Source organism: Paenibacillus sp. FSL P4-0127 (genome assembly GCF_038007325.1).
GTDB lineage: Bacteria > Bacillota > Bacilli > Paenibacillales > Paenibacillaceae > Fontibacillus > Fontibacillus macerans.
On the sequence record NZ_JBBOWY010000001.1, the window covers coordinates 2,485,287 to 2,600,629 of the forward strand.

At 55.5% G+C, this 115,343-nt stretch carries 98 protein-coding genes, 3 tRNA genes, 3 pseudogenes and 1 other annotated feature (2 of these 105 cut by a window edge); of the genes and pseudogenes, 80 read left to right on the forward strand and 24 right to left on the reverse strand.

From position 1 onward, the window contains the following. The 8 genes from NYE74_RS11160 to NYE74_RS11195 all read left to right on the forward strand — a co-directional run. Positions 1-595 carry the 3' portion of a glycosyltransferase family 2 protein gene (locus tag NYE74_RS11160; protein WP_240752033.1) on the forward strand. Its footprint begins 152 nt before the window's first position, so only the last 595 of its 747 coding nucleotides appear in the window; its start codon lies beyond the left edge, outside the window; it ends in the stop codon at positions 593-595. Between the two features lie 31 nt (positions 596-626). Further along, complete coding sequence (locus NYE74_RS11165) at positions 627-1,358, forward strand: sugar phosphate nucleotidyltransferase (RefSeq protein ID WP_036620328.1); 732 nt, start codon at positions 627-629, stop codon at positions 1,356-1,358. A gap of 32 nt (positions 1,359-1,390) precedes the next feature. Beyond that, positions 1,391-2,572, forward strand: coding sequence for a GT-D fold domain-containing protein (locus NYE74_RS11170; RefSeq protein WP_240534103.1), 1,182 nt, complete (start codon positions 1,391-1,393; stop codon positions 2,570-2,572). A 4-nt stretch (positions 2,573-2,576) separates the two neighbouring features. Next, entirely contained in the window at positions 2,577-3,929 is a 1,353-nt protein-coding gene (locus NYE74_RS11175; RefSeq protein ID WP_082207695.1) for a glycosyltransferase family 2 protein, read from the forward strand. Between the two features lie 131 nt (positions 3,930-4,060). Next, positions 4,061-4,348, forward strand: a complete 288-nt coding sequence (locus NYE74_RS11180) for a nucleoside-diphosphate sugar epimerase (RefSeq protein ID WP_082207696.1) — start codon at positions 4,061-4,063, stop codon at positions 4,346-4,348. 27 nt (positions 4,349-4,375) lie between these two features. Continuing rightward, positions 4,376-4,729 (forward strand): hypothetical protein, encoded by a 354-nt coding sequence (locus NYE74_RS11185; protein ID WP_036620330.1) that lies wholly within the window; start codon positions 4,376-4,378, stop codon positions 4,727-4,729. After that, positions 4,726-5,028, forward strand: coding sequence for a hypothetical protein (locus NYE74_RS11190; RefSeq protein WP_036620340.1), 303 nt, complete (start codon positions 4,726-4,728; stop codon positions 5,026-5,028). The genes NYE74_RS11185 and NYE74_RS11190 overlap by 4 nt, the downstream gene beginning before the upstream one ends. A gap of 4 nt (positions 5,029-5,032) precedes the next feature. Next, positions 5,033-5,422, forward strand: a complete 390-nt coding sequence (locus NYE74_RS11195) for a hypothetical protein (RefSeq protein ID WP_227872930.1) — start codon at positions 5,033-5,035, stop codon at positions 5,420-5,422. 127 nt (positions 5,423-5,549) lie between these two features. Here the strand turns inward: NYE74_RS11195 and NYE74_RS33325 are convergent. Then, positions 5,550-5,813: pseudogene (locus NYE74_RS33325) on the reverse strand (IS4 family transposase); the annotation flags it as partial. 336 nt (positions 5,814-6,149) lie between these two features. Between NYE74_RS33325 and NYE74_RS11200 the strand changes: the two are divergent. From NYE74_RS11200 to NYE74_RS11265, 14 genes are all read left to right on the forward strand, one after another. Beyond that, complete coding sequence (locus NYE74_RS11200; RefSeq protein ID WP_341004795.1) at positions 6,150-6,986, forward strand: IS1595 family transposase; 837 nt, start codon at positions 6,150-6,152, stop codon at positions 6,984-6,986. A gap of 721 nt (positions 6,987-7,707) precedes the next feature. Then, complete coding sequence (locus NYE74_RS11205; protein ID WP_036620347.1) at positions 7,708-8,811, forward strand: CgeB family protein; 1,104 nt, start codon at positions 7,708-7,710, stop codon at positions 8,809-8,811. 27 nt (positions 8,812-8,838) lie between these two features. Continuing rightward, complete coding sequence (locus tag NYE74_RS11210; protein ID WP_036620349.1) at positions 8,839-9,975, forward strand: CgeB family protein; 1,137 nt, start codon at positions 8,839-8,841, stop codon at positions 9,973-9,975. 39 nt (positions 9,976-10,014) lie between these two features. After that, a complete protein-coding gene (locus NYE74_RS11215; protein WP_155619640.1) occupies positions 10,015-11,592 on the forward strand; it encodes a glycosyltransferase family 4 protein in 1,578 nt (525 codons plus the stop codon). 25 nt (positions 11,593-11,617) lie between these two features. Continuing rightward, a complete protein-coding gene (gene wecB, locus NYE74_RS11220; RefSeq protein ID WP_036620350.1) occupies positions 11,618-12,709 on the forward strand; it encodes a non-hydrolyzing UDP-N-acetylglucosamine 2-epimerase in 1,092 nt (363 codons plus the stop codon). Continuing rightward, on the forward strand, positions 12,702-13,688 hold the full coding sequence (locus NYE74_RS11225) for a polysaccharide biosynthesis protein (RefSeq protein ID WP_036620353.1): 987 nt from the start codon (positions 12,702-12,704) through the stop codon (positions 13,686-13,688). The genes wecB and NYE74_RS11225 overlap by 8 nt, the downstream gene beginning before the upstream one ends. Then, the gene (locus NYE74_RS11230) at positions 13,685-14,518 is read left to right on the forward strand and encodes an SDR family oxidoreductase (RefSeq protein ID WP_036620355.1); all 834 of its coding nucleotides are present in this window, start codon (positions 13,685-13,687) and stop codon (positions 14,516-14,518) included. The genes NYE74_RS11225 and NYE74_RS11230 overlap by 4 nt, the downstream gene beginning before the upstream one ends. Continuing rightward, complete coding sequence (locus NYE74_RS11235) at positions 14,494-15,438, forward strand: NAD-dependent epimerase/dehydratase family protein (RefSeq protein ID WP_316561123.1); 945 nt, start codon at positions 14,494-14,496, stop codon at positions 15,436-15,438. Before NYE74_RS11230 ends, NYE74_RS11235 begins: the two co-directional genes overlap by 25 nt. After that, complete coding sequence (locus tag NYE74_RS11240) at positions 15,435-16,157, forward strand: glycosyltransferase (protein ID WP_036620360.1); 723 nt, start codon at positions 15,435-15,437, stop codon at positions 16,155-16,157. Before NYE74_RS11235 ends, NYE74_RS11240 begins: the two co-directional genes overlap by 4 nt. A gap of 282 nt (positions 16,158-16,439) precedes the next feature. Next, positions 16,440-17,495, forward strand: coding sequence for a glycosyltransferase family 4 protein (locus NYE74_RS11245; protein ID WP_213510051.1), 1,056 nt, complete (start codon positions 16,440-16,442; stop codon positions 17,493-17,495). A 14-nt stretch (positions 17,496-17,509) separates the two neighbouring features. Further along, positions 17,510-18,544: a glycosyltransferase family 2 protein gene (locus tag NYE74_RS11250; RefSeq protein WP_213510052.1), complete on the forward strand. Its 1,035-nt coding sequence runs from the start codon at positions 17,510-17,512 to the stop codon at positions 18,542-18,544. Between the two features lie 41 nt (positions 18,545-18,585). Next, positions 18,586-19,848 carry a glycosyltransferase family 2 protein gene (locus NYE74_RS11255; protein ID WP_213510053.1) on the forward strand — a complete coding sequence of 421 codons (1,263 nt, stop codon included), beginning with the start codon at positions 18,586-18,588 and terminating at the stop codon, positions 19,846-19,848. Positions 19,849-19,860: 12 nt separating this feature from the next. Beyond that, complete coding sequence (locus NYE74_RS11260; RefSeq protein WP_213510054.1) at positions 19,861-20,658, forward strand: glycosyltransferase family 2 protein; 798 nt, start codon at positions 19,861-19,863, stop codon at positions 20,656-20,658. Positions 20,659-20,664: 6 nt separating this feature from the next. After that, entirely contained in the window at positions 20,665-21,450 is a 786-nt protein-coding gene (locus NYE74_RS11265) for a glycosyltransferase family 2 protein (RefSeq protein ID WP_316561122.1), read from the forward strand. A 64-nt stretch (positions 21,451-21,514) separates the two neighbouring features. Here NYE74_RS11265 and NYE74_RS11270 read toward each other — a convergent pair whose 3' ends face one another. From NYE74_RS11270 to NYE74_RS11280, 3 genes are read right to left on the reverse strand one after another with little or no spacing between them, the layout of a single operon-like run. Further along, positions 21,515-22,432 (reverse strand): NAD-dependent epimerase/dehydratase family protein, encoded by a 918-nt coding sequence (locus NYE74_RS11270; protein ID WP_341004796.1) that lies wholly within the window; start codon positions 22,430-22,432, stop codon positions 21,515-21,517. After that, complete coding sequence (locus tag NYE74_RS11275; protein WP_316561120.1) at positions 22,429-23,409, reverse strand: NAD-dependent epimerase/dehydratase family protein; 981 nt, start codon at positions 23,407-23,409, stop codon at positions 22,429-22,431. Before NYE74_RS11275 ends, NYE74_RS11270 begins: the two co-directional genes overlap by 4 nt. Positions 23,410-23,438: 29 nt before the next feature. Then, positions 23,439-24,716, reverse strand: coding sequence for a nucleotide sugar dehydrogenase (locus tag NYE74_RS11280; RefSeq protein ID WP_316561119.1), 1,278 nt, complete (start codon positions 24,714-24,716; stop codon positions 23,439-23,441). A 231-nt stretch (positions 24,717-24,947) separates the two neighbouring features. Between NYE74_RS11280 and NYE74_RS11285 the strand changes: the two genes are divergently transcribed. The 8 genes from NYE74_RS11285 (at position 24,948) to NYE74_RS11320 (ending at position 35,267) form a co-directional block, all read left to right on the forward strand. Continuing rightward, on the forward strand, positions 24,948-26,174 hold the full coding sequence (locus NYE74_RS11285; protein WP_270620058.1) for a glycosyltransferase family 4 protein: 1,227 nt from the start codon (positions 24,948-24,950) through the stop codon (positions 26,172-26,174). Positions 26,175-26,177: 3 nt separating this feature from the next. Next, positions 26,178-27,344, forward strand: coding sequence for a hypothetical protein (locus NYE74_RS11290; protein ID WP_316561118.1), 1,167 nt, complete (start codon positions 26,178-26,180; stop codon positions 27,342-27,344). Between the two features lie 293 nt (positions 27,345-27,637). Further along, entirely contained in the window at positions 27,638-28,138 is a 501-nt protein-coding gene (locus NYE74_RS11295) for a hypothetical protein (protein WP_036620380.1), read from the forward strand. A gap of 316 nt (positions 28,139-28,454) precedes the next feature. After that, positions 28,455-30,011 (forward strand): glycosyltransferase, encoded by a 1,557-nt coding sequence (locus NYE74_RS11300; protein ID WP_316561117.1) that lies wholly within the window; start codon positions 28,455-28,457, stop codon positions 30,009-30,011. 13 nt (positions 30,012-30,024) lie between these two features. Next, positions 30,025-32,577 (forward strand): glycosyltransferase, encoded by a 2,553-nt coding sequence (locus NYE74_RS11305; protein ID WP_316561116.1) that lies wholly within the window; start codon positions 30,025-30,027, stop codon positions 32,575-32,577. After that, positions 32,574-32,852: a hypothetical protein gene (locus NYE74_RS11310; protein WP_316561115.1), complete on the forward strand. Its 279-nt coding sequence runs from the start codon at positions 32,574-32,576 to the stop codon at positions 32,850-32,852. The genes NYE74_RS11305 and NYE74_RS11310 overlap by 4 nt, the downstream gene beginning before the upstream one ends. Before the next feature lie 37 nt (positions 32,853-32,889). Then, positions 32,890-33,957: a glycosyltransferase family 4 protein gene (locus NYE74_RS11315; RefSeq protein ID WP_316561114.1), complete on the forward strand. Its 1,068-nt coding sequence runs from the start codon at positions 32,890-32,892 to the stop codon at positions 33,955-33,957. Positions 33,958-34,124: 167 nt separating this feature from the next. Further along, on the forward strand, positions 34,125-35,267 hold the full coding sequence (locus NYE74_RS11320) for a YhcN/YlaJ family sporulation lipoprotein (protein ID WP_051985311.1): 1,143 nt from the start codon (positions 34,125-34,127) through the stop codon (positions 35,265-35,267). A gap of 626 nt (positions 35,268-35,893) precedes the next feature. On the opposite strand, the gene nagA is transcribed toward NYE74_RS11320, so the two are convergent. From nagA to NYE74_RS11335, 3 genes are read right to left on the reverse strand one after another with little or no spacing between them, the layout of a single operon-like run. Next, positions 35,894-37,090: an N-acetylglucosamine-6-phosphate deacetylase gene (gene nagA, locus NYE74_RS11325; RefSeq protein WP_036620384.1), complete on the reverse strand. Its 1,197-nt coding sequence runs from the start codon at positions 37,088-37,090 to the stop codon at positions 35,894-35,896. Further along, the gene (gene nagB / locus NYE74_RS11330; protein WP_036620386.1) at positions 37,090-37,818 is read right to left on the reverse strand and encodes a glucosamine-6-phosphate deaminase; all 729 of its coding nucleotides are present in this window, start codon (positions 37,816-37,818) and stop codon (positions 37,090-37,092) included. Before nagB ends, nagA begins: the two co-directional genes overlap by 1 nt. Beyond that, positions 37,812-38,681 (reverse strand): MurR/RpiR family transcriptional regulator, encoded by an 870-nt coding sequence (locus tag NYE74_RS11335; RefSeq protein ID WP_316561629.1) that lies wholly within the window; start codon positions 38,679-38,681, stop codon positions 37,812-37,814. The genes nagB and NYE74_RS11335 overlap by 7 nt, the downstream gene beginning before the upstream one ends. Before the next feature lie 205 nt (positions 38,682-38,886). Between NYE74_RS11335 and NYE74_RS11340 the strand changes: the two genes are divergently transcribed. Continuing rightward, entirely contained in the window at positions 38,887-39,333 is a 447-nt protein-coding gene (locus tag NYE74_RS11340) for a MarR family winged helix-turn-helix transcriptional regulator (protein WP_036620390.1), read from the forward strand. A 147-nt stretch (positions 39,334-39,480) separates the two neighbouring features. Here the strand turns inward: NYE74_RS11340 and NYE74_RS11345 are convergent, their stop codons facing one another. From NYE74_RS11345 to efeO, 3 genes are read right to left on the reverse strand one after another with little or no spacing between them, the layout of a single operon-like run. Then, the gene (locus NYE74_RS11345; RefSeq protein WP_227872932.1) at positions 39,481-41,355 is read right to left on the reverse strand and encodes an FTR1 family protein; all 1,875 of its coding nucleotides are present in this window, start codon (positions 41,353-41,355) and stop codon (positions 39,481-39,483) included. A 19-nt stretch (positions 41,356-41,374) separates the two neighbouring features. After that, positions 41,375-42,718 (reverse strand): iron uptake transporter deferrochelatase/peroxidase subunit, encoded by a 1,344-nt coding sequence (gene efeB, locus NYE74_RS11350; RefSeq protein ID WP_124333107.1) that lies wholly within the window; start codon positions 42,716-42,718, stop codon positions 41,375-41,377. Between the two features lie 4 nt (positions 42,719-42,722). Next, entirely contained in the window at positions 42,723-43,649 is a 927-nt protein-coding gene (gene efeO, locus NYE74_RS11355; RefSeq protein ID WP_036620393.1) for an iron uptake system protein EfeO, read from the reverse strand. A 350-nt stretch (positions 43,650-43,999) separates the two neighbouring features. Here efeO and NYE74_RS11360 point away from each other — a divergent pair, with 350 nt between their 5' ends. Then, entirely contained in the window at positions 44,000-44,224 is a 225-nt protein-coding gene (locus NYE74_RS11360) for a helix-turn-helix domain-containing protein (RefSeq protein WP_009225122.1), read from the forward strand. A gap of 182 nt (positions 44,225-44,406) precedes the next feature. Here NYE74_RS11360 and NYE74_RS11365 read toward each other — a convergent pair whose 3' ends face one another. Next, positions 44,407-45,762, reverse strand: a complete 1,356-nt coding sequence (locus tag NYE74_RS11365; protein ID WP_036620395.1) for a dipeptidase — start codon at positions 45,760-45,762, stop codon at positions 44,407-44,409. Between the two features lie 230 nt (positions 45,763-45,992). On the opposite strand from NYE74_RS11365, the gene NYE74_RS11370 reads away from it, so the two are divergent. The 3 genes from NYE74_RS11370 (at position 45,993) to NYE74_RS11380 (ending at position 49,115) form a co-directional block, all read left to right on the forward strand. Next, positions 45,993-47,237 carry a peptidyl-prolyl cis-trans isomerase gene (locus NYE74_RS11370; RefSeq protein ID WP_036620397.1) on the forward strand — a complete coding sequence of 415 codons (1,245 nt, stop codon included), beginning with the start codon at positions 45,993-45,995 and terminating at the stop codon, positions 47,235-47,237. Positions 47,238-47,361: 124 nt separating this feature from the next. Next, entirely contained in the window at positions 47,362-48,117 is a 756-nt protein-coding gene (locus NYE74_RS11375; RefSeq protein WP_036620398.1) for a class I SAM-dependent methyltransferase, read from the forward strand. After that, positions 48,114-49,115 (forward strand): MBL fold metallo-hydrolase, encoded by a 1,002-nt coding sequence (locus tag NYE74_RS11380; protein WP_270620054.1) that lies wholly within the window; start codon positions 48,114-48,116, stop codon positions 49,113-49,115. Before NYE74_RS11375 ends, NYE74_RS11380 begins: the two co-directional genes overlap by 4 nt. Before the next feature lie 308 nt (positions 49,116-49,423). On the opposite strand, the gene NYE74_RS11385 is transcribed toward NYE74_RS11380, so the two are convergent. Further along, positions 49,424-50,338, reverse strand: coding sequence for a transposase (locus NYE74_RS11385; RefSeq protein ID WP_213510060.1), 915 nt, complete (start codon positions 50,336-50,338; stop codon positions 49,424-49,426). 281 nt (positions 50,339-50,619) lie between these two features. On the opposite strand from NYE74_RS11385, the pseudogene NYE74_RS33330 reads away from it, so the two are divergent. Then, positions 50,620-50,799, forward strand: a pseudogene (locus tag NYE74_RS33330) (IS4 family transposase); the annotation flags it as partial. 17 nt (positions 50,800-50,816) lie between these two features. Here NYE74_RS33330 and NYE74_RS11390 read toward each other — a convergent pair. Then, positions 50,817-51,377, reverse strand: coding sequence for a phosphatidylglycerophosphatase A family protein (locus NYE74_RS11390; RefSeq protein ID WP_172531736.1), 561 nt, complete (start codon positions 51,375-51,377; stop codon positions 50,817-50,819). A gap of 148 nt (positions 51,378-51,525) precedes the next feature. Here NYE74_RS11390 and NYE74_RS11395 point away from each other — a divergent pair, with 148 nt between their 5' ends. The 4 genes from NYE74_RS11395 to NYE74_RS11410 all read left to right on the forward strand — a co-directional run bounded on the left by NYE74_RS11395 (position 51,526) and on the right by NYE74_RS11410 (position 55,526). Then, positions 51,526-52,599: a GerMN domain-containing protein gene (locus NYE74_RS11395; RefSeq protein WP_036620403.1), complete on the forward strand. Its 1,074-nt coding sequence runs from the start codon at positions 51,526-51,528 to the stop codon at positions 52,597-52,599. A 179-nt stretch (positions 52,600-52,778) separates the two neighbouring features. Next, positions 52,779-53,537 (forward strand): ribonuclease PH, encoded by a 759-nt coding sequence (rph, locus tag NYE74_RS11400; protein ID WP_036620405.1) that lies wholly within the window; start codon positions 52,779-52,781, stop codon positions 53,535-53,537. Between the two features lie 3 nt (positions 53,538-53,540). After that, complete coding sequence (locus tag NYE74_RS11405) at positions 53,541-54,161, forward strand: XTP/dITP diphosphatase (protein WP_036620407.1); 621 nt, start codon at positions 53,541-53,543, stop codon at positions 54,159-54,161. A gap of 399 nt (positions 54,162-54,560) precedes the next feature. Then, positions 54,561-55,526, forward strand: a complete 966-nt coding sequence (locus tag NYE74_RS11410; RefSeq protein ID WP_036620413.1) for a LacI family DNA-binding transcriptional regulator — start codon at positions 54,561-54,563, stop codon at positions 55,524-55,526. A gap of 166 nt (positions 55,527-55,692) precedes the next feature. On the opposite strand, the gene asnB is transcribed toward NYE74_RS11410, so the two are convergent. Continuing rightward, positions 55,693-57,537: an asparagine synthase (glutamine-hydrolyzing) gene (gene asnB, locus NYE74_RS11415; protein WP_036620416.1), complete on the reverse strand. Its 1,845-nt coding sequence runs from the start codon at positions 57,535-57,537 to the stop codon at positions 55,693-55,695. A gap of 142 nt (positions 57,538-57,679) precedes the next feature. Between asnB and NYE74_RS11420 the strand changes: the two genes are divergently transcribed. The 3 genes from NYE74_RS11420 (at position 57,680) to NYE74_RS11430 (ending at position 58,544) form a co-directional block, all read left to right on the forward strand. After that, positions 57,680-58,009, forward strand: coding sequence for a hypothetical protein (locus NYE74_RS11420; protein WP_306308158.1), 330 nt, complete (start codon positions 57,680-57,682; stop codon positions 58,007-58,009). 27 nt (positions 58,010-58,036) lie between these two features. Beyond that, the gene (locus NYE74_RS11425; RefSeq protein WP_036620419.1) at positions 58,037-58,387 is read left to right on the forward strand and encodes a hypothetical protein; all 351 of its coding nucleotides are present in this window, start codon (positions 58,037-58,039) and stop codon (positions 58,385-58,387) included. 83 nt (positions 58,388-58,470) lie between these two features. Beyond that, positions 58,471-58,544, forward strand: a tRNA-Arg gene (locus NYE74_RS11430). Between the two features lie 58 nt (positions 58,545-58,602). Here NYE74_RS11430 and NYE74_RS11435 read toward each other — a convergent pair. The 8 genes from NYE74_RS11435 to NYE74_RS11470 form a co-directional block, all read right to left on the reverse strand. Then, positions 58,603-59,337 (reverse strand): ABC transporter permease, encoded by a 735-nt coding sequence (locus NYE74_RS11435; RefSeq protein ID WP_036620423.1) that lies wholly within the window; start codon positions 59,335-59,337, stop codon positions 58,603-58,605. A 13-nt stretch (positions 59,338-59,350) separates the two neighbouring features. Continuing rightward, positions 59,351-60,058, reverse strand: a complete 708-nt coding sequence (locus NYE74_RS11440; protein WP_036620424.1) for an ABC transporter permease — start codon at positions 60,056-60,058, stop codon at positions 59,351-59,353. Further along, a complete protein-coding gene (locus NYE74_RS11445) occupies positions 60,055-60,963 on the reverse strand; it encodes an ABC transporter ATP-binding protein (RefSeq protein ID WP_036620428.1) in 909 nt (302 codons plus the stop codon). The genes NYE74_RS11440 and NYE74_RS11445 overlap by 4 nt, the downstream gene beginning before the upstream one ends. 93 nt (positions 60,964-61,056) lie before the next feature. Beyond that, positions 61,057-62,154 carry a sensor histidine kinase gene (locus NYE74_RS11450; RefSeq protein WP_278740258.1) on the reverse strand — a complete coding sequence of 366 codons (1,098 nt, stop codon included), beginning with the start codon at positions 62,152-62,154 and terminating at the stop codon, positions 61,057-61,059. Then, entirely contained in the window at positions 62,151-62,864 is a 714-nt protein-coding gene (locus NYE74_RS11455) for a response regulator transcription factor (RefSeq protein ID WP_036620430.1), read from the reverse strand. Before NYE74_RS11455 ends, NYE74_RS11450 begins: the two co-directional genes overlap by 4 nt. Positions 62,865-63,295: 431 nt before the next feature. Continuing rightward, positions 63,296-63,369 (reverse strand) — tRNA-Gly (locus NYE74_RS11460). 80 nt (positions 63,370-63,449) lie between these two features. Then, positions 63,450-63,827, reverse strand: a complete 378-nt coding sequence (locus NYE74_RS11465; protein ID WP_036620434.1) for a hypothetical protein — start codon at positions 63,825-63,827, stop codon at positions 63,450-63,452. A 143-nt stretch (positions 63,828-63,970) separates the two neighbouring features. Next, positions 63,971-64,465 carry a glutathione peroxidase gene (locus tag NYE74_RS11470; protein WP_341004800.1) on the reverse strand — a complete coding sequence of 165 codons (495 nt, stop codon included), beginning with the start codon at positions 64,463-64,465 and terminating at the stop codon, positions 63,971-63,973. Between the two features lie 522 nt (positions 64,466-64,987). Between NYE74_RS11470 and NYE74_RS11475 the strand changes: the two genes are divergently transcribed. From NYE74_RS11475 to nikC, 5 genes are all read left to right on the forward strand, one after another. Next, positions 64,988-65,977 carry an ABC transporter ATP-binding protein gene (locus tag NYE74_RS11475; protein ID WP_036620440.1) on the forward strand — a complete coding sequence of 330 codons (990 nt, stop codon included), beginning with the start codon at positions 64,988-64,990 and terminating at the stop codon, positions 65,975-65,977. Further along, on the forward strand, positions 65,974-66,954 hold the full coding sequence (locus NYE74_RS11480) for an ABC transporter ATP-binding protein (RefSeq protein ID WP_036620442.1): 981 nt from the start codon (positions 65,974-65,976) through the stop codon (positions 66,952-66,954). The genes NYE74_RS11475 and NYE74_RS11480 overlap by 4 nt, the downstream gene beginning before the upstream one ends. A gap of 80 nt (positions 66,955-67,034) precedes the next feature. Next, a complete protein-coding gene (locus NYE74_RS11485; protein WP_036620444.1) occupies positions 67,035-68,696 on the forward strand; it encodes an ABC transporter substrate-binding protein in 1,662 nt (553 codons plus the stop codon). Positions 68,697-68,736: 40 nt separating this feature from the next. Next, on the forward strand, positions 68,737-69,741 hold the full coding sequence (locus NYE74_RS11490) for an ABC transporter permease (RefSeq protein ID WP_036620446.1): 1,005 nt from the start codon (positions 68,737-68,739) through the stop codon (positions 69,739-69,741). A gap of 12 nt (positions 69,742-69,753) precedes the next feature. Beyond that, positions 69,754-70,650 carry a nickel transporter permease gene (nikC, locus tag NYE74_RS11495; protein WP_036620448.1) on the forward strand — a complete coding sequence of 299 codons (897 nt, stop codon included), beginning with the start codon at positions 69,754-69,756 and terminating at the stop codon, positions 70,648-70,650. A 183-nt stretch (positions 70,651-70,833) separates the two neighbouring features. Here the strand turns inward: nikC and NYE74_RS11500 are convergent, their stop codons facing one another. After that, entirely contained in the window at positions 70,834-72,051 is a 1,218-nt protein-coding gene (locus tag NYE74_RS11500) for an IS1595 family transposase (RefSeq protein WP_341004801.1), read from the reverse strand. Positions 72,052-72,713: 662 nt separating this feature from the next. On the opposite strand from NYE74_RS11500, the gene NYE74_RS11505 reads away from it, so the two are divergent. After that, positions 72,714-73,667: an L-lactate dehydrogenase gene (locus tag NYE74_RS11505; protein WP_036620450.1), complete on the forward strand. Its 954-nt coding sequence runs from the start codon at positions 72,714-72,716 to the stop codon at positions 73,665-73,667. Between the two features lie 192 nt (positions 73,668-73,859). Further along, a complete protein-coding gene (locus tag NYE74_RS11510) occupies positions 73,860-74,477 on the forward strand; it encodes a GNAT family N-acetyltransferase (RefSeq protein ID WP_036620452.1) in 618 nt (205 codons plus the stop codon). 170 nt (positions 74,478-74,647) lie between these two features. Here NYE74_RS11510 and NYE74_RS11515 read toward each other — a convergent pair. Continuing rightward, positions 74,648-74,721 (reverse strand) — tRNA-Arg (locus NYE74_RS11515). Positions 74,722-75,195: 474 nt separating this feature from the next. On the opposite strand from NYE74_RS11515, the gene NYE74_RS11520 reads away from it, so the two are divergent. From NYE74_RS11520 to NYE74_RS11665, 30 genes and pseudogenes are all read left to right on the forward strand, one after another. Further along, positions 75,196-76,077, forward strand: coding sequence for a hypothetical protein (locus tag NYE74_RS11520; protein WP_082208023.1), 882 nt, complete (start codon positions 75,196-75,198; stop codon positions 76,075-76,077). A gap of 194 nt (positions 76,078-76,271) precedes the next feature. Then, entirely contained in the window at positions 76,272-77,702 is a 1,431-nt protein-coding gene (tig, locus tag NYE74_RS11525) for a trigger factor (RefSeq protein WP_340929081.1), read from the forward strand. A 271-nt stretch (positions 77,703-77,973) separates the two neighbouring features. After that, on the forward strand, positions 77,974-78,558 hold the full coding sequence (gene clpP, locus NYE74_RS11530) for an ATP-dependent Clp endopeptidase proteolytic subunit ClpP (protein WP_036620457.1): 585 nt from the start codon (positions 77,974-77,976) through the stop codon (positions 78,556-78,558). Between the two features lie 19 nt (positions 78,559-78,577). Then, entirely contained in the window at positions 78,578-79,834 is a 1,257-nt protein-coding gene (gene clpX / locus NYE74_RS11535) for an ATP-dependent protease ATP-binding subunit ClpX (protein ID WP_328272063.1), read from the forward strand. 123 nt (positions 79,835-79,957) lie between these two features. Next, positions 79,958-81,079 carry a flavodoxin-dependent (E)-4-hydroxy-3-methylbut-2-enyl-diphosphate synthase gene (gene ispG, locus NYE74_RS11540; RefSeq protein ID WP_326045534.1) on the forward strand — a complete coding sequence of 374 codons (1,122 nt, stop codon included), beginning with the start codon at positions 79,958-79,960 and terminating at the stop codon, positions 81,077-81,079. A 406-nt stretch (positions 81,080-81,485) separates the two neighbouring features. Beyond that, on the forward strand, positions 81,486-83,204 hold the full coding sequence (gene lonB, locus NYE74_RS11545) for an ATP-dependent protease LonB (protein WP_036620463.1): 1,719 nt from the start codon (positions 81,486-81,488) through the stop codon (positions 83,202-83,204). A gap of 139 nt (positions 83,205-83,343) precedes the next feature. Beyond that, positions 83,344-85,680 (forward strand): endopeptidase La, encoded by a 2,337-nt coding sequence (gene lon, locus NYE74_RS11550; RefSeq protein ID WP_340929077.1) that lies wholly within the window; start codon positions 83,344-83,346, stop codon positions 85,678-85,680. A 92-nt stretch (positions 85,681-85,772) separates the two neighbouring features. Beyond that, positions 85,773-86,369, forward strand: a complete 597-nt coding sequence (yihA, locus tag NYE74_RS11555; protein WP_340929075.1) for a ribosome biogenesis GTP-binding protein YihA/YsxC — start codon at positions 85,773-85,775, stop codon at positions 86,367-86,369. A gap of 172 nt (positions 86,370-86,541) precedes the next feature. Further along, entirely contained in the window at positions 86,542-87,129 is a 588-nt protein-coding gene (locus tag NYE74_RS11560) for a non-ribosomal peptide synthetase module (protein ID WP_328272059.1), read from the forward strand. 323 nt (positions 87,130-87,452) lie between these two features. Further along, a complete protein-coding gene (speD, locus tag NYE74_RS11565) occupies positions 87,453-87,851 on the forward strand; it encodes an adenosylmethionine decarboxylase (RefSeq protein ID WP_036620469.1) in 399 nt (132 codons plus the stop codon). Positions 87,852-88,056: 205 nt separating this feature from the next. Then, positions 88,057-89,337 (forward strand): annotated as a pseudogene (hemA, locus tag NYE74_RS11570) (glutamyl-tRNA reductase); the annotation flags it as partial. A gap of 331 nt (positions 89,338-89,668) precedes the next feature. Further along, on the forward strand, positions 89,669-90,325 hold the full coding sequence (locus tag NYE74_RS11575; protein WP_340929069.1) for a precorrin-2 dehydrogenase/sirohydrochlorin ferrochelatase family protein: 657 nt from the start codon (positions 89,669-89,671) through the stop codon (positions 90,323-90,325). Next, positions 90,322-91,317 carry a hydroxymethylbilane synthase gene (gene hemC / locus NYE74_RS11580; RefSeq protein WP_340929066.1) on the forward strand — a complete coding sequence of 332 codons (996 nt, stop codon included), beginning with the start codon at positions 90,322-90,324 and terminating at the stop codon, positions 91,315-91,317. The genes NYE74_RS11575 and hemC overlap by 4 nt, the downstream gene beginning before the upstream one ends. Positions 91,318-91,323: 6 nt before the next feature. Beyond that, the gene (gene cobA / locus NYE74_RS11585) at positions 91,324-92,868 is read left to right on the forward strand and encodes a uroporphyrinogen-III C-methyltransferase (RefSeq protein WP_341004802.1); all 1,545 of its coding nucleotides are present in this window, start codon (positions 91,324-91,326) and stop codon (positions 92,866-92,868) included. Positions 92,869-93,832: 964 nt separating this feature from the next. Beyond that, complete coding sequence (gene hemB / locus NYE74_RS11590) at positions 93,833-94,837, forward strand: porphobilinogen synthase (protein WP_341004803.1); 1,005 nt, start codon at positions 93,833-93,835, stop codon at positions 94,835-94,837. A gap of 61 nt (positions 94,838-94,898) precedes the next feature. Further along, positions 94,899-96,200, forward strand: a complete 1,302-nt coding sequence (gene hemL / locus NYE74_RS11595; protein WP_036620477.1) for a glutamate-1-semialdehyde 2,1-aminomutase — start codon at positions 94,899-94,901, stop codon at positions 96,198-96,200. Positions 96,201-96,244: 44 nt separating this feature from the next. Next, positions 96,245-97,138: an RluA family pseudouridine synthase gene (locus NYE74_RS11600; RefSeq protein ID WP_155621245.1), complete on the forward strand. Its 894-nt coding sequence runs from the start codon at positions 96,245-96,247 to the stop codon at positions 97,136-97,138. 433 nt (positions 97,139-97,571) lie between these two features. Next, on the forward strand, positions 97,572-98,963 hold the full coding sequence (gene ltrA, locus NYE74_RS11605) for a group II intron reverse transcriptase/maturase (protein WP_036621729.1): 1,392 nt from the start codon (positions 97,572-97,574) through the stop codon (positions 98,961-98,963). A gap of 146 nt (positions 98,964-99,109) precedes the next feature. After that, positions 99,110-99,700, forward strand: a complete 591-nt coding sequence (locus NYE74_RS11610) for a TetR/AcrR family transcriptional regulator (RefSeq protein ID WP_155621236.1) — start codon at positions 99,110-99,112, stop codon at positions 99,698-99,700. Positions 99,701-99,761: 61 nt separating this feature from the next. Next, entirely contained in the window at positions 99,762-100,703 is a 942-nt protein-coding gene (locus NYE74_RS11615; protein WP_115311360.1) for an ABC transporter ATP-binding protein, read from the forward strand. A 15-nt stretch (positions 100,704-100,718) separates the two neighbouring features. Further along, positions 100,719-101,852: an ABC transporter permease gene (locus tag NYE74_RS11620; protein WP_124333121.1), complete on the forward strand. Its 1,134-nt coding sequence runs from the start codon at positions 100,719-100,721 to the stop codon at positions 101,850-101,852. Positions 101,853-101,870: 18 nt separating this feature from the next. After that, positions 101,871-102,983 (forward strand): ABC transporter permease, encoded by a 1,113-nt coding sequence (locus NYE74_RS11625; protein ID WP_124333122.1) that lies wholly within the window; start codon positions 101,871-101,873, stop codon positions 102,981-102,983. 162 nt (positions 102,984-103,145) lie between these two features. Next, positions 103,146-104,624, forward strand: coding sequence for a LysM peptidoglycan-binding domain-containing protein (locus tag NYE74_RS11630; protein WP_340929052.1), 1,479 nt, complete (start codon positions 103,146-103,148; stop codon positions 104,622-104,624). 85 nt (positions 104,625-104,709) lie between these two features. Further along, positions 104,710-104,980 (forward strand) — a binding site (T-box leader). Between the two features lie 165 nt (positions 104,981-105,145). Further along, on the forward strand, positions 105,146-107,818 hold the full coding sequence (locus tag NYE74_RS11635) for a valine--tRNA ligase (protein ID WP_340929050.1): 2,673 nt from the start codon (positions 105,146-105,148) through the stop codon (positions 107,816-107,818). A gap of 235 nt (positions 107,819-108,053) precedes the next feature. Beyond that, positions 108,054-109,433 (forward strand): bifunctional folylpolyglutamate synthase/dihydrofolate synthase, encoded by a 1,380-nt coding sequence (locus NYE74_RS11640; RefSeq protein WP_341004804.1) that lies wholly within the window; start codon positions 108,054-108,056, stop codon positions 109,431-109,433. Positions 109,434-109,492: 59 nt separating this feature from the next. Beyond that, on the forward strand, positions 109,493-110,815 hold the full coding sequence (gene murC / locus NYE74_RS11645) for a UDP-N-acetylmuramate--L-alanine ligase (RefSeq protein ID WP_340930559.1): 1,323 nt from the start codon (positions 109,493-109,495) through the stop codon (positions 110,813-110,815). Between the two features lie 686 nt (positions 110,816-111,501). Then, on the forward strand, positions 111,502-112,839 hold the full coding sequence (locus tag NYE74_RS11650) for an SPOR domain-containing protein (RefSeq protein WP_340929045.1): 1,338 nt from the start codon (positions 111,502-111,504) through the stop codon (positions 112,837-112,839). Between the two features lie 164 nt (positions 112,840-113,003). Next, positions 113,004-113,618, forward strand: coding sequence for a Maf family protein (locus tag NYE74_RS11655; RefSeq protein WP_340929044.1), 615 nt, complete (start codon positions 113,004-113,006; stop codon positions 113,616-113,618). Positions 113,619-114,042: 424 nt separating this feature from the next. Further along, positions 114,043-114,732 carry a RadC family protein gene (radC, locus tag NYE74_RS11660; protein WP_340929043.1) on the forward strand — a complete coding sequence of 230 codons (690 nt, stop codon included), beginning with the start codon at positions 114,043-114,045 and terminating at the stop codon, positions 114,730-114,732. Positions 114,733-114,771: 39 nt separating this feature from the next. Beyond that, positions 114,772-115,343, forward strand: the 5' portion of a protein-coding gene (locus tag NYE74_RS11665; RefSeq protein ID WP_036620496.1) for a rod shape-determining protein. The gene runs 463 nt beyond the window's last position; only the first 572 of its 1,035 coding nucleotides appear in the window; it begins with the start codon at positions 114,772-114,774; its stop codon lies beyond the right edge, outside the window.

Genomic DNA, 115,343 nt, shown 5'->3' on the forward strand with positions numbered 1-115,343 from the left:
CTGCCTACGGGAAAAGCTTATTTTGGCGGCATTGCCGCGAAACGAAGGTTTTCCGGCTGCCGTGAATCGGGGACTATTGATCGCATCCGGCGAGCAGCTTCTCGTAATGAACAACGACGTCATTGTGGCCCCGGGATGGCTGTCCAATATGCTGGCCGCCCTCGGCAGCGCGGACGATGTCGGCCTGGTCGGCCCGGTGACGAATTACGCCAGCGGCCGGCAGCAGGTCGCCGTCCCTTGGAAGGATCGGGACGATTTCCTCCGGGCCGCCGAGCGGTTCAACCGGTCCGATCCCGGCAAATGGCAGGACGTCCGGCGCCTGGTGGGCATGTGCCTGCTGTTCAAGCGGGAAGTGCTGGACCGGGTAGGGCTGTTGGATGAGCGGTTTTCGCCGGGCCATTATGAAGACGACGACTACTGTTACCGGGCGCGGCGGCAGGGTTACCGGCTGCTGATCTGCGGGGATACGCTGGTCTACCATGCCGGCAGCGCAAGCTTCAGAGCCTGTCATCCGGGAGGATGGAACGGGATCATCGAGCAAAACCGCAAAAAGTTCATCGATAAATGGGGAGTGGATCCCTGGCAGTTTATCTAGCTTATATCACTTTTTTTGGGGAGGAGAGTTCATGAAAGGTGTGATTTTGGCGGGAGGCACAGGAACGCGTCTATACCCGCTGACCCGGTTAATCAACAAGCATCTGCTTCCTGTCGGGAATCATCCGATGGTCTGTTACGGCATAGAACGGCTGCGTCAAGCCGGAATCACCGACATTCTCATAGTCATCGGCAAGCAGTCCGCCGGATTGTACGCGGATTATCTCGGCAGCGGCGAAAATTTTGGCGTAAACCTGACGTATCGCGTACAGGAGTCGGCGGGAGGCATCGCCGAAGCGCTGGAACTCGCCGAAGGATTTATTCCGCCCGGAGACAAATTCGTCGTACTGCTGGGCGATAACTTGTTTTTGGACGATTTGACCCCGTACGTGGAAAAGTTTAAGCAACAACCGCCGGGAAGCGCCCGGGTGATGCTGAAGCCGGTGGACGATCCCCGCAGATACGGCGTTCCGGTGTTCGACGTGGCCGATCCGAGCTTGATCGCCTACATCGAGGAAAAACCGAAAAAGCCGAAATCGAACTTTTCGGTCACCGGCATTTATATGTATGATGATGCCGTTTTCGGGATTATCCGCGGCATCGGCCGGTCGGCCCGCGGCGAGCTTGAGATTACGGACGTCAATAACCGCTATGCCAAGGCGGGCAAGCTGGAATACGACGTCCTTCAGCTGTGGTGGGGGGACGCCGGAACGCCGGAATCGCTGCAGGAGGCAAGCATCCGGATGCGTGGCGTCCTTCCCTGACCGTTATTGGACGCGAAAGGGGCGTTATGAGGATGGCACATCGCGCTCAAAAAGCCGGCCTGTCCCGCAAAACGCGGACAGCGGCGAGAAGAGCGGCGGGGGCGAAGCGCCCCCGCCCTGCCGGAAGGCGCGGCGGCTACGGCCGGTACGCCAGCGGAAAGCGCCGCCGTACCGCCGGACGGGGCAACGCGGCGGCGCGGCGGACGGCGGCGGGCCAGGGTGCTTACGCGCCGCAGCCAGCCAAGGCAACGGCTCCCCCGCCGCCCTCGCCTTCGCCGAAAGCGGCGGCGTCTTTCCCGGCCGTGCCTTTCCCGGCCGCCGAATCGGCGGCCGAGCTTTCCCCCGCTCCCGGATCGGCGGAGTTCGCAACCCGCGAGGAGGCCTATGCCGCCGGGTACCGCGAGGGGCTGTTCGCGGGCGGGGAGGCGAAGCTGGAGCGGCTTATTCCCCGCCATATGATGCTGCCCGAACTGACGGTGGACGATGTCATCGCCGCCGGATTCCATGCCGTCGCCGGGGCGTTGTCCCCTTTGCTGCGGGCTGCCGACGTGTTTGCGGCCGCCGAGCGGGCCCTTAGCGAAGGTCGGCCGCTGTCCATCGTGCGCCTTGGCGACGGCGAAATGCTGACGCTCGCCCATGACACCGTCCTCCCGGTGGAGGAGGCGATGCGCTGGGGCGCTTTTTTGCCCTATGCGGGCGTACAGCTGCCGGATCCGGCCGCGCGCGAGGCGCTTGTCGCCGCCGTCCGCGCCGCCGGCATCATCGGTATCCCCCAATCTCGCCATCCCTCCTATCAGGGCTTGCTGTTTCCGGTGTTTCGCCATTACGGCATCGATTACCGCACGCTGCAGCTCACCACCTCTACGATCAATTACGAGTTGAACGAGGAGGGGTATTTCGCCAGGCTGCTTAAAGGCCGCCGCGTGCTTTTGATCGGCGATAAGGCTTTCGCCCTTGCGAGAGTCTTGAGGCTTTGGGGAGCCGATATTGCCGGCAGCATCGCCCCGGTCAACGGGGTGGGCGACGTGCCGCGGGTAATGGAGCTTGCGCGCGGCATCCCGTTTGACCTTGCCCTCGCCGCCGCAGGAATCGCCGCCGTCATTCTCTGTGAACGCCTCGCTAGAGAGCACGGCAAGGTGACGCTTGACCTTGGGCATCTGGCCAACAAATTGATCAGTGGAGAGGCGGTTATGCCGCCGATTCAGGAGGTGTAGACGCTTGGCGCTCGGAAGAAACCGCAAACCGGGTAAATGCCAGGGGCTAAGCGGCCCCGATGTTAACCGCAAGGAAGACTCCCGGCGCGCTTATGAACACGGGTATGCCGCCGGTTACGCGCACGGGATTGTGGAAGGAAAACGTTCGTTCGGCGCGGGCTTTGAAGGAACGAGCATCATCATACCGACTTACAACCGCAAAGACTTGCTGGCCGAATGCCTGGACCGGATCGAGGCCCATACCGCTCCGCCCTATGAAGTGATCGTCGTGGACAACGGATCGGACGACGGCACGGTAGATGAAGTGCGCCGGCGCCGAAACCGGGTCCGTTTGGCCGTTCATCCGCAAAACCTCGGTTTTGCGCGAGCGGTGAATACGGGGCTGATGATGGCCAAAGGACAAACGATCGTGCTGCTCAACAACGATGTGCTCGTAACTGAGCGCTGGCTGGATCAGCTGCTGGGCTGTCTGAAGCTGACCGGGGCGGCGGCCGTCGGGCCGGTTACGAATTACATCGGCGGTGACCAGCAGATCGACGTGCCCTATGAGGACGTCGCCGAAGTGCCGGCTTTCGCCGCTGCCTATAACGCCCCCGATCCCCGGAAATGGCGGGAGGTAAACCGCCTGGTCGGCTTTTGCCTGCTGTTTCCGCGCAGTACGCTGGAGCAAGCCGGTTATTTTGATGAGGGATATGTTATCGGCAATTATGAGGATGACGATTGGGGGGCCAGACTGCTTTTGCAGGGCAAAAGGATGGTGATGGCCGGCGATACGTTTGTTCACCATTACGGAAGTTCCACGATGAAAGCGCTTGGAGCGCAAGGCTTTGAGCAAGTGAATGCCCGTAATCACGACTATTTTGCCGAAAAGTGGGGGGATCTGCACGGACTTCTCCTTCGCAAACCCGAGTCCCGGACGGGGCACGGGCAGAGGGCGGTTGATTTTTATCCTACGCATACGTACGTAAAAGGGTGGTCCGATACGGTGTATTGGCTGGAGCACGGGGTAAGGCATCCGGTTTCCGCAGCCCTGCCGGGAGTGACGGGGGGCGGCCCGCCCCCGGTCCGTCTGTCGGTTGTCGATCTGCTGCAAATTCCGGTTGGCGCGCCGCAAACCCCGGCGGAACCGCGGGCTGAAGAAACCGCCGGCCTGCCTGAAGGGGCGGTGGCCCGCAGCACCGATGGACGCTTATATCAGATCGACCGCGGCCAGCGGCGGGAAATCATGTCGGAATACGCCTGCCGTGTATGGAATCTGCGCTTTTTTCCGGAAATGGTTCCGTCCCATATTCTGCAGCAATATCCGGCCGGCCTCCCCATTACGCCCCCGCCCCGCATCATCAGCGAAGATTTGTAATGAAGATTTGCAAACTCATCCTGCTTGGAACGTGCAAATCCGTACCGGCATATGCTAATGCAGGGCACAGGCGGGCAGATCCTCGGCTATGTTGAGGATGCGGGTAGCCCATTGATGAGGGAGGAATGAGGGTGGAGCAGAAAATTACGGAGATCATCGCCCATATGTCCCACTCCCACCAGCAAATGGCGCGGGTGATTGACGCTGAACGGCAGGTTGCCGTGCGGATGGCTCAGATCGTGCACGCCATTCCAGATGCCGAACCCGCGTTTGAGGGAACGTCCGGGATTCTTGAAAATGCGGGACGGATCAACAAAAGCGTGATCTCTTATTTAAATGCCATCGCCGATTTGGAAGAGGCTATGGCTGAGAATTTGGGTGTTGTGATTAAGGAAATGAAAAGCCAAGATGAAGAGTGAAGAAGCGCGGGAGCGGGGAATGATGGCATGAGCAGGGAGCAGGCATATCTGAATATGTTGGATGCGGCCGCCAAAATTCAGTGGAATGTCGCGATGATTTTGGAGGCCAAGGCGGTTGAAGCGGAGAAGGTCCGGAATTGGGTACTCAACCACGTGCTGGAAAGCAGCTTTGAGGATCATGAGAAGCAGTTGTCCGACCCGCTTGATGTCCATGATCAGCTCGTGGAAGTGATCGAAGGTTTAACCAAGCTGCAAAACGGGCTGTGCAGCAATTTAAAGAGCTTATTGCCCGAAGAAGAGGAGGATTCCTTGTCCGGGAGCGGCGGCGGGTTCAGCGGCCTGTTTGGCGGCGGTTTTGATATGGAGGATTCCGACAAATGAGATCCGCGCTAAAGGCCGGAGAGGAAGCCAAGCTTCGGCTTATCGATTCCATCAGCCAAAGCCAGCAGGCCATGGCCCGGATCCTTGGCAGCCTGGCCGATGTGACGGAATTGTCCGGCGATACCGCCAGGCATTTGGCTCAAAACGTCGAGAAGCTGACGAAATATCAGGAAGCGATGGCCCGGACCGTCTGCGGGCTGTCCTTCCATTGCGTTTATTATGGAACTCCTTCGTTGCCCTGGATATCGGATTCATGTTTTGCCGCAAAAGATGCCGCCCGAGGAGAACAGGAGGATTGAAGTGATGGCAAAAACGAAAGTCCGGCGCAGCCGCCGGGTCAAATCCGCAGCGCTCAGAAAAGCCCGGTTAAGAAAAAAGCGTAAATTGACGTTAAAGCGGGGGCGGGGAGCCGTCCGCAAACGGGCCCGCAAAAAAACGATCAGGAGAGTGAGCCCTCGGCGTAAAAGGCTGAGACGCCGGCGGCGCGTGGCCGCGCTGCCGCTTCCTCCCGCGCCGGAGCCGGCCCCCGAACCGGCGTCCGAACCAGCGCCGGCGCCGCCTCCAATAACGACTCCGGAAGGAGCAGCCGCTTATGAACAGGCATATAACGGGGCTTATCAGGAAGGGTTTAATGCCGGTTTTGCGCAAGGGTATGAGGATGGACATAAGCTGACTTACAAAAACCAAATTTAAAACGGTGAAGGCTGAGTCTGAACCCCCGCTGCCTGTCTAAGGTAGCGGGGTTTTTTACATTATAGAATTTACAACTCAACTTTCGCAGCAAAAAATCGGCAGACAAGCCTTGAGGCAGCTGGGGCTAAAGTAGCGTGAAGTGGAGGGGCAAAAAGGTGTAGCCGCTCAACCCGCCCATCGTGAGCATAGGAGATCCTTTGTAAAACGTGCCGGTGGCATGATCTCTAAATCGGACAAGCAACTCGACCGCCTTGCTGCGATTTCGCTCAAACATGGAAGCAAGGAGTCATAGAAGAAGCGCCAACGATGTAGAGGCGTCACGATCCGACGGGGTCAGCGGATCTACTTTCTGCACCGTAGCCGTTTCGAGCCGTGTCCCAAATCGACGCCAGGTGAGGGGCTGTCTAAAGGGTCCGTGTCTTGGTGGTGTCCCTGCCTGCTGCCTGCCTTTGCACGATTATCCCCTTCGTTAAGGAGCAGGGAGCAGGGGGTGGGGGCTAGAGCAAGGGTTCCAAAAAAAGAGAGATGAAAAACCAAAAAAGATGAGGAAAAAATAAGGCGGCTTGGGTGAGATTTTTAGCTTGATTAGAGAACGTGTGTTTGCTATAATGAAATAAACGGAACTTATGTTCGTGTATTCTTGATTCGGGGGTGAGCGGGCGTGGAAGTCAATACGGGAACGGAACTTCAGCTATTCAGCAGCCGTTTTAACAGCGAGCAGGACTGAATGGAAGCGCTAATCGCGATGAAGTGGCCAAACGGCTTCGTCTGCCCGCGCTGCGCTCACACCCGGTGCAGCCGTCTGACTTCCCGGCATATCCCCTTGTTCGAGTGCGGAAAGTGCAAGCATCAAACATCGCCTTTGGTCGGTACGATTTTTGAAGGAACGCATCTCCCCCTGGTGAAGTGGTTTCAGGCCCTGGAGTTGTTCCTGCTTGAGGGCGGCATCTCGGCGCTGCGGCTGAGCAAGGTGATCCGGGTCGCCTACAAAACAGCCTGGTCGATGCTGCACAAAATACGCCATGCCGTGGGGGAGTTCGATGCCCGGGAACTGCTCTCCGGAGACGTGAAGGTGAACAGCGATCAGTATGGGCGTAATCCGTCCCGGTGTCAGCTTTCGCATCCGTACGCCTCGGCGGTCGTAGCCGGCTGCACGGTCACGGAGTCGGGCGAGCCGGAGCAGGTCAAAATCCGCCTGGTGCCGCATAAGCGGGGAGGCGAAAAGAGGGCAAACCGTCACGAACTCGATGCGTTCATCAATGGGCATGTGGATGTCCATACATCGGCGGTACAGTTGTTTCCTCAGGCCTTTCGGCTGTATGCGCCCTTGCGGAAAGTGGTGAGAGAGGCGTGGGAATCGCTGAAGAGTACGTATGGAGCCTTGGGACTGAAGCATCTGCAGGCGTACCTGAACGAATACACCGGACGCCGCCGGCTGCGCCTGTCCGGAGCGGAAGAAACGATGCGGCAGAAGTTACTGCGCATGTGTGTGGCGATTCCGGCGATCCCTTACCGCCGGCTGATCGCGCGCCAACCGAACCAGCCCCTTGCAGCCGCAGCCTGATTGTGGCGCTTGAACGGGTAGGGTTACTTGATGCAAAACAACTTAATTGGGTGTGGATTAGCATGAACAGTACAGGCATTGCTGCAGATGGAAGGGCTCAGGTTACAGCAAAATCACGGTCTTTTCGTTTCCTTCGCGTCTTGTCCTTGATCCCCTGTCTTGATTCCCTTTCGGTATGTTTTACTTCCTTTAAACCTGATTTCTTCTCCTAAGCCCGTTTAAATTATCTCGAACCTATCTGCTTCTCCACAAATATTTTTATCTCCCGAGCTTGTCTTTCTCTCTGCTACCTGATTAAACGGAATAATCGTGCAAAGACTCCGGAAACAAGTGTTGATCTGCCGCCCTTCCCCCCACTTCCTTATCCTCAAGCTTTCAACTCCCTTCCGCGTTTCTTGCCATGATCGGTTTTCGAATTAACCGTTATTTGCGGAAAAACGGAGGTTTGCAAAATGTAACGGCACAGATGACCCTACTTACCTCAAATCTGCCTGGACAAGCCGCCCTCGGGGACATCTGCGCAAAAGTGCAAACGCCAAAATAAGCGAACGCCCGTCGTCCGTATCCGGGAAAAGGCGGATTTTCCCGGGAAAAACGGAATGAGGCTAGGTTATTTCACGGGCGGCATTCGCCAATTTCTAAGGCTTCCGGGTAGTCGTCCATGATGCACGTGTCCCCTCGGCATATATTTATTAAGACCCAGGAATCCCACAAAGATAGGATGAAGAGTTTGATGAACGAGATGGCAAATGCTCCCGGCGAAGCTTATCAGGCCGGATATAATGAGGGATACCGTTTTGGAGGATGCCGGGCCGTTCTGGACCGCATTCCGGCGGTTTCCCGGGAAAAACGCGGCTGGCGCGTACTTTATGTGCCTCAAGGATTTGAGGCGATCGACGGCGGAGTGGCGGCTGCCCTGCAGGAAGCGGTGCACGAGAGCAGGGTCGCATCTCCGGAAACGATGCTGCAGGAGGCGGAGCAGTTCCGACCCGATCTGGTGCTGGTGATGAACGCGCTGCATGTGTTCCCCGCCGATCATGCCGAGCAGATTTCCCGGATCCGCGAGATGGGTATGCGCACGGCCGTCTGGTTCGTCGATGATCCTTATTTTACGGATGATACCCGCAATTTGTCGCTATTTTACGACGTTGTATTCACTCATGAGATGGAATGCGTGTCCCTTTATCGGGACGCCGGCTGCCGGGAGGTTCATTATTTGCCCCTGGCGGCGAATCCGCAGGTGTTCAGACCGGTGCGGACGGGTCCGGAGCATCGGTTTGACGTTTGTTTTATCGGCAACGCCTTTTGGAACCGCGTGGAGCTGTTTGATCATTTAACGGAGTTTTTGCAGGACAAAAAAGTGCTGATCGCCGGAGGGTATTGGGAGCGGCTGACGAATTACGACCGGCTGGCCCGGTTCATTCGTCCCGGCTGGATCCCCCCCGAGGAGACGGTCCCTTACTACAACGGCTCCAAAATCGTCATAAATATTCACCGCCCCACCTTGACGGGGCAGGACAATCGGAACGGCCTGAATATCACGGGAGGGTCCATCAATCCGAGGACGTATGAGATCGCCGCCTGCGGTGCGTTCCAAATCACGGATGTCCGATCCGACTTGACCTCCTATTATCATCCCGGTGACGACATCGAGACGTTTCGCGATGCCGCCGAGCTTAGGGATAAAATCGCGTATTATCTTGAGCGTGAACAGGAGCGTCAGCAGATCGCCTGGCGTGCTCTCTGGACGACGCGGCGCGACCATACATTCGGCGACCGGATCGGACGTCTTCTCGAAGCCGTCTTCGCCGACGGCAGCCGTTAACGATCAAATTTTTGAAGGAGTGACATTATGTTGACAGTACAATCGCCAGAGTCCGTGATCTTTGCCCCTGTAAGCAACCCTGCCGATCCGGCGCAGCTCGGGAGAAGCTCCGGGCTGCAGGACGGATACCACGAAGGATATTTGCGCGGCCGGGCCAGCGTTATCATGCAGCGGGAACGGCCTCCTTTTGCGGTGCGCAACGCCAAGGTGGTATATGTCGCTTCCGGGAAAGGGTTCCCCTATGCTCCGATCGACGAAGCGATTACGGCGACGCTTCGGACATTGGTTACCGAGGTGATCGTTTTCGAGCCGGGGCAGCTTCTCCCGGATCTCGCAAACGCATTGCGACCGGATCTCGTACTCGTGCTCGACGGCATGGAAATGCCGACCGAACAAATCGACGCGGTGCGGGCCATGGGCATTGCCACGGCCGTCTGGTTCACGGACGATCCTTATTATACGGATATGACCGTCGAACTTTCCTCTCATTATGATTTCGTGTTTACACTCGAGCGCAACTGCATCGATTTATACCGCTCGGCCGGCTGCAGCCGCGTGCATTATTTGCCTTTTGCAGCGCATACGGAGCATTACCGTCCAACGCTGACGCCGTCGCCGATCCGCCGGAACCTCAGCTTTATCGGCTCGGCCTACTGGAACAGGGTGACTTACCTGCAGCCGGTGATCGGCGATTTGATGAATTATGGCTTGGTTATAAACGGCATCTGGTGGGATCGCCTGCCGGAATATGCGCAGTATGCCGACCGGATCGAACTCGACAAATGGATGGGGCCGGTGGAAACGGCCGAAGCCTATAGCGGGACGAAAATCGTTCTGAACCTGCACCGCTCTCCGTTCGAGGAATCGGTCAACAACAATACGGCCGGCGTCCAGGCGGTGTCGCCGAATCCGCGGACGTTTGAAATCTCGGCCTGCGGCACGCTGCAGCTGGTGGATGCCCGCGATGATCTGGCGCTTTTTTACGAGCCGGGCAAAGAAATCGAAACGTTCTCTTCCCCTCAAGAGATGCTGGATAAGATCCACTTCTATCTGAACCATGAAAAAGAAAGACGAGAGATAGCGCTGAACGCTCTGGAAAGAACGTACCGCGATCATACGTACGCTAATCGCCTGGACGAAATGCTGCGTCACATTTTCGGATGACGGCAAGGTCCGGGATCTTCATAAACGGAGGTGACGGCGTTGCCGGAGCGAAAAAAGCTGTTTTTGTTCTCGCATGTGAGCAATGTCCGCAACATTACGGGGGCCGAAAAACTGTTGTTGTTTTTGGCCAAGAGGCTGTCCGCCAGCTTTGACTGCACGCTGGTCGTCCCCGGGGAAGGCCGGTTAACCTATTTGGCCCGGCGCAGCGGAATCGGCGTCCTGGTTTGCGATATCCCGCTGCTGTACGGGATGTGCTCCCCATATGAAGGACTGAACCGGGACGCTGAGGGGTTGATGGGCGGCAAGGCCGCCGAGCAGATCGCCGGCCTGCTTGCCGCACATCGGCCGGACGGCGTATTCGTCAATACCTGCGTCAATATCGTCCCGCCGGTCGCGGCCAAACGGCTTGGCATTCCGGTGGTGTGGCATATCACCGAGGTCGTGCGGGATAACGGCTATGCCGAAGAGCCGGTTCGCCTGATCGACTGTTACAGCGACCGGATCGTCGGCATATCCGAAGCGGTGTTAAGCCCCTTCCGCAGGCAGATAGCGGCCGATAAGCTGAACCTGCTGTTCCCTTCCTGGGAGAGTGGGGAGTTTCAGCCCCCCGGGAGTTGGCCGCAGCTGCGGCTGGGCAAACGGCGGGCATGGGGAGTCCGGCCGGAGGAGACGGTGGTTGGGTATATCTCCTCATTTCTCATCCGCGAAAAAGGCCCCGATCATTTTATCCAAGCCGCCCTGGGGTTGGAAAAAGCGTTTCCGCATGCCCGATTCGTCGTCATCGGCGGGGAGGCGGACCGCGCCTTCCACCGTTCTCTGCGCAAGCTGGCGGCTCAGGCGGGAAGCGGCCGCATCGTCTTCGTCGACCACGAGGACAGAATCGAGGCGGCTTACAGCGCCATGGACATTACGGTCATTCCGAGCCTGATCAACGAAGGGTTCGGGATGACCGCGATGGAAGCGATGATCTTCGGCAAACCGGTAGTGGCTTACGCCTCCGGCGGTTTGCAGGAAATTTTAAATGGTACGGGCAACGGGGATTATCTGGTTACGGCCGGGGACATCGCCGGCCTGTCGGCCAAAATATCCGGTTTGCTGGCCTCTCCCGACACGATTGCGGCAGTCGGCCAGGCCAATCGCATTCGGGTGGAGGAGGTTTTTGGCCCGGCCGCCTATATGGGCCGGTTTCACGAGTTTTTGGAGCAGCTGCATCGCCTGACCTACGCTCCGGGAAATACTCCTGCGGATGGAGACCGGACGGCGGGGGAGGCTTCGCCCCCGGCTGCCGCCGCGGAGGAGGGGGAGCAAGCGGCGCCCCCGCCTTCGCTGTTGCCGGCGGCCGCGGAGCCTGCGCCTTCCGGGCATGGCGCGCCGCCCCGGCCCGCTCCTGGCGCAAAACGCCGTGCACGCCCCGCCAAAGCCAAACGCCGCCCGCGGCCTGCCGGGGTCAAGAAGCGGACGGGCGTTAGCCGTTCCGCCGGCAAGCGCAGGCCGGGTCCGGCGGCGCGAAAACATCGGCGCCGGACCCGGCCCGCGCGTTCCTCCGCGGGAAGCGTTCGTTCGCGGAAGCCCGGGCGGCAGCGCCGGCGTTCCGCTCCCGTACGCCGTCATCCTTAACGATTCTACAACAGGGAGTGAGAATGTGAAAATCATGACGATACTGGGCACCCGCCCGGAAATCATTCGCCTCAGCCTGATCATCCCGCTGCTCGACCGGTACGCGGATCGCCACGTCTTGGTGCATACCGGTCAGAACTTCACCTCCAGTTTAAGCGGTATTTTTTTTCGGCAGCTTGGTTTAAGGGAACCGGACTACTGCCTACAGGACCGCCAAACGACGCTCGGCGGCCAGCTTGCCGTCATGTTCTCGCAAATGGAGCGGATTTTGGAGGACGAGAAGCCGGACCGGGTGCTGCTGCTGGGGGATACGAACAGCGCCTTATGCGCGATTTTGGCCGAACGGATGGGGATTCCGGTCGCGCACATGGAAGCGGGCAACCGCTGCTTCGACCTGGAGGTTCCGGAGGAGAAAAACCGCAAAATCATCGATGCCGTCTCTTCGATCAACATGCCTTATACACAGCAAAGCAAGCAGCATCTGCTCGCCGAAGGGATCCCCAGCCGCAGCATCGTGCTCACGGGCAACCCGATTTACGAAGTGCTTCAGCATTATGAACGTGAAATCTCAAGCAGCGACATTCTGCAGCGGCTGAATCTGACGGGGGGCGATTATTTTCTGGTGACGGCGCACCGCGCCGAAAACGTGGATCGCCCCGCACATTTGCGCGAAATCCTGAACGGCCTGAACAAGGTCGCCGAAACGTACGGAAGACGCCTCATATGCAGCCTTCACCCGCGCACCCGCTCCAAGATGACGGAGGAATTGCGGATGAGCATGCATCCCCTCGTCGAGTTCCACGAGCCGTTTGGTTTTTTCGATTTCGTCAAGCTGGAACGCCACACCTGCTGCGCCTTGACCGACAGCGGCACCGTCCAGGAAGAATGCTGCATTATGGGGGTGCCGACCGTAACGTTGCGCCGGACGACGGAACGGCCGGAAACGGTCGATTGCGGAAGCAATATCGTCTCCGGACTGGACGCCGAAAGCATCCTGCGGTCGGCGGCGGCGATGATCGAGCTGCCTCGGGATTGGGAGCCCCCGCAGGGCTATTTGGCGAAGGATGTATCGGTAAAGGTTGTCAAATTTCTGCTTGGAGGGAAACGGCATGTTTGAGAATAAACGTATTTTGGTCACCGGGGGGACCGGTTCCTGGGGACACGAGCTCATCCAGCAGCTGCTTCCGCAGCACCCCCGGGAAGTCATCATCTATTCTCGAAGCGAATCCGCCCAGGTCGCCATGAACCGGCAATTCGAGGATCATCGGCTCAGCTTCTGCATCGGCGACATCCGCGACAAAGAAGCGTTGTCGACCGCCTGCCAGGGCGTGGACTACGTGTTTCACCTGGCGGCGTTGAAGCACGTGCCGGTTTGCGAGGATCAGCCCTACGAGGCGCTCAAGACCAATGTGATCGGCACGCAAAACGTCATCGAGGCCGCGCTTGAAAACGACGTGGACAAAGTGATTTACATTTCAACGGATAAAGCCGCCAATCCGTCCAATTTTTACGGGATGACGAAGGCCATCGGCGAGAAGCTGATCGTTTACGCCAATTTGCTGCGCGGCAGAACCCGCTTCGTTACGGTGCGGGGCGGCAACGTGCTGGGAACGAACGGCAGCGTCGTGCACCTGTTCAAGGATCAAATCCGCCAAAAGGGCGAAGTCTCGATCACCGATATGAATATGACGCGTTTTTTCCTTACGCTTCCCGACGCCATTTCCCTGCTGTTCAAAGCGTCGATCGAAAGCGTCGGCGGGGAAATTTTCGTCATGACGATGCCGACTTGCCGGATCGTCGACCTCGCCGAGGTGCTGATCGAGGATTCCGGTTTGCCGGACGTCAAGCTGGTGGAGCGGGGAATCCGTCCGGGCGAGAAGATCCATGAAATTTTGATGAGCGAATTCGAAAGCCTGTCGACGGTCGTCTACGACGAGCAATATCTCGTCATTTTGCCGACGATTAACATGCCCGAATTGAAGGAGCGCTACAAGCATTGCCCGCCGGTTTCCTTCACGAGCTTCAGTTCCGCCGACAATCTGATGTCGAAAGAGGAGATTCGGAACATCCTGCGGCGCGGGGGGTTCCTGTCATGAAGCTGCTGATTTTGGGCGGGAACGGGATGGCCGGCCACATTTTGGTGGACTATTTCCGGCGGCAGGGGCGGCACAGCGTGTTTTACACGACGCGGGATCACAGGGATCCGCACGGGCTGATCATGGACGCCGCCGACTGTGTAGCCGTCGAGAAGCTGGTCGAAGCGGTGCGGCCGGACGTCATCGTCAACGCGATCGGCGTACTGAACCAGTTTGCCGAGCAAGACAAGATCGCCGCGTATCACATCAACGGCTTCCTGCCGCACCGCCTTGCCCGGGCGGCCGATATTGCCGGCGCCCGGCTGATCCATATCAGCACGGACTGTGTGTTTTCCGGCACGCGCGGCGGCTACCGCGAGGATGACGAGCCGGACGGCACAAGCGTTTACGCGCTGACGAAAGCGCTCGGCGAAGTCCGGGCGCCCGGCCACGTGACGATCCGCACCTCTATCATCGGCCCGGAAATCCGCCCAGGCGGCATCGGGCTGATGCATTGGTTTATGAACAGCAAAGGGACGGTTTCCGGATACCGGAGGGTGCTGTGGAACGGCGTGACGACGCTCGAACTGGCCAAAGCCGTCGACGCGCTGCTGGACTCTCCGGTTTCGGGCCTGATCCATCTCGCCTATCCGGAGCCGATCAGCAAACATGATTTGCTGCTGCTGTTCCGGGAGATTTGGGGGCGGACGGATATCGCCGTCGTGCCCAGCGGCGAGCCGGTTCAGGATCGGACGCTGATCCAGACCCGCAGCGATTGGAAATACGAGGTGCCTCATTACCGCGAGATGCTGGAGGAGTTGGAACGATGGACGAAGGAGAAGCACTGCTAGGCCGCGCTATTCTCGTCACGGGCGCGGCAGGGTTTACCGGCGCTCACGCCTGCCGGTATTTTGCCGGGCTCGGCATGAAGGTCGCCGGGCTCGTTCACAACCGGATCCCGGATACGTCCGGCGCGGACGCGAGGATCCGGTATTACTCCTGCGATCTGCTGGACTCGCGGCAATTGCCGGCGATCGTTCGCGAAGCGGCCCCCGATTACGTGCTGCATCTCGGAGGGAAAAATTCCGTCCCCGAATCCTGGGACGACCCGCTGCTATACATGCAAACCAACGTATTTTCCCTGCTGTCCCTGCTTGAAGCGCTGCGCCCGTTTCCGGACTGCCGCGTGCTTATCGCGGGGTCGCGCTTATCGGTTCCGCTTGCGCCCCCTTACCGTCCGCCTCATCCCTACAGCTTGAGCAAAAGCCTGCAGAAGGCGATCGCCCTAACCTGGCAAGCGCTGTTCAACCAGTTCATCATGGTGGCGGAGCCGTCCAATTTGACCGGGCCGGGACCGTCGACGGGGATTTGCTCCCTGCTCGCCCGGCGGGTCGCCCGGGCGGAACTCGGTTTCACGGACGAACCGTTCCGGCTGTCGTCCCGGCTCGTCCGGCGCGATTTCCTCGATGTCCGCGACGCGGTCCGGGCTTACGGATATTTGCTCGCTTACGGCCGCAGCGGCGAGGAATATCCGGTATGCTCGGGGCAGGAGCGGAGCCTTTTGGAGGTGGCGGAAGCCGTGCAGCAGCTCGCGGGGACACGGATTCCCCTGCTATGGGGGGATTCCGATCCGCAGCCCTCCGGCGGGGAGGCCAAACCGGCCGAACCGGAGTTTCTGTCCCGGCTGGGCTGGAAGCCGCTCATTCCGTTTTCCGCCTCGCTAACCGACGTCATTGGTTATTTTCGCGGCACGAAAGGAGAGTTTCGATGACACCGACGGTTTCGGTCATCATACCGTTCTATAACTGCCCGTACGTGGAGCAAGCGGTTAAAAGCGCCTTGAACCAGACCTACCGTCCGCTGGAGGTGATCGTGGTCGACGACGGCTCAACCAGTCATGCGGAGCGGCTTGCGACCTACCGTCCGCATATTCATTATCTGGGAAAAGCAAACGGCGGAACGGCCTCGGCGCTCAATCACGGCATCCGCCATGCCAGCGGGGAATATATTGCGTGGCTCAGCTCGGACGACGTTTTTTATCCGGATAAAATCAGCCGGCAAGTCGCTTTCATGCAGCGGCAAAACGCCGCCATATCCCATACGAATTTTCATTGCATCGACAGCGCGGGCAATGTGACGCGGCATCATGCCGTCCCGCCCGGTATGCTGCGGAACAACGCCGATTTATACCGGTGTTTTCTGCACGCGAATCCGGTTAACGGCTGCACGGTGATGATCCGGCGGGATCTGTTCGCGGCCGTTGGTTTGTTTGACGAGTCGCTGCCGTATACGCATGATCTCGATTTCTGGTACCGGGCGATTCTGAGCGGAACGTATTTTCCGTTTCTGAACGAATCTTTGACCGGCTACCGCTGGCACGATGGAATGGGAACGCTGCGGCACCGCGAGCAGATCCAGCAGGAGATCGTCCATACTCAAAACCGATACCGGGAGCGGGTAATCCGGATTTTGTCCTTGATGAACATGTGATCCCGGACTTTAACCATTCTAATGACATATAGAGATTTCAGCGCGAGAGCAGGAGGCTGACGCTTCCGGCCCTCGCGTTTTTTTGCGCCTGGGTTCGGAATTACGCGCTTGGCTCAAACCTCTTACTTTTTAAGAGAATATAGTAAACTACGAAACTTAAAAAATCTGAGAGGAGGTTGGCGGTGGCAATTCATAGAATTCAAAAATTTTCGCTTCGCGATTTTAAAGTTTACCGATATTCTTCAGGTTTGAACCGAAATCCCAAGAAAAAGGAGGGGCAGTATGAAACAAACCGGAATAAAGGGCGATCCCGCGGTGTTTTCCTTCAAATTCGTTACCGATTTTATTAAGCTTGAAGCCGCCAAAGGCCCTGTGATCGAAGCCAAGATTCGCGCAAAGTGGTTATCCCTCCTATGTCCTGCTGATTTGAATATCGCTTTCACTTTGCGGAAGGAAGATACTCGGCCGCAGGGAATGGAGCATGTTAATCTGGTTGCCATGAACGAACCCGGTTATTGGAATCACTATTTCTTCAATTCGTGGCAGTACGATCAAGAAACACGAAGCCGCGGCTGGAGCGTGGGACCTAATATCGAGTTATCCAAACCGCCGAAAGCCATGGTTCCCGTGGTGGTATATTCAGAGTTCCAGAAAAAGAATTTGCTCGACCGTTGGAAGGGGTATGATCCGAATCTCGTCACAATCATCCCCAATATAATTGATCGTACGTTGTTTTATCCGGGCCAGCGAGCGGGCCATCCCGTGGTCGGTTGGATCGGATACGATCACCCCAGCAAATATACGAAGGGGGCTGAAGTTATCCCCTATTTGGCCAAACGCTTCCCGGAGGTCACCTTTGAGATGGTCCATGCCGAACCCCCAAAATTCAAACATGAATGGATGAAGGAACCGTTGCCTAACGTTAAAATTTTGACCGCCGTTCCGCACTCCAGAATGCCGGAAATCATACGCCGCTGGCATGCGTTGGTATGCGGCAGCAAGTGGGAGACCGGAGCCACTCACGTGCGGGAGGCCATGGCCTGCGGCGTGCCGGTTATCGCGGCTAAAGTAGCGGCGCTGCCTGAAGTCGCCGGAAGCCAAATGCTGTTGGACGAAATGAAATGGGGGCATCCGCCGGCCACGAGCAGGCCGTACGAATGGACGGAGCCGTCGTTGAACAAGTACGCCGACGCTTTGTCCGTGCTCCTCAACGACTCCGCTAAAGCGAAACGCCTGTCGGAAGCGGCGATCCAGGAAAGCTTGCGGGGGGAACCCCAGGAAATTGCCAAGCTTTGGTATGCATTTATTCGCAAATGCCGCGATCATTACAGTAAATAAAAGGGGGTCCGTTTATGAGTACGCCCGTAACGGTATTAATGCCTTTTTACAACCCCGGGCGGTTTTTGCGCGAAGCTGTCGAAAGCGTCATCGGACAGACGTTTACGGACTGGAAGCTAATTTTGATCGATGACGGCTCCACGCAAAATGTTCATTCGCAAATCCAAAAATATCTTCAGGATTCCCGGATCAAGCTGCTTAAACTGGAGAAGAACGTCGGCCAATCCCAGGCGCTGAACCGGGGGCTTGAATTGGTGGATACGCCGTTTATCGTTCAATTGGACAGCGATGACAAGTTTTTCCCTCACACGCTTGGGGTCCTGGTCAACGAAGCGCGGAAGCAGCCGGAAGACGTCGCGGTATTCTCGGGAAACATGCAGGTGATCCATGAGGACGATCGGGGCAACCTGATGTTTACCACGACGAACCAAGGCCGTCCATTTACCGACAAATACGACTTTATTTTGGCCAACACGTCCTTGTGGCCCCGCTTTTACCGGACGAGCGCGATCCGCTTGGTCGGAGGGTGGCCGACGGACGACCCGTACGGCGGACGGGTGATGGAGGATAAGCAGGTATTGCTGCGGCTCATTGAACGCTACCGGTTCCATTGGGTCGATCAAACGCTGTATATCCACCGCCGGCATCCCAACAACCATACGAATCAGATCGCCTTGTACGCCGAGATGGTGGAATGGTCCATCCGCCAAGCTTTGAAACGATGGGGAGGAACCTACGAGCCCGTGTTTGTTACTTACGGAATCGGGTGGAAAAGGCTGGAACGGTTGATTCCCGTCTCGCCCGGCGGGCAAAGCAAACCGGTGCCGGCAGCCCGGCCTGCGGTTTCGCCAGCCAAACCGCCAGCCAAACCGCAGGCCGCACCAGCCAAGCCGCCGGCTTCACCGGCGCAGGGCACGGGGCCGCGTCCTGCGAAGAAGCCGCGAACACCCCCGGCGAACATTTCTCCCTATGGAACGCAAAATGCCGGACCCGGCACCGGGCCTTATACGGGTCCCGGGACAGCGCCAGGCACCGGACCGGGGACCTGAGTTTATCGCACAAAGCTGTATAGAAAGGTGGTTTCTAATAGATGAGTAGCTTGGTAACGGTCTTGATTCCATTTTATAATCCTGCCGCCGGCTTCCTTAAGGATGCCGTGGAGAGTGTTTTTAAGCAAATCCGCAAAGACTGGAGGCTGCTGTTGATCGATGACGCCTCCACGGAAAACTACCTGCCGCAAATCGAGAAGTACTTATCGGATTCGCGGGTGGAATTAATTCGCCTGCCCCGAAACGCCGGCCAGTCCCAAGCGCTGAACAAAGGCCTGGAATTGGTAAACACCCCGTATATGATACAACTGGACAGCGACGACTGGTTTTACCCGCACACTTTAACCGTGCTGCTGGATGAAGCTTCGAAACTGCCGGAGGACATCGCGGTGGTATCCGGCAATATTCAGTACGTGTACGAGGACGCTTCCGGAAACCGAATCAAAACGGCGGTTTACAAAGGCCGCAAGTTTAAGAATATATACGATTTTCTCTTGGCCAATACTTCCGTCTGGCCCCGGTTTTACCGGGTCAGCGCCGTCCGTTCCATCGGCGGGTGGCCGACCGACGATCCGTACGAAGGCAGGGTAATGGAAGATAGACGGATCCTGCTGCGGCTTATGGAAAAATACCGCTTCCACTGGGTAGATCAGATGCTTTATATTCACCGCAAACACGGCAAAAACCACACTGCCCTTCAAACCGAACGTTACGCGGAAATGACGGAATGGACTACTCGTGACGCTTTGGAACGCTTGGGAGGAAGATATAAACCGGTGTTCGCTCAAAACGCGGCCACCGGATGGAAAACGGTCGAGCGGTTGATTCCAATATCCCCCGTTCTCCCCGTTTCTTCCAAGCCGCAGCCGGGCTCGGCGCCGCCGAAATTGGATTCATCCGTAAAAGTTCCCGAGTCGCCAGCAAACGCTCCCGAATCTCCAGCAAACGCTCCCGAATCTCCAGTAAAAGCTTCCGAATCGCCAACGAAAACTCCAGCATTACCTGTAACGACTCCCGAAGCCAAACCAGCTTGGCAAGCCCGATCCGCCACACCTTCGGTTTCGCCGCTTCCGGTACCCCAACTTCAGGACCAACCTGCCGTCCCGGCACTGCAGCCTGTATTCGCCGCCCCCGCTTTCGAAGCGGTACCCGTGCCGCAATATCCATATATCAATGCCGGCCCGGGAACGGGGCCGTATACAGGTCCCGGTACTGCACCGTATACAGGACCCGGTACGGCGCCATATACAGGTCCCGGCACCGCGCCGGGAACCGGCCCGGGAACAGGGCTGGCTACATTATAGGAGGGATGAGAAATGAGCCTTGTTACCGTTGTTGTACCCACCTACAATAAAGCCGCTTATATCGAGGAAGCGCTGAAATCCATCGAAAATCAGACCTATCGGGACTGGAGGCTGCTGGTTGTCGATGACGGCTCAACGGACAATACGGTATCCATCGTGAAACGGGTCATGGATCCTTCCCGAACGCAAGTGATCGAGCGTAAACAGAATCAAGGCATTTGCCATGCGCTAAATCAGGCGCTGCAGGCAATCCGGACGAAATATTTCATTCAGGTGGACGGAGACGATTGGGTCGTCCCCGAAACAATTGAGGTTCTCCTGAACGAAATGGAACGCCAATCGGAGAACGTTGCCCTGGCTTATGCGAATACTTGCCATTGGCACGAGAAGAACGGGGTCCTCCATTATTTCAAAACCATGAAGCATCGGCCGTTTAAGGACCGGTATGATTTCGTAGTATACCCCTCGATGGTGCAGCCTAGATTTTATAGAACGAGCTGCGTCAAAAACGTCGGCGGTTGGGAGATCGATGAACTGACGGGCGGCAGAATGCTGGAGGATCGGCGAATGCTGCTTCGCCTGCTGGATCAGTACAATTTTGTCCATGTCGACCGTGACTTGTATCAATTTCGCTATCATCACAATAATTTGAGTCAATTCCGAAACGCCGCAACGTATAACTTGTTAATCAAAATGTTTACGGACAAAGCGTTAAAACGCTGGGGGGACCGCTACCGGGCCGAAATGATCGGCCCGCCCCACCTTTGGCAAACCGTTGTCCTCACCCCTACAAATCAAGGAAAGGAGTAGTCCTTTATGGGAAAAGTGACCGTTGTCATCACATTGTATAATAAAGAACGCTACATTGATCAAGCGATCGGCAGCGTGCTGCGACAAACGTATTCGGACTGGGAACTTCTGATTATCGACGACGCATCCACCGACGGGTCTGTGGCCAAGGCGCGCCAATTCAGGGACCCGCGGATCCGAATCGTCCCTCTGGCTGAGAATCTCGGGCAATGCCATGTTTTGAACTACGCGCTTACGATGATAACCTCTCCCTATTTCATGCAGCTTGACGCCGATGACTGGCTGGACAAAGACACGCTCCGGATAATGGTAAAAGCGGCTGAGGCGAATCCGCATGCTGCGCTTTTTTACGGCAATCATCTCACTTATTGGCTGGATGACCAGGAACGCGTCGTCAGGAAGGAACCGATCATCCTTGAACAATACCAAGACCGCTATGACTTGATGCTTAAAATGAGCAACGCGATGGTGCCGCGTTTTTACCGGACGGAAGCCGTTCGGGATGTCGGCGGCTGGATGGCGCAGGTATACGGTGACCGGATAGCCGACGATGTCCAAATCGCTTTAAGGCTTGCCGGAAAATACCGTTTGGTCTGGATCAACGAATTCCTGTACCATCGGAGGAGAGACACGGATAACTGGAAAAAATTCGAGCAATCGCGGCCGCTGCGGCGCCAATACCGCTATGAATTGTATAACCAAATCTTGCGGGAATGGGGGGGCGAGTACAAAGCCGATTGGGTGCCCCAGCCGGACGGAAGCAATTATTTGCGCGGGTTTATTCGAAAATAGGATATTGGCTGTCCAATGAAAAAAGCCGGGCCTAGATAATATCTTAGCCCGGCTTGTCGATATTTCAGCCTTGATTCATCACATACTGGTACGTTTCCTGCAATCCGCGGTACAGGTCGTACGTCGGCTTCCAGCCAAGCGATTCGAACGCCCGGATGTTGCTTAAGCAGCTGTGCCGGATATCGCCGGGCCGTTCGGGCTGGTGCACGGCCGGCAAAGGCTCGCCGTGAATATCCTGCAGTATCATGAGCAGTTCCTTAATCGAAGTGGGCAGGGCCGTGCCGATCTGAATGATCTCGCCGTCTCCCTGCCGGACGGCGGCAAGGTTGGCTCTGACGACATCCTTGACGTAAACGAAATCCCGGGTTTGTTCGCCGTCTCCGAAAACGACCAGGGGTGTTCCTTTTTTGATCCGGTCCATATAGATGGAGATGACGCCCCCCTCGCCTTTCGGCGTTTGCCGGGGCCCGAACACATTGGCGTAACGGAGGATGGTATAATTTAAGCCGTACAGTTTGTGGAATACGCGCAAATACAATTCTGGCGTGCGTTTGGAGATGCCGTAGAAGGAAATGGGGCGGGCCGGATCCTGCTCGTGAATCAGTGCCGTCGTCAGCTCCCCGTAAACGGCGCAGGAGGAAGCATACACGACCTTTTTGACCCCGGCTTCACAGCATGCCTGCAAAGTATTCGCCGCTCCTATGATGTTTATGATCGCGTCATAGGCGGGATCCTTGACGGAGCGCTGGACGTCGACCTGGGCCGCCTCATGGAAGACGACGTCCGGCTGCAGCCGTTTGATCAGCCCGGCGGCCTCCTCGCTTTGGATATCCAGGGTGTACAAAGGGATATTTTGAGGCAAATAATCACGGTTTCCCGTCGAAAGGTTGTCGATCACGTGAACGTCGGCTCCCTGCGCGATCAGAGCTTCGACCAGATGGGAGCCGATAAAGCCGGCGCCGCCGGTAACGAGCGCCTTCATAGCAAGTTCCCGTCCTTCAGCTGCTGGCGGAACCAGTCGATCGACTGCTTCAGCCCTTCGTCCAGGGAGACGGAAGGCTCGTAATTCAGGACGCTCCGGGAACGGGATAAATCCGGCATGCGCACGGGCATATCCTCATAGCCGGGGCCGTACGCCTTAGCGTAAGGCACGTAAACGATCGGCGAGGCGGACCCGGCCAAATCGCGGATTTTATGAGCCAGATCGCGGATCGTAATCGCGTTTTCGGAGCCGATATTAAACGCCTGTCCATTGGCATGGCTGCCCATGGCGGCTAACGTACCCTCCACCGTATCGCGAATGTACGTAAAGCAGCGGATTTGCGACCCGTCATGATACACCTCAAGCGGCTGGTTTTGCAGCGCGGCCCGGATGAACCGGGCGACCACGCCGCCGTACTGCGACGACGTCTGTCTTGGTCCGTAAGCGTTGAAGTAACGCACGACGGCGACCCGCAGCCCCTTCTCCGCATAGGCGAAGCAGAGATGCTCGTCGATCGCTTTGGCCGTGGCGTAACACCAGCGGTGGATGGACGGGGCGCCGAGCACCCGGTCCGAATCCTCGCTGAACGGGAGTTGGTTGTTTTTGCCGTAAATTTCCGAGGTGGAGGCAAAAACGACCTTGACGCCGTTTTGGTGGGCCAGTTCCAAAATATTGCGCGTGCCGTCGATGTTGCCTTCGATCACTTTCAGCGGATTTTCCACCGTATTTTTGACCCCCAGCACGGCAGCCATGTGGAATACGACATCGCAGCGCTCCATCAGACCGCGCAGCAAATATTTGTCCGTTACCGAACCGTAGATCATCGAGTGCCGGTTATTTTCCGTCGCGTCATTCAAAAATTGCAGCTTTCCCGTGGACATATCGTCCAGCGTCCAAACGTAATGTCCCTGCTCGAGCAGCCGCTCTACCAGATGGGACCCGATAAATCCGGCCCCCCCGGTCACTAATATATTCATAGTGGATATACACCTCGTTTGCTCTGAATTTAGATTGAAATGATATTCCCGCGATCCTCGATATTTTTCGTGGCGTTCCGGGTGTCGAATACCAGAGGGGAGAAAGATGCAAGAGACTCGTAGGAGATCGAAGAGTGGTCCGTTAGAATGAGCACGCAGTCATGCTTCTGAATATTCCGTTTGGTCAAAGCTACGCCGTCGAAGATACGTCCGCCGATTTCAATCCGGTCGATGTAAGGATCGTGGAAATTGACCGTCATGCCGGCTTCCATCAGCTTTTGAACAATCGGCAGCGCCGACGATTCGCGCAGATCGTTGACGTCTTTCTTATAGGTCACCCCAAACACAAAGACCTTGCATTCGGCGAGCGGTTTGTTGGCGGACAGGCGCTGGATTACTTTTTGCACGACATATTCCGGCATCGACTCGTTTACCTTGTGGGCCAACTCGATAAATTTCGAATCTTCCCCATACTGCTTCGCCTTCCATTGCAAATAAAGCGGGTCGACCGGAATACAGTGGCCGCCGATTCCCGGTCCGGGATAATAAGGCGTAAATCCGTAAGGTTTCGTGCTGGCCGCTTCAATGGCTTCCCAGAGGTTGATGTTCATTTTTTCACACAAGACGGCCAATTCGTTCATGAAGGAAATGTTGATCAGTCTTTGGCAGTTCTCGAGCAATTTGGTAAACTCGGCGACGCGCGGGGAAGAAACGATGACGACGCGGTCAAAGATGCTTTCGTATACGGCTTTTGCCGTTTCCGTGCATTTTTCGGTGACTCCTCCGAGCACCTTCGGGATCAGATGCAGCTCCTTCTGATCGGGGCCGGGATCGATCCGTTCCGGCGAATAGGCGAGAAATATGGTTTGGCCGACGACGAATCCCGTCGATTCAATCATCGGCAGCAGTTCCTCCTCCGTTGTACCGGGGTAGGTGGAGCTTTCCAAAACGACCAGTTGGCCTTTTCGCAGATAGGGCAAGGCGTTTTTCATGGCACCGTGTACATAGGTCAAATCCGGTTGAAAGTTTCGGTCCAGCGGGGTGGGGACGCACAAAATAACCGCATCCGCCTTGCTGATGGCGCTGAAAGAACCGCTAACATGGAACCGTCCTCCTGCGAACATAGTTCTTATCTCTTTGGACGTAAAATCGGATAGATAGCTTTGCAGGTTTGTCAATTTGGCAATTTTACTAGCATCCACGTCGATCCCGTAAACGGTATGGCCATTTTGCAGAAAAAGAGAAGCTAACGGAAGACCGACGTAACCGAGGCCGATGACGGCGATGCTCGCTTTTGCCTGATTCATAGGGTTTCACTCCTTTTCTCGTAGATGATATATCCTACTCAAGCGAGTCTTCCATTGATATAGATAGAAGTACCCGTAATAGAAAAAATGGTAGAATATCCTGCCGGGTCAATAGATTCGTATAGAAGTAAATAACGGTGCTTGTCCTTCGGCAATTTGGTCGAATGTCCCTTACGGCGGATTAGGTAAGTACATAGGATATACGGAGTTCCACAAGGAAGGGCTGGGGACATGAATATTTTGTTAACGACTTATTTTTATCTGCCGCACGTCGGCGGGGTTTCGACGTACGTGGACACGCTGAAGCGCGAGCTGGAGCGGCTCGGCCACCGGGTGGACGTTTTCGCCCATCATCCGGATATGCAGCATTACTACATGCCGAACAACGGGCGAACGCTGGTGAAATCGAAAGTGAAAGACCGCATCTACGAGAAGATGTACGCTTACTACGAGCAGCAGATGAAACATGTCGATCCGTGGATCCGGTGGAGGGATATCGAAAGGTACTGCTTCGAGGCGGCGGCGTCGATATTCGGACTTCAGAAATACGATCTGATCCACACCCAGGACATTGTGTCGACCCGGGCGCTGTGGCGCGTCAAAAGCAAGACGACGCCGCTCGTCGCCACGATTCACGGCTGTTTGGCTACTGAATTTATACATTCCGGCGAAATTGCCGGGAAAGACACGCTGGCCTGGAAATATGCCGCGGCGGAGGAGTTTTACGGAGCGACTTCCAGCGATGCCACGATCGTTCCGACCGATTGGCTCAAAGCGCTATCCATGAGCGAATTTGCCGTTCCCGGCAAGCATTTGCAGGTCATTCCCTACGGAATGGATGTTGAGACGTTCCAGAAGCGGCTGGCATCCGCTCCCGCCCCGGCGCGCTCCGAAAAAAAAGTTCTGATCTGCCCCGCCAGACTCGTTCCGGTGAAGGGTCACAAGCATCTGATTGAAGCGTTGGCCATGCTCAAAGGGGTTCGCGAGGATTGGGAATGCTGGCTGTTGGGCGACGGGCCGCTGGAGAGCCAGCTGAAGGAGCAGGTCCGGAGCTTGGGATTGGAAGCGCATGTGCAGTTTTGGGGTCCAAGGCAGGACGTTCCGGAACTGCTGAGCCAAGCTGACGTGTTTGTGCTGCCGAGCCTTCAGGATAATCTTCCTTTTTCCATAATGGAGGCGCAAATCGCCGGAAAACCCGCCGTCGTATCGGATGCGGGCGGGATTCCGGAAATGGTGAAGCATGGCAAAACCGGGCTCGTATCGCCGGCCGGAAATAGCGAAGCGCTTTTCCAAAATCTCCTCAGAGTGCTGGAGAGCGAAAGACTGCGAATCCGGCTTGGCGAGCAAGCCAAACGGTGGGCGCTGGAGCATTGGTCCATCGAAACGATGATGAAAAAAACATTGAAGGTGTACGAAACGGTGATGAAACGGCGGCTTGTGAATAGGGAGGGAGCATAAAGCATGGAGGTAAGCGCAGTCTCCGTTCCGAGACGGGGAAGGGTTGTGCCGCAGCGGGGAAAACCTGCGGCAGGGCGAAGCAATCAGGTAAGGTTGATTCATCTCGAAGCAGTCAAAAAGATCGCAACCACCGAGAAAATTCAAGAAGAGAAGCCACGCCGGAAATCCGCGGCGCAGCGGCCCAAACGGAAGTCGCTCAGGGCGCGGAAACTTGCGGCATGGAGAAAAAGAAAGGCTAGACGGAAAAGATGGGCCAAAGGGCAGCGGGGGAAAGTTCACCGGAGATTAGCGCGTGTTGTCGTCCGCCGGCCTGCGGCAGGGAGCCGCCGGCATAATGCGTCGGCGAATCCGGCCGCGGCGCCGGATCAGGCGGCGGGAGCTTCGCCGCAAAACCTAGCGAAACCTGCGGGAGAATCCGGGGCACCTGCCGGAATTCGGCCCGCCGGGAATCCGGCCGCGGGGAATATCGGAGGTGGAGCGGCTTTGACACCGCCGGCCGAACATCCCGGCACGTTAAAACATCCTTTTGCCGCAGAAGCGCATCGCGGCTTGATCCACCTGCCGGATCCGTTTAGAACAGGAGGTGACCCGGCTGCCGCAGGGGTTGCCGTGGATACGGCGATCGGGCAGGTCCTGCCGCCCGGACCGGAGCCGGCGGAACCCGCTATTGCGGCAGACCCGGCAGGGACGGCGGTTCCGGAGGAAATGTTCACTGCGGCCGAAGTGGTCGCCGTCGCGGAGCCGCTTGTGCCAAGTCGACCGGGACCGGAGAGCGAAGTTGATTTCACACCCGCTCCCGTAGCCGTAATCGCTCCGGCCGAACGGGCCGCCCCGGAACCTGTTGCGGTTCACCCGGCCGAACATGCGGCGGTGCAGGAGCAGGCCCCGGCGCAGATTGCACCGGCCGCGCCGGAGCTAAACATCGTGCTGGAAGAAACCATGATTCCCGATCCCGCCTTCATTCATATTTTGCAGTCCGGCACCGAACCGGTCGAACTGGGCAATGAATGGAGACAGGTTGAATCGGATGAGTCGATCGGCTCGGTCCTTCGTCCGGAGACGGTTCAGGCGTTGGCCGCCGAGGTTTCGCCTCCGTCCATTTCCGAGCCTGCGGATGGAGGAAGCGAAACTGCGAATCCTGGCAGCGGCGCCGCGAACGAAGAATCGTAGAAGACTATTATTCTAAAACTATATATTTCCCCTTGAGGCTGGTTCTTATATATAAGTTGAACAACTGAAAAAAGCGAGTTAGGCAAAAGTGTGAAATGATTCTGAAGTCGAAAGAACATTTCACACGGCTGCCCTGATCCGTTCTATCAACAATTCAACTTATAGACTAATCGAACCGCCTCTTTTTTTGATTCGAACGGATGTCCCTGCCATTCTATTTTTCCTCGGAATATACTGACTAGCGTAGCAAGCAAGATTTTGAAGCAGATTATTTTGCAGAGGAGTTGAATGTCGTGTTCACAAGAAACAAAGGCGAAGACGCAAGTCAGGTTCTTCAAAAAATGCTGGCCAAAATTCCGCCTGTCTATCACGGGATGATTCCTTCCGACCTGTCGGATGAAGAAAAAGTAGCTTATCTCGAAGAACAGGAGCAGCGGGGAATTTTTAGAACGAAGCCGTTTTTTATGTGGCTGAACAAAGCTCCGGGTTCGGGGCTGTTCACCGGTCCGGGAACAGGCCCGGGAACGGGCCCCGGAACCGGGCTGCTGGGCGACAATATTACCCCGTACATTCCTTTTGGTCAACGCCAGGCGTATCAGGAGGAATACACCGGCGTATATTTCCACGAACTTCCCGACCCTGTGGTCATTAAGCCGGCCCCCGTACAAGTTCAGCCACCCGTCTATGAAGTGGAAGTGGATAAAGAATTGATTGACGAGCTGGATGAGGAGATGGACCTCGAAGACCTGTTGGAGGAAGACGAGGACAACGAGGAAGAAAGCCTGCAAAAATAAACGGGAGTTTAATCTAACCACCGGACATGATGTCTAGTGGTTTTTCTTTAAACAGCGCGGTTTCAGTTTTAGTGAAAGTTCAAAAAGTCAGGTTTTCAGCACCGAGAAGGTTGGATGAAGCCAGGGACGAAAGGAGCGAAAGCGTAGGATGATCCTACGTGAGCAACTGAAATGTTTCCGCAGGAAACATACTTCGGAAGCATACGCTATAGGCCCGGGTGAATTCAAGATTCGATGCCGAATACGCTCCTTGTTCTTGCTTCGTGATCAAAAGATGACTTTTTGAACTACCTCTTATAGAAGGAGGAGGTCTTGCTTGAACATTTTGTTGGCCACCTATTGGCCGTTTCCGCATATCGGCGGCGTGTCGACCTACCTGAACATCCTTCGTTCCCGGCTTGCGGAAGCCGGGCATGAGGTGGAAATCCTTGCCCAGCATCCCGGCCTCGCACACTACTATCTTGTTCGCGGCGGGCTCCGGCTCTGGAAACAAGACTTTCTTCCGCAGGCGGAGGAGGCGGTGAAAGCCCGGTTCCGGCGGCGTAAAATCCCGCTAAGTCCATGGATGCTCTGGAGGGAAAGCGAAAAATACGCTTTCGAGCTGGCCTGCCGAGGGCTTCCTTTGCAAGACTATGATTTGATTCATACGCAAGATATTATCTCAACCTTTGTACTCCGCAAGGCCAAGCCGGGGCGTGTTCCCCTGGTAGCGACGATTCACGGTTGTCTGGCTACCGAATGGGCGGCAAGTAACGAGATTCAGGCTCGCTCTCCGTTGGAACAGCATTATCTGTCTTTGGAAGAATACTACGGCTCCATGTCCCCGGACGGTCTGATTTTGCCCAGCCGCTGGTTGTCGGGCAGACTATCGACGTTCGGAATCCGGCATCCACGCGCTTACATTATTCCTTACGGCTTGAACCAGGAAGCGTACCGGGACAGGCAAGACAAGCAGCAAATGAACTTAAGAGTGTCTTCCTCGGTCCGGCCAAACAAAATCATTGCCTGCCCTGCGCGCCTCGTCGCCATCAAAGGACAAAAATACCTGATCGACGCGATGAAGCTGCTTGTGCAGAAGCGCAGCGACGTCGTCTGCTGGCTGATTGGGGACGGGATGATGCGCCAGGATCTGGAGCGGCAAACGAAGGAGCTTGGTCTTGAGAAGCATGTCATCTTTTGGGGCAAACGTCATGATGTTCCGGAGTTGATTGAAGGCGCCGACGTCGTGGTGCTCCCTTCGCTGCAGGATAACTTGCCGTTTACGATCATCGAAGCGCATAGCCTGGGCAAACCGGTCGTCGCTTCCCGAACCGGCGGAATCGTGGAGATGGTCCAGGACTGGGTCAACGGATTGCTGGCGGAACCGGGCAATGCCGTTGATTTGTACGAAAAGCTGCTAAGGCTTGTGGAGGATGACCGGCTCCGGGAAAAGCAGTCCGCCGAAGCGCGAAAACATGCCTTAACCGTATGGAACGACATGGCCATGCTCGGGCAAACGTTCGAGGTTTACGGGCAGGCAACCGTCAGCCGGCCGCTGCCGCTGCTGAGGCAGGACTTTGTTTCCAGGTTAAGCGATGATTACTGGGCGAATGCACGCCTGGCAGCCGGCCATATACGGAATTTTTCCATCCTATCCGGAACGGTGGCCGACGCCGAAACGGGTCTCCCGCTGCCGGACACCCCAATTCATTTGCTGGATACGGCCGGCGTCGTCCTTCGGAGTACGGCGAGCGGCAGCGGCGGGCAGTTTGAAATTTGCGATCTTCAGCCCGGAACCTATGAATTAGCGCTGTCCCACCCCCAGGCTGGGCTGAAGACGCGAAAAATCGCCGTTCTTTCGGCCGAATCAACCCGGATCGACATTTCGCTATAGAGGAGGGGATGAGGTGAGCAATCGGCTGCCTTTTTATTTATGGAAGCGACTGGAGGGTGAACGGGAGCATGACCGCTTTGGCGATGTGGTGCTTGCCGGAGACATCAATGGGGACGGGATGGACGAATGGATCATTGCCGCCAGCACGGCAACCTTTGTCGAAGACGAAGACGGTGTGAATCCGATCCCCCATTATTACCGGGGAAAAGTTTATGTATACTCGCATGATCTGAAGCCGCTTTTCACGCTGCAGGGCGAACGCTACGGCGACTGTTTCGGGGCTTCGGTCGCTTTGGGGGACATCAACGGCGACGGCAACCCGGAAATTATCGTCGGGGCCCCGCGGGCAAGCGCCGGTTCCCTGCTGGAATGCGGAACCGTATCGGTTTACTCCGGACGTACCGGGAACTTGCTTGGGAAGTGGAGCGGCGAAGAAAATTACGCTCGTTTGGGAGCGGCGCTGACTGTTTTGGATTGGAACCAGGACGGCATCCCGGATGTGGCGGTGTCTTCGCATAACTTGGACCCGAACGGGGCCGACCGGGATGGACGGGTGACCGTTTACTCCGGCCGGGATCATTCGATCCTGGAGAGCTGGGAGGGCAAGAACGGGGAAGGTTTGGGGCGTTCGCTCGCTTCCGGCGATGTGGACGGCGACGGCAAACCCGAGCTTATCGTAAGCGCGCCGCTATATTCCGGCGCGGATATGACCCGCAACGGACGCGTCTTGGTGTTTCGCGGCGGGGCGGCGCCGATGTTCGAGTCCAGAGGAAAGCGAAGCTATGACGAACACGGACGCAAAGTGGCCGCGTTCGACCTTGACGGGGACGGCATCGCCGATTTGGTCATCGGCTCGCCCAAAGCTGGGGGCGAATTTACCCGCGGCGGGGCGGTGGCTGCCTACAATCTGGTCTCAGGAGAGCTGGTGATGGAAAAGGAAGGCTGGTTTGGCCTTCAAGAGCTGGGGACCGATATTGTCCCGTTTGCCCAACGCGGGCAGGAGCCGGCCGTGCTTGCCGGATCGCGGGTCGGGGCCGCCTATCTGCTGGGCCGGGACGGCAAGCTGATTCACGAGTTTAACGGCGACGAAGCAGAGGTGTTCGGCCATTCCCTAGCGGTTATGTACGGGACGGACGAAGCGCAAATTGCGGTGGGCGCCGTTTCGGGCTTGAACCAAAACCGGTTTATGTCCGGATGCGTGTATTTCCTGTCCACCGAGCCGCCAGCCGCCAGTAAACGGGATGCGCCTGCGTTGCCTGAAGCCGCTGCGGCCGATTCCGGCGCAGCTTTACAGGCTCATTCACATCCGGCCTTCCCCGCGGGTGATATTCCGGCTGCGGCCGCGGCTTCGCCGAAGCGGATTTTGCTGGCGACCTACTGGTATTTGCCTCATGTCGGCGGGGTCGATGTCTATGTGCGTCTGCTGAAAAAAGAGCTGGAGCGCAAAGGGCATCAAGTCGACGTGCTGGCCCATCATCCGGATATGGCCCACTACTATCTTGTGGACGGAAACAAAAAGATCAATAAATGGAAGATCAAAAACCTGGTTTACGATCAAGTCATCCGGTTCTACCAGAAGTATTTGGCCCATGTCGACCCTTGGGTGCGTTATCGCGACGTCGAGCGCTATTGCTACGAACTGGCCGCCGCCTTGTTTGATTTGGATCAATACGACATCATTCATACGCAGGACATCATTTCCACCCGGGCGTTGTCCCGCGTCAAGCCGTCCCGCACCGCCCTGGTCGCCACCATTCACGGCTTGCTGGCCAAGGAGCATATGATTGCCGGAGATATTGAAAGCAAGGACAGTTTGGCTTGGAAATACGTGGCCGATGAAGAGTATTACGGATGCGTGTCGGCGAACGCCGCCATTTTGCCTACCGAATGGCTTCGCCGTGAAATGGTCCGGTTCTCCGTGCCCCCGGACATCTTCAGCGTCATACCTTATGGTATGGATTTCGCCGAATTCGAGCAAAGATCGCAAGCGCCGCTTACGGAGCCGCTTCCGCAAGCAGCGGAATTCACGATCAGCTGCCCGGCCCGGCTCGTCCCGGTCAAAGGCCATCGTACCCTGATCGGGGCGCTAAGCCGAATAAGCTCCGATCCGCGTTGGCATTGCTGGCTGCTCGGCGACGGAGTTCTTCGCGCCGACGTGGAACGCTGGATTTCCGAAGCCGGCTTGACTGACCGCGTCACCCTGCTCGGCGACCGCCGGGACGTGCCGGCGATTCTGCGGCAAAGCGACTGTATGGTGTTGCCTTCCTTGCAGGATAACCTGCCGTTTTCCATCATGGAGGCGCAGCTGTCCGGCACCCCTATCGTCGCCTCGAATGCCGGCGGAATTCCGGAGATGATCCGGCATGAGGAAACCGGATTGCTGTTCGAAACCGGCAACGATCGGGAGCTTGCCCAGCAGTTGACCCGCCTGATGGAGGATCAGCCGCTGAGACGATCTTTGGCTAAACGGGCCAAGGAATGGGCGAATCGGCAATGGTCCCCTGACACCCTGCTGGAGCGGACCCTGGCGGTTTATGATTTGGCGCTGCAAAGGGTGAGAACATGATGATTTTTTCCTTTACCGTATACGAAAAGCCGGATCCCGTTTTCTGGCAGAAGCTGGCGGTCAAGCTTCCGGAAGGCTACAACTACCCCGATCCTTGCTTTCTGCGAACGATCGATCCGGAGCTCTCCAGCCTGCCTTATGTCATGAACCTCTCGTGCCTGACCCCGGACATAACCAAAGGGGACGAGGCTTTCCGGGCGTCTCTTCCCGCCAAGCTGCCTCCGGAATACCGCATCCCGGACACCGGATTAATCAAGCGCTTATGCGAGTTGTGAACGCGGGTAAACCTCTATAAGTCAGGAATGATGGTGTATGAATAAACGTGTGCTGTTCGTGTTTTACGTGCCGAGCGGGGGGATGGAAACCGTAAATCGCCAGCGGTGCAGGGCATTGCGGCGTTTTGGAATTGAGGCGGAATGCTTGTACTACAGGTGGGGAGCCGGGCTGCAAAACAAAACGGACTTTCCGGTTTATGTCACGGATGAAGACGATGAAATTCGCCGGCTTATCCAAACGCGCCGCTACGATTGCATCGTGGTGACGACGGATTACGCCAGCTTTCCCCGCTTTCGCAGACTCGGTTACGAGGGCAAGCTCGTGCTGGAAATCCAAGGATTCGGATCCGTGGATACCGCCGAAAAAGAGCTTCGCGCCGCAGTCCCGATCGTCCGTCAGCATGCCGCCGCTTTAATGAATCCGAAAACGCCTCATATTACGGCCTTGTTTCAGCAATTGTACCCGGCCATTCCGCAATTTTATTTAAATAATTGTTTTGACGCCAAAGCTTTTTCGTACCGTCCTTCGCAAAAACAAAAGGAACCCGTAGTCGCCTGGGTCGGACGGATTGAGGACAATAAAAACTGGCGGGAGTTTCTTTATATTGCCCATTCCTTGCTTTTTTATGACCGGAGCATTCAAATCTGGATGTTTGAAGACCATTATTTATCGAGCCCCGCGGAGCGCGGAAAATTCGAAAGTTTGGTGGACCGGCTGCAGCTTCGCAGCCGTTTAAAGGTTTGCTCCAATGTGCCCAATCGGGAAATGATCCATTATTATTCCTCCATCGGCGATTCCGGCGGATTCCTGTGCAGCACCTCCAAAGTCGAAGGAGCGCCGATGTCCATCATCGAAGCGATGAGCTGCCGCTGCCCCGTGCTGGCAAGCGGTTCGGACGGCGTCGTCTCCTGCATTAAGCATAATAAAACGGGGAAAAGCTATGTCCTTGGCGATATCGGCCAGGCCGTTCGGGAAGGGCGCGAGCTGATGCTGAACAAACCGCTGCGAAACGGGATACAAACCCAAGCTTTACAGCTTGTAAAAAGCGAATTTCATCCGGATAAATACAGCCGGGAATTTATGAACATGCTGCAAACCATTTAATATACCATACCGTCAAGAAAAACTGTTCCCTGCGTTAAAACGGACGCTTTCGGGAACAGTTCTTTTTTTCCCGCTGCGGTGAAACTTCCCTGAATGTCGTTCACGGATGCGGCGCACTCTAACGCATGTAATCATACACATTAAAATCTTTGATGGGGGATGACTACATGCCTGGAGCCAAAAGCAAAATCGTGAATTTGTCGTTGTCCGCCGCATTGCTGGCCAGCGTGATCGGCATTGCGGGCTGCGGTGACGGCACAGCCAAGAACAACGTACGGACGCAAAGCGTTCGGAACAACAACAACCGGAACTATGATGTCAACTCCCTTCCCAACGGGAACCGTCTGTTTTCGCGTAGCGCGGGGAACGGTCAGGATCAGCGGATTCGCTCCTTGAGATACAGTCCTGCGCTAAGCAATAAAGTCGCCCAGCTGGGCGATGTGCAGACGGCTCATGTCGTCGTGACGGACCGCGACGCATATGTGGCTGTTACGCTCCACGGTAACAACAACGCCGCCACGGGGAATACGGCGGGCCGGACAAACACTTACGGCATGCGTTCCACCGGCATCGGTACGGGAACGACGAATCTCGGCGGACCTTACGGTGCCGGCTACGGAACGCGCGGCGCCTATGACAACGGGCTTGGCCGCGGGCTGACGGCCCCTAACGGAGCCGGCGGTCTTTTCGGAACTCGCGGCAACAATTTGTTCGGCATGGGTGGAACGAACACGACCGGCACCGGGACACCCGGATACGGCACCGCCGGAAATGGTCCGGCCGGCTATGGAACGACAGGTTATGGGACAACCGGAACCGGGACCATGTACAATGGCGCCGGGAATATGGGGATGAGCAGCGTAAACCGCGGCACTACGATTTACGGTACCGGCACGCGCAGCGGAGCCGGAACTTATGACGGTGTAGGCGCAGGCCGCTTTAATGTCAACGGCGCGGTTACCGATAACGTCCCTCAGGACGTTAAGGACCGTATTGCCCATGTCGTGAAGCAAACGGCCCCTCATATCCGCAACGTGTATGTTTCCGGGAATCCCGACTTCGTAACCAGCATGGGGAACTATGCTACCCAAACGCGCGGAGGCGGGACGCTGAACAACGTCATCGGCGATTTCCAAACGTTGATCAACCGGATTTTCCCGGGGCGCACCGGGACGATGACCGGCCCGAACGGGTATACGCCTACCGGCCCGAATGCCGGCATGGGCAACGGTACGAGAGGCATGACGGGAACCGGTGGAGGTCTTCGCACCGGCACCAACGGCGGTTTTTCGGGCGGCACGACCCGTTAACGGAGAAACCGGCTAAATTAAAGCAATGCAGGCTAGGCCCCCTTTCTCGCCAGAAGGGGGCCTAATTATTGTAGCCGAGAACCCGCAGATGGAATTTTACGTAATCTAACGAAGCTAACGAAATCTAACGTAATCTAATCGTACCGCCAGCGCGCTAATGGTTGTTAAAAACCAGGCGGCTTCATTTTTATGCTGATGTACTATGTGGTTTGCTCATAAGTATTTCCATTACATTAAGACATCAAGACTGAAGGTGATTCGTCGTTTGCTAGGACGGGTCGTTGAGATCAACTGCAAAAGTGCATTCTATTTTCCGTAGTTCATCCTTTTAGAGCGTTTGAAATGCAAAAATGCATCTGAATATCCGCGATTTGATAAAAAAGTGACTTTTAACCGGAAATGAACTGCACATTTGCATTTGAACCGCCTGTTTCAGGGAGTTTCGACGAAATTCGCCTGCACTTTTGCATTTCATGGTGGGATACCCCTTCCCTATATAGGAATGTGGCAGGAAGCCCTTCGACCCGTACAGGTAATAAAAGGGTTGTTTACTATATTTGCAGTTCTGATTAGTTATAATATGCGACTTGTAGTCAGACAGCCCTCTCCATCACGATTTTAAAGACTTATTCGGCTTCTTCGGCTTCGCCGTTTAGCAGCCGCCCTTTCACCCAAACCCGCTGCAGCTCCAGATCGCCGCTTACAAGCAGCAGGTCGGCTTGTTTTCCGGTTTCCACCGCGCCGGTCAAATGATCGATCCGGATCAGCTTGGCCGGGTTGCCGCTGGCCAGTTCGGAGGCACGCTCCACGGACAAGCCAACTTCCTGCACCAGATAACGGAAGCCGCGGATCATTGTCAGCGTGCTGCCGGCCAATGTGCCTTCGCTATCTTTGAGGGTGCAAACCCGGTCCTTCACAACGACCGGCAGATCGCCGAGCATATATTCGCCGTCCCCAAGACCGGCTGCCGACATCGCGTCCGTGATCAGCATCAGGTTGCTGCCGGTTTTCACGCTGGCGAGCAGCCGGATTGCGGCGGGGTGCACATGGATGCCGTCGGCGATAATTTCCGCGCTGATGCCGGGCGTGCTTAAAATCGTGCCGGCGGTGCCGGGCTTCCGGTGATGGAGCGGCGTCATGGCGTTGAACATATGCACGGAGTGGTTTAGCCCGACTTCATACGCGGCCATCATTTGCTCGTAGGTTGCGTCCGTATGTCCGGCGGCCGCCACGATGCCCCGCTTGCGCAAATAGCGGATCAGCTCGTGCGAGCCTTCCCGTTCCGGCGCGAACGTCACCTGTTTGATCAGCCCGGGATAGCGCGTATCCCATGCTTCGATCCATTCCCGGTTCGGCGGCACGATATGCTCCGGATTTTGCGCTCCAGGCCATTTCGGGCTGATAAACGGCCCTTCCAAATGGACGCCGACGAGTTGGGCATAAGGCATATCGCCCTGCATATATTGATGCACTTCCTCGAGTACGTGTTCGATTACGTGCTTCGGCATCGTCATCGTGGTGGCCAGCATCGAGGTCGTGCCCTGGCTGCAATGAAGCTTCGTAATCGCATCAAAGCCGCGCTGGCTGGGTGCGGAGAAATCCTCGAGCATGCCGCCGTGCACATGAACATCGATAAAACCGGGCAGCACGTAATGGCCGCTTGCGTCGATCGTTTCACATTCGGCCGGGAGCGAAAGCGGCGCGCCGGATGCGGAGCCGACATAAACGATGAGTCCGTTCTCTACGGCAACCGCTCCGTCGTGAATGATTCCCCGGGGCGTAACGACTTCGGCATGGGTCAGGATAAAATTCCGGCCGCTCATTATAGCCACTTCCCTGCAGCTTGATCTACGACGACAACGACATTGGAGTGGGTTTGCAGGAACGTAGCCGGGCATTTCGTCGTAATCGGTCCTTTCAGCGCCCGGGCGATCACTTCCGCTTTGTCTTCGCCTTTGGCCATCAGCAAAATTTGCTTGGCATGCAAAATGGAGCCGATCCCCATCGTGATCGCGTGCGTCGGCACCTCTTCGATGGAGTTGAAAAAACGCGCATTGGCCAGGCGGGTCCGTTCATCTAGCTTGACGATATGCGGCGGTCCCTGCAGCTCCTCGCCCGGTTCATTGAAGCCGATATGACCGTTGTGGCCCAGACCGAGCAGCTGCAAATCGATCTGGCCGGCTTCATCCAGCAGACGCGAGTAATCTTCGGCCGCTTTTTGCGGATCGGCTTCCACGCCGGATGGAACATGGGTGTTTTCGGGCAAAATATCGATATGGTTAAACAGCTTCTCGTCCATGAACCGGCGGTAGCTTTCCGGATGATCGGCCGGAAGGCCGATGTATTCGTCGAGATTGTAGGTCGTGGCCTGCTTGAAGCTTACGCTGCCCTTCCGGTAAAGCTCGATCAATTTCCCGTAAACGCCGACCGGCGTGCTACCGGTCGCCAGGCCGAGAATCGCCCGCGGATTGGATTGCAGCAGGCTGGCGATAATGCCTGCGCCGGTTTCGTTAAAATGGTCCTCGCTGCTTGTTTTGATGATGTTCAGCATAAGTTTTGCCCTCCTTGTGTTTTGCGGTAAATCTGCACGTTTTGATATGAACTTTCCAGCTTGGGAATATAGTCTTCAAACTCCAGGCTAACCATTCCCGTAAATAAAATATCGATGACATGAAGTTGGGCGATCCGCGATGCCATGTCGCCCCTTCGCATTCCTTCCTCCAAGGAGGAAGAAAATAACGCGATGTCTGCCAAAGACGCCAGGCGGTTTTGCCCGTATTGCGTCAAGGACAGCGTCACCGCCCCGCTGTCTTTGGCGCAGCGCAGCGCATCGATCGTCTCCGGCGTTTCCCCGGAATAGGAAATCGCCAGCGCGGCATCGCCCGTTCCCAGCGAAGACGCGGAGGTGATCTGCATATGGGAATCGGCGAAAGCGGTGCAGTTTTTGCCGATGCGGATCAGTTTTTGATAGAAGTCCTGAGCCACCACCGATGAGGTGGCCACGCCGTACAAATCGATGCGCTTGGCCCCGCACAACGCCTTTACCGCCTGAGCCAGCTGGTTCATGTCCAGCAAGCGGGTGGTGTCGGTAATGGAGGCGAGGTGGTTCGCTTCCATGGCCTCGACGATTTTTTGCAGGTCATTGCCGGCAATAATGTCCTGATATTGCGTGTCCGCCGGTTTATGCGCCAGCTCTCCGGCCAGCTTCATCTTAAAATCGGGGAACCCTTTAAAATGAAACGTCTTGCAAAAACGCGTTATGGTCGAAGGGCTGACTCCGCACGTATTGGCCAATTCCGTAATGCCCAAATGAAGAACGGCCGCCGGCGATTCCAGAATATATTCCCCGAGTTTGCGCTCCTGCGGCGGCAGCGTGTCCAAATGGCTGGAGAGTGCGTGCAGTATTGGCGTCAAAAAGACCCCCTCCTGTAGATAGTGTGAAAATTATTTTTAAATATCATACATAATACATGAAAATCATTTCGATTCCATCATAATGGATTCTTCACCGGTTTTCAAGGCCGTTTGTTGACGAAAGCTGGAGAGTTTCCTTGAATTCTGCCTGGCCGCATAATACACTTAAATTAGGTTGGACCCTGTGGGGGGAGGAAGGAATCCTGTGTCAAAAGATGATCTCGACACGTACATCGAGCGTATCGAAGCCGCTTGGTCGAGCACGTTCCGCAAAATGAAAAGCGAGCTGATGCATCATCAGGAGCTGGGGCTGACCGGACCGCAATTTCACATGCTGGCGCTGATCGACCGGCAAAAAACGTGCAACGTCAGCTATTTGGCGGACAAGCTCGAGGTGAAGCCCAGCGCCATTACGGTGATGATCGACCGGCTCGTGCAAAACGGATATGTCGAACGCCGGCATGACGAAAAAGACCGGAGGTCGGTTCTGCTGTCGGTGACAACGCGGGGCGCCGAGGTATGCGAAGAAGCCCGGAAGAGGTCCCGGGAGGTGCTGAAAGCCCATTTGTCCGTATTGGACCGGCATGAGCTGGACGTGCTGGTGGGGATTCTGGAGAAATTCAGCAAGAACAAAAGGCAAGTAAGGGAGTAAGAAGAGGAGATGCAAAAGACCGCCGGAAGGTTGATCCGGCGGTCTTTTGCATGCGCTGGCAAGCGCGGCGGTCTTTTCGGTAAAGCAGGTGCGGCAGTTTCTTTCAATCGCAGGGAAAAACTGCCGCCAAAGCCCGGTCTGTTTCTCTTAAGGAGTGTGTTGGTAGACGTTTCTTTTATGTTTCTGCTTCTCCTGCTTCTCCCCGGCCAGCAAACGCCAAAGCACAAACAGCAGCAAAACGCTTTGCGGCAAAAACGTTTCCCAGGTCGGGTAGGCGCCGACCCATCCGGCGGCCGGCAGCCAGCTCCGGCTGTGCGCGGGGAGCACCCCCGCCACCTGCAGGGCGTGCAAACTTTCTCCCGTGAAGCGAATGACCAGGAAATAGATGAACAGGCTGGCCATCAGCATAAAAGGCTTGATCGGCAGCCTGACGCTAAACCGAATAAGCGCAAAGCCGAGCACCGCAAGCGCGGCCAACGCGCCAAGCATGCCGATCAGCAATTGGGACAGCTCGATGGAGGGGGCCATTCCGATATAAAAGACGGCGGTTTCCGCGCCTTCGCGCAAGATCGCCAGCCCCGACAAAACAAACAGCGACCACAAGCTTCCGCGCTCCATCGCGCCCCCGAATTGTTTGGCGATGTATTGGTTCCAGGCCTGCGCGCTGGATTTGCTGTGCAAAAAATGCCCGACCGCCAGCATCATGACGACGGCCGCCAGGCCGATGAACCCTTCCAGCAGTTCGCGCGCGCCTCCCGACACCGCCTGGGCGACGGCATAGGTAAGCACAACTGCCAACGCGGCGGACAACGCCAGGCCCGACCCGGCCCCCGCCCAAATAAACCGGCGTGCGGCCGGCTGGTTCGCCCGCTTCGCAAAAGCGAGGAGCGCGGCCAGCACAAGGATGGCCTCCAGCCCTTCCCGCAGCAGAACGAGCGCTGCGTCCCAGGCGGTATAGGAGGTTTTAGCGGCCAGAGGCTCCAGATCGCTCAGCATTTGGCTGATGATGTTCGCGGCGCGCATAAAATCGGGAGGGCTGGACAGCAGATAGCTTTGCGCTTCGGTCATACGGTTTTCCGTAGCCGTGTATGCCGCCGGCGAGGAAATCGAAACCTCGCCTTCAACGCGGGGCCACATGACGATGAAGGCCTGCATTTGCTCCGCCGCCCCCGCGGCATCGCCGGCAGCGGCCGCCTGGGCCGCCGCCTTAAGCAAAGCGATCGCATCCTCAAGGCCGGTTTGTCCGGCCGCGGGGAGGGCTGTGGCTGCCGAATCGTCCAGCTTGCCGCCGATATAGTTTTGCAGCAGATCCGCCAGCTTTTGCAATTCGCCAGCCGCCTGCTCCGTTTTCACAGGGTCTGCTTGCAGCGCGATGCGGACCAGGCTCATATGCGTCTCCACATCACTGTACACGCCGAAATGCCCGCTGCGGATCGGGCCCTCCATTTTGCTCCAGCCGTCCAAAATTTGCTTGAAGCGGCTTTGGGCTTCGTCGGGATTCCCGTTTTCCAGCGGCTTTAACGTGTTATTGACCATCTTCAGCAGCCGCCCGGCGGCTTCTTTTCCCATAGCGTCCGTTTCCGCCCGATCCCCGCCGCTTTGGATAAACTCGTTAACCTGCTTGGCTAACGTGGAGAGCCGGGTTTTGGCGTCGTCCGCGTCCTCGTTCCGGACCGCCTCCTTGGCTGCGGTCAACGCCTCGGAAACCGCCGCTGCCGCCTCGCCTGCCGGAGCGGAATCGATTTGTCCCCACGCTGCATCGAACTTCTCCAGTTCGGCGGAAGCCTCGTCCCAATTGCCGCCGCCGGCTTCGACGAGGGCGCCGCCGACCAGCGGTAGCAGCGAATCTGATGCGGCGGACTTCGGCGTTTCGGCGGCGGCCCCGGCCCCGGACGCGAGGCAGGCGCAGACGGTTGCGAGCACCATAAGGCATACCGCGAGGCGCAGCGCACGGGAAGAAAGCCGGCGATCGCCCCGAAAACGTACCGGACTAGGCTGCGGCGCGTACGGTGTAATTGACATAAAACATGGCCCTCCTTTCCTAGATCAGCTGTTCCCCGATGTATCCGCCTTCGCGGATGCCGGGGAAGCAGGCGAATACGGCGCTGCCGATATGCAGGATATATTCGTTTAATTTATCGCTCTGCGCCAGCGTTTGCTGGATCGGGACGAATTGCTGCAGCAGGTTTCTTTGAAAGCTGATGAAAATAAGCCCGGCGTCGAGCTGCCCGGTTTTGGCGTCGATCCCCCCGGTGTAGGAGTACGACCGGCGCAATATTTTGATCTTCCCATCCATATGCGCCAGGCGCGTGTGGGAAGTCATCGGCAGGAGCGGTTGTCCGGAGGCGTCTTTGGCCGCAAGATCAAGCGGGGCGAATTCGTCGGCCGAGCCCAGCGGCGCACCTGTATCCCGGTACCGTCCGAAGGTTTGCTCCTGGTCGGCGAGAGACGAGCGGTCCCAGATCTCGATGCGCATCCGGATGCGGCGGACGGCCATATAACTGCCGCCTTCCATCCAGCCGGCGCCGTCCCCGGGCTGCACCCAAACGGATTCGTTCATCGCCGCGGCATCCGAAGCGTCGGGATTGCCGGTCCCGTCCTTGAATCCCATCAGGTTGCGCGGCGTCCCACCGGACGGATCCACCGCGACCGTTCGCTGGAAGCCTTCCTGCATCCAGCGCAGCACGGCGGTGCCCCGCCCGATCCGGGCAAGGTTGCGAACGGCGTGGAACGCCACCTGCATATCGTCGGCGCACACCTGCACGGCCAAATCGCCGCCGCACCACTCCGGCTGCAGGGCGTCGCCGTTAAACGCCGGCAAGTCGGCGAAGGCGGCCGGGCGTTTAACGGCCAGGCCGAAGCGCCCGTCAAAAAAGGAAGGGCCGACGCCAAACGTCAGCGTTAGCCTGGATGGGGATAGGCCGGCCGCCTCGCCGGTGTCGGACGGGGGCAGGTTGAGCTTGTTGTTGCTGTCGCCGATCATCGCGCCTTTGGCCATCGCCGCCGCGGCTTTCGTCCAAGCCTGAAGCAGCTTGCGCACGTCGGCGGGTGAGCCGGTCGTCAGGTCGAAGGCGGCTAGACAAAGGAAGTTTTGAGCCGGCGTGACGATGCCTGCCTGGCGGCTCCCGTAAAAAGGCACCCGGCCGCCCGCCGCCGCGGCTGACGATCCGCCTTTGCGGGCCAGCGCTTTTTGGGCCGCCATCACGCCGTACGCGCCGCCGCCTCCGAGCAGCAGGCCCAGTCCGCCCGCACCGGCCAGCTTCAACACATCGCGGCGGCTAAGCCGCTCGTTAAGCAGGCCGCCGCTTCCGGAGCCGCCGGCAGGATCGTCCGAGCTTTTTTGGGCGCCTTGCCGGACGTCTATTTTCAGGTCCGTTTTCTTCATCGTTCTAAACTCCCAAAAGCGTGCCCATGTTGGACAAAGGTTCGGCCAGGGCGTCTAGATTTTGGCTTAACTTGCGGACATCCTCTTCCTTGAGCTGATCGTAGTTCATATATCCTTTACCCTCTTTGAACTGGGCGAGCTCTTGCTCCAGGGCGGCAAACCGTTCGGCGATTTGCTTATCCAGTTCGGCGTCCTGCTTCGCCAGCTGCGGCGACAGCAGCTCGTAGATTTTTTTCGCGCCTTCCACGTTGGCGGCGAAATCGTACAAGTCGGTGCGGGAGTACCGCTCCTCTTCGCCCGTTACTTTGGATGTGGACACTTCGTTCAACAGTTCGACGGCTCCGGTAACGAGCAGGGGAGCCTGGATATCGACCGTCTCCACCAAAGCCCGCAGCTGTTTGGCGTCGCTGAGCAGGCGGTCGGCAAACTCCTTCTGCCCGTCCGTCGATCCGTCTTCCCACAGCGCTTTTTCGATACGGTGGAAGCCGCGCCATTCCGCGGCGTCGACATCACCGTCGCGCGCGTCAATGTTTGGATCGAGGTCGCCCAGCGCCTCGGCGATCGGCTCAATGCGTTCATAATGCATGCGGGCCGGCGCATACAGCGCTTTGGCCGTTTCGATGTCCCCGCCATTTACGGCTTCAACGAATTTACCCGTTTCGGTAACGAAAGCGTCGCATTCCTGAATGACGTATTCCCGGTATTGCCCGATGGCCGTTTGAAAATCCGGCTTGGCGGACTCCGCGCCGTTTCCGTTTGCGACGTTATGGCTGTCGGCGCCATTCCCGCCGGCCGCGCCGCCGCTCGCCGCACCGCCGCTCGCCGTCTGGGCAAGGCTGCCGTTTTCGGCTTGTTTTCCGTCCCCGCAGCCGGACAAAAGCAATGCCGCGGATAAGATCAAAGCGGTGGAAACCGTATAACGATAATTCATGATCAAAAATGCCCCCTTATCGGTTAACCTAAAGTTTCTTAGTCGAATGGCTATGAGAAAAAGCCATCAAAACTACGAATGATAATGATTATCACTTTCACCAACTAACATCTTAATCAGAAGCGATTTCGGCGTCAATAAAAATTTTAATTAAATGGGGCATCGCCGGTCTGGCGCGCTTCGGGCCGCCGGGTTATGATGTTATATACCATGTACCATGGCGTTCAAGTAGGGCATCGCCCATTTTGCCGCAGCACCGCACCATTACTACGGTTTCTTCATAAGATGTGTTGACTGTATCCCTTAACCTTGTTAAACCATAAAACCCGAGCAAGGAGGGGTGACGCATTATGAAGAGCAGCGATCGTAACAGCAAATTTCTGTTGACTCATCGTGAGCGGGAGGTTTTCGAGCTTCTCGTGCAGGATAAAACGACGCGCGACATCGCGGGGCAGCTGTTTATCAGCGAAAAAACCGTACGTAATCACATTTCGAATGTCATGCAAAAGTTGAATGTCAAAGGTCGTGCGCAGGCGGTTGTCGAGCTGATCAAGCTTGGGGAGCTAAAAATCTAACGGTATTCTATATGGCTGAACAGAAAACCGTAAACCTTCTTTTTCATTCCGTCTTTGAAGCGGGAGGGAGAGGAGGTTTTTTTGTTTTGTCGGGGGTGGCCGCTAGCCCTCCCTTTGAACCGACATATTGTCGCAAACAAAAAAGCCGTCCAGGTCCGGACAGCTTTTGTTGGATATTTGGCTTACAGCGACTTGAGGTAATGGACGATCGTCAGCAGCCCTTTGTCGAAGTTCTCCAGGTTGAAATGTTCGTTCGGGGCGTGCAGGTTTTCATCCGGCAGCCCAAAGCCCATCATGACGGCCGGGGCGGACAACACGCGCGACAGCGTTTCGACGATCGGAATCGAGCCGCCGTCTTTGGTGAACAAGGCGCGGGTCCCGTATACGGCGGCGTAGGCGTCTGCCGCTTTTTGCAGCATCGGGTCCGACGGATCGATCGAGAAGGCGCGGGCTTTTTCGGTAGCCTTGACGCTCAAGGTCGCGCCAGGCTGCAAATGCGCGCGCAGGTGGCGTTCGATCCGGTCAATCGTGGCCTGCGGGTCCTGATCTCCTACGAGCCGGCAGGTGATTTTGGCGTGGGCTTCCTTCGGCAGCACCGTTTTGGTGCCCTCTCCTTGGAATCCGCCCCACACCCCGTTCAGCTCCAGCGTCGGACGGGCGCCTGTCCGTTCCACGAAGGAATAGCCTTCTTCTCCGTACAGGGTCTCCAAGCCGAGGTCATGTTTCAACTTCTCTTCGTCAAACTGCTGCTTGGCGAATTCTTCCCGCAATTCCGGGGTCAGCTCGGGCACCCCTTCATAAAACCCTTCTACCGTAATGCGGCCTTTCTCGTCATGGAGAGAGGCGAGCAGAGAGGCCATCGCATGCAAGGCGTTTGGTACGCCGCCGCCAAATGTGCCGGAATGCAAATCGGTGTTGGCCGTATAAAGGGAAATCTCCAGTGCGCACAATCCGCGCAGGCCGATGCAGATCGCCGGTTTGCCCGGGGCCAAGAGCGCGGTATCGGAAATCAGAATGCAATCGGCCGCCAGCTTCTCCTGATTCGCTTCCAGGAAGGAAGGCAAGTTGGGGCTGGTGATCTCCTCTTCGCCTTCGATGCAAAACTTGATATTGACCGGCAGTTGCTGCTCCTGTTTGAGGAGCGCTTCCACCGCTTTGATGTGCATGAATACCTGCCCTTTGTCATCGGTGGCGCCCCGGGCGTACAGCTTGCCGTTCCGGATCGAAGGCTCGAACGGAGGCGTCTCCCACAGATTCAGCGGGTCTACCGGCTGGACGTCGTAATGCCCGTAGACCAGGATGGTCGGCTTGCCCGGAGCGTGCAAATGCTCGGCGTAAACTACCGGATGCCCGGCGGTCGGGTGGATTTCCACGCCTTCCATGCCGGCCCGGCGAAGCGCGTCGGCGATCCATTCGGCCGCTTTCAGCACATCGCCTTTATGTTCGGACAGCGCCGAAACACTGGGGATTTTCAGCAATTCCCCCAGCTCATTCAAATGTTGTTCTCGATGCTTGCTAAAGTAAGATTGGTAGTCCATCGTTTTTTGTTCCTCCCGAACTGGATTTACCAGTATATTCTACACCTTTTTCGCCAAGAACACGAATGACGGAAACAGGATTTTGGGGGGTTTTTGGCGGATAGCTTAAAAATAACTTAAAAATCGCTCTCTGTTTTTTTATCCTTATTTAAGGTATACCCCAACGATTTCTGTTAAAGTCAAGAATATGGTTAAAAAGTCTGCTATTTGAAGAAGGGAGTAAAGAACATATGGAAGACAAAGAGAAGAAGGAGCTGGAAGCGGCCGACGAGGCGGCGCCAAGGCCGGAGGACGAAACGGCGGAAACTGCAGAAACTGCAAAAACAGCGGATACAGCCGATAAGGCTGAAGGACAAGCCCGCGGCGCGGATGAACCGGCTGGGCAGCGTGAGCAAGAAGGCGAGGGCCAAACAACGGGCGGCGCCGTAGAGCTGACGAAAGCGGAATACGACCCGGCTCTCGGCTTGCAGCATACCGCCGAGGATGCCGGCGGGCGCGATGGCGGAGACGTTCCGGTGATGGAGGCCGAGGATTTTTCGGAGCAGGGAACGCCAGTGCAGACGTCAAATGGGGGCAAGCTTTGGCCGATCGTTTCGCTGGTGCTGGCCGTTTTGCTCGTCGTCGTACTGATCAAGCCACCGTTCGCGGCGAAAAAAGCCGAAGCGGTCGCTACGGTCAACGGCGTAGAAATTACGAAAGACCAATTGTATAACAAAATGGCGGCGCAAGGCGGCGAGCAGGTGCTTTCCGGCATGATCGACCAGGAACTGATCGACCAGGAAGCCAAGAAACAGAATATTACGATCACCGACGCCGATATCGACGCGGAAATCAAAGATACCTATATCGCTCAGTTCGGTTCCGAGGAAGCGCTGAAACAGGCGCTCGTTCAATACGGGATGACGATGGACAATTTGCGGAGCGAGATTGCCAATCAGCTGAAGCTGACCAAACTGCTCGAGCCGCAAGTGAAAGTCACCGACGACCAAATCAAGCAGATGTTTGAGACATATAAAGAATCCTTCAATACTCCGGAGCAGGTTCGGGCATCGATCATTCTTGTGAAAACGGAAGACGAAGCGAAGAACATCATCAAACAGTTGAATGGAGGCGCGGACTTCGCGGAACTGGCGAAGAGCAAATCGCTGGATACGGCGACGAAGGACAAAGGCGGGGATATCGACTTCTTTGCCCGCGGGCAGCAAGAAACGGCCATCGAGGATGCGGCTTTTAAGCTGGCCAAGGGCGAAATCAGCGATCCGGTGAAAACAAGCGGGGGTTATCAGGTTATCAAGGTAACCGACCGCAAGGAAGCGCACACGGCTACGCTGGCAGAGGAGAAGGAAAAAATCCGCAAAATGCTGGTAAGCCAGCAGGTTTCGCAAATGTCGGACGCCTGGCTGCAAAACCTTCACAGCAAATCGAAGATTACGAATACGCTCACGGACGCGAACGGCGCCGCTGCAGCGCAATAATATGAAAATGTCGCAAGTTTGTTGGATGGAGCCGCCGAAGCAATAACGTTTCGGCGGTTTTTTTCGAGTATAATAAGGATAGAGCAATGCAGTATCGGCTGGTGCTGTATGGGAGGCAAAAGACATGTCGGATTGGTATGAACGGAGCTTCGGGGAAGATTATCTGCTCGTCTACAAGCATCGGGATCAGTGGGGAGCCCGGCGCGAGGCGGAAAAGCTGATCTTTTGGCTGAACCTGCCGCCCGGCGCTAAAGTGCTTGATTTATGCTGCGGCATGGGGCGGCATTCCCTCGTCTTCGCGGAGGCGGGTTATGAGGTCACCGGGGTCGATTTGTCGGAGGTGCTGCTGCGGGAGGCGAAGCGGAACGATGCCAAGCGGATCGTGCGCTGGGTGCGGGCCGATATGCGGAACCTGCCGCTCGCGGGAGGTTTTGACGCCGTCTTGAACTTATTTACTTCCTTCGGTTATTTTCACGACGATCATGAACATATCCAGGTGCTGCGGGAGGTGGCGCGGATGTTGAAGCCCGGGGGCCGCTTTGTCATCGATTATTTGAACCCGGCTTATACGGCGGTGCATCTCGTGCCCCGGTCCGAACGAATGGACGAGGGTCAGCTCATCACCGAACGCCGCGTCATCGAAGACGGTTATGTCAAAAAGCACATCACGATTACAAAGGAGAATGGCCCGGGAGCGGGAGCGGACGGAGCCTGGGCAAGGGAATACATGGAACGGATCAAACTGTACTCGAAAGAGGAATTTGCCGTTATGCTGGAAGAGGCCGGACTGGTTTTGGAGCAAATCCATGGGGATTATGGCGAAGACGGCTATGACCCCGAAACGTCGCCTCGGATGATTTTGGCGGGTAGCCGCCCATGAAGACGATGCTTGCGGAAATTCAAACCTGGGACAAAGAAGGCGTTATCCGGGTACCCTTGCCGATGGCTCCTCCGCTGCGCTGGGTGAACAGCTATATGCTGCGCGGTCCGGAGGGGATCACAATCATCGATCCGGGGCCGAGGACCGCCGAGACCGAGCGGGAATGGTCGCTCGCCCTGCGCCAGCTTGACATCGCTCCGGGCGATGTGGCGCAAATCATGGTGACCCATCACCATCCCGACCATTACGGACTGGCGGGATATTTGCAGTCTATAACCGGGGCGGCCGTCCGCATGTCCCGGCGCGCTTACGAAGAGACACAGCTGATGTGGGGGAAGGACAGCGTCATGAACGAGGAATTGCCCCGCCTATTCCGGCGCCACGGCATGCCGCCTGTTTGGAGCGGCCAGTTGCCGCCGCATCTGCGGAGCTTTTTTTCGCAGGTGACCCCGGCGCCCGAGGTTGACTTTATCCGGGAAGGGGAGGCGGTGGTGATGGGCGGGCGATGCTGGCTGCCGCTCGAAAGCGCGGGACATGCCCCGGGGCATTTGTCCTTCTATGACCCTGAGCGCAAGCTGATGTTTTGCGGCGACGCCGTACTGCCGCAAATTTCCCCCAATATCAGCTTTTTGCCCGGCAGCGACCCGCAGCCGCTGCAATCGTTCCTCACATCACTCGAACGGTTTGCGAGCTATGAGGTGAGGATCGCTTTTCCGGGGCATCGCCATCCGTTCGAGCATTTCCCTGAACGCGTCCACATGCTGCTGGAGCATCACGAGGAGCGGCTGGCGCGGATCGAAGGGCTGCTGCGGCCGCGGCCGCAGACCGGGTTCGAGGTTTGCGCCGCGCTGTTCGGCACCGACCTTGGCATCCACCAAATGCGCTTTGCCATGGCCGAAACGCTGGCCCATCTGGTCGAACTGGTACGCCGCGGGCGTGCCAGGGAGCGGTTGACAAGCGGGGAAGCCGCGGTGGAATTTCATCTTACGATGCGATAAACATACAAAAAGCGGCCTATGGCCGTTTTTTAATTTAATTTATAACTCAACTTTCGTAGATCAACACTTGTTGTCCGGAGACTTTGCACAATTATCCCTTTTAATCAGGCAGCAGAGAGAAAGACAAGCTTGGGAGAAGAAAATACTTAGTGGAGTAGCAGATAGGTTCGAGATAATTTAAACGGGCTTAGGAAAGGAATCAGGTTTAGGGAAGATGAAACAGACAGGACAAGAGATCAAAACAAGAGATCAAGGACCCATTAAGTTGATCTGCATCAAACTCCCTCCCCATCGTTTCAGCGTCTCGATCAAGCCGCAGCCGCAAGGGGCTGGTTCGGTTGGCGCGCGATCAGCCGGCGGTAAGGAATCGCCGGTATCGCCACACACATGCGCAGCAACTTCTGCCGCATCGTTTCTGCCGCTCCGGGCCGTCCTCCTTGCAGGCGCAACCGGCGGCGTCCGGCGTATTCGTTTAGGTACGCCTGCAGATGCTTCAGCCCCAAGGCTCCATACGTACTCTTCAGCGATTCCCACGCCTCTCTCACCACTCTCCGCAAGGGCGCATACAGCCGAAAGGCCTGAGGGAACAACTGCACCTCCGATGTACAGACATCCACATGCCCATTGATAAACGTGTTTAGATCGTGACGGTTTGCCCTTTTTTCGCCTCCCCGCTTATGCGGTACCAGGCGGATTTTGACCCGCTCCGGCTCGCCCGAATCCTTGACCGTGCAGCCGGCTACGACCGCCGAGGCGTACGGATGCGAAAGCTGACACCGGGACGGATTACGCCCATACTGATCGCTGTTCACCTTCACGTCTCCGGAGAGCAGCTCCCGGGCATCAAACTCCCCCACGGCATGACGTATTTTGTGCAGCATCGACCAGGCGGTTTTGTAGGCGACCCGGATCACCTTGCTCAGCCGCAGCGCCGAGATGCCGCCCTCCAGCAGGAATAAATCCAGGGCCTCGAACCACTTGAGCAAGGGCAGATGCGTTCCTTCAAAAATCGTGCCGACCAAAGGCGATGTTTGATGCTTGCACTTTCCGCACTCGAACAAGGGGATATGCCGGGAGGTCAGACGGCTGCACCGGGTATGAGCGCATCGCGGGCAGACGAAGCCGCTTGGCCACTTCATCGCGATTAGCGCCTCCATGCAGTCCTGTTCGCTGTTAAAACGGCTGCTGAATGGCTGAAGTTCCGTTCCCGTATTGACTTCCATATTCGCTCGCCTCCGAATTAAAAATATACGAACATAGGTTCCATTTATTTCATTATACCAAACGTATGTTCCCTTATCAAGCCGAAAATCTCACCTGAACCGCCTCATTTTTTCCTCATCTTTTTTGTTTTTTTCTTCTCACTTTTTTTGGAACCCTTGTTCTAGCCTCCGTCCCCTGTTCCCTGAAAGAAAGGGATAATCGTGCAAAGGTAGGCAGCAGGCAGCAGGCAGCAGGTAGGAACATTAAGACACGAACCCGGTAAAGTCCAACGCACGTTCCTTATAGCGGCTTGTTTTATTTGCTATGCGACGAAGTTGGCGCACTCGATTGGCTGGTTGCCTTACAACAGTTGCTTGATTGATCAACGAAGCAGCCCCAAAAGCCGGGAAGACACTGTTTGCCTCCGATTCAGCGTCAACTCCGGCAATGGATTGCGGCGGCTTTTTTCAACTACATAAGGCTCGCGAATTCTCCGCATCAACGCTCGTCATCAAGCGTGTCCTCGCCGTGCTCCCGTTCGGCCTGCTTGCGGTGGGCGATCCGGCTGCTGGCTGAAGCGGCGATGGCGCCGACGATGTCGTCCAGAAATGTGTTTATCGGCCCGAGGGTTTTATCGTTCAGCTTTTCCAAAATGCCCGGCTTCAGCTTGTCCACATAACCGTAATTGGTAAATCCGATGCTGCCGTATACGTTAACGATCGAAAAAGCCAAAATTTCATCGACGCCGTACAAACTTTCGTCGTTCGCGATCATCTCCTGAAGTTCGGGGATAAGCAGCCCCTGTTCCGCCAGGACATCAAGCTGAATGCCGGTTAATACCGCGTTTTGCACTTCCCTTTTGGTCAGCACCTGCTCCACGTTGTGTACGCATTCTTCCATCGTCAGGTTCGGATAATATTTCTGCTGCAGGAACATCACGAGTTCCGCGATTTGTTCGGTCGTAACGCCCCGTTTGTGCAGCCATGCCTTGGTGGCGTCGGCGACTTTTTTGCTGTTCAGGCTATAAGGCGCTTTTTGTTTTGGTTGTTCCATCCCCATATAATATCCCTCGCTATCTGGTTCTTCTTGGCACAGATATGAAGCAGTTTGTCCACTTCCCGGAAAAATATAGTTATTTTTCAAAGAAGGGCTCGTATATATAGTAATACAAACCTAAGAAAAATGTTAGGGAGGAGCCAATAAGACGATGAATAGGAACCGCCGTTTTCGGAACACGGCCGCCGTCAGCGTATTAGCGTTCCCGCTGCTGCTGTCGGGATGCAGTCTGTTCGGAGCCAGCTCATCCGCACAAATCGATCCGCCGCCCGCGGACGTGGAGGCGCAAATGCTGGAGTCGATCGGCGCCGAGAAGGCAAGCTCGGAGCAGACAAGCTTCATGACGGAGAAGGAGCTTTCGACGGTTTATTTGGAGAACGAGCACGGCCTGATTGCCCCGGTGGCGCTGCATTTGCCGGAAGGCGACGCATCCTTGAGACTGAACCGGATGCTGGAAACGATCGTACAGGAAGGGCCGTACGACAGCCTGATTCCGGCTGGTTTTGCCGGGGTGCTTCCGGCGGGGACCGAGGTCAAAGCCGTGACCGTCAAGCAAGACGAAAAGCTGGCTGTCGTCGAATTCAACGGGGCGTTTGCCGATTATGCGAAGGAGGATGAACGGAAAATCCTCGAAGCTTTGACCTGGACGTTAACCGAAACTCCCGGCGTCGAGAAGGTCCAGCTCTGGGTGGACGGGGAAAAGCTGAACGAAATGCCGGTCGGCGGCACACCGCTGGATCGCCCGCTCAGCCGCAGCATCGGCATCAATTTGCAGCTGAACGACGGCTCCAGCTTGTCGCAATCGAGCCCGGTGGTCGTGTATTTTTCCGCGGCGACGCCGGACGGGGTGCAGTATTTTGTGCCGGTCACACGTTTTGTTCCCGCCGGGAACGACCCGGTGAAGGCGGCGCTTGGCGAACTGCTCCAAGGTCCGCAGCGGGGCGATGGCCTGGAAAGAGTCGTGACGGACAATACCAAACTGGAAAGCGTGGAAAAATCCCAGGATGGAGTCGTGACGATATCGCTGCAGGACGATATGTTTGAAGCCGGCGAGAAGCTTCCGGCGCAGATGATGCAGTCGCTCGTGCTGACCGTGGCGCAAAACGCCGAGGACAGCAAAGTGCGCATTTGGGTCAACGGGCAAAAGGAAGTCGTTGGCATGGACAACCAAAAATACAGCGAACCCGTCATGCGGCCCGAAACGATTAACGCCATTCCGCTGTAGACTCCAGCCTGATTTGAGGATGAAAACATGAACGAAAAACCCTGCGGCGCAGGGTTTTTTTATATGGCGAAAGGCATGCGCGGACCACGTCCGGAGGAATGGAATGATGCTTTTATGACCACACTTTGGTAGAATAGGAAAAGCATATGGACAGCAAGAAAATGTAGGAGGCCATCAGAATGAGAAGTAACGGACGTGAAGCGAACGAGCGCCGCCCGATGAAGTTGACCGTAAACGTCAACAAATATGCGGAGGGCTCCGTATATATTGAGGTCGGCGACACGAAAGTGATGTGTACGGCGACCGTGGAAGAGAAAGTCCCGATGTTTATGAAGGGGCAAGGCAAAGGCTGGGTGACGGCCGAATATTCGATGCTCCCCCGGGCGACCCAGACCCGGAATCAGCGTGAATCGGCAAGGGGAAAGCTGAGCGGACGGACGATGGAGATCCAGCGCCTGATCGGGCGCTCGCTCCGTTCAGTTGTCGATTTGCAGGCGCTGGGCGAGCGCTCCGTCACGATTGACTGCGACGTGATTCAGGCGGACGGAGGGACGCGGACGACGTCGATTACCGGGGCTTTCGTAGCGATGGCGCTGGCGATGCACAAGATCGTCCAAAAGCATGCGCTGCCGGTCTTTCCGATCACCGACTATATCGCTTCCGTCAGCGTAGGCATCGTCGGGCAGGAGACGCTTCTTGACCTGAATTATGACGAGGATTCCAAGGCGATGGTCGACATGAACGTCGTAATGACGGGCCGCGGCCAATTTGTCGAGGTGCAGGGGACCGGGGAAGAAAACCCGTTCTCCCGGGAGGACCTGGACCGGATGCTGGCGCTGGCCGAAAAAGGAATCCGGGAGATGATCGAGCAGCAGCGCGAAGCGCTTGGCCCCGTCGCCCTGCACATTCAAAGCGGCCAGCCTGGATCGGCGGTGTAAACGATGATTGAAGGACCGGTTATCGTCGTGGCCACGCGGAATCCGGGCAAGGTCCGGGAATTCGCCCATGCTTTGGAGGCCTTGAACAAGCAGGTGCGGAGCCTGGCCGATTACCCGGATATTCCGGAAATCGTCGAGGATGGCGAGACGTTTGCCGAAAATGCCCGCAAGAAGGCCAAAACGGTGGGCGATCACCTGGGACGTCCGGTGCTGGCGGACGACTCGGGGTTATGCGTTGACCGGCTGGGCGGGGCGCCGGGCGTTTATTCGGCCCGTTATGCCGGCGAGCGCGCTTCCGACGAGGACAACAACGAAAAGCTGCTGGCGGAGCTGGAGAAGGAGCGGCTCGGGGAAGATACCGAGCAGCCGCTGCTCAGTCCGGCGCGGTTCGTCTGCCATCTGGCGCTGTACGACCCGGCCACCGGGCGGTTCGTGGAGGCCTCCGGCGAAGCGGAGGGCTGGATCACGTCCGAGCCGGCCGGAGGCGGCGGGTTCGGGTACGATCCGCTGTTTTACCTGCCCGCCTACGAGAAGACGTTCGCGGAGCTCAGCCTGGAGGAGAAGCAGGCCGTCAGCCACCGCGGCGCTGCGCTGCGCAACCTGGCGGCCAAGCTGGTCCCGTGAGCGGCAGATGTTTTAGAAGCACAGTAATCGGGTAAACCGGTGCTGTGCTTCTTTTTCATATGAACATGAGGGGACAATACGGCTAGGGTTGTTGTATAAAATTGCCTCTGAGCAAAGCGCGTTTTGATCAAAAAACGCATCCGGGAGATCGCCGGGGGCGCCGTGGTTGTTGGCCGGGGACTTTAACGTTACGGATGCGCTTGTGGCGGCTGAACTGAAGGTCCTCCGGCAGTTCAACGGGAAAGCCGCGGCAAAAGATCCGACCAGGGCTGAAGAAATAACAATATAGTTGAGATTTTTATGTAAAATATTTAAGGTTAGGATAACGGAACTTTTTGGCACAAATCAACGAGTCTAATGGCGCAAGACAGGGTGTGACAACGTAAGGAGCGAGGAGCATTGGTAAGCATTAAGGATATCGCGAAAAAAGCCGGGGTTTCCATATCAACCGTGTCATACGCCCTAAACGGCAGCAGCAAGGTGACGGATGAGACCCGCTCGAAAATTTTGGCGGTTGCCAAGGAACTGAATTATGTGCCGAATGCGGCGGCGAGAACGTTAAAGAAGCGGGAGTCCGGAATTTTGGGCGTGTTTTTAACGGATTTCAAGGGGGATGTTTACGGCGACCTGCTGGACGGAATGAAAGAGGTATGCAACGGCCGGGGTTACGATCTGATCGTATGCAGCGGCAAAAGGGCGCACCGGATGCTTCCCGAGCGGATGATCGACGGGGCCGTTATTTTGGACCAGACGTTTAAAAATGAAGAGCTGCTCAAGTATGCGGACCGCAACCATAAAATCGTCGTGCTCGACCGGGAGCTGGACCATCCCAACATCAATCAGGTGCTGCTGGACAACAAAGCGGGCGCCGCGTTGGCTGCCGAATATTTGCTGGAGCAAGGGCACCGGAAGATATATGTGGTGTCCGGTCCGGAGGGTTCGTTCGACTCGACTCAGCGGATGAAGGCGGTTAAAATGGTGGCGGACCGCGCCCGGGAAGCGGAATGGATCGAAATCGCCGGCGATTTCAAAAAAAGCGGCGGGGAGCGGGCCGCCGAGCAGGTGATCCGGGAATACTCCGGACCGGCGGCCGTTTTTTGCCTGAACGACGAAATGGCGATCGGCTTCTGGAACCGTTTGGAGGGAACCGGCTACCGGATCGGCGAGCATATTCATCTGATCGGCTTCGACAATATCGAGCTGACGAACTATATGCAGCCGCGCCTGGCCACGATCAATTACTCGAAACGCAAATGGGGGGCGCTCGCCGCCGAGCAGTTAATCAAAATTTTGGCGGGTGAGCAGGTTGAACACGAACGGATTTACGTTACTTTGATCAAAGGCGAATCCGTGGGAAAAATTTGACTTGGCTTGATTTGACGTCCGAGCCCGCTAAACCGGGAAAAACGGATTTTAAGGGAAAAAGAACGGGATTCACGGGGAATTGCCCCCGTGACCCGTTCTTTTTTGAGGTTACTGGTCAGTAGTTGTAAAAGGTACACTTATTCATCCGGATATCCAGTCAGTTCCGTTAGCGGAACTCGATGCCATAAGTTTTTAACCAGTGGTTAACCTGGGACAAATAAGCGAACAGCTGCGGTCCGGACATGAGTTGGCCGAACCACGGCAGGTTCGAGGAAGATTCCTCGGAAGCGGCGATGGAGCGGATTTTGCCGCTATCGATCAGCGGCAGAATCGGCGATGACGGATCATCCAAAATGGACAGCATTTCGCTGCGGACGGCGGTTAAATAGTTCGGATTATGGGTTTTGGGATATGGGCTTTTTTTGCGGTACAGTACGTCTTCCGGCAAAATGCCCTCGAGCGCTTTGCGCAGGATGCCTTTTTCCCGGCCTCCGGTCGTCTTGATCTCCCAGGGGATATTCCATACGTACTGCACGAGCCGGTGGTCGCAGTAAGGGACGCGAACCTCCAGGCCGGCGGCCATGCTCATGCGGTCCTTGCGGTCGAGCAGCGTCGGCATGAAGCGGGTGATGTTCAAATAGGACATGATGCGCATGCGGGCCCGCTCCCCGGATTCGCCTTCCAGCTTCGGGGCTTCGGCCACGGCTTCGCTGTAGCGGTCCGCGATATACTGCTCCGGTTTGATCCACTCGCGGATTTCCGGGGCCAGCAGATCCGCGCGCAGCCCGGTCGCCACCGACCAGGGGAACGTCCCGGAGTTCAGCAGCTCCTCGCGGTGGAACCAGGGGTAGCCGCCAAATACTTCATCCGCCGCTTCGCCGGAAATGGCCACCGTGGCCCCCTTTTTGATTTCCCGGCAAAACAGCAGCAGCGACGCGTCGATATCGGTCATGCCCGGCATGTCGCGGGCGACGGTCGAGTCGGGCAGGGCGGCGACAAGCTCGGGAGTGTCGAACGTAATCGCGTGATGCTCCGTGCCCAGTTCCTCGACCATCCGCTTGATCCACGGGCCATCCGCGCCCGGCTGGTAGCTGTGGGCTTTAAAATGTTTGTCGTTATCCACATAGTCGATCGAGTAGGTGTGCACCCGGCCTTGGCCGGTCCGCTTGTAGTAATCGACGGCAAGCGCGGTCAGCGCGCTGGAATCCAGGCCTCCCGACAGCAGCGTGCAGACCGGCACGTCGGAAATCAGCTGCCGCTCCAGCGTATCCTGCAGCAGCCGGCGGATGGCGGCGGCCGTCGTTTCCACGTCATCGGTATGAGGCTCCGCCTCCAGCTTCCAGTAGGCGTATTTCCGCAGTCCGGACCGGTTGTAAATCATGACGTGGCCGGGGCGCAGCTCCTTGAGATCCTTGTAGACGCCATGGCCGGGGGTTCGGGCCGGCCCGATGACGAAAATTTCGGCAAGCCCTTCCGCTCCCACGACCGGTCTGACTTTGGGGTGCTGCAAAATGGCTTTAGGTTCGGAGCCGAAAATCAACGTTCCGTCCACCTCGCTGTAGAACAGCGGCTTGACGCCAAGGCGGTCGCGGGCGAAAAAAACATGCTGTCTAACGCTGTCCCAGACGGCAAAGGCGAAAATGCCGTTAAGCCGGTATACGCAATCCGGCCCCCATTCGATATACGATTGCAGCAGCACCTCCGTATCGCAGGTCGTTTGGAACTTGCGGCCCCGCCGCTGCAGCTCGGCCTTTAATTCCGGCGCGTTATAAATCTCCCCGTTGTATACGATGGTGAACACCGCGTCTTCTTCATGGATGATCATCGGCTGGGCTCCGTTCTCGGGATCCATGACGCTAAGGCGCCGATGGCCAAAAGCGCAAGGGCCCGAAATCCAGGTTCCCTGCGCATCGGGGCCCCGTTTTTCCAGACAGGATGTCATGGTCTGTACAAGGTCCGATTCTTTGGTCAAATCCCGGTTCCATTCGATAAAGCCGGTTATTCCGCACATTTTTGCAATCTCCTTTCTGCATTGCTTTACGTTCCCCGCTTGCCGACCGGGCGAAAAGTATTAACAAATTATGCCGAACAAAGGCATAAAATGTCTGTCCATCATGGAAAACTATGACCGTCAAGCAGGAGAAAGGGGAGATATGGCGTTGGAAAAGAAACGGTACTACGTTTCCGTGCAGGGTCGTTCGGTGCTCGACGATCCCGGCGCGGCGGCCTATGAATGGGCGGTCGAGGCAACCTCGGAGGAAGCCGATACGTTAAAGCACCTGCTCGGTCAGCTTGACGAGAAGGAAGAAAGCACTTTTTTGGCCTTCACCTTTCCTTGGCCGGATACGCCGGAAGGCGATGTCAACCAAAGCTATCAAAGCGTTGTGAGCGGCCTGTTTCGGGAAATTTACCGGCTGGGCACGGCGGAGACCAGGGAGCAGCTGGAGCGGGCGGGGTACCCGGGCAAGCTCTGGCCCATTTAAAGCTCCGGGAAAGGAACGATACCGAGCATGTATTACATCAAAGACGCGGAATTCAGACGGATGGACGAGCATTTGGGGCGTCCTTGCGCCGTCATCCAGGTGCGGCCGGGGGCGGTAGGCGATCCCGATCTGTTCGTCTATATTGCCCGTTCCGATCAAGGCGCTGGCTGGGAAATCATCCGCATGATCCGAAGCGACGCCCAGCCGGAAATCGATTGGTACGACAACAACATGCATCAGGCTTATGCGGAAGTGGCCGAAGAAAACTTCGGGGATACCGGCTGGCCTGAGCCAGCTAAGCAGCGCCGGCTATTCCTGGAAAATTTGCTTGCCCACGAGGCGATCGCGGCAAAGATTAATGAGCTTCCTCCCAAATGACGGATTTTTTTGTACAAACGGCTTTGAAAAAATAAAAAGGATGCGCTATAATAATTAACGCATCCTTTTTTATTCATATTTGTGTCCCAGTAGCTCAGCTGGATAGAGCAACGGCCTTCTAAGCCGTCGGTCGAGCGTTCGAATCGTTCCTGGGACGTTTCCTTCGATATTTCTCGAGGCCCGTAGATACGGGCCTCTTTTTAGCTTATAGTTGCTCACATCCAATCCCTGCGCACAAAATGCCGCAGACCGGCCGCAAGATAGACGAGGAAGGTGAAGGCGAGAATCAGGACAAACGAACCGGGCTCCAGCCTTGGAGAGAGAGGCAGTCCTTGCGGAAACATGGCATAATACGGCGGGGCGAAGGGGAACCATGCCCCGATAAATCCTTCGAAACCCGTAATGACGATATTCGGGATCACCGCCGAGATGCTGAACAACAGGGCGATTCCGAAAGATTTGAAACGGGTCGACAGGTAAATCTGCAGCATGGCCAGGGGAAAAGCTGCCAGCCATCCGCCGGTCACGCCGGTCAGCACGGTTTTCCAGGGAATAACGCCCTCTACATGAATGAGGTTTCCGGTTGCCAGGTACCCGGCCAAAAAGGCAAGCTGTGCGATCGCCAATAAAACGACCAGCATCAAAAACTTGGACAAATAGATTTTCCAGCGCGGAAACGGCAGGGTGAGCAGCTGCTTCCACGCTCCGTTTTTATGTTCATAGAAGCAGAGGAATGCCGCAAATATGCCGGCGAACAGAGGCAGAATAAACATCCCGTGTAAGGAAACCGCTTGAAAATAAAGGGTGGTCCAATCGGGCGCAAAGTAATCGGTCAAAGACGCGACATGTTCCGCGGCCAGCGCAAAGCTTGCCGTTATGTCCATGAGAACCAACAATAAAATCAACAGCCATCTGACTTTTCCGGCTTCCGCAAAAAATAAACTTAGCATATCCATCTTCCTCCTATTTGATCTCCATGGCGCGAAAGCCTACGGCTCCGCCCCAAAGCAAAACCAATCCTAACCCGGCTCCCAGCATGATCCAATGGGTATACCCGCCGATAAAAGGGCTGGCCATGGAAGGGTAGGCCCACGGCAGGACATATAAGAGTGTTCCGCCGAATCTGGCGATAAACAGACTGGAGATGGCGCCAAGCACGCCGACCGCCAGCGGGAATGTCTGATTGGAGAAGCGTAGCGACAGAAATAATTGTATTCCCAGGACCGGCAGGGACGCGCCAAAGCAGCCCAGGACCTGCTTAACCAAAAACGGGAAGGGAAGTGTCAAATCGGTGTAAGCGAGCCATATCCCTGCCGTTCCGCCAATAATGAGCGCGCAGCATCCCAGCATCAAGGCCCCGATCCAGATCGCCTTGGCAAAATAGAAAGCCGTTCGGTTGACGGGCAGGGAAAACAGCAGCTTTAATCCTTGCGCTTGATGCTCCGGTTCGGACATGGTGCTGCACAACAAGGAGATGGTCAGCAGCATCGTAAAGGACAAAAACATATACAGCACATTAAACCCCGTATAGACGCCAGCTTCTCCCTGACGAAAATACAGGTACCACTCCATGCAGCTGAACAACAGCAAAATTACCGCGCTGATGACCGGAATCCATAGGCAGATTTTTTTCATCTTCAGATACTCGGCGGAAAGCGCCCTTTGCATCATAAGCTTTCCCCTCTCCCCGTCAGCTGCAAAAAGATTTCCTCCAGGGATGCGGTGACTTCCTTGACCTGGTGTAAGGTGAACGGTTGAAGCAGCTTGAAGATGTCAGCTTGGCTCATCCGCTCGGTAACCGTAATCAGCAGCTGGCTCCCGTAGCGCTCGATTTCCGCCCCGCCGCCGGCAAGCACCCGGTACGCTTCATCGGTCCGGTCCGCAATAATCGCCAGCCGTACCTTATTTCTCTTTTCAAGCTCCTGAATCCGGTCTTGAAAAATCAATTTCCCGTTCTGGATAATCCCCACGTAGTCGGATACGGCTTGGATCTCGCTCAAAATATGGCTGGACAAAAAAATGGTTATCCCCTGTTCGCGGGATAACGACAGCAGCAAATGGCGGATTTCTTGAATCCCGGCCGGATCAAGGCCGTTGATCGGCTCGTCCAGTATTAATATCCGCGGCTTGCGGATCAAGGCTTGCGCGATGCCTAACCGCTGCTTCATCCCAAGCGAATATCCTTTGACCGTCTGCTTGGCATAGGGAGTGAGCCGAACGGTATCCAGGGCTTCGCGAATGTTGCTTTCCGGCAAGTCCAACAGCTTCGCAATCAATTTAAGATTTTGATAGGCCGATAAATGCCCGTAATAGGAAGGCGCTTCAACCAATGAACCGATATTTCGCAAAATGGCTTCGCGGTGATGCGAAAGCGAGCGCCCCATGATTTGAATCGTGCCTTCGTCCGGCCGGATCAAGCTGAGCAGCATGCGAATGGTCGTTGTTTTCCCGGCGCCGTTCGCCCCTAAAAATCCGTAGATTTTCCCTTCCGGAACACGCAAGTTAAGCTGATCGACGGAAACGCGTTCGCCGAAACGCCGCGTCAGGCCGCCTGTTTCAATGATATATCCGGACACAAGCTTCTCCTCCTGTTTTTCTTGTTATAGCAGGAGTATTGCGCATGAGTCTTTTTCTCAAGTAAACGAAAGTAAAATCTAAGTAAAATCGTATTATGGCGGCGGCAATTCGATCAGAATGGAGGTTCCGCGCTCCGGCGCGCTTTCCGCGCGGATCGAACCGCCATGCAGCTCGATCAATTGGCGGGCGATCGCCATACCGAGCCCCGACCCCTCCGCCGGCTGGTGCGTTGGCATTCCCCGATAATAGCTTTCAAACAGATTGTTCCGGGTTTGCTCGTCCATTCCCGTCCCATTGTCGGCAACCTGGATACAAAAAACAAGGGGCTTCTTGCTCACCGATACGCGAATTTCCGTGCCCGGAGGATTATGAATGACGGCATTGACAAGGATGTTTTGCATTGCCCTTTGCAGCAGCGCGGTGTCCGCTTCCAGAAAACATGTGTCCAACTCGGTTTCATAAGCAAAAGCATACTCTGCGGAGCGCGGAGAATTGGCCGTATCCAACGTTATGCGCCGCAGAAATTCAACCATTTCCGTGCGCGTTTTTTGCAAAGCGATTTTCCCGTTTTCGGATTGGAAGGATGCGTTTAAATCGTCGATCAGCTTTTGAATATGCATGGATTTTTGTTCGATCTTGGCGCCAAACGTTTTCACTTCGCGTTCGGACCAGTTGTACCGCTCGGCGGCAATCATCGAAGCATACCCCTGAATATAGGACAGCGGCGTCTTCAGATCGTGCGTGATCCCGGCCAGCCAGTCGCGGCGGCTTTTTTCCAGCGTCCTTCGGTCCGTTTCGCTTTGTTTTAATTTGTCCGTCAAAATCTGCATCTGGATGAGGAGGTCTTTGTATAAAAACTGTTTGCTTTTCTGAAAAATCGGGGTTCCGCTAAATAAAAAACCGGTTGCGGCAGGTTCCTGAAAAGTTCCTTGCGACAGCGCCTGAATCCAATGAACAATGTGCAGAATAGGCTTTATGATTAACAGAAAAAACAAGTAAGCCACAGCCGCCCCGGAAAGAAGCGTTGCGGTGTGGCGAAAAATTCCCCAGTCCATAGCCCGGAGTACGGGGACCGCTTGCTTGACAAAACTAAAAAGATTGGTAAGCAAACCTAAGCTAAGGAAATAAACCATCAATGGGATTACCATCAAGGCAAGGATTTTTATGCTCATTTTCAGCGAGGTTTTCATTGTCTGGTCTCTCCCTGTTTATGCGGGATGAATTTATACCCTAGTCCGCGAATGTTCTTGATATATTTCGGCACCTGGGCGTCGGGCTCGATTTTTTTGCGGATCTTGGAAATATGCATCACGACGGTTTTGTCATCGCCCATATTCAGCTGTCCCCATACGTTTTCATATAATTGGGCCGCGGTAAAAATCCGGTTCGGATGCTCGGCAAAAAAGAGCAGCAGCGAATATTCCAATGCCGTCATTTCCAAAGGCTGTCCGTTTCGGATCACTTCGCACGACTCGGTGTTGATGCCAAAATCCGCAAATTCCAATGTTTTTGGCCGTCCCTGGCTCAAACACATCTGCCAGCGTTTTAACTGGACCTTAATCCGCGCAACAACCTCCAGGGCGTTAAAAGGTTTGGTGATATAGTCATCGCCGCCCATGGCAAATCCCACGAGTTTATCGTAGTCCGAGGTTCTCGCCGTCAAAAAAAGCACGGGCGCCTCCGTTTTCTTGCGCAGTTCCATACAAAGCTCCAGCCCGCTCATATCGGGCAGCATCACATCAAGGACAATCAGTTGCGGCTCAAACTCTTCAACTAATTGCAGCGCCCTTTGCCCTGTTTCCGCCCGTTCAATGGATCGGAACCCTTCTTTGTTCAAGATCGTTTCCAACATATCGAGAATGCCGGTTTCATCGTCCACCAGAAGAATGCGTTGCTCCATCGTCGCTCTCCTTATTTATATAAACTAGGTAAAAAATATCATGTGTCATTGAAAGACACTACATGAAATGCAAAAATGAAGACATTAAAAGGAGCCGTACTTGCGATACGACTCCTTCGTGCAGTAGCCGCTTTTAAGGGCGGCAGATTAAATAGGGATGATTTAGAAAATTAGACCGCAACCTTCCCCTAGGGCGGTCAATTTCTTTTTGAGGTAAGTCAGCAAAGCTACACCTCCATGGCCTCACCTCCCTTTCCGGAAGATGCGCCGACCGCCCTTGCAAGCCTTTTCTATCACTCTTATTATGGATTATAGCATATTTTCCCATAGAAGCAGCATGGTGCCGCTAACAGGTTTGCAAGCGTACCAAAAAAGCACACCTTCTAATAGTTGAGTAACCATCAGTTAGTGTGCTTATCTTTAGTCAATTATGGAGCGGGTGAAGGGAATCGAACCCTCGCCTCAAGCTTGGGAAGCTGGCATTCTACCATTGAACTACACCCGCATTTTGCCGAGCTATAAGTATTATACACCTTTGCCGTGGGAAGATCAAGTATATCCTCCCACAGCATCCGCCAGGCGCGTTTAGAGAACGACAATCCGTCCGGAAGCAGCCAGCGAGCGCAGTTCGATGTTTAACTGCTCCTTCTCGTCAGGACTTAGCTCCAGAGACAGTCCATAATGGAACACGGCCGGCTCGATCTCCTCCTGCCAGCGAATTTCGCCGTTGTACACGCATAGGTGCTCGTTCAGTTGAACGTGAACGGCCGCCCGGATATGGTGGGTGGAAGCGTGCAAATTAAGGCCGGTCCCGATTCGGCATCCCGATTTGTTGATGTCGATGAGATCGACCGTTGCCGGCTTGCTTTGAAGAGGCATATCGTCGATATGCGTAATCTCCATCTTACAGGCCAAAGGCGGCGTCAAAGTGTAGCGAAAAGGATCAGTTCTTTTTGTAGACATCAAAATGATGGCCCCCAGCTCTGTCGATATATCTCAAATTATATCGAAATCCGGGCGGATTGTCTTCTTATAAATTTTAGAGATTGTTCAAAAAGCCATCTTCTTATCACGAGGCAGGTCAAGAAGTGGATTCGGCGTCGAAGTTACTCGGTCTCAGCGGCGCCCAGCAGCCCGCGGATATCCGGTTCGACCGCGGCCGGTTCGGTGCGTGCGCTGTATTGCTTGACGATTCGGCCTTTTGGGTCGATCAAAAATTTAACGAAATTCCATTCGATATCTCCGGTTTTGTAAGGCTCCGGTGTATTTTCGACCAAGTATCGGTACAACGGGTGGGCTTGCTCTCCCTTAACGTCGATTTTGCTGAAAAGCGGAAAGGTGACTTGGTATCGGGTCTCACAGAAAGCTTTGATTTCTTCCTCCGTCCCCGGCTCCTGTTCGGCAAATTGATTGCAAGGAAAACCGAGCACAACAAACCCCTGGTCTTTATACGTGTCATAAAGGCGCTGCAGGCCCTCGTAATGCGGAGTCAAACCGCAGGCGCTGGCCGTGTTTACGATCAGCAGCACTTTCCCTTCGAAAGCTTTAAGGGTCATGGCTTTGCCGTCAATCGTCCGAACTTCAAAATCATAGATGTTCATCTTCTCACCTTCCTCCGTAAAATATGGCGAAACATACGCCAAAACAGCATTCTTCTTTATTCTACCTAAATGGGGCGGACAACTCAATTTACGTCACCAACGATTATAGCTTCGATAGAAAAAACCTTCCACAGACTTGACATCTTATAAATTTTCTATTGTCTATCATGTAAAAATACTGTAAAGTTACTAAACAAGCCGTTTTTTTGTTCGTTTAGCGGATTTTTTTAACCTTCAATTGACCATAGTTCGATTGTTTGTCACAATTTCGCTTTACTTGAATGCAGCGAAGAAGTATCCGTAAACATGTGTCCACCAATGAAGGACTTATCGGCGGTGGTTTTTGCTGTCAAACAAGCAGCTATCGGGAAGGGGCATCCTGCTACTTTAACGAATTGCAGCAAGTTAGGGTACATAAACACTAGTCCTTTATATGTGGACATTATGAAAAATATTCATGAAGCTCCGCAAAATTTTTCAAGTAGCTGCAAGCTTTAATTTTTCATGAAAAGAGGCTATTACATGATTCAACCCATTTTGCAAATTGAGGATTTGCATACTCATTTTTTCACCGACCGCGGCGAAATCCCCGCTGTGGACGGTGTGAATTTGTATGTGAATCCCGGCGAAGTGCTGGGGGTCGTCGGCGAATCGGGCTGCGGAAAAAGCGTGACCTCGTTGTCTGTGCTCAAACTGATTCCGCAACCTCCGGGCAAAATCGTCGGAGGATCGATTTTTTTCAAAGGCCGGGATATCGTTCCGCTAAAGGAGCGTGAAATGCGTTCGATCCGCGGCAACGCGATCTCGATGATCTTTCAAGAGCCGATGACGTCCCTGAATCCGCTGTATACGATCGGGCAGCAAATCGGGGAAGCGGTTCGCCTGCACAAGGGGCTCAGCAAAAAGGAAGCCCGGGCGCATACGATCGATATGCTGAAAAAGGTCGGCATTCCAAGGCCGGAAGCGATTATCGACGAATATCCCCATCAGTTGTCAGGGGGGATGCGCCAGCGGGTGATGATCGCCATGGCGATTTCCTGCAGCCCGGAGCTGCTGATCGCCGATGAACCGACGACAGCGCTGGACGTGACGATCCAAGCGCAGATTCTGGACCTGATCCGGCGCCTGAACGAGGAAAACGGAACGGCTGTGATGATGATTACCCACGACCTCGGCGTCGTGGCCGAGATGTGCCATCGCGTGGCCGTCATGTACGCGGGGAAGGTCGTCGAGGAAGGCAGCGTGCACGATATTTTCAAAAACCCGCTGCACCCGTACACGCAAGGGCTCATCAAATCGGTGCCGCGCATGGATGAGCAGCGGAAACGGCTGTTTTCGATTCCCGGCAACGTTCCTGTGCTTAGCACGCAAATGCAGGGCTGCCGCTTCGCCGATCGCTGCCCGCATGCAATGCCGGCATGCCTCACGCAGCTTCCCGAGCTGCGGGAATACGAAACGGCCCACAGCTGCCGGTGCTGGCTGCATGAAACGCCACAGGAGGATGTCGTATGAGCGAACCATTACTGCAAGTAGAGCATCTGAAAAAATATTACCCGATCGGCGGGGGGATGTTCGGTAAGTCCAAACAGCAGTTCGTCAAAGCGGTCGACGATATTTCGTTTACGGTGCAAAAAGGCGAAACGTTTGGGCTTGTCGGCGAAAGCGGCTGCGGCAAATCAACCACCGGCCGCTCGCTGCTGCGGCTGATCGAACCGACGGACGGGCGCGTCATTTTTAACGGCGAGGATATCACCGCGCTTTCCCCGGAGGAACTGCGCAAAAAACGCAAAGATATGCAAATCGTGTTCCAGGATCCGTTTTCGTCGCTGGATCCCCGCCACACCGTACAGCGCATTTTGGAGGAGCCGCTCATTGTGCATGGCGTCGGCGACGCGAAAGAACGCCGGAACATCATCGACCGGCTGATCGATGTCGTCGGTTTGACGCAAGGCCATCTGCAGCGGTATCCGCACCAATTTTCCGGCGGACAGCGGCAGCGGATCGGCATCGCCCGGGCGCTTTCGCTCCAGCCGAAGCTGATCGTCGCGGACGAACCGGTCTCGGCGCTGGATGTTTCGATTCAGTCGCAGGTGATCAACCTGCTGCAGGATTTGCAGGAGGAATTCGGCCTGACCTACATTTTTATCGCGCATGATCTCAGCGTGGTGAAGCATATTTGCGATCGGGTCGCGGTGATGTATCTCGGACGGATTGTGGAGATCGCCGAGAAAAACAAGCTGTATTCCGCGCCGCAGCATCCATATACCCAGGCGCTGTTGTCCGCGGTGCCGGAACCGGATCCGGACAAAAAGCCCGAGCGGATTATTTTGCAGGGAGAAGTGCCAAGTCCGGCGAATGCCCCGGTCGGCTGCGCCTTTCATACGCGCTGTCCGATGGCGATGGACGTTTGCCGTTCGAAACGGCCCGACCTCGCGGAAACGGAAGCCGGCCATCTGACGGCCTGCCACCTGTTTACTCAAGAGGCATAAATGGTTTATAGCCGGCATAAACGTCCGGCTTCATATAAACAAACCCATATATATTCAATGTCAAGAAGGGAGCCACACTTATGAAAGCAAAGAGATGGAGCAGTGTCATTTTGCTATTGATGCTGAGCATGGCCGTTGCCTTGACGGGCTGCGGCGGCAACGGCGGCGGAGGCAACAAAGCCGCGGGCACAAATACGGGGGCGAACACGGGAGCGGAAGCTCCGGCAGGATCCGCGCAGGATACATTGATCGTCGGACGCGGCGGCGATTCCGCATCCCTGGATCCTTCGATCGTCACCGACGGCGAATCGCTTAAAATTACGCACCAGGTGTTTGATTCCTTGCTGGAGTACAAGGAAGGAACAACGGAAGTGCAGCCGTCCCTCGCCGAAAGCTGGACGGTTTCCGAAGACGGCCTCAAATACACGTTCAAGCTGCGCCAAGGCGTCAAGTTCCATGATGGAACCGACTTCAACGCCGAAGCTGTCGTCTTTAACTTCACGCGTTGGTCCGATCCGAAAAGCGAATACAAGTTTGAAGGGGACTCTTTCGATTATTATGACTCGATGTTTGGTCCGGACGGCAAACGCGTCATTAAAGAAGTCAAAGCTATCGACGACAATACGGTGGAATTCACGCTGAATCAGCCGCAGGCGCCTTTCCTGCAAAATCTGGCCATGACCTCGTTCGGGATTGCCAGCCCAACGGCAATTAAAGAGAAGAAGGAAAACTTCAAAAACGAACCGGTCGGCACAGGGCCGTTTGTGTTCAAAGAGTGGAAACGCAACGATTCGATTACCTTGGAAAAGAACCCGAACTACTGGAAGGAAGGGCTTCCGAAGCTGAACAAAGTTATCGTTCGTTCGATCCCGGACAACTCCGCGCGCTTTAATGCACTGCAAAGCGGTGAAATCGACCTGATGGAAGACTTGACCCCAGACGATCTGGCTACGCTGCAAAGCAACCCGGATCTGCAAAAAATCGAACGTCCGTCCAACAACGTGGGTTACGTCGGCTTCAACCTGAAGAAAGAACCGTTTAACAACGTAAAAGTAAGACAAGCGCTTAGCTATGCCGTAAATAAACAAGGAATCATCGACGCTTTCTTCGCGGGCCAGGCCCAGCCGGCCAAAAACCCGATGCCGCCGTCCCTATGGGGCTACAACGACAGCATTCAGGATTACGAATACGATTTGGAAAAAGCGAAGCAACTGCTGGCGGAAGCCGGCTACCCGAACGGCCTGCCGGGCGAGTATACGTTCTACGCGATGCCGGTATCCCGTCCTTACATGCCTGACGGCAAGAAAGTAGCCGAAGTTATTCAAGCGGATTTCGAAAAAATCGGCGTTAAAGTGAACATCGAATCTCCGGAATGGGCGACTTATATTGACGATGCGCAAGCCGGTGACAAAGACGACATCTACATGCTCGGATGGCAAGGCGACAACGGCGACCCGGACAACTTCCTGTACACGCTGCTGGACAAAGACGCCATTCCGTCCAACAACTACAGCTATTACGCCAACGATGAGCTGCACGAGATTTTGAAGCAGGCGCAAGTTGAAACCGAGCAATCGAAACGCGAAGAGCTGTACAAAAAAGCCCAGGAAATCATCAAAGCCGATGCACCGTGGATTCCGCTCGTGCATACGACGCCGCTGCTTGCAGCCAAAGCCAATGTAAAAGGATACGTTCCGTCTCCGACAGGGACAGAGTACTACAGCAACATTTATTTCGAATAACGGGCGTTTTTGTTAACGCCTCTGGCAGGTGAGCCTTAACTTGAAAGCCTATATTTTTAAACGATTGTTAATCATGGTTCCTGTCCTGATCGGAATGACGATTATCGTATTCTCCATTATCCATGCGATTCCCGGTGATCCTGCGGAAACCATTCTGGGGCAGAAAGCGACGGAGCAGTCCAAAGAGGCGCTTCGGGAACAACTGGGTTTAAACAATCCGTGGTATCAGCAGTACTTTACGTATATGGGAGATTTGCTGCAGGGCGACCTGGGGCAATCGATCCGCACGAGAGTGCCGATTTCCCAAGAGATCATGCCGTATTTGGCCGCCACCGCGGAGCTGACCATTTCGGCGATGCTGTTCGCCATCATCGTTGGGGTAAACGCCGGGATCATTAGCGCGTGGAAGCAAAACTCCTGGTTTGACTACATTTGCATGCTGATTGCACTCATCGGGGTGTCGATGCCGATTTTCTGGCTCGGTCTGATGGAACAGTGGATCTTCTCCTTGAAGCTCCACTGGCTCCCTTCGATCGGCCGCATGAATCAGCGTGATCCGGTGGAAACCGTGACGAATCTGTATGTGCTCGACACGATTATAGCCGGCCGTTGGGATCAGCTGTGGACGGTGATCAAGCACTTGGTTTTGCCGAGCGTGGCGCTGGGCACGATTCCGATGGCGGTGATCGCCCGGATGACGCGCTCGAGCATGCTGGAGGTCATGAATTCGGATTTTGTCCGCACGGCGAAAGCCAAGGGGTTATCGCAATTCGTCGTCGTTTACAAGCATGCGCTTAAAAATGCGTTTATTCCGGTGCTGACGGTCATCGGCCTGCAAACCGGGGCACTGCTCGGCGGCGCGGTGTTGACGGAAACGATTTTCGCCTGGCCGGGCGTAGGACGTTATATCTACGATGCGATCAGCTCGCGCGATTATCCGGTCATTCAATCCGGCATTCTGATCATCGCTTTTATTTTCGTCTTCATCAATCTGATTGTGGATTTGCTGTACGCCGCGGTCGATCCACGCATTCGCTATCGGTAAAGGAGGGAAACCATGGCTCAAATCACTGCAAGCACAGGCGGCAACTCCGCCATTCAGGCCGAAAAGGTTTCCGGGCCTTGGCGCGATGCGTGGAGAACGTTCCGCAAAAATAAAATCGCCATGATCGGTCTGATCATGATTGTGCTGTTTGTCATCATCGCGCTGCTGGCTCCCGTGGTCGCGCCTTATGATTTTAAGGCCCAGGAGTTGGGGAACCGCTTAAAACCCCCGTCTTCCGAGCATTGGTTCGGCACGGACGACCTGGGGCGCGACCTGTTCACCCGGGTACTGTACGGGGCGCGGATTTCCCTGTGGGTTGGCACGTTTTCCGTTATCGGATCGATTATCCTCGGCACGATTCTCGGGATTCTCGCCGGGTTTTACGGGAAATGGATCGATATGATCATCTCGCGCCTGTTTGATATCCTGCTCGCGTTTCCGAGCATTCTGCTGGCGATCGCCATCGTCGCCATCCTCGGCCCGTCGCTGCAAAACGCGCTGTACGCGATCGCGATCGTCAACATTCCGACGTACGGCCGCCTGGTCCGCGCCAAGGTGCTCAGCTTGAAAAACGAAGAGTACATTACGGCCGCGCGGGCGATCGGGATGAAGAACAGCGGCATTCTGCTGCGGCACATCCTGCCGAACAGCTTAACGCCGATCATCGTGCAGGGCACGCTCGGCATCGCCACGGCGATTATTGAAGCCGCCGCACTTGGCTTCCTTGGCCTCGGCGCGCAGCCGCCGGCACCGGAATGGGGTAAAATGCTGTCCGACTCGCGGCAATTTATCGCCACGGCTCCGTGGACGGTTATTTTCCCGGGGGTGTCGATCATGCTCACCGTGCTTGCCTTCAACTTGATGGGCGACGGTTTGCGCGACGCCTTGGACCCGCGGATGAAAAATTAATAGGAATCTTGATCATTTAGCTTAACTGCCGGGAGGGATCCCGGCGGTTTTTTTTGACATTATAGATTCATAACTCAACTTTCGTAGAGCAAAAATCAGCTTAGGCCCCTGCGTTGAAAGCTTGAGGATAGGGAAGTGAGGTGGGCGGCAGATCAGCACTCCTTGTCCGGGTGCTTTGCACGATTATCCCTTTTGATCAGGCAGCAGAGAAACAGGCAAGCTCGGGAGAAAAAAATATCCGTGGAGAAGTAGATAGGTTCGAGATAATTTAGACAGGTAGAAGAAATCAGGTTTATAGAAGGTGAAGCAGACCGGAAGGAGATCGAGACAGGAGATCAAGGACAGGACGCGAGGGAAACGAAAAGACCGTGATGTTGCTATAGCCTGAACTCTTCCGCCTGCAGCAACGCCCGCACTGTTCATGCTAATCAACACCCAATTAAGTTGATCCGCATCAAGTAACCCCCACCGTTCAAACATCACGATCAGGCCGCAGCCGCAAGGGGCTGGTTCGGTTGGCGTGCGATCAGCCGGCGGTAAGGGATCGCCGGAATCGCCACACACATGCGCAGTAACTTCTGCCGCATCGTTTCTTCCGCTCCGGGCAGTCCTCCGGGCAGGCGCAGCCGGCGGCGTCCGGTGTATTCGTTCCAGGTACGCCTGCAGATGCTTCAGCCCCAAGGCTCCATACGTACTCTTCAGCGATTCCCACGCCTCTCTCACCACTCTCCGCAAGGGCGCATACAGCCGAAAGGCCTGAGGGAACAACTGTACCGCCGATGTACGGACATCCACATGCCCGTTGATGAACTCGGTTAGCTCTTGACGGTCTGCCCTTTTTTCACCTCCCCGCTTATGCGGCACCAGGCGGATTTTGACCTGCTCCGGCTCGCCCGACTCCGTGACCGTGCAGCCGGCTACGACCGCCGAGGCGTACGGATGCGAAAGCTGACACCGGGACGGATTACGCCCATACTGATCGCTGTTCACCTTCACGTCTCCGGAGAGCAGTTCCCGGGCATCGAACTCCCCCACGGCATGGCGTATTTTGTGCAGCATCGACCAGGCGGTCTTGTAGGCGACCCGGATCACCTGGCGCAGCCGCAGCGCCGAGATGCCGCCCTCCAGCAGGAATAAATCCAGGGCCTCGAACCACTTGAGCAAGGGCAGATGCGTTCCTTCAAAAATCGTGCCGACCAAAGGCGATGTTTGATGCTTGCATTTTCCGCACTCGAACAAGGGGATATGCCGGGAGGTCAGACGGCTGCACCGGGTGTGAGCGCAACGCGGGCAGACAAAGCCGTTTGGCCACTTCATCGCGATCAGCGCCTCCATGCAGTCCTGTTCGCTGTTAAAACGGCTGCTGAATGGCTGAAGTTCCGTTCCCGTATTGGCTTCCATATCGGCTCGCCCCCAAATCAAGAATATACGAACATAGGTTCCATTTATTTCATTATACCAAACGTATGTTCCCTTATCAAGCCGAAAATCTCACCTGAACCGCCTCATTTTTTCCTCATCTTTTTTGTTTTTTTCTTCTCTCTTTTTTTGGAACCCTTACTCTAGTCCCCTTGCTCCCTGCTCCCTGGACGAAAGGGATAATCGTGCAAAGGCAGGCAGCAGTCAGGGGTACCACCAAGACACGGACCCTTTAGACAGCCCCTCACCTGGTGCCTACTTGATTGGCTGGTTGACTTACAACAGCTGCTCGACTTGACCAACGAAGCAGCCCAAAAAGCCGATCAGGGTCATGTGATACCGTCAGGCTGGGAAATACCGGGGAAATGAGCTGATAAGGTCGCTGGTGTCCGTTAGAGCGGCCTCCAAAGCTTAGGAAGAGCCTCCAGTCGTTCCAAAGTAGAAATCAGAGCCATAAAAGGGCGCCGTCAGGCGTTTTTCTTATACTCTCCTGATGCTTGGCTACTCTATGTCAACTTTCCCCCATCATTTTGAAGAGCATTTGAGGGAAGATAATATGATGTCAATTATTTTCACATATATTGGGCTTCCAGTTATAGTTTAGAGAATAAGATATAGCAAAGAGAAGGGCAGGAGGCGGCGAGATGGAAAAAAAGTTCAGAAAGGTGGCCATTGTGGGTTCCGGATTGGTCGGCACGGCTTGTGCCTATTCCATGATTAACCAATCCATCAGCGAGGAAATTATGATGATCGACCGGACCTATGACCGCGCGGTGGCGCATGCGCTCGATTTGTCTCATTGCATGGATTTTACCTCGACGCGCACGAAGGTCGTTGCCGGGCGTTTGGAGGACTGTCGTGACGTTGATGTGGTGGTACTTACGGCCGGAGCTAATCCGAAGCCGGGGCAAACGAGGCTGGACGTGCTTGGGGACGCGGAAAAAATTACTCGGGATATCGTTAGCCGGCTTGTGGACGGAGGGTTTGACGGCATTTTTGTCGTCGCAGCCAACCCGGTTGATATTGTTACGTATATTGTACGCCAGGTGTCAGGTTTTCTGCGGAACCGGGTGATCGGCACCGGCACTTCGATCGATTCGGCCCGGCTTAAAACGCTGCTGTCGGAAGTGTTTTCCATCGATCCGCGCAGCGTTAACGGCTATGTGTTGGGTGAGCACGGCGATTCGCAGTTTGTGGCATGGTCGCATGTGACGATCGGCGGCAAACCGTTGCTGCACATTCTCGACCAGCACAAAGAGCGTTTTCGCCATGTCGATTTGGACGAAATCGCCAAGAAAACGAAGGATGCCGGCTGGGAGATTTTTACCCGTAAAGGCAATACACAATTCGGCATCGGCAACGCGCTTAGCTTTATCGTCCGTTCGATTCTGAACGACGAGCACAAAATTATCGCCGTGTCCGCGGTCCTTGATGGCGAATACGGGCAATCCGGGGTATGCGCCGGGGTGCCGGCCATTATCGGCGGTGGCGGTATTGTGGAGATTTTGGAGCTGAATTTGGCGGAGGAGGAGCGGCATAAATTCGAGCATTCCTGCGGCATACTTAAATCTGCGATCCAAAGTTTGCAGCGGCGGTAATCACTTATAAGCCGGTTTAACTTTTGGGACATCCGCCTTAGTTTTGAGGCGGTTGTTTTTTTGACTAAGCAAGTGCGCAAGTCAGCCGGTCGGCGTAAGCCCGACGGTGGATGGCTCGCTCCTTCCTGCGGCGGTTCTACCTTTTTGCTCCCTGTTATATAGTTAGAAAAAATAAATGGGAGCGATGGGATCATGGATGGAATTGTCATCCGGAATCTGGCCGAGCTTGGACAGGACGGTTTAAGGCAGGCGACGGAAGTTTTCGTGGACGGCTTTTTTCAATCTCTGCAGTTTTTTTCCAAGGATCGGGCGAGGTTGGTTAGGGCGCTGGAGCACGCTTTGGTCAAGGAGCGTTTTTTTGTGGCGTTAATGGATGGGAAAGTGTTGGGTATTTTTGCGTTTTCCGCGGGCCGGCTGCGGGCGTTTCGGTTGGATCGGGACGTTTTGCGCAAAGAACTAGGCTGGCTGAAAGGAAGCCTGTTCCATGCTTTCGTCCGGCAGGAGCTGGAAAAGCCGCTGGGCTTGAAGGACCGGCAGTGCTATTTCGAAGCGGTGGCAACTGCGGAAGCGGCCAGAGGCAAGGGGGTTGCCACCCGTTTGCATGACCACCTTCACGCTGTTCTGGATTTTGATGAATATATTTTGGAGGTTGTAGACACCAACACGGCAGCGGTACGTTTGTATGAGAAATTGGGATATGCCGAATTTAAAAGAAAACCGCAAAGGTGGTTTCGGAAGCAGGCGGGCTTCAACGCCAGGATATATATGAAGAAACGCGCGGACAATTCCTCGTTACGGCAACATGAATAGTGTACCGGACAGGAACATACACTCGTAATATGATTATTGTCCCATTTGGTGTGCTCTCGCTGCCGATCAAGACTCCACCAGCTAACGCGGTTGGTTTACTACGGCGAACCTTCTCAAGAAGTTCTTATCCCTTTGTACGACAAAAAAGCTCTCCGAAGAGAGCTTTTATACGTCCCAGGAGGGATTCGAACCCCCGACCGACGGCTTAGAAGGCCGTTGCTCTATCCAGCTGAGCTACTGAGACAAAATAAAATAAAATTTACAAGCAAAATTTATTGTATCACAGGATGCTTGGGTTAGCAATATAAATTTTGCACTTGATCGCAGTTTTTTGGCTCAACCTCGATAAATCGGTGTTGACCACAAGACCTGGTGACCAATCCATTCTTGATTTAATAGAAATAACGGTGAATGCAACCGTTAGAAATACGATCCACTCGAAATGTTCGCTAGTTATCCGCTTGAGAGGGCCACTCGAGAAGCTGCGCCTTCCCGTATCATCCCCCATTGTTTCGGACCCAACTTTTTCAGCAACCTGTTGTTTATCGCCCCCTCGGTTTACCCGATGAATTTGTTGGACGAGGGGGGCGGCGGCGAGTTTAACTCCGGGATTTTTGCCTTGGACCGGGTCTATGCTATAATCTCAATTAATGCAGTGCGGAAGAAAGGAGGTGCCCTTATCAGCCATTTTCGACCCGATGAGAAGGACAACATCGTATTGTTTCCGAAAACGCTCGATTACTACCAAATCGAACTGACCCGGATGCTGGAAACCGAGAGATACGGGGAAGCCGCGGATCTTTTGCGGTTTCTGCTGCAGTGCCAGGGGGAAGATCCGCGCCACTATGAAGAATGGCGGGCACTGCTGGAGTGGCTTACCGACGCTTTTCCCGAGCTTCAGAACGGTTCCCCGGCCGCGGAGGATGACGGCTATGAGACGGAAGAAGCGTTGGCCAGACGTCATGTCGAGGCAAAGCTCGAACAGGATCAGGAATATGCCGGTAAACTGCTGAGCGCGGTAATAGATAAGCCGTTGTCCGAGCAAACCCTTTTGGCTTTGGACCAGCTTGCTTATTTGGATCGTCCGGAAGTGGACGAGGCGCTGACCGAATGGTTGCATCAAGAGGAGCTCCATCCGCTGCTTCAGTATCGGGTGCTGCAGACGCTGCGCCGCCGCGGCACGGTGGGGACGCTTGCCATCGAGCGCGCAGGGGAAAAGGTGGAGATTGACATCGAGTCGGTTCCGCTGAAACCCGATGATTTCCCTCCGGCCGTGCAGGAAGTGCCCGAAAGGGTGGGTGAGCAGACTCAGGTGCACGATCCAACATTGTTTTATTTTGCCCAGGAGCTGTGGTCGCAAATTGTGATGGGTTTGTACGGCGGAAGGGACTATCGTTCGCTGATCGACGGTGACGATACGGTTATCGACATTTGGGCGGCGGCGCTTCACCAACTGGTCGCGGACAGCCTGCCGGACGGCAAAACCGACGAGGAAATCCGCGCGTTGTACGGGATTACCGATGAACATAGGCTTCGGTTTGAGCAGGTTAGCCGGTCTATCCGCCAGGTTGTGGCGGTGAGCGGTGTTCAGGAAAGATAGGCGCGGGCGAATGACCGGCTCTACGATCGGCTTTACGATCGGCTCTTGTAAAAAGATGTATTGTTGTTTATAATATAATGGTTATTCTGATCGTGTTCATAGGGACAGCTATACTGGAACCATGATAGCTGTTTTATACGCGATTCGGTTTCAGTATTTTAGTATATTGTGAAATTTGGAGGGGAAGGCATAAAATGAAAGCAACCTGGGAAAAGATAGAGAAGAACCTCGGCGTTCTCGAGGTCGAAGTGGAAGCGGAACGTGTAGCCGCCGCACTCGATAAAGCGTTTCAAAAAGTGGTGAAAAGAACGAATGTACCTGGCTTCCGTAAAGGCAAGGTGCCTCGCCCGATCTTTGAAGCACGTTTCGGCGTGGAAAGTCTGTATCAGGACGCTATCGACATTTTGCTTCCTGAAGTATACAGCGAAGCCGTCGATCAAGCGGAGATTTTCCCGGTGGATCGCCCGGAAGTGGACGTTGAGCAGTTTGCCAAAGGGCAGCCGTTCAAGTTTAAAGCGAAAGTGACGGTTAAACCGGAAGTGAAGCTTGGCGATTACAAAGGCGTCGAAGTACCTTCGGTCAACGCGGAAGTTACCGAAGATGAGCTGAACGAAGAGCTTGAGCGTCTGCAACAGCGCCATGCCGAACTGATTGTCATCGACGAAGAAGCTGCGAAGAATGGCGATATCGCTGTTATCGACTTCGAGGGTTTCGTTGACGGCGTTCCGTTTGAAGGCGGCCAGGCAGAGCGTCATTCCCTGGAGCTTGGAAGCAATTCGTTTATCCCTGGCTTCGAGGATCAAGTCGTGGGCATGGCTACCGGCGATTTCAAGGACATTACCGTGACTTTCCCGGAAGCTTACCATACTGAAGAATTGGCCGGCAAGGAAGCTGTATTTAAAGTTAAAGTCCATGAGATCAAACGCAAACAGCTCCCAGAGCTTGACGATGAATTTGCGAAGGATGTCAGCGAATTCGATACGCTGGACGAGTTCAAAGAGGACTTGAAGAAACAGCTGCAAACCCGCAAGGAACAAGAAGCCAAGGGCGCCCGTGAAGCGGCTCTCGTCGACAAAGTCGGCGAAAGTGCGGAAGTGGAAATTCCGGAAGCGATGATTAACAATGAAGTGGAGAACATGTTGCGCGATTTCGACAACCGTCTTCGTTCCCAGGGCATGAATCTGGAGATGTACCTGAGTTTCTCTGGTCAAACGGTTGACGATATGAGAGCGCAAATGAAAGACGACGCTCAAAAACGCGTTCGCAACAATTTGGTGCTGGAGCAAATCGCCAAAGCCGAAGAGATCAAAGTGACGGAAGAAGACGTTGATAAAGAGCTGGCGGAAATGGCCGAAGCTTACAAACGCACGCCGGAAGAAATCCGCAACATTTTGGCGGCCAATCGTTCGCTGGACAGCTTGAATGATGAAATTCTGATCCGCAAGACGATCGATTTCCTGCTGGAGAACAGCAAAGAAGTTCCGGCCGATCAAGCGGAAGCGCCGAAAGCGAAAGAAGGAAGCAAACCGGCAGCCAAGAAAACGGCGAAAAAATCGACGAAGGCGGCCGAATCGAAAGCTGACGCCGACAAAATAGAAGCGGAAGAGGCTAAGGACGAGGAATAGTCTCGCCGCGAGGCGTTCTCGGTTATAGACAGACAAGCCTCCCATGAGATACATCAAGATAAACGTTAGGGCACGTATACAAATGCGTGCCTTAATTTTTCATCATTTACCGATACATTTATTTCCAATTGGCACCGGACAAGCCGGCGGTTATATAATGTGTAGAAATCAACATAAACTGTATCGTGTGAAAAATGACATGAGGCTTTGAACATGGTAGAATGTTTCTGTAAACCGAAAGTGAATCTGAAAAAGAAAAGAGGTTGGTCGCATGAGTCTGGTACCTATGGTCGTAGAACAAACGAATCGGGGAGAACGATCTTACGACATCTATTCAAGACTTCTTAAAGATCGCATCATTTTTCTCAGCAACGCTATTGATGATGAAGTTGCCAATCTCGTGATTGCCCAACTGTTGTTTTTGGCGGCCGAAGACCCTGAGAAAGATATTCACCTGTACATTAATTCGCCGGGTGGTTCTGTCACTGCCGGGATGGGTATATATGATACGATGCAATACATCAAGCCTGACGTGTCCACGATCTGCGTAGGAATGGCTGCGAGCATGGGATCGCTGCTCCTTACGGCCGGGGCGCCTGGCAAACGTTTTGCCCTGCCCAACAGTGAAGTCATGATTCATCAGCCGCTTGGAGGCGTTCGCGGTCAGGCGACGGATATTAAAATTCATGCCGACTGGATTATCAAGACGAGACAGAAGCTCAACCAGATTTATGTGGAGCGGACGGGTCAGCCCCTTGAGAAAATCGAGCGCGATACAGACCGTGACTTCTTCATGAGCGCGGAAGAGGCTAAGGACTACGGGATTATCGACAAGGTCATCACATCAGCCCATTAAATCATAAAGGGGTGTTTACATGTTTAAATTCAATGACGAAAAAGGACAATTGAAATGCTCGTTCTGCGGCAAATCGCAGGAGCAGGTACGCAAGCTTGTAGCCGGACCGGGCGTTTATATATGCGACGAATGCATCGAGCTGTGCACGGAGATCGTGGAGGAGGAGCTCGGGCACGAAGAGGAACTGGACCTCAAGGAAATCCCGAAACCGAAGGAAATCCGCGATATTTTGGACCAGTATGTCATCGGCCAGGAGCAAGCGAAGAAATCGTTGTCCGTAGCGGTTTACAATCATTACAAACGGATCAACACGCAAAGCAAGATCGAAGACGTGGAGCTGCAAAAGAGCAACATCCTGCTGCTCGGGCCGACCGGTTCCGGCAAAACGCTGCTCGCGCAAACGATGGCGAAAATTTTGAACGTTCCGTTCGCGATCGCCGATGCGACGTCCCTGACGGAAGCGGGATACGTCGGCGAAGACGTGGAGAACATTTTGCTGAAGCTGATTCAAGCGGCCGATTATGATGTGGAAAAAGCGGAACGCGGCATCATTTATATCGACGAAATCGATAAAGTGGCGCGCAAATCGGAGAATCCGTCCATTACCCGCGACGTCTCCGGCGAAGGCGTTCAGCAGGCGCTGCTGAAAATTTTGGAGGGCACCGTGGCTTCGGTTCCTCCGCAAGGCGGACGCAAGCATCCGCATCAGGAATTTATCCAAATCGATACGACGAACATTTTGTTCATTTGCGGCGGCGCGTTTGACGGCCTGGAGCAGATGATCAAACGCCGGATCGGCAAAAAAGTGATCGGCTTTAACGCGATGAACGACGGTCAAAAAGAATTGAAGCCGGGCGAATATTTGTCGATGGTGCTGCCGGAGGATTTGCTCAAATTCGGGTTGATCCCGGAATTCGTAGGGCGTTTGCCGGTCATCTCGACGCTCGAGCCGCTGGATGAAAAAACGCTTGTACGGATTTTGTCCGAACCGAAAAACGCGCTGGTCAAACAGTACCAGAAGCTGCTTGAGCTCGACAACGTCAACTTGACGTTTGAGCCCAAAGCGCTTGAGGCGATTGCGCGCGAAGCGATCAAACGCAATACCGGCGCGCGCGGACTTCGCGCCATCATCGAAGGCATTATGCTGGACGTGATGTACGAAGTGCCGTCCCGCGACGATATTGCGGACTGCGTCATCACCGAAAAAGTCGTTGTGGAGAAAACCAGCCCGGAACTGGCCAAGAAGAAAAACAAAAAGCAGGAAGAGAGCGCATAAGGCTGATGCGGCCGGATAGCGCGACAAAATAGATGTCAAGGTTCTCCACCTTTGCGTTAAGGGTCGCTTCTATGAGCGCCCCTTTGCAGGGGTGGAGCTTTGATCGTTTGGGAGAGACCTGAAATGACATTCTTGAGACAAGATACGCGGCCGGTCAAAGTCGGAAACCTGACGATCGGCGGCAGCAACGAAGTCATCATCCAAAGCATGTGCACGACCAAAACGGCGGATGTGGCCGCTACGGTAGCCGAGATCCACCGTTTGGAAGAAGCGGGCTGCCAACTGGTGCGCGTGACGGTGAATAATGAGGAAGCGGCTGCGGCGATCAAGGAAATCAAGAAGCAAATCCACATCCCGCTCGTCGCCGATATCCATTTCAACTACAAGCTGGCGCTTATGGCGATTGAGAACGGTATCGACAAGGTGCGGATCAATCCGGGCAATATCGGCCGCCGCGAGAAGGTGGAGGCCGTGGTGAAGGCCTGCAAGGAGCGGGGGATCCCGATCCGGATCGGCGTCAACGCCGGGTCGTTGGAGAATCACCTGCTGGAGAAATACGGCTATCCGACACCGGAAGCGATGGTGGAAAGCGCCTTGTTCCATATCGGCATTCTGGAGGACTTGGACTTCCACGACATCATCGTGTCGCTTAAAGCCTCCGACGTCCCGATGGCGATCGCGGCTTATACGAAAGCGGCGGAAGTGATTCCTTATCCGCTGCATTTGGGGATCACGGAAGCCGGAACGCTGTTCTCGGGAACCGTGAAGAGCGCGGCCGGCATCGGCGCGCTGCTGTCGATGGGCATCGGCTCGACGCTGCGCATCTCGCTGAGCGCCGATCCGGTGGAGGAAGTGAAGGTCGCCCGCGAACTGCTCAAAACGTTTGGTCTGATTTCCAATGCGGCTACATTGGTGTCCTGCCCGACCTGCGGCCGGCTGGATATCGATCTGTTTTCCATCGCCAACGAAGTGGAAGCCTACATTGCCAATCTGAAGGTTCCGATCAAGGTATCCGTGCTCGGCTGCGCCGTCAACGGACCGGGCGAAGCGCGCGAAGCCGACATCGGCATCGCCGGCGCCCGGGGCGAAGGCCTTTTGTTTCGTTACGGCGAAATGATCCGCAAGGTGCCGGAAGCCGAACTGCTTAACGAATTGAAGAAAGAAATCGATCATATCGTGGAAGTGTACGAAGCGACCGGAGAAATTCCCGGACGCAAAGAACACCGTGCCCGCGTGAAATCATAACAATCCACCCGCAAGCTGCCGATGATAAGGCGGTTTGCGGTTTTTTTGGATATCAGAAAGTATAACTTACGTTTTTCTTATTGGCCAACCTTCATAATAGCGGAACTTTATGTTCTTATTACCCTTAGCCTGGCATGTTCATCCTCATTAGCGGAATTTTTTGTACTTATTTTCTTAAGAATGGTTCAGAACCTGGGCATTTTCCTTGCGACGGGGAAAATAGCGGCATAAACTTCCCCTATTTCTCTCAAATTGACTGATACCTCCGGAATAGCGGCCTTTTTTGCCTCTATATTTTTCAGTGGAGTTTTTCCTTTTTCCAAACTCTCTGCAAAGACCTCGTTTTACCTTGGTGCGAAAAGGCTATACTACCAAGTATCAGTCAAAAGTGAGGGAGGCGTTCGTTATGGATTTAAATCTCATCCTGATGTCCGTTCAAATGTTTTTTGCCGTCGTGATCGGACTCTATTTCTGGAATCAGCTGCGCAGCCAGAAAGGGAACCGGGTGGCGGTGGACCGGGAATCGCGGAAGGAGATGGAGAAGCTGCGCAAGCTGCGGGCCATTTCGCTCACCAAGCCGTTGGCGGAGCGGACGCGTCCGGCCACGATGAACGATATCGTCGGGCAAAAGGACGGACTGCGGGCATTAAAAGCTGCGCTGTGCAGCGCCAATCCGCAGCATGTCATCATCTATGGGCCGCCGGGCGTGGGCAAAACCGCGGCAGCGCGCGTCGTGATGGAAGAGGCGAAAAAAAATCCGGTGTCCCCGTTTAAGAGCGACGCCAAATTCGTGGAAATCGACGCGACGATCGCCCGCTTTGATGAGCGGGGCATCGCCGATCCGTTGATCGGGTCGGTGCACGACCCGATTTATCAAGGGGCCGGAGCGATGGGCGTCGCCGGCATCCCCCAGCCGAAACCGGGGGCCGTAACGAAAGCGCACGGCGGGATTTTGTTCATCGACGAGATCGGCGAACTGCATTCCATCCAGATGAACAAGCTGCTTAAAGTGCTGGAGGACCGCAAGGTGTATCTCGAGAGCGCTTATTACAATTCCGAAGATACGAATACGCCGGCGTATATTCACGATATTTTTCAAAACGGACTGCCCGCGGATTTCCGGCTGGTCGGGGCAACGACAAGATCGCCGCAGGAAATTCCGGCGGCCCTGCGTTCGCGCTGCATGGAAATCTATTTCCGCCCGCTGCTGCCGGAGGAAATCGCCCGGATCGCCGAAGACGCGGTGGGGCGGATCGGCTTTCAGCCTTGTCCCGAAGCCGTGGATGTCATTAAAAAGTACGCGACCAACGGCCGCGAAGCCGTCAATATGGTGCAGCTCGCCGCCGGGCTGGCCTTGACGGAGAAACGCGATCACCTGCTCGCTTCGGATCTGGAGTGGGTGGCCACCAGCAGTCAGCTTGCGCCCCGGCCGGACCGCAAAATCCCCGAGCGTTCGGAAGTTGGCGTCGTCAACGGGCTGGCGGTGTACGGCGCGAATATGGGAACGCTGCTGGAAATCGAAGCGACGGCGGTACCGGCGGAAAAAGGAAGGGGCACCTACAATATCACCGGTATGGTGGACGAAGAGGAAATCGGCGGGGGCAGCCGGACGCTGCGGCGCAAGAGCATGGCCAAGGGATCGGTGGAGAACGTGCTGACCGTTCTGCAGCGCATGGGCTTGCACCCTTCCAATTACGATCTTCATATTAATTTCCCGGGCGGAACGCCGATCGACGGACCGTCCGCGGGCCTCGCCATCGCCACCGCCATCGCCTCGGCGATCAAGCGGGTGCCGGTGAACCATCAGATCGCCATGACCGGCGAGCTGGGAATCCACGGCAAGGTGAAGCCCGTCGGCGGGGTCGTGGCCAAAGTGGAAGCGGCGTTCCAGGCGGGAGCGACGACCGTACTGATCCCGAAGGACAACTGGCAGTCGCTGTTCGAGGGGCTGGAAGGCCTAAGCGTCATCCCCGTCGAGACGGTGGCCGAGGTGTTCCGCCATGTGTTCGGTCCGGAAGCCGAGAAAAACTTGGGATTTTCGACCGGCGGGGAGCTGTTCGCCCCGACTCCGGCGCCCGCGCCGTTTTTGCACGCGGAATCCCCGTCGCAAGGCGGGACGATGTAGGCGCGCGTCCGCGGCTTGCCGGGAATGGCGCTCCGGGGGGCGGCTGCTGCTTAAGCGGCCGCTCCTCGTTGGTGTTTTTATGTAACATTTGCTAAAATAGCAATGATATCTAACGAGAACGTTTGGAGGTGCATAAGCGATGGGACCGCATAAATCAAAAGGCCGGCGCTTTCCTTTGCTACCCTTACGGGGCCTTCTCGTCTACCCGAGCATGGTTCTGCATTTGGACGTGGGCCGCGAGAAATCCGTAAAAGCTCTGGAAAAAGCGATGGTCGAAGATAACCTGATTCTCCTCTGTTCTCAGTCCGAAGTGAACATTGAAGAACCAACGCAAGAAGATATTTTTCGTATCGGGACCGTTGCGAAAGTCCGCCAAATGCTGAAGCTGCCCAATGGCACGATTCGAGTGTTGGTGGAAGGAATGGAGCGCGCCGAAATTATCGAATACCTGGATAATGACGAATATTACGAGGTTATCGCCAAGGAGCGTCCGGAGGAGGAAACGGTCGATCCGGAAATCGACGCGCTGATGCGCACGGTTTTAACCCAATTTGAACATTATATCAATCTGTCCAAGAAGGTCACGCCGGAGACGCTCGCCGCGGTATCGGATATCGAAGAGGCGGGGCGCCTCGCCGATGTGATCACCAGCCACCTGTCCTTGAAGATTAAGGACAAGCAAGAAATTTTGGAAACGATCGATGTCCGGAAACGGCTGGAGAAGCTGCTGGACATTTTGAATAATGAACGCGAAGTGCTTGAACTGGAACGGAAGATCAGCCAACGCGTCAAGAAACAGATGGAGAAGACGCAGAAGGAATACTACTTGCGCGAGCAGATGAAAGCGATCCAAAAGGAGCTTGGCGAGAAAGAAGGCCGGGCCGGAGAGGCCGAGGAACTGCGCGCGCAAATGGAGGAGAAGCGGCTTCCGGAAAAGGTCAGGGAAAAGGCCGAGAAAGAAATCGACCGGCTGGAGAAAATGCCCGCGAGTTCGGCGGAGGGCGGCGTAATCCGCAATTACGTCGATTGGCTGCTGAGCCTGCCGTGGCATGAAAAAACGGAAGACGACCTGGACTTGGCCAAAGCCGAGCAGGTGCTGAACGAGGATCATTACGGGCTGGATAAGCCGAAGGAGCGGGTGCTGGAATATCTGGCCGTGCAAAAGCTCGTCAAAAAGCTTAAGGGTCCCATCCTCTGCCTTGTCGGGCCGCCCGGGGTGGGCAAAACCTCGCTGGCCCGTTCGATCGCCCGTTCGCTAGGGCGTGAGTTCGTCCGCATTTCGCTCGGCGGCGTGCGGGACGAAGCGGAGATCCGCGGCCACCGGCGCACGTATGTCGGCGCCATGCCGGGACGCATCATCCAGGGCATGAAGTCGGCGGGGACGCTGAATCCGGTGTTCCTGCTGGACGAGATCGACAAGATGGCCTCCGATTTTCGCGGCGATCCTTCCGCGGCGCTGCTGGAAGTGCTTGATCCCGAGCAGAACAACACGTTCAGCGATCATTTTATCGAGGTGCCGTTCGACTTGTCGAACGTGATGTTTATTACGACGGCCAACGCGGTGCACAATATTCCGCGCCCGCTGCTCGACCGGATGGAAACGCTGTTCATACCGGGGTATACGGAGCTGGAGAAGCTGCAGATCGCCACCCGCTACCTGCTGCCGAAGCAGAAGAAAGAGCACGGCCTTGCGGCCGAACAGCTGGAAATCGGGGAGGATGCGCTGCTTAAGACGATCCGCGAATACACGCGCGAATCGGGGGTGCGGGGTCTCGAGCAGCAGGTCGCGGCGCTGTGCCGCAAAGCGGCCAAGCAAATCGTGTCCGAGGGCAAGGAGAAGATCGCGATCGGACCCGACGATATCAAAGATTATTTGGGCGTGCCGAAATACCGTTACGGCGTCGCCGAACTGGAGGATCAGATCGGCACGGTCACCGGGCTGGCCTGGACGGAGGTCGGCGGGGAAACGCTGATGATCGAAGTCACGGTCGTTCCGGGCAGCGGCAAGCTGACCTTGACCGGCAAGCTGGGCGACGTTATGAAGGAGTCGGCGCAGGCCGCGTTCAGCTATACCCGCTCCAAAGCGGCGGAGCTCGGCATCCCGCTGGATTTTCACGAGAAAAACGATATCCATATCCATATTCCCGAAGGCGCGATCCCCAAAGACGGCCCGTCGGCCGGGATTACGATCGCCACGGCGCTCATTTCCGCGCTGACGAACCGTCATGTCTCTAAGGACGTGGCCATGACCGGAGAAATTACGCTGCGCGGCCGCGTGCTGCCGATCGGGGGGCTGAAGGAGAAATCGCTGGCCGCCCACCGGGCCGGCTACCGGAAAATCCTGCTTCCCAAAGACAATGAGCGCGATCTGCGGGATATCCCCGAAAGCGTCAAGGAAGAGGTAGAGTTCGTGCCGGTGTCCCACATGGATCAAGTGCTTGAGCACGCCCTTGTGGAGCATCCCGAAGTGCATTAACGCGGCTTAAGATTAAAGATGCTGGGTTGAGATCCTGGGTTATAGATTTAATCCACAGCTTATCACCGCGCTTGTAGAGAGGATTTGGAACGATGAAAGTGACAAAAGCAGAATTTGTGATCAGTGCCGTGGGTCCAAACCAATATCCCGACGACGCCTTGCCGGAAATCGCTCTGGCAGGGCGTTCCAATGTCGGCAAATCATCGCTGATCAACCGCATGATCGGACGTAAAAATTTGGCCCGCACAAGTTCGACTCCCGGAAAAACGCAGCATTTGAATTACTATCGGATCAACGACGGGCTCTATTTCGTGGACGTCCCCGGTTACGGCTACGCCAAAGTATCGAAATCGCAGCGTGAAGCCTGGGGCAAAATGATCGAAAAGTATTTAATGGAGCGGGAAACGCTGAAACTCGTTCTCCTGATCGTCGATATGAGGCATCCGCCTTCCAAGGACGACGAGCTGATGTACGATTGGCTGAAGGCGTACGAGCTCCCGGTTTGCGTTGTGGCCACCAAAGCGGACAAGGTGCCGAAAACGCGCTGGCCGAAGCATCTGAAAATCATTAAGGAAGCGCTGGTCCTGCGGGCGGGCGATCCCGTCATCCTGTTCTCTTCGGAGGAAGGCACCGGGAAAGATGAGCTGTGGGGGCTGATAAACAAATCAACGGATATGGAAGGGATTTGAAGCAGTTTCCGCAGGAAAGTGAGCATGAAGCGGGATTTTTACGGTTAAAAACGGCTGAATCCGGTTTTTTCTGAAAAATGGCGTGAATTCACGTTTTGGCCGCTGAGCAAACCCTTTTGATCGTAGTGTATAATTATGATAAAGCGATTGTAAAAGAATTGAGGAGATTTTTATGGCTCAGCGGTTAGCCACAGAGTATGTTAACGCCAGTTTGCGTTTGTCGGAAGTTCAGATGTCGCAGTTTATTCACAAAGTGTACGATCCTCATGTGCGCCAGCGGGTGAAGGTGCTCGAAAACGGCGGGCAAGAGGTGGTGCTGGAGGATGACGGCGGGGAGGAAGTGCATCTGCCTTTTGACCGTAAAGACGGATATTACGTCTGTGAATTGTCTTTCCGCTTGGAACAACCCCATCTCACGAACGTGATGAGACTGCTGTTCGCGGCTTTCAAAGGCAGCGGTATGGTAACGAGAATTTATAATGGATTCATGATGATGTATTATTATCAGGAAGGCCGAGTTCGCAAAATCGTCGAATATTCCCGGGATTCCTACAAGCTTGTTTTTGAACTCAAGGATACGGCGGGAGAGCTGGCGCGCATCTATCGCAGCAATGAGGCGGAGATCGAGATCGACCGAATCCGCAGGAATATCAACGCTTTGCTGGATGCCCGCTTTATCGCGCAGGACGCGGGGGAAGTGGAGCGGATCGACGCGGAATTGCGGGACTGCTCCCGGAGATTGTTTGTGCTGGAGGCTTGAATTTTTTCGATTCGCCGGTGCGGCGGCAAGTCACCCTTGATCTGAAAACGGCATAAAGTACTAGGGAAAGCTACCCGGATTAATGGGTAGCTTTTTCTCAGGTAAGGGCGGGGAGGAGGGAGCGCGGCGCTTTTTTTAAAAAAAGGTTGCAATTGTCCCCGGGAGATGTTATTTTTAATCTCGTTGAAAAGAATATAGGAACCAGGATTCACTCAGGACATGGAGATGTTGCGAGAGATTTTTCCCTCGGGAAGTGAATGACGTAGGTCCTAGCGGATGAAATTTTTCCAAACATTTTATTCCTAGGAAGGGGGAACCGGAAGATGGAACATTCAACTTTCGGAAGACACGTTGCTGCTGATGTTTGGGGAGTCGACTTCGATGTACTGAACAACGCGGATCTCCTCGAAGCTCATTTGGTGGAAGCCGCCGAAGCTTGCGGAGCCACGGTGCTGTCCATACAATCGAGACAGTTCGAACCACAAGGCGCTACGGTGCTTGTGATGCTGTCGGAGAGCCATCTCTCGATCCATACGTATCCTGAGAGAGGGTTTGCCGCCATCGATTGCTACACTTGCGGAGAAATGGTGGAGCCCGGGTTGGCCGTCGATTACCTGGTGTCCGTTTTGCAACCGGAGAAAATTTACGCAAAGCAGCTGGTTCGCGGGCTGGGCGAACTGGAAGTCGAAGATTCGCCTGCCAAAAAAGCGGAATTTGCGTAATCCATCATAGATTTTGGAAATATGGGAAAAATAAGATAACCATGGAACAATTCCATGGTTATTTGTTTTGTTATCGCCGACTTCATAAATAATTCATAAAAAACTCACGGAAATGAACGAGTTATGGACGTCCTCTGTGATATAATTAACATAGTTTGTTTACGGTTGGTGATTGAACATCAAAAAGAAGGCAGGTGAACTTGCAATGCACATTGTCGTAGTCGGGTTAAACTATCGTACGGCGCCTGTGGAAGTCAGAGAACGCTTCTCCTTCGCGGAGAAAGACATGCCGCAAGCGCTGCAGGAGCTCTTACGCACCAAAAGTGTATTGGAAGGCGTTATTATCGCGACCTGCAATCGGACGGAAATTTATGTGGTGGTCGATCGACTGCACATGTGCGGGTATTTTATCCGCAGCTTTATGGAACGCTGGTTTGGGGTTCCGCGCGAAGAATTTACCCGCCATTTATATATGTATGAGGATGAACAAGCCGTACGCCATCTGTTCCGGGTCGCCTGCGGCCTGGATTCGATGGTGCTGGGCGAAACGCAGATCCTTGGCCAGGTTAAAAGCGCGTTTTTGCTGTCGCAGCGCGAGAAGGGGACGGGGACCTGGTTCAACATGCTGTTTAAGCAAGCCGTGACGCTCGGGAAACGCGCCCATTCGGAAACCGCCATCGGCGAAAGCGCCGTTTCCATCAGCTATGCGGCGGTGGAACTGGGCAAACGGATCTTCGGCAGCTTTAGCGGCAAGCGGGTGCTGATCCTCGGCGCCGGCAAAATGAGCGAGCTGACCGCGAAGCACTTAAGCGGGGGCGGAGCGGACGAAGTTATCGTCGCCAACCGGACCTATGCCCGCGCCCAGGAGCTCGCCGCCAAGTTTGACGGCACGCCGTGCACGATGCAGGAAGCGATGGAGCGGCTGGCGGACGTGGATATTCTGATCAGCTCGACCGGAGCGGAAGGATACGTGATCACGTCGGCGCAGGTCGCGCGCAGCATGAAGCGGCGCCCGGACCGTCCTCTCTTTATGATCGATATCGCGGTGCCGCGGGATATCGAGCCGGAGATCGGCGAGCTTGAGAACGTGTTTTTGTATGATATCGACGATCTGGAGGGTATCGTGGAGAACAACTTGGAGATGCGCCGGGCCGAAGCGGTGAAAATCGATAAGATGATCGAAGAGGAAATGCAGGTGTTTGCGAACTGGCTGCAAACGCTTGGCGTCAAACCGGTGATCCGCGCCCTGCAGGAAAAGGCCGCCCATATTCATGAAAGCACGCTGGACAGTATGTTTAATAAGCTGCCTGAGCTGGATGAGCGCCAGCGCAAGGTGATCCGGCGGCTGACCAAAAGCATCCTGAACCAGATGATGCATGATCCGATCAACCGGATCAAGGAAATGGCCGGCGGGAAACAGGGGGCCGAAGCGCTGGAGATGTTTACGCAGATCTTTGCGCTTGAGAAGCATCTGGAAGCGGGCGCGGCCGCGCCGCGCCGTCGGGAGAGGAAAGCGCCGCCTCCCTTGAAAACGAAGATGCCGCGCCGACCGAAGCGCCTATTGTGCGCGAAGCCGAACTTCCTTTGGCGAAGGTGCCGGTTTAACATTTGCATAAGGGAGAGAAACGGCCCTCGGGAATGCCCTGAGCCCTCTGCTTGGTTTTTCGAATTGCATGGCTGGAATTCGAAAAGAAGCGGGGGCGCGGGGCTTTTTCTTGTGCGGAGAAGCTCGGTTTTTAGGCTGGCAATGGCAAAATACGGCAGGGTAGGGTATGCTATTAACGTGATGAACCAAATGTCCGGGAGTGGATAAAACGATGCCCCATTATATGCCCGTTATGTTGAATTTGGAAGGCCGCCGCTGCGTGATCGTCGGCGGGGGGACTGTCGCCACGCGCAAAGCGGCCGCTTTGACGGAGGCCGGCGCGGTCGTTACGGTGATTAGCCCCGGCGTGACGGCCTGGCTTCAGGACCGCATTCGGGAAGGAGAGGTCGCTTGGTTGGCGCGCGAGTACCGGGAAGGGGACCTGAAAGGGGCGTTTCTCGTGTTTGCCGCTACCGATTCCCGGCAGGTGAACGATAGTATCGTGAAGGAGGCGGAAATGCTCGGGATTCCGGTAAACGATACCGCCGACGGAGCGCGGGGAAGTTTTATCACCCCCAGCGTCGTCCGCCGCGGGAAGCTGGTGATCGGGGTGTCCACTTCGGGAGCGGGACCTGCGGCGGCCCGGGAATTATGCCGCGAGATCGACCGGCGTTTTGGCGATACATATGAACGATATGTCGAATTTCTAAGCTTGGTCCGGACTCGGGTCAAGCAGCAGGTTGAAGATAAAGAGCGGCGCAAACGGCTGCTGGCCAGGCTGGGCGAGCTGGATATTTTGCCGTCGATCCGGCAAGGCGGCTTCACGCCGTGGAGCGAAGCGGAGATCGCCGCCTGGATCGAAGAAGAACAACGGAGGAATAGCGAATGACGAAGCGTACGATTGTGGTAGGGACAAGACAAAGCCAGCTGGCATTAACGCAAACGGAACAGGTGATCGATGATTTGAAGGAACTGTGCCGGGCGCATGGACTTCCGTTTGAGTTTGAGGTCAAAAAAATCGTCACCAAAGGCGACCGCATCCTGGATGTGACCCTGTCGAAAATCGGCGGCAAGGGGCTGTTCGTCAAGGAGATCGAACAGGCGATGCTGGACGGGGAAATCGATATGGCGGTTCACAGCATGAAAGATATGCCGTCCGTGCTCCCGGAAGGATTGATCAACGGGGGAGTGCCGCTGCGGAAGGACCCGCGGGACGCGCTTATCTCCCGCAGCGGTCTTCACTTGCACGAGCTGCCGCAAGGCGCGCGCGTCGGCACGAGCAGCTTGCGCCGCTCCAGCCAGCTGCTGGCCTACCGCCCGGATCTCGTGCTCGAGCCGGTCCGGGGAAATATCGATTCCCGCCTGCGCAAGCTTGAAGAGGAGGGGTTCGACGCGATTATTTTGGCGGCGGCGGGCCTGCAGCGGATGGGCTGGGAGAACCGGGTCACGGCTTACCTGTCCGCTGACGTTTGTTTGCCGGCGGTCGGCCAGGGCGCGCTTGGGATCGAATGCCGGGAAAACGATGCCGAGCTGCGGGAGCTGTTATCCTTGTACAACGACCCGGACACCGCGCTTACCGTGGCGGCGGAGCGCCGTTTTCTCGCCGTGCTGAACGGCGGCTGCCAGGTGCCGATCGGCGCTTACGCGACTTTGGAGCGGGCGGGCGGACAAGCGCCGGAAGAAGGCGGCGCGGGCGGCGGCGAGGCAGGCTCCGGCCGCGCTCCGCGGATCAGGCTGACCGGCATGGTCGGCTCGGCGGACGGCCAGGTTATTTTGAAGGAGAGCGCCGTAGGGGAAGATCCGGTGGCCTTGGGCGAGCGAATTGCCGGGCTGCTGCTGGCCCAAGGGGCGGACGCGTTACTTAAGGAAGCCGAGGAGTGAATGGACATGACGGGGAGAGTATATTTGGTCGGCGCCGGCCCGGGGGATGCGCGGTTGATTACACTAAAGGGGCTGGATTGCATCAAAAAGGGCGATGTTATCGTATATGACCGCCTGGCCAATCCAAGCCTTTTGAGAAAAGCGAAGCCGGGAGCCGAGAAAATTTACGTTGGCAAGCGGACCGACCGGCATACGATGAAACAGGAGGATATTAGCCGGCTGTTGGTCGATTTGGCGCTTGCGGGGAAAACCGTGGTGCGTCTGAAGGGCGGGGACCCTACCGTTTTCGGGCGGGGGGGCGAGGAGGCCGAACTGCTGCGCAAGCACGGGATTACTTATGAAATCGTACCGGGCATCACCGCGGCGATATCCGTTCCGGCTTATGCCGGCATCCCGGTTACCCACCGCGATTTGGCCTCCTCCGTATCGATCATCACCGGCCATGAAAGCCCGGATAAGCTGGACTTGTCCATCAACTGGGAAAAGGTGACGAACGCAACGGGCACGCTCGTGTTTATGATGGGCGTGGCGAATATCGGCTATATCAGCAAGCAGCTGATCGCCCACGGCCGGCCCCCGGAGACGCCGGTGGCGCTGGTGCGCTGGGGAACCCGGGCGGAGCAGGAGACGCTGACCGGGACGCTGGCCGACATCGAGCAAAAGGTGCTTGACGCCGGCTTTAAGCCGCCGGCGGTCACTGTCGTCGGCGAGGTGGTGAATCAGCGCGAGCAGCTCATGTGGGCGGAGGCCATGCCTTTGTTCGGCAAGCGGATATTAGTGACGCGCTCCCGCTCCCAGGCGAGCGATCTCGTCCGCGGCATCGAGGAATTGGGCGGCGAGCCGTACGAGTTCCCGGTCATCGAGATCTCGATGCCGAGCGGCGCTGTGCTGGTCCGTACGGACGAGGCTTTAAGCCGCCTGGAGACGTACGATTGGGCGTTTTTTACCAGCGTGAACGGCGTCGACTATTTCTTCAAGCACCTGGAGAGACTGGGAAAAGACATTCGCGCGCTGCATAAGGCGCGCATTGCGGCCGTAGGGCCGGCTACGCTGGCGGCGCTGCGCGAGCGCGGCATTGCCGCCGAGGAGCTGCCGGGCCGGTTTCAAGCCGAAGGCCTGTTGGAAGCGTACGGCCCGGAGCTTGTGCCCGGCCAAAGCGTACTGCTGCCGCGCGGGGATCTTGCCCGGGCGTGGCTGCCGGAGGCGCTGCGCGATCAAGGGCTGGCCGTCACCGAGGCGGTCATGTATGAGACGGTTCCGGCCGGCGAAAAGGATGAAGAGCTCATCAAGCTGCTGGAGAAGGGCCGGATCCATGCCGTGACCTTCACCAGCTCCTCGACGGTGACCCATCTTTTGGCCGCGCTGTCGGGCATGGGCGTAGCCGATCCGGTGGCGGCGCTGCGGGGCGCGGAAATCGCCTGCATCGGGCCGGTCACCGCGCGCACGGCGGAGGAAGCGGGGCTGCGCGTGTCGATCCTGGCCAAGGAGGCGACGATCCCCAGCCTGATCGAGGCCCTTTGCGATTGGAAAGAGCGGGGCGCCTCGGTCTAGCGGCCGGCACGAAGCGATCGGTCGGTTATGATGGCGGAGGATCGGGGAACATGTGGTAATCGTCAGTAAGGTGGATGATCAAGAAGCGTGCGGTTAACGGTTAGTAGACGATTCTGGAAATAACGTTAGCATGATGGCAAGTGAAGACTTGAGAAAACGGCAAAATTAGTCTATTAAAGATCTCGGGTGACAGCATAGAGGAAAAAAAGGGCGCTATTTCAGCGATATCCTCCATGTTGCGTGATATAGAGGAATTTTATGGCGCTATTTTCACGATTTAGTAGCGAAAGGCCGCCTTTCGACCTGCTCATCGAAGAATAAGACCCAAAAGTTCCCCTATGGTGATGAATAGGCTTAAATTCGGAATATAAGACCCTAAAGTTCCTCTATTTTATGGGGACGATACTGAGCACAAGTCTAATATAGAACGAAGTGATTCATGGCCCCTGTCCGTAGATAAGCCATATTATTTCCGGATCATTCTACTAGTAAGGTGGATGATCAGGGAGCGTACCGGTAATCGGCCAGTAAGGTGAATGATCAGGGAGCATGTGAAAACAGCCAGTCCAGCCAGTCTGGTGATTGATCGGGCCGTATGCGCTCGATGGCTGGTGCGGTGGCAGATCGGACTTAAAAGTTCAGGTTTTCGAGCCAGAACTGGGCCTGCCGGAAATCTAACGGTTGTGAGCGACGTTATTTGCCTTAATCTGGGCCAAAATAGCCGGTTTTAAGTGAAATAAGCACTGTGGCAACCGTTAGAGTTTGAAATCAACGTTTCTGGAACAAATAGCGTTTGTGGCAACCGTTAGAATCGTTTTGTGGAGCGCTCCAGTTCTTAAGATTCCGCAGAAAAACGGCGCTCCGGTCCGGGCTAGGTTCAAAGACCGGCCGATTCTTTTGTTCAAATCCAGCTTTTAATGCACTGACGGGATAGGCTCCCATTTTAATACAGGAGGTTAATGCGATGAACTACCCATTTGTAAGACATCGCCGTTTGCGGCAATCGGCCGCCATTCGCGGAATGGTGCGCGAGACGGTGCTGACGGTGGACGACTTTATTCAGCCGATTTTTGTGACGTACGGCAGCGGCGTGAAAAACGAGATTCCTTCTATGCCCGGTGTGTTTCATTTTTCGCTGGATACGTTGGATGAGGAAGTAAAGGAAATCGTCGACCTGGGCATTCCGGCGGTGCTGCTGTTCGGCATTCCGGAAACGAAGGACGCCGTGGGCACATCCGCATTTGTCGATAACGGCATCGTGCAGGAGGCTACGCGGGTGATCAAAAAACGTTACCCCGATCTGCTCGTCGTCGCCGATACCTGCCTTTGCGAATTTACCGATCACGGCCACTGCGGAATGGTGCACACTTATGAACGGGATGGGCATGTATGCGGGGACGTGTTGAATGACGAGTCGCTGGAGCTGCTCGTGAAGACGGCGGTTTCGCAGGCGAAGGCGGGCGCGGACATCATCGCTCCGTCCAACATGATGGACGGCTTCGTGCAGGCGATCCGCACGGGGCTCGATGAAGCGGGCTTCACCCATGTGCCGATCATGTCGTATTCCGTCAAATACGCTTCGGCTTTTTACGGGCCGTTCCGGGAAGCGGCCGATTCCGCGCCGCAGTTCGGCGACCGCAAAACGTATCAAATGGATCCGGCCAATGCGCGGGAAGCGCTGCGCGAGGCGGAATCAGACGTGCTGGAAGGTGCGGATATGCTGATGGTCAAACCGGCGCTGGCGTTTATGGACGTTTTGCGCATGCTGCGGGACGAGTTTGATCTGCCGCTGGTGGCCTACAACGTCAGCGGCGAATATTCGATGGTGAAAGCGGCCGCGCAAAAAGGCTGGATCGACGAACGCGCGATCGTCACGGAAATGCTGCTTGGGATGAAACGCGCCGGCGCGGACATCATTATCACTTATTTTGCCAAAGACATGGCGCGGTGGCTGCGCGAGAAACGTTAACCGGATGTTAATCAGGATGGTTGTTGGTTAGGAAGATAAGATCCATAGGAGGGGATTCGGCATGAATCACACGATCGGACGGCGGGGCGAAGAGCGTTCCCGGCAGGCTTTTGAAGAGGCGAAAAAGGTGCTGCCCGGCGGCGTAAACAGCCCTGTGCGGGCGTTTAAATCGGTCGGCTTGACGCCGATGTACATCGACCGCGGGATCGGCTCCCGCGTGTACGATATCGACGGAAACAGCTTTATCGACTATGTGGGCTCCTGGGGCCCGCTGATTATGGGGCACGCACACCCGGAGGTCGTTAAAGCGCTGCAGGAGACGGCGGCGAAAGGGACGAGCTTTGGGGCGCCTACGCTGCTGGAAACGGAGATGGCGAGACTGGTCGCGGAACGCGTGCCTTCGATCGACGTCGTGCGCATGGTCAATTCGGGAACGGAAGCGACGATGAGCGCGATCCGGCTGGCTCGCGGCTATACCGGACGCAGCAAAATCATGAAGTTCGAAGGCTCCTATCACGGCCATGCCGACAGCCTGCTGATCAAGGCGGGCTCGGGCGTAGCCACGCTTGGCTTGCCGGACAGCCCCGGCGTGCCGGAAGGCGTTGCCGCGAACACGATTGCGGTGCCCTATAACGACCTGGCATCGGTGAAGCTGGCTTTCGAGCGTTTTGGCGAAGAAATCGCCGGGGTGATCGTGGAGCCGGTTGCCGGCAACATGGGCGTTGTACCGCCGCAGCCCGGCTTCCTGGAAGGACTGCGTAAAATCACGAGCCAGTACGGCAGCCTGCTGATTTTTGACGAGGTCATGACGGGTTTCCGCGTCCATATGAACTGCGCCCAAGGGCGTTTTGGCGTTACGCCGGATTTGACCTGCCTCGGCAAGGTGATCGGGGGCGGTCTGCCGGTCGGCGCCTACGGCGGCAAACGCGAATTCATGGAGCAAATCGCCCCGACGGGACCGATTTATCAGGCCGGCACGCTGAGCGGCAACCCGCTGGCGATGGCCGCCGGCTACACGACGCTGTCGCTGCTGACGCCGGAGGTGTACGAGCGGCTGGAGCGGCTTTCCGCCAAGCTGGCGGACGGATTCGAGCGAAACGCCAAGGAGCGCGGCATTCCGTGCACGATCAATCGCGTGGGCTCGATGGTGTGCCCGTTTTTCACGGACCGGCAAGTGGTGAACTATGAAACGGCGAGAAGCAGCGACCTCGATCTGTTCCGCCGTTATTTCGCCGCGCTGGTGGAGGAAGGGATCAATGTGGCGCCTTCGCAGTTCGAAGGCATGTTCGTATCCGGCGTGCATACCGACGAGGATATCGAGCTGACGATCGAAGCGCACCGCCGCGCGCTGCAAAAGCTGTGAACGCGCGGATTTCCGCCGTGCGCCGGGGCGAGTGGCTGGAGCTGATGCCTGGCAAGCTGGTGCCAGCCGAGGGGCAGGACCGGCTTACCGCCGCCCTCGCCTGGCTTGAGGGGAGCTACGGCGCTCCCCCCAAGCTGCTGCGGCGGCTGCAGGCCGAAGGCGGCGTCAAGCTGGCCGGGGATCGGCTGCGCTTGCGGGTATTTCCGCCAAGAGAGTCCGGATTCGCTCCGCTAGAAGCGGAAGCTGAGCAGCTTGCGGTTTTGTACGAGGACGATTTTAGCCTCGTCGTACATAAGCCGGCCGGGGTCAAGGTCCATCCGGACGGCAGCGGAGCTGGCGCGGCTGCGAAGCCGGGGGCCCCGCGAGCCACATTAGCCAATATGGTCGCCGCGCTGTACGCTGGCCGCGGAGAAGCGGTGGCGGCCGCGCATATCCACCGCCTGGACGATTTCACGTCCGGGCCGGTGCTGTTCGCCAAAAACGAATACGCCCAGCTCAAACTGGACGAGGCGATGAGCCGCAAGGTGATCGGGCGGACGTATATCGCTTTCGTCCACGGCATCGTCAGCCCCGAGCTACAGGTGATCGATCAGCCGATCGGCCGGGACCGCCACCACAATCAGCGGCGCCGGGTTTCCCCAACCGGCAAGCCGGCGCTGACCCGGGTGGAACTCGTCGAGGTGTATCCGGCTCATGGCGCCAGTCTGGTCCGGCTTACGCTGGAGACGGGACGAACGCATCAAATCCGCGTTCACCTGAGCGCCGCAGGCCATCCGCTTATCGGCGACGCGCTTTATGGAGGAAGCACGGCACGGTTGCCGAACCAGGCGCTGCACGGGGAACGCCTGGCCTTTCCCGATCCGCTCACGGGAGAGACCGTGGAAGTTGAAGATCCCTGGCCCGACGGGCTGCAAAAGCTGCGTGCGAAGCTTCGCTAGCCGCAGCTTTTTTTATGTACGCCCAGCATGGGCGTCATCTATAGGGTGAAAGTCCCGAGCGGGGGCTGGCGAGCGCCTACCGCTAGCCAAGGGCAAGGGTGTCCATCGCGAGGTGGAATCTGAAGGAAGCCGGAGGCAAAAGCACGGGCCAAGGTACACAAACTGGATTTGAGGCAGGATGAACCGGATGAGCTGCCATAACACAGCGAAATCCAAAGCCGCCAAGGATCACTCCTGTAAACTCCAGTGGTCGTGGGCGGAAAGATGACGTTCTTATCTGGGGAGGCCTGCGGGAGAAAAAAAAAATGCGAAGTCACTTCGTAACCGCAACCGAGAGGCTGCGCTGAACCCGCAGGAGTCAGCAGAGGCCATAGTACGCAAGTACGGGACGCCGGAAAGCGGAAGGGCCGAACCGAAAGGAGAGAGGAAACCGATGCGTTCGCGTGAAGAGCAAAGACAGCCGAATATCCCAAAAGGGAGCTGCCAACAAAGAGAAGCGGTGAAGCCGTCAGGGTATGTTGGAGCGCCGAGTTCTTCATCGGCACAAATCGATCCTTCCTCTCACGAGGCAAGTAACGACTTGTTGGAGCGAATGCTCGAAGGGGAGAACCTCAGGCTCGCCTATAAGCGAGTGGTACAAAACGGAGGTGCCCCCGGTGTAGACCGAGTAACGGTAGCGGGGCTACAGGCTTACCTGAACACACGCTGGGAAACGGTGAAAGATGAACTCCTAACGGGAACGTACAGACCGATACCTGTCAGACGGGTGAAAATCCCCAAACCCGGAGGCGGTGTAAGGCTGCTCGGTATCCCGACCGTGATGGACCGCTTCCTCCAACAAGCACTTCTGCAAGTGATGAACCCGATTTTCGATGCCCCCTTCTCTTGGTACAGCTACGGCTTTAGACCGGGGAAGAGAGCACACGATGCCGTGAAGCAAGCCCAGCGATATATCCAAAGCGGTCTGCGATGGGTCGTAGATATGGATTTGGAAAAGTTCTTTGACCGGGTGAACCACGACATTCTCATGGCAAGAGTGGCAAGGAGAGTGACAGACAAGCGAGTCTTGAAGCTGATTCGGGCCTACTTGGAAGCCGGAATGATGGAAGGTGGCATCTGCCAGAAGACGGACGAGGGAACTCCGCAAGGCGGTCCGCTAAGTCCGCTTCTGGCAAACATCTTACTCGATGATTTGGATAAAGAACTGACAAAGAGGGGGCTGCGGTTTGTTCGTTACGCGGACGACTGCAACATCTTTGTAGCGAGCAGGCGAGCAGGTGAACGAGTCATGGAATCGGTCACACGATTTGTGGAAGGAAAGTTGAAACTGAAAGTGAATCGGGACAAAAGTGCAGTGGACAGGCCATGGAACCGGAAGTTTCTTGGCTTTAGTTTCCTGTCGAATAAACAGGCGACGATTCGATTGGCTCCCAAGACAATCTCTCGATTTAAAGAGAAGATCCGGGAGTTGACAAACCGTACCCAATCAGTCTCCATGGAGGAACGTATATCTAGACTGAACCGTTACCTCATGGGATGGATTGGATATTTCCGAATCGCATCGGCGAAGAGCCACTGTGAAAGATTCGACCAGTGGATTCGAAGAAGACTTCGAATGTGCCTATGGAAACAATGGAAGCGGGTACGCACCCGAATTCGTGAACTTCGGGCACTCGGAGTCCCAGAATGGGCCTGCTATGTTATGGCAAACTCCCGCCGGGGTGCATGGGAAATGTCTCGAAACACAAATAACGCCCTTCCGACTTCCTACTGGGAAGTGAAAGGGCTGAAGAGTTTGCTTTCTCGTTACCTGGAGCTTTGTTAACCTTTTGGAACCGCCGTATGCGGACCCGCATGTACGGTGGTGTGAGAGGACGGGGGTTAGTCACCCTCTCCTACTCGATTGACGAGCAAAAGCATTTGATTTAAACTTACTGAGTAATCATTAAGCGAAATGAAGTGGTGAAACGAATGGAAAAACTCAATTTACGGCAGCAAAAAGGTCTGGAAACGAAAAACAGATTAATTGATTCCGCTTTAAAAGTTTTTTCCGCAAAAGGCTTCGATGCAAGCACGACGAAGGATATAGCCAAGGAAGCGGGAACTACGGACGGGTTGATTTATCACTATTTCAAATCGAAGGAAGAGCTGCTGTGGGCTGTCGTCGACAAACATTCGCTGATCCCGGACCTAAGAGACACCGCCGCTCAGGCGGATTCCGATGTGCCGCTCGAATCGCTGCTAACGAAATACTTCGGACAACTCCTGCACAGGCTGAATGAGAAGACCGACCTGATCGTAATGTTCTTCGGAGAGGCGCAGCGCAAACCGCAAATCCGGGAATATCTTGTCAGCCTGATTGAAGAGGGGCTCAAACCGCTGTATTTTCTGTTAAAAGACCGTACCGCCATGGATGAAGAAGAACTGCGTTTGGCGGTAAGAAACATCCAAACGGCCATGGTCATGTATTTCCTGCTGTATGACCGGTTTACCCGGAACGCAGAGACAAGAGAAATTTATATTCGTACGACGGTCCAGCAGTTTTTAAAGATCTTGGGTTAATTTTTTTTAATTATATTATTGAGTGAGTACTTAGTAAGTAAAATGGAAAGGATGAGCTTTTGTGAGTATTGTTGCATTGAATCATGTCGAAATGTCCTATCCCCGAAAAAATCGGGAGCGCTTCTACGCCCTGGAGCAGTTATCCATTGAAGTTAATCAGGGTGAAGTTTTCTGCTTGCTCGGTCCGAACGGTTCCGGCAAGACGACGACCATTAATCTCATCAATGGACTCTCCCGGCCGACCCGGGGGGACGTCCGAGTGTTTGGGCTCGATCCCGCGAAAGAGATGCGGACCGTCCGCCGCAAACTGTCCGTCGTCCCCCAGGAGACTGCACTGTACAATGATCTGACGGCCAAAGAAAATCTGCTGTTTCACGCTCAGTATTACGGGATCGAAAAACGGATGTGGACCTCGCAAATCGGCAAGCTGCTGGAATTGGTCGGCCTGAGCGAAAGGCAGAATGACCGTGTGGGAACGTATTCGGGGGGAATGCAGCGGCGGCTCGCGTTAGCCCGGGCCCTTCTGACCTCGCCCGATCTGATTTTGCTTGATGAGCCCACCTTAGGCGTTGACGTTCAGTCGCGGAACTCGATATGGACCCGCATCCGGGAGTTGACCGGGGAAGGCAAAACCGTATTTTTGACTACAAATTACATGGAGGAAGCGGATTCGCTGGCTGACCGGATTGTTATTATCGATCGGGGAAGCGTCGTGGCTTCCGGTTCACCACAGCAGTTGAAAGAGAGGATCACCGATAATTCCATGGCATTGATTTTCGAACGGGAAAATGATGCCCGGACTACCTTTGTGCGGCTGGGCGGAAAATGCTCGGCGGTGCTCGAAGCGAATAAGGTGCTGGTCAACGTTGCCGATAAAAAGACCGCTCTGCGCATGTTGAAATCGTTTGATGCCGAGAACGACGGGCTCATCAGCTTTGAGTGGAAGGAACCGACATTAAACGACGTCTTTCTGCATTTTACCGGACGCCAATTAAGGAACTGATCGGAGGGCAAAGCCATGTTGAAAGGAACCAAGGCGATCGTTTGGAAGGATCTCAAAATGACCTGGAGGAATCCTTCGTTAATGGTACTTAGCATTATCGTGCCCGTTGTATTCGTTTTTCTTTATTCGTTGATTACTCAAGTGTCCGCTACCAATCCCGTCGTGATCGCCCGGGAATCGGAAGGGGAGTTCAGCGACCGGTTTGTGCGGATGTTGACGGACATGAGTTCGGTCGACGGACCCTACTTTATTGTCCAAACGACCGACCCGGACGAAGCTTTCCGGCGGTATGAAAACGGGGAAGCGGAAGCGCTGATCGAGATCCCGGCGGCTTTTGACCAAGATCTCAAGCAGCGAACCTCGGCTCCGGAAGTTAAACTCTATGTTCATAATATCAACTCGGACGCCACCAAAAACTTTCAAATCCGGTTGTCGCACGCCATCTATCTGTTTCAACAGGCAACGGCCCCGGAACATAACATCGAGATCGTCCAGCAATACGCGAAGTTTCCCCGGGACGTGTCGATGAAACTGTACATTTCCATCGGGCTGCTCATGTTCGCCGTATCGTATACATCCATGGTCAATACCGGAATGCTCATTGCGCGGGAATGGGAGGAAAGGACGAGCAAGGAAATCGTGCTTACTTCCATCGGCTTTCTTCCTTTTGTACTGGGAAAATGGATTACCGCCTTTTTGCAGACGCTCATCAGCGTCCTGTTCGTATTGGGGATTATGAGTGTTACGCTGTCTTTTCCGGTTACCCGAATGGCCCCCGTTTTGTGGTTTTGGATTGCCCTGTTGTTCCTGTTCGGCGGAGCGGTCGGCAGTATGCTCGGGGTGTGGCTGCGCAAGTCGATGCCGATCATCACTCTGTCCGCCGTGATTGGAATTTTTCTCTATTTGGTTTGCGGCAATGAATCCTCCATTCGCGGGTTCGCTTACGGCGGACCGGTCGAATGGTTGTGGCGATTATCGAGCCGGATTCCGGTTTCCGATGTGGTGGAAAATATGCGGAGTACCTTTCTTGCATCTGCGGCAGCGTATGAGTTTAAGGGTTTGCTGTTCATGCTTGCGCTCACGGCGCTGTTCGTTTTCATGGCGGTGTTCCGGTTAAAGAGAAACTTGTCTTATTCTCAAGGACAGTAGGAGAGGCGGCTTAGAAAAATGAAAACTTCTTTATATGCGGCAGTCGGAATGTTTGTACGTAATTTGAAGATTTTAAGCAGGCAGAAACAGCTAATCATCGCTCCTATACTACTGCCGCTGATTTTAATGTACCTGACGGCGGTTATTATGGGAGCGGGGGGCGATCAGTGGCCTGTAGGGCTAGTCGATGAGGCCAATAACGCGGAATCGAAGTCCCTTGTGCGGAGCATTGAGCAAAGTCATTCCAATATAACGAAGTATTACAATGTGGTGGAGAGGGATTTGGAGAAAGCGAGAGCCAAAGTCAGAGAAGGACGCCTGCAACTGCTGATACGGATCCCTTCCGACTACGCGAAATCAAAAGACGTTTATATTGAGACGTTTAACATCAATAGCGATATGATGAAAAATGTACGGCTGCGATTGGAGCACAGTATTTTGGATGAGTTGGCTTTAAACGGCGGTCTCAGAGTAGTGCCGAAACTGATCACGGAAAAACCGCATGATGTTTGGAGAGTATCTTACATCGCCGGAAGCTGCCTGCTGCTTTCTCTCTTTATGGGGGCGACGATAACGGCGGGCAATCTGCATGCTTTTGAAAACGAGAACAGAACGAAGAAGGAAATCCTTCTGACCCCGCAGCCGTTATGGTTGGCTGGTCTGGGGAATGTAGCTGCGGCCGTAACCACCGCCGTTATCTGTTCGATCCCTTCCTTGTTGCTTGCGGTTTTCGCCTTTAAAATGAAAATATACACCTCGCCGCTGCTTCAGGTTTATCTGATGATGATTCCGGTGATGATCGCTTGCGCTTGCGCCGGGCTATGGTTGGCTCATGTTTTGAAAAATTACCGGGTGCTGCAACCGACCGTCATCGTGTTGTCGATCGCAACCTTTTTCGGAACCGGAGGATTTATCGGCGTCAGCGTGCTTCCGGAAGCATCTCAAACGTTTGCCCGGTACTGGATTGTCTCGCGGGTGTTTCAATGGTTTAATCCCGTGCTTCATAACTTCAAGGCAGGATTCACGGCGGAACAGGCGGTTAGCATAACGGCCGTAGCCGCAATCGGGCTGGCCTTGATTCCCGTACTCTATAGGTTAACAGGCAAAAAGAGTTTTTCGGGCGGTCAGTGAGGGGCAGTACACGCTAATGAATGCGGCCAGGAGCAGAAACCGCGGGTAGCAAAAAGCTGGCATGCACTCTTTTTCGAAGGCATATAGATAAAACGAGGATGATTTGGATCATGACATATGCATGCTGAATCATGTTTGGATATGCTGAAAGGAGGTAGCGTTTTGGCTGATCAATCCTATGGTCTTCGTTTCGATATTTACGAGCGCGTTCATTTATCGGAAGATGTGATCGGCATTGAAGAGCTGGAGGAAATTGAACTTTTCCCGAAAATTCAGGTCATTCCCGGACAGGACTATGCTTCATTAAGAGGTCATTTGCTACTGGCCGGTTTGTATCGGGGGGGAGGAGAGACCCGCAGCCTGGAGCATTGGATCCCCGTAGAAATTACGATTCCGCTCAGCCGGGTGAACCGGTTGGAGGATATCACGGTGGAAATTGAAAACTTCGATGTGGATCTGCTTAGCGCGCGCAGCTTGAACATTACCGGCGTCTTGTCGCTCAAGGGCGTCGAGACATCTTCGCTGGCGGTGGAAGCCGATAGCTGGAAGGATCGGGAATTTACGACCGCACACGTCGTTCCGGGCGTTAGTCCCGAGGAGGAGGCGGGCGGCCTCTCTTTTGCGGAGCAAGAAGAGATCCGTTTCGAACCCGAAGTCCCGAAACTTACGGAATGGCAGGCGTTTCCGGAGGAAGCGCTGAAAGAGAAGCGGAGCCCGGACGAGCCGAAACCGAAGCCGGCCCCCGAGCCAGAGCCGGAGCCGACCTCTCTATGGTTGGAGGAGGAAAGCGCAGAACCGTCTGCCGGGCCGTGGACGGACAAGGAATACGCCCTCCCGGTTCAAGGCATACTGCAGCAAACGGAGTTTGAGCAGTTTAATGACGCATGGTTCAAACAGGAAATGCTCCCCTTTATCGAGCCGGAATCCGCGGACCGTTTGAGCGAACCGGCGAAACCCGAAGCCGCCCCCGTCCAAGCCGCCGAAAAAGAACCGGTGAAAAGCGAAGCCGCAAAAATCGACGCCGCCAAAAAGGAAGCGAAAAAAGAACCGCTGCATTTCGAAGCGCCGGAAAACGAGCCGGCAAACGTAGCGGCAAGCGAGGCGGAACCGCAAGAAGCTGCCTTTCCTTCGTTCTCCGAAGCCGTAGAGGAAAAAGCTGCGGCCGGGCCGGATAAAGCCGCAGCCGAGGCCGTCCAGGAACCGGAAAACGTGTTGTCGGAAAGTCTGGCGCAGGCCGAAGCGGAAAATTCTTTGCTGCAGCACCAGGAGGAGAAAAAAGAACTGAAGATCGCGCTAGGCAGCAAAAAAAGCACCGAAGAAAAAGAAAGCGAGCCTTTTGGCCTCAAGAAACTGATTTCTTCGCGGCCGCAGAACGATCTGCAGTCGCAAGCGGCGTATTCCCCGGCGGCGTCTGACGAGGCGGAGATTGGCGATGGCGAGGAGCTCTTGTGGAAAAATCTTTTTGTTCACGGAGGCGAGGAACAAACCCCGTTCCGCAAGGTCAAGCTGGTGATCGTACAGCGGGAAGAAACGCTGGATGACATCGCTGAGCGCTATCACCTGAGCTCCCGCGAACTGCAGTTGTACAATCGCCTGTCCGAAAACCACTTGGCCGAAGGGCAAATTTTGTACATTCCGTAGGCGTTTGATCCGTTATGCAGGGCTAAATATTGACTCCCGCGGGTTTCCAAGTTATGATAATATAGATTCAAGCAAAATGATTGCGTCAACGACTTGGAATGGGAAGAGTAGGGCAGTGAACCCTTCAGAGAGCGGAACCCACACGCTGAAAGATTCCGCAGGATGTTAGCTGGCCGAAGTCGCCCGGGAGTCGTCCGTTTGAGCGGAGATAGCCGTTAGAACGGACCGGTAGCAGCCGTTATCTGCTTGAGTGTCGCGGAGTCAACTTTTTTGCCGGATCAATGGGGCCGGCGAAGGAAGGTTGAATGCCGCGAAACAAAGGTGGTACCGCGAAAGTAAAGCCTTTCGTCCTTTGAGACGAAAGGCTTTTTTTGTTTTTTGCGGCGAAGGTCCGAAGAAAGCGAGGTCCCGCCGCAAAGGGCGCTTTGCAGGAAGCTGCCGGGAATACTCGCGGTCTCATGGGACGCGGATTATCTTCGGCAAGCGAAGGCGATGCTTATTTGTAACGGAGGTTGAATGGTATGACGGAAAACCAAGGTCAACAAAGTCAAACGGAAATGCCAACGACGTACGACCCGAAATCGGCCGAACAGAAGTGGTACCGTTATTGGATGGAGGGGGGCTTTTTCAAAGCCGGCCAGCGTCAGGACGCGCAGCCGTACACGATCGTAATCCCGCCGCCAAACGTGACCGGCATGCTGCATATCGGCCATGCGCTGGATTTCACGCTGCAGGATATTTTGATCCGGACAAAACGGATGCAGGGTTATGACGCATTATGGCTGCCGGGATCGGACCATGCGGGGATCGCCACGCAAACGAAAGTGGAGCAAAAACTACGCGAGCAAGGCGTCAGCCGTTACGATTTGGGGCGCGAGAAGTTCCTGGAACGCGTCTGGGAATGGAAGGACCAATACGCCGCCACGATCCACGAGCAATGGGCGAAAATGGGCTTTTCGCTTGACTATTCGCGCGAGCGCTTTACACTGGACGAGGGGCTTTCCCAAGCAGTTCGCGAAGTGTTCGTGAAGCTGTACGAAAAAGGCTTGATCTACCGCGGCAAATATATCATCAACTGGGATCCGGCCGCGCGCACCGCGCTGTCCGACATCGAGGTTGAATATAAAGAAGTTAACGGACACCTATATCACCTGCAGTATCCGCTCAGCGACGGCAGCGGCTTCATCACCGTAGCGACTACGCGTCCGGAGACGATGCTCGGCGATACGGCCGTAGCGGTCCATCCGGAGGACGAACGGTACCGGCAGCTGGTCGGCAAAACGCTGCGCCTGCCGATCGTCGGCCGGGAAATCCCGATTATCGCGGATGAATATGTCGAGAAGGAGTTCGGCAGCGGCGCGGTTAAAATTACACCGGCGCATGACCCGAACGACTTCGAGGTAGGTCTCCGCCATAATCTGCCGCAAATAAGCGTCATGGACGAAAGCGGCACGATGAATGGGGAAGCCGGCAAATACCAGGGGCTGGACCGCAGCGAATGCCGCAAGCAAATCGTTAAGGACTTGCAGGAACTCGGCGTTCTCGTCAAAATCGAGGATCACGTGCATCAGGTCGGACACAGCGAACGTACGGGCGCGGTGGTCGAGCCGTATTTGTCGACGCAGTGGTTCGTGAAAATGAAACCTCTCGCGGAAGCGGCCATCGCCGCGCAAAAATCCGGGAAAGGCGTCAATTTCGTACCGGACCGCTTCGAAAAAATTTATTTGCACTGGATCGAAAACGTACGCGACTGGTGTATTTCCCGTCAGCTGTGGTGGGGGCACCGGATTCCGGCCTGGTACTGCGAGGCGACGGGCGAGATGGTCGTGGCCCGCAGCGAGGAGGAAGCCCGCGCCAAACTTGGCCGCGACGATCTGAAGCAGGACGAGGACGTGCTCGACACGTGGTTCAGCTCGGCCTTGTGGCCGTTTTCGACGCTGGGCTGGCCGGACGAATCCAGCGAGGACCTGAAGCGGTATTTCCCGACCGATGTGCTTGTGACCGGATACGACATCATCTATTTCTGGGTAGCGCGGATGATTTTTACGTCGCTCGAATTTAAAGGCGAAATTCCGTTTAAGGACGTGCTTATTCACGGGCTCGTGCGCGACAGCGAAGGGCGGAAAATGTCCAAATCGCTGGGCAACGGCGTCGATCCGCTCGAAGTGATCGAGAAATACGGCGCGGATGCGATGCGCTACATGATTTCGACAAGCAGCACGCCGGGGCAGGATTTGCGCTTCCGTTGGGAACGCGTCGAACAGGCGCGCAATTTCGCGAACAAAATCTGGAACGCCTCCCGGTTCGCTTTGATGAATCTGGACGGCGTGGCTTACGAAGATATCGATATCAGCGGAGAATTGGCGACGGCCGATCGCTGGATTTTGCACCGTTTCAACGAGACGGCCAAAGAGATTACCCGTTTGATCGATGCATACGAGTTCGGGGAAACCGGACGCCTGCTGTATAATTTTATTTGGGACGATCTTTGCGACTGGTACATCGAATTCGCCAAGCTGTCCCTTTACGGCGAAGATGCCGCGGCTAAGCGGAAAACGCAAGGCGTGCTGGCCTTTGTGCTGGATCGTACGCTGCGGATGATCCATCCGTTCATGCCGTTTATTTCCGAGGAAATATGGCAGCATTTGCCGCATAAAGGCGAGACGATTACGCTGGCTGCATGGCCTGAGTACGATCCGGCTCTGGAAGCTCCGGACGCCGTTCAAGAAATGAATCTGCTGATCGACATCATTCGCGCCGTGCGCAATATCCGCGCCGAAGTGAACGTGCCGATGAGCAAAAAGATCGAACTTGTGGTTAAGCCCGGCAGTTCCGAAACGCTCGAAGTGATCGCCCGCAACGAACATTATATCCGCCGGTTCTGCAACACTTCGGAATACGAAGCGTCCTTGACCGCGGCCGTACCCGGCAAGGCGATGACCGCCGTCGTGACCGGAGCAGACCTGTATTTGCCGCTGTCCGGGCTGATTGATATTCAGCAGGAAATCGAACGTTTGAACAAAGAGCTCGATCACCTGAACAAGGAAGTGGAACGGGTGGAGAAGAAGCTCGCCAACGAAGGGTTCGTATCCAAAGCGCCGGCAAAAGTCATCGAAGAGGAACGCGCCAAAATGGCCGATTATGCCGAAAAACGCGATAAGGTGCTGGCCCGGATCGAGGAACTGAAGGGCTAGGGCTATATAAGTTGAACTAATGAAATGTGAAGGTTAGGCAAGAGTGTGAAATGATTCTAGAAACGGCAGTGGTCGCCTTTGTGACCAGATTTCTACTATGTATGAATCTACTTAATCATAGAAATCTGGGGCGGGCAGCGATCGTAAGAACATTTCACACGGCTGCCCTGATCCGTACAATCAATAGTTCGTTCAGCTTATATAGGCAAACTAATTCAAAATGAAGGTGAAGACCATGGGGGATCTTACAGACGAAGATATACGGCCGCTTGCGCTGGGCAGCTATGAAGAAGCGGTCGACTGGATAAACGGGCTGATTCCGTTCGGAATCCGCCCGGGACTGGAACGCATCGAGCTGATGATGGAGCGTTTGGGAAATCCCGAGCGGAGACTGAAATTTATACATGTCGCCGGGACAAACGGCAAAGGTTCGTCCTGCGCTTTTCTCACCCGGACGCTGCGCGAATGCGGATACCATGTCGGGACGTTTACGTCCCCTTATATCACGAAATTTACGAACCGTTTTCAATATGACGAAGCGGATATTCCCGAAGAGACGCTCCTTGAGCTGGCGCGCCGGGTGTTGCCGCTCGTGCGGGAAATTGCCGAAACCGAGCTCGGCTCGCCGACGATGTTTGAGGTCAGCACGGCCATTGCGATCCTTTATTTCGCCGAGGTCTGTTATCCTGATGTCGTGGTATGGGAGACCGGCCTTGGGGGAAGGATGGATGTTACCAATATCGTCACGCCGATTGTTTCGCTGATTACGAATATCGGTTATGATCATATGGACGTGCTTGGCGATACCATCGAGCAGATCGCCCGCGAGAAGGCGGGCATCATCAAACCCGGGGTTCCGGTGGTAAGCTGCGTGGAGCAGCCGGAAGCGATTGCCGTGCTGAGGGAAACGGCCCTTGGCAAGCGGGCGAATCTATATTTGCTTGGCGAACAGTTCAAGTTTGAGCGTCTGGATGTCGGGGCGGCTGCGCAAACCGTGCGTTTCTGCGGCCCATTTCGCGAGCTGGACATCGCCATCGGCATGCAGGGGGAGCATCAATGCAAAAATGCGGCCGGGGTGATGATGGTCCTCGAAGTGCTGCGGCAGTACCTGGCCTTCATTTTGGAAGACGAGCCGCTGTTGGACGGCTTTCGCACCGCTTTTTGGGCGGGACGTCTTGAGCTGGTAAAGGAAGAGCCGCGCATCGTGCTGGATGGAGCCCATAATCCGGAAGGCGCGGAGGCGCTGGCGAAAAGCCTTCCGGAAGTTTACCGCTACCGCAAGCTGCATATGATGATGGGGATGTTAGCCAACAAGCATCATCTCGGCTACTTCAAGCATATATTACCAATAGTGGATACGCTTATTCTGACCGAGCCCGATTTTCGCCGAAAAATGGATGCCGACGCGTTAAATGAGCTCGTGACCGAACTTAAGGGATCGGAAGCGAAAGCGGAGTTGGAAATCATCGTGGAACGTGACTGGAAAAAGGCCCTTTCGCTTTTGGAGTCACGGACGGAACGGGAGGATCTTGGGGTAGTGACGGGCACGTTGTATTTGATTTCGGACGTGCGGGCGGCCCTTTTGCATCAAACCGATTCTGAAAAAGGCTGGTGACCATTTTGTTAAATACTACGGAACAACATGTACATTTTATCGGCATCGGCGGCTATGGTATGAGCGCCATTGCCCGCGTCATGCTGGAAATGGGCTATACCGTCACCGGATCGGATGTCGCAGCCCAGGAGTTAACGGAGAAGCTCGCCGCCAAAGGAGCGAAAATCTATATCGGCCATACGGCCGAGCAGGTGCACGGAGCAGACCTGGTCGTCTACTCGACGGCGCTGCCGCAGGACAACGTGGAGCGGGTCGAAGCGCAGGAGCAGGGAATCCCGATCCTGCATCGCTCGCAAATGCTCGCCCGGCTGCTGAATGAACGGAGCGGGATCGCGGTTGCCGGGACGCACGGCAAAACGACGACCTCGTCGATGATTGCGCTGGTGATGGAGAGTTGCGGGGCGGACCCCACTTACATTATCGGCGGCGAACTGATGGATGTCGGTACGAACGCCAAAGCGGGGCAGGGCAAGTTCGTCGTCGCCGAAGCGGACGAGAGCGATGGCTCCTTCCTGCAGTATCATCCTTGGATTGGCGTTGTGACCAACATTGAGGCCGACCATTTGGAAAATTACGGCGGCGATTTCGGCCGTCTTAAGGAAGCATATGTTCAATTTCTGAACCAGATCAAACCGGGAGGCAGGGCGGTCGTTTGCGGCGATGACCGGAATGTGCAGGAGCTGATGCCAAGCCTTTCGTGCGGCATGATCACTTACGGCATCGAAACGGACTGCGATTATTCGGCCCATGACATTGAGCTGGGCGATCGCTGTGTCACGTTCAAGATGAGACGCGGCAGCGAGGAGTTGGGCACGGTCGAATTGTCCGTTCCTGGCCGGCATAATGCGTATAATGCGATGGCTACAATCATCGTCTGCCTGGAAGCGGGGATTCCGTTCGCGGATATTACCGAGGCGCTGCAGAAATTCCATGGGGCGAAGCGGCGTTTTCAGGTGCTGGGGGAAATGGACGGCATCCTCATCATCGACGATTACGCCCACCATCCAACGGAGATTCAGGCCACGATCGCGGCGGCCAAAGCGACGGGCAAACGGATTATCGCCGTCTTTCAGCCGCAGCGCTATACGCGGACCTTCTTCCTGCTCGATGCGTTCAGCCGGGCGTTTGGCGACGCGGATGAAGTGATCATCACCGACATCTACTCCCCGGCCGGGGAGAAGCAGATTGAAGGGGTGCATTCCGCGAAGCTGGTGGAATTGATCAAGGAGAACAGCAACTCCGGTGCCCGCTACCTGCCGACGAAGCAGGACGTGCTTGAGGATCTGCAGGGCCGGCTGCAACCCGGCGATCTGGTGCTCACGATGGGCGCCGGGGATATTTATAAGGTTGGCTACGAGCTGGCCAAAGGATTGTCCAGCTAACGGCCAAGCTGGGCCAAGCGGAACATCATGCAATACCGTAAAACACTAGAAGTGCTCCCTTAGGGGAGCATTTTTACATTATGGAATTGCTGGAATGAGCTTACTGGAACGATCGACCGTCGGCCATCAAAATAGCGGCATTTTATATACTTATTGTGCGGGGCCAGGCATGTTATCTCCATTAGCGGCATTTTGTGTCCTTATTTCCTAATAAATGGACCGAAAAACGGGTATTTCTTTGCGACGAGGGAATATAGCGGCATAAAATGCTTCTATTTCTCCCAAATGTACTGGTATCGCTGGAATAAGGACAATTTATGTACTTATTTTCCTGTGAATGGTTGAGAATGGTCCGGAAAGCGGGAATTTTCTTGCCACGAGGGAAATAGCGATAAAAATCCCCACTATTTCTCAGATGACTGATATCGCCGGAATAACGGCATTTTTTGCTCCTATTTTTTTCGCAGTAGATTCTCAGGCTAACTGGCTTTTTGGAGCTATTTATTCGGCATCAATACAATGAGAGCACCGCCTCGTGCCGAAACGTCAAACACTCTTCGGACAAAGAATTATCGGCGGCGGTTTTTCTTGACTTGATCCACGGAGGTCTTAGCAAACTCCAAGGCATATCATTCTTTCTTTTCTCATAAAGTAGGATAGATGAATGGACAAGGAGCGTGCGGACCGTGAACAAAGCGAAAATGACATTCCGGTTTGACCAAAACGGGCGGGAGGTTCGTGCCGTACTCCCGGATCAAGACAATGCAAAAACCGATGGGGCCGCGTGGCGGCATACGGTTGAACTCCCGGCAATAGATACGCCAACAAGAGATATGCCAACAAGAGATATGCCAACAAGGGATACGTTAACAGAAGATGCGCCGACAGAGGATGCGCTATGGGACAAAGAACCCGAGGTCGTACCGCCGGAGAGACCTGCCCGATACCGCGCGGTGGAGACCGTGGATTCGTGGGGCGACCCTTTTACCGATCATACCGGCATGGGATTGACGGTTTTTCCGGGGGGGCGGGCCAAGGGCGATTTGCTGAGGGAAGCGGACGATTTTGAGCGAGGAGAGGCGGCGGAGCCATACAACATACGGGAAGACGGTGACGATCCATGGGGCCCTCGGTATGAGGACACGCCCTATTACACCCGCCCCCCAAGATCGTCCGGCTGGAAGGTGGCGGGCTCCTTAACCGGAGCGATCATTACCGGCGCTTTATTCGGCTATGTCGTATTGTCCCTGTTTAACCAGGAAATGCAGCTCCCGCTGCCAGGGATCGGCACGCCGGAGCAAAGCGCGGCCGATCAGACGGCCAGCGTTCCGGCGATGGCCCAAACCGGAGCGGAGGAAGAGAAAATAGAGGAATCGCTTCCTCGGATCAGCTTTGCGCTTCCGGAGCAGACGTATTATTTTCTCCAATACGGGGTGTTCAGCACGGCCCAAGGGGTGCAGCTGGCGCAGGAGGAACTGCAGGCTTCCGGGCTGGCGGCCGCGCGCGATACGGTTGATGAGAAGAGGGTCTACGCGGGCGTATCGACGGACCGGGAACAATCCAAACTGCTGAGCGGCCAATTGAAAGCTGCCGGCGTACACCTGATTTTGCATGAGGTGGCTCTGCCCGCTACAGCCAGCGCGGAGTTTGCGGGCGACCGGGAAGCGCTCGAAGGGTATATGGCGCAAAGCGCCGAGCTCGTGCGTTTGCTGAGCACCGCGTCGGCATCCTTGCTGAGCGAAGCGAGTCCGCAGCCGCTTAGCGACGAGGAGGTTAGGCAATTGGGCCGCATGCACCAATCCTGGACTGAGAGCGCGGCCGCGGTGCGGGGCAAATGGCCGGCGGCTCTGGAAACTTATGCCGGGGAGATGGAAAAGGCGATGAACGGGGCGGTCGAAGCCCTGGGAGAATTCAATAAAAGCGGAGCGAAAACGCTGCTTTGGGAAGTGCAAAACGAGATGATGCGCTTCATCATGGCGGAACAGGTTATCATTCACGGCGTAAACCCTGGGGAGAACCGCTGAAGCATTTTCGAGGCGAGGGATGGAAATACTTTCCCCTGCCTTTTTTCTGTTTGTATTGAGCATGAAATAATCTTATAATAAGGAAGTGTCAAAAAATGGCGAGGTTGACAACGGGAAGTTGTCGATTGTCCCCGCCCTGTGAAACCTTGAAGGAGAGTCCGCTATTGGAAACCGCACAATTACGCCGGATTATTCTCGCTTCCACATCACCCCGCAGGCGTGAATTGATCTCTTCCTTGCAAATCCCGTTTCAAGTCGTACCCAGCCATGCGGACGAATCGACGCCGCCGGAATGGGCTCCGGAGCAAATCGTTATGGAGCTTGCCGGCCGAAAGGCGGATGCGGTTTATCATGCGCTGGAATCGTCCGAACGGGATGCGGTGATTGTCGGAAGTGACACGATCGTCGTCCGCGACGGGGCTGTTCTTGGCAAGCCCAAGGATGAAGCCGAGGCGGCCGAGATGCTGCATTCCCTGCAGGGCCGCAGCCATACCGTATTTACCGGCGTGGCTTGCGTGGACGGTTTAACCGGCAGAAGGAAGGTCGAATACCGTTCGACCCTGGTGACGATGAAGGCGTTGACCGAAGCGGAGATCCAAGCCTACGCCCGTAGCGGGGAAGGTCTGGACAAAGCCGGGGCTTACGCCATTCAAGGCCTGGGGGCCACGATCGTGACCGGCATTGAGGGATGCTACTTTAATGTCGTTGGTTTACCTTTATCTTTGCTAGTAAACATGCTGGCGGATTTCGGTATTCGCGTACTTCATGAGGAAGTTTAAAAAGTCAGTTTTTGATCACGAAGCAAGAACATGGAGCGTATTCGGCATCGAATCTTGAATTCGGCCGGGCCTAAGCATATGCTTCCGAAGCATGTTTCCTCGCGGAAACATTTCCGGTGCTCACGTACCCCCACAAGCCTATGCTTTCGAAGCCGTTTTCTCCGAAAACGTTTAGCTCCGCTCCTTACGTCTCTAGCTTCATCCGACCTAAAGCGTTTTGAAAAAACGCACTTCGGAAGCATACGCTTCGGTGCTGAAAACCTGACTTTTTGAACACTTATTTAAATGAGATCGGCGGTCAACCGTACTCTTGCCGAAAGGCCGCCTGGAAGTGGTAAAGCATATCCTTCCGCGAGACGCTTTGAAGCCATGCCCGGGAAATCCCGGGCTTAGCTTATAAACTATCGGAAGCGAGGGATTATGCATGAAATCCACTTCTTACATGCTCCGGGACCTTCCCATGGAGGAACGGCCAAGAGAACGCATGATGGAGTTTGGCCCGGGAGCGCTCAGCAACGCGGAACTGCTGGCGATATTGCTTCGAACGGGCACGCGCAGCGAATCGGCGATTCACATGGCCCAGCGCGTGTTGTCGGAAATCGGCGGCATTCGCGGTCTTGTTGATCTTAGCTTGGACGAAATGGTCCAACTCAAGGGAATTGGCCCGGCGAAAGCGATCGAGCTTAAAGCGGGCATCGAACTGGGACGGCGGCTGGCCAAATCAAGGCTGCCGGAGTCCGAAACGATCCGCAGCCCGCATATTGCGGCGGAGCTGCTGATGGAACAGATGCGTTATTTGCAGAAGGAACATTTTGTTTGTCTTTTTTTGAATACGAAAAATCATATCATTGCTCAAGAGACGCTTTCCATCGGAAGCCTTAACGCTTCCATCGTTCATCCGCGCGAGGTGTTTCGCGCCGCGATCAAATGCGGCAGCGCCTCGGTCGTCTGCGCACACAATCACCCGAGCGGCGATCCGACCCCGAGCGCCGAGGATATCCGGATGACCAACCGGCTTTGCGAAGCCGGAGAGATCGTAGGCATCGACGTGCTGGATCATATCGTTATCGGAGATGGAAAATTTGTCAGTTTGAAGGAGCAGGGCTTGATGTAATATAATAGTTTAGATACAGAAGGAAAGGAAGAAAACAGCATGTTGGGTGGCTTTACGAAAGACTTGGGAATCGATTTGGGGACGGCGAACACGCTCGTTTATACGCGCGGTAAAGGAATTATCGTAAGAGAACCTTCGGTAGTGGCGATACATACCGACACGAAAAATATCGTCGCCGTCGGTGAATCCGCCAAAAAGATGATCGGCCGGACACCCGGCAACATTCGGGCGATTCGACCGATGAAAGACGGGGTTATCGCCGATTTCGATACGACGGCGACGATGATTAAATACTTTATCAACCAGGCGCAGAAGCAGCGTTCGCTGTTCCAACGCCATCCGAATGTAATGGTTTGCGTGCCGTCGGGAATTACGGCGGTTGAGCAGCGCGCCGTCGAGGACGCGACGAAGCAGGCCGGAGCCCGCGAAGCCTATACGATCGAGGAGCCTTTTGCCGCGGCGATCGGGGCCGATCTGCCGGTTTGGGAACCGACCGGGAGCATGGTGGTCGATATCGGCGGAGGCACGACCGAAGTGGCGGTTATTTCGCTCGGCGGCATCGTCACGAGCAAATCGGTGCGTGTGGCCGGGGATGAAATGGATGAAGCGAT

Excerpts from the sequence above, each read along its gene's own strand:
- NYE74_RS11165 (WP_036620328.1), top strand. The coding sequence starts at position 627 with ATGAAAGGTGTGATTTTGGCGGGAGGCACAGGAACGCGTCTATACCCG.
- NYE74_RS11170 (WP_240534103.1), top strand. The coding sequence starts at position 1,391 with ATGGCACATCGCGCTCAAAAAGCCGGCCTGTCCCGCAAAACGCGGACA.
- NYE74_RS11185 (WP_036620330.1), top strand. The coding sequence starts at position 4,376 with ATGAGCAGGGAGCAGGCATATCTGAATATGTTGGATGCGGCCGCCAAA.
- NYE74_RS11190 (WP_036620340.1), top strand. The coding sequence starts at position 4,726 with ATGAGATCCGCGCTAAAGGCCGGAGAGGAAGCCAAGCTTCGGCTTATC.
- NYE74_RS11195 (WP_227872930.1), top strand. The coding sequence starts at position 5,033 with ATGGCAAAAACGAAAGTCCGGCGCAGCCGCCGGGTCAAATCCGCAGCG.
- NYE74_RS11200 (WP_341004795.1), top strand. The coding sequence starts at position 6,150 with ATGGAAGCGCTAATCGCGATGAAGTGGCCAAACGGCTTCGTCTGCCCG.
- NYE74_RS11205 (WP_036620347.1), top strand. The coding sequence starts at position 7,708 with ATGAAGAGTTTGATGAACGAGATGGCAAATGCTCCCGGCGAAGCTTAT.
- NYE74_RS11210 (WP_036620349.1), top strand. The coding sequence starts at position 8,839 with ATGTTGACAGTACAATCGCCAGAGTCCGTGATCTTTGCCCCTGTAAGC.
- NYE74_RS11225 (WP_036620353.1), top strand. The coding sequence starts at position 12,702 with ATGTTTGAGAATAAACGTATTTTGGTCACCGGGGGGACCGGTTCCTGG.
- NYE74_RS11230 (WP_036620355.1), top strand. The coding sequence starts at position 13,685 with ATGAAGCTGCTGATTTTGGGCGGGAACGGGATGGCCGGCCACATTTTG.
- NYE74_RS11235 (WP_316561123.1), top strand. The coding sequence starts at position 14,494 with ATGGACGAAGGAGAAGCACTGCTAGGCCGCGCTATTCTCGTCACGGGC.
- NYE74_RS11240 (WP_036620360.1), top strand. The coding sequence starts at position 15,435 with ATGACACCGACGGTTTCGGTCATCATACCGTTCTATAACTGCCCGTAC.
- NYE74_RS11245 (WP_213510051.1), top strand. The coding sequence starts at position 16,440 with ATGAAACAAACCGGAATAAAGGGCGATCCCGCGGTGTTTTCCTTCAAA.
- NYE74_RS11250 (WP_213510052.1), top strand. The coding sequence starts at position 17,510 with ATGAGTACGCCCGTAACGGTATTAATGCCTTTTTACAACCCCGGGCGG.
- NYE74_RS11255 (WP_213510053.1), top strand. The coding sequence starts at position 18,586 with ATGAGTAGCTTGGTAACGGTCTTGATTCCATTTTATAATCCTGCCGCC.
- NYE74_RS11260 (WP_213510054.1), top strand. The coding sequence starts at position 19,861 with ATGAGCCTTGTTACCGTTGTTGTACCCACCTACAATAAAGCCGCTTAT.
- NYE74_RS11265 (WP_316561122.1), top strand. The coding sequence starts at position 20,665 with ATGGGAAAAGTGACCGTTGTCATCACATTGTATAATAAAGAACGCTAC.
- NYE74_RS11270 (WP_341004796.1), bottom strand. The coding sequence starts at position 22,432 with ATGAAGGCGCTCGTTACCGGCGGCGCCGGCTTTATCGGCTCCCATCTG.
- NYE74_RS11275 (WP_316561120.1), bottom strand. The coding sequence starts at position 23,409 with ATGAATATATTAGTGACCGGGGGGGCCGGATTTATCGGGTCCCATCTG.
- NYE74_RS11280 (WP_316561119.1), bottom strand. The coding sequence starts at position 24,716 with ATGAATCAGGCAAAAGCGAGCATCGCCGTCATCGGCCTCGGTTACGTC.
- NYE74_RS11285 (WP_270620058.1), top strand. The coding sequence starts at position 24,948 with ATGAATATTTTGTTAACGACTTATTTTTATCTGCCGCACGTCGGCGGG.
- NYE74_RS11290 (WP_316561118.1), top strand. The coding sequence starts at position 26,178 with ATGGAGGTAAGCGCAGTCTCCGTTCCGAGACGGGGAAGGGTTGTGCCG.
- NYE74_RS11310 (WP_316561115.1), top strand. The coding sequence starts at position 32,574 with ATGATGATTTTTTCCTTTACCGTATACGAAAAGCCGGATCCCGTTTTC.
- NYE74_RS11315 (WP_316561114.1), top strand. The coding sequence starts at position 32,890 with ATGAATAAACGTGTGCTGTTCGTGTTTTACGTGCCGAGCGGGGGGATG.
- NYE74_RS11320 (WP_051985311.1), top strand. The coding sequence starts at position 34,125 with ATGCCTGGAGCCAAAAGCAAAATCGTGAATTTGTCGTTGTCCGCCGCA.
- nagA (WP_036620384.1), bottom strand. The coding sequence starts at position 37,090 with ATGAGCGGCCGGAATTTTATCCTGACCCATGCCGAAGTCGTTACGCCC.
- nagB (WP_036620386.1), bottom strand. The coding sequence starts at position 37,818 with ATGCTGAACATCATCAAAACAAGCAGCGAGGACCATTTTAACGAAACC.
- NYE74_RS11345 (WP_227872932.1), bottom strand. The coding sequence starts at position 41,355 with ATGTCAATTACACCGTACGCGCCGCAGCCTAGTCCGGTACGTTTTCGG.
- efeB (WP_124333107.1), bottom strand. The coding sequence starts at position 42,718 with ATGAAGAAAACGGACCTGAAAATAGACGTCCGGCAAGGCGCCCAAAAA.
- efeO (WP_036620393.1), bottom strand. The coding sequence starts at position 43,649 with ATGAATTATCGTTATACGGTTTCCACCGCTTTGATCTTATCCGCGGCA.
- NYE74_RS11360 (WP_009225122.1), top strand. The coding sequence starts at position 44,000 with ATGAAGAGCAGCGATCGTAACAGCAAATTTCTGTTGACTCATCGTGAG.
- NYE74_RS11365 (WP_036620395.1), bottom strand. The coding sequence starts at position 45,762 with ATGGACTACCAATCTTACTTTAGCAAGCATCGAGAACAACATTTGAAT.
- NYE74_RS11370 (WP_036620397.1), top strand. The coding sequence starts at position 45,993 with ATGGAAGACAAAGAGAAGAAGGAGCTGGAAGCGGCCGACGAGGCGGCG.
- NYE74_RS11375 (WP_036620398.1), top strand. The coding sequence starts at position 47,362 with ATGTCGGATTGGTATGAACGGAGCTTCGGGGAAGATTATCTGCTCGTC.
- NYE74_RS11380 (WP_270620054.1), top strand. The coding sequence starts at position 48,114 with ATGAAGACGATGCTTGCGGAAATTCAAACCTGGGACAAAGAAGGCGTT.
- NYE74_RS11385 (WP_213510060.1), bottom strand. The coding sequence starts at position 50,338 with ATGGAAGTCAATACGGGAACGGAACTTCAGCCATTCAGCAGCCGTTTT.
- NYE74_RS11390 (WP_172531736.1), bottom strand. The coding sequence starts at position 51,377 with ATGGGGATGGAACAACCAAAACAAAAAGCGCCTTATAGCCTGAACAGC.
- NYE74_RS11395 (WP_036620403.1), top strand. The coding sequence starts at position 51,526 with ATGAATAGGAACCGCCGTTTTCGGAACACGGCCGCCGTCAGCGTATTA.
- rph (WP_036620405.1), top strand. The coding sequence starts at position 52,779 with ATGAGAAGTAACGGACGTGAAGCGAACGAGCGCCGCCCGATGAAGTTG.
- NYE74_RS11405 (WP_036620407.1), top strand. The coding sequence starts at position 53,541 with ATGATTGAAGGACCGGTTATCGTCGTGGCCACGCGGAATCCGGGCAAG.
- asnB (WP_036620416.1), bottom strand. The coding sequence starts at position 57,537 with ATGTGCGGAATAACCGGCTTTATCGAATGGAACCGGGATTTGACCAAA.
- NYE74_RS11420 (WP_306308158.1), top strand. The coding sequence starts at position 57,680 with ATGGCGTTGGAAAAGAAACGGTACTACGTTTCCGTGCAGGGTCGTTCG.
- NYE74_RS11425 (WP_036620419.1), top strand. The coding sequence starts at position 58,037 with ATGTATTACATCAAAGACGCGGAATTCAGACGGATGGACGAGCATTTG.
- NYE74_RS11435 (WP_036620423.1), bottom strand. The coding sequence starts at position 59,337 with ATGCTAAGTTTATTTTTTGCGGAAGCCGGAAAAGTCAGATGGCTGTTG.
- NYE74_RS11440 (WP_036620424.1), bottom strand. The coding sequence starts at position 60,058 with ATGATGCAAAGGGCGCTTTCCGCCGAGTATCTGAAGATGAAAAAAATC.
- NYE74_RS11450 (WP_278740258.1), bottom strand. The coding sequence starts at position 62,154 with ATGAAAACCTCGCTGAAAATGAGCATAAAAATCCTTGCCTTGATGGTA.
- NYE74_RS11455 (WP_036620430.1), bottom strand. The coding sequence starts at position 62,864 with ATGGAGCAACGCATTCTTCTGGTGGACGATGAAACCGGCATTCTCGAT.
- NYE74_RS11465 (WP_036620434.1), bottom strand. The coding sequence starts at position 63,827 with ATGTCTACAAAAAGAACTGATCCTTTTCGCTACACTTTGACGCCGCCT.
- NYE74_RS11470 (WP_341004800.1), bottom strand. The coding sequence starts at position 64,465 with ATGAACATCTATGATTTTGAAGTTCGGACGATTGACGGCAAAGCCATG.
- NYE74_RS11475 (WP_036620440.1), top strand. The coding sequence starts at position 64,988 with ATGATTCAACCCATTTTGCAAATTGAGGATTTGCATACTCATTTTTTC.
- NYE74_RS11480 (WP_036620442.1), top strand. The coding sequence starts at position 65,974 with ATGAGCGAACCATTACTGCAAGTAGAGCATCTGAAAAAATATTACCCG.
- NYE74_RS11485 (WP_036620444.1), top strand. The coding sequence starts at position 67,035 with ATGAAAGCAAAGAGATGGAGCAGTGTCATTTTGCTATTGATGCTGAGC.
- nikC (WP_036620448.1), top strand. The coding sequence starts at position 69,754 with ATGGCTCAAATCACTGCAAGCACAGGCGGCAACTCCGCCATTCAGGCC.
- NYE74_RS11500 (WP_341004801.1), bottom strand. The coding sequence starts at position 72,051 with ATGGAAGCCAATACGGGAACGGAACTTCAGCCATTCAGCAGCCGTTTT.
- NYE74_RS11505 (WP_036620450.1), top strand. The coding sequence starts at position 72,714 with ATGGAAAAAAAGTTCAGAAAGGTGGCCATTGTGGGTTCCGGATTGGTC.
- NYE74_RS11510 (WP_036620452.1), top strand. The coding sequence starts at position 73,860 with ATGGATGGAATTGTCATCCGGAATCTGGCCGAGCTTGGACAGGACGGT.
- tig (WP_340929081.1), top strand. The coding sequence starts at position 76,272 with ATGAAAGCAACCTGGGAAAAGATAGAGAAGAACCTCGGCGTTCTCGAG.
- clpP (WP_036620457.1), top strand. The coding sequence starts at position 77,974 with ATGAGTCTGGTACCTATGGTCGTAGAACAAACGAATCGGGGAGAACGA.
- clpX (WP_328272063.1), top strand. The coding sequence starts at position 78,578 with ATGTTTAAATTCAATGACGAAAAAGGACAATTGAAATGCTCGTTCTGC.
- ispG (WP_326045534.1), top strand. The coding sequence starts at position 79,958 with ATGACATTCTTGAGACAAGATACGCGGCCGGTCAAAGTCGGAAACCTG.
- lonB (WP_036620463.1), top strand. The coding sequence starts at position 81,486 with ATGGATTTAAATCTCATCCTGATGTCCGTTCAAATGTTTTTTGCCGTC.
- lon (WP_340929077.1), top strand. The coding sequence starts at position 83,344 with ATGGGACCGCATAAATCAAAAGGCCGGCGCTTTCCTTTGCTACCCTTA.
- yihA (WP_340929075.1), top strand. The coding sequence starts at position 85,773 with ATGAAAGTGACAAAAGCAGAATTTGTGATCAGTGCCGTGGGTCCAAAC.
- NYE74_RS11560 (WP_328272059.1), top strand. The coding sequence starts at position 86,542 with ATGGCTCAGCGGTTAGCCACAGAGTATGTTAACGCCAGTTTGCGTTTG.
- speD (WP_036620469.1), top strand. The coding sequence starts at position 87,453 with ATGGAACATTCAACTTTCGGAAGACACGTTGCTGCTGATGTTTGGGGA.
- NYE74_RS11575 (WP_340929069.1), top strand. The coding sequence starts at position 89,669 with ATGCCCCATTATATGCCCGTTATGTTGAATTTGGAAGGCCGCCGCTGC.
- hemC (WP_340929066.1), top strand. The coding sequence starts at position 90,322 with ATGACGAAGCGTACGATTGTGGTAGGGACAAGACAAAGCCAGCTGGCA.
- cobA (WP_341004802.1), top strand. The coding sequence starts at position 91,324 with ATGACGGGGAGAGTATATTTGGTCGGCGCCGGCCCGGGGGATGCGCGG.
- hemB (WP_341004803.1), top strand. The coding sequence starts at position 93,833 with ATGAACTACCCATTTGTAAGACATCGCCGTTTGCGGCAATCGGCCGCC.
- hemL (WP_036620477.1), top strand. The coding sequence starts at position 94,899 with ATGAATCACACGATCGGACGGCGGGGCGAAGAGCGTTCCCGGCAGGCT.
- NYE74_RS11600 (WP_155621245.1), top strand. The coding sequence starts at position 96,245 with ATGCCTGGCAAGCTGGTGCCAGCCGAGGGGCAGGACCGGCTTACCGCC.
- ltrA (WP_036621729.1), top strand. The coding sequence starts at position 97,572 with ATGCGTTCGCGTGAAGAGCAAAGACAGCCGAATATCCCAAAAGGGAGC.
- NYE74_RS11610 (WP_155621236.1), top strand. The coding sequence starts at position 99,110 with ATGGAAAAACTCAATTTACGGCAGCAAAAAGGTCTGGAAACGAAAAAC.
- NYE74_RS11620 (WP_124333121.1), top strand. The coding sequence starts at position 100,719 with ATGTTGAAAGGAACCAAGGCGATCGTTTGGAAGGATCTCAAAATGACC.
- NYE74_RS11625 (WP_124333122.1), top strand. The coding sequence starts at position 101,871 with ATGAAAACTTCTTTATATGCGGCAGTCGGAATGTTTGTACGTAATTTG.
- NYE74_RS11635 (WP_340929050.1), top strand. The coding sequence starts at position 105,146 with ATGACGGAAAACCAAGGTCAACAAAGTCAAACGGAAATGCCAACGACG.
- NYE74_RS11640 (WP_341004804.1), top strand. The coding sequence starts at position 108,054 with ATGGGGGATCTTACAGACGAAGATATACGGCCGCTTGCGCTGGGCAGC.
- murC (WP_340930559.1), top strand. The coding sequence starts at position 109,493 with ATGAGCGCCATTGCCCGCGTCATGCTGGAAATGGGCTATACCGTCACC.
- radC (WP_340929043.1), top strand. The coding sequence starts at position 114,043 with ATGAAATCCACTTCTTACATGCTCCGGGACCTTCCCATGGAGGAACGG.